The 115,343-nt window shown below is 27.5% G+C and carries 109 protein-coding genes and 6 tRNA genes (2 of these 115 running past the window's edge); 33 read left to right on the forward strand and 82 right to left on the reverse strand.

What is annotated here, in order from left to right:
* The 3 genes from gtfA to B5D11_RS04400 form a co-directional block, all read right to left on the reverse strand.
* Positions 1–847: the 5' portion of a sucrose phosphorylase gene (gene gtfA / locus B5D11_RS04390; RefSeq protein WP_078681842.1), read on the reverse strand. The gene continues 623 nt to the left of window position 1, outside the view; the window shows 847 of its 1,470 coding nt (coding positions 1–847); it begins with the start codon at positions 845–847; the stop codon falls past the left edge of the window.
* 54 nt (positions 848–901) lie between these two features.
* Positions 902–1,864, reverse strand: a complete 963-nt coding sequence (locus B5D11_RS04395) for a carbohydrate kinase family protein (RefSeq protein ID WP_078681843.1) — start codon at positions 1,862–1,864, stop codon at positions 902–904.
* 492 nt (positions 1,865–2,356) lie between these two features.
* Positions 2,357–4,045 (reverse strand): glycoside hydrolase family 13 protein, encoded by a 1,689-nt coding sequence (locus tag B5D11_RS04400; RefSeq protein ID WP_078681844.1) that lies wholly within the window; start codon positions 4,043–4,045, stop codon positions 2,357–2,359.
* Between the two features lie 512 nt (positions 4,046–4,557).
* Between B5D11_RS04400 and B5D11_RS04405 the strand changes: the two genes are divergently transcribed.
* Positions 4,558–5,016 carry a peptidylprolyl isomerase gene (locus B5D11_RS04405; RefSeq protein ID WP_228201981.1) on the forward strand — a complete coding sequence of 153 codons (459 nt, stop codon included), beginning with the start codon at positions 4,558–4,560 and terminating at the stop codon, positions 5,014–5,016.
* A gap of 216 nt (positions 5,017–5,232) precedes the next feature.
* Entirely contained in the window at positions 5,233–6,192 is a 960-nt protein-coding gene (locus tag B5D11_RS04410; RefSeq protein ID WP_323052677.1) for an AEC family transporter, read from the forward strand.
* Positions 6,193–6,248: 56 nt separating this feature from the next.
* On the opposite strand, the gene B5D11_RS04415 is transcribed toward B5D11_RS04410, so the two are convergent.
* The 12 genes from B5D11_RS04415 to spoIIE form a co-directional block, all read right to left on the reverse strand.
* Positions 6,249–7,277: a Gfo/Idh/MocA family protein gene (locus B5D11_RS04415; protein WP_078681847.1), complete on the reverse strand. Its 1,029-nt coding sequence runs from the start codon at positions 7,275–7,277 to the stop codon at positions 6,249–6,251.
* Positions 7,278–7,360: 83 nt separating this feature from the next.
* Positions 7,361–8,287 (reverse strand): sugar phosphate isomerase/epimerase family protein, encoded by a 927-nt coding sequence (locus B5D11_RS04420; protein ID WP_078681848.1) that lies wholly within the window; start codon positions 8,285–8,287, stop codon positions 7,361–7,363.
* A gap of 14 nt (positions 8,288–8,301) precedes the next feature.
* Positions 8,302–9,048, reverse strand: a complete 747-nt coding sequence (locus tag B5D11_RS04425; RefSeq protein WP_078681849.1) for a sugar phosphate isomerase/epimerase family protein — start codon at positions 9,046–9,048, stop codon at positions 8,302–8,304.
* 23 nt (positions 9,049–9,071) lie between these two features.
* A complete protein-coding gene (locus B5D11_RS04430) occupies positions 9,072–10,160 on the reverse strand; it encodes a Gfo/Idh/MocA family protein (protein WP_078681850.1) in 1,089 nt (362 codons plus the stop codon).
* 86 nt (positions 10,161–10,246) lie between these two features.
* Complete coding sequence (locus B5D11_RS04435; RefSeq protein WP_078681851.1) at positions 10,247–11,119, reverse strand: AraC family transcriptional regulator; 873 nt, start codon at positions 11,117–11,119, stop codon at positions 10,247–10,249.
* A gap of 43 nt (positions 11,120–11,162) precedes the next feature.
* Positions 11,163–11,357, reverse strand: coding sequence for a DUF4250 domain-containing protein (locus tag B5D11_RS04440; protein WP_078681852.1), 195 nt, complete (start codon positions 11,355–11,357; stop codon positions 11,163–11,165).
* A 217-nt stretch (positions 11,358–11,574) separates the two neighbouring features.
* A complete protein-coding gene (locus B5D11_RS04445) occupies positions 11,575–12,444 on the reverse strand; it encodes a hypothetical protein (RefSeq protein ID WP_078681853.1) in 870 nt (289 codons plus the stop codon).
* Between the two features lie 72 nt (positions 12,445–12,516).
* The gene (locus B5D11_RS04450; RefSeq protein ID WP_078681854.1) at positions 12,517–14,187 is read right to left on the reverse strand and encodes a formate--tetrahydrofolate ligase; all 1,671 of its coding nucleotides are present in this window, start codon (positions 14,185–14,187) and stop codon (positions 12,517–12,519) included.
* A 152-nt stretch (positions 14,188–14,339) separates the two neighbouring features.
* Positions 14,340–16,163 (reverse strand): ATP-dependent zinc metalloprotease FtsH, encoded by a 1,824-nt coding sequence (gene ftsH, locus B5D11_RS04455; RefSeq protein WP_078681855.1) that lies wholly within the window; start codon positions 16,161–16,163, stop codon positions 14,340–14,342.
* Positions 16,164–16,244: 81 nt separating this feature from the next.
* A complete protein-coding gene (gene hpt, locus B5D11_RS04460; protein WP_078681856.1) occupies positions 16,245–16,784 on the reverse strand; it encodes a hypoxanthine phosphoribosyltransferase in 540 nt (179 codons plus the stop codon).
* Positions 16,768–18,174 (reverse strand): tRNA lysidine(34) synthetase TilS, encoded by a 1,407-nt coding sequence (tilS, locus tag B5D11_RS04465; RefSeq protein ID WP_078681857.1) that lies wholly within the window; start codon positions 18,172–18,174, stop codon positions 16,768–16,770. Before tilS ends, hpt begins: the two co-directional genes overlap by 17 nt.
* An 85-nt stretch (positions 18,175–18,259) precedes the next feature.
* Positions 18,260–20,644, reverse strand: a complete 2,385-nt coding sequence (gene spoIIE, locus B5D11_RS04470) for a stage II sporulation protein E (RefSeq protein ID WP_078681858.1) — start codon at positions 20,642–20,644, stop codon at positions 18,260–18,262.
* Between the two features lie 387 nt (positions 20,645–21,031).
* On the opposite strand from spoIIE, the gene B5D11_RS04475 reads away from it, so the two are divergent.
* Positions 21,032–22,120, forward strand: coding sequence for a stage II sporulation protein P (locus B5D11_RS04475; RefSeq protein WP_078681859.1), 1,089 nt, complete (start codon positions 21,032–21,034; stop codon positions 22,118–22,120).
* 36 nt (positions 22,121–22,156) lie between these two features.
* Here the strand turns inward: B5D11_RS04475 and B5D11_RS04480 are convergent.
* The 25 genes from B5D11_RS04480 to purR form a co-directional block, all read right to left on the reverse strand.
* A tRNA-Met gene (locus B5D11_RS04480) sits at positions 22,157–22,233 on the reverse strand.
* 47 nt (positions 22,234–22,280) lie between these two features.
* A tRNA-Met gene (locus B5D11_RS04485) sits at positions 22,281–22,356 on the reverse strand.
* A gap of 5 nt (positions 22,357–22,361) precedes the next feature.
* Positions 22,362–22,450: transfer RNA gene (locus tag B5D11_RS04490), tRNA-Leu, on the reverse strand.
* Between the two features lie 5 nt (positions 22,451–22,455).
* A tRNA-Met gene (locus B5D11_RS04495) sits at positions 22,456–22,532 on the reverse strand.
* A 47-nt stretch (positions 22,533–22,579) separates the two neighbouring features.
* Positions 22,580–22,655 (reverse strand) — tRNA-Met (locus tag B5D11_RS04500).
* 5 nt (positions 22,656–22,660) lie between these two features.
* Positions 22,661–22,749: transfer RNA gene (locus B5D11_RS04505), tRNA-Leu, on the reverse strand.
* Between the two features lie 318 nt (positions 22,750–23,067).
* Positions 23,068–23,478, reverse strand: coding sequence for a S1 domain-containing RNA-binding protein (locus B5D11_RS04510; protein WP_078681860.1), 411 nt, complete (start codon positions 23,476–23,478; stop codon positions 23,068–23,070).
* A 61-nt stretch (positions 23,479–23,539) separates the two neighbouring features.
* Positions 23,540–23,806 carry an FtsB family cell division protein gene (locus tag B5D11_RS04515; protein WP_078681861.1) on the reverse strand — a complete coding sequence of 89 codons (267 nt, stop codon included), beginning with the start codon at positions 23,804–23,806 and terminating at the stop codon, positions 23,540–23,542.
* A 94-nt stretch (positions 23,807–23,900) separates the two neighbouring features.
* Positions 23,901–24,296, reverse strand: coding sequence for a spore cortex biosynthesis protein YabQ (yabQ, locus tag B5D11_RS04520; RefSeq protein WP_078681862.1), 396 nt, complete (start codon positions 24,294–24,296; stop codon positions 23,901–23,903).
* Between the two features lie 8 nt (positions 24,297–24,304).
* Complete coding sequence (gene yabP, locus B5D11_RS04525) at positions 24,305–24,598, reverse strand: sporulation protein YabP (RefSeq protein WP_078681863.1); 294 nt, start codon at positions 24,596–24,598, stop codon at positions 24,305–24,307.
* An 81-nt stretch (positions 24,599–24,679) separates the two neighbouring features.
* The gene (locus tag B5D11_RS04530) at positions 24,680–24,943 is read right to left on the reverse strand and encodes an RNA-binding S4 domain-containing protein (RefSeq protein WP_078681864.1); all 264 of its coding nucleotides are present in this window, start codon (positions 24,941–24,943) and stop codon (positions 24,680–24,682) included.
* Positions 24,944–25,055: 112 nt separating this feature from the next.
* Entirely contained in the window at positions 25,056–25,334 is a 279-nt protein-coding gene (locus B5D11_RS04535; protein ID WP_078681865.1) for an HU family DNA-binding protein, read from the reverse strand.
* 220 nt (positions 25,335–25,554) lie between these two features.
* Positions 25,555–27,024, reverse strand: coding sequence for a nucleoside triphosphate pyrophosphohydrolase (gene mazG, locus B5D11_RS04540; RefSeq protein WP_078681866.1), 1,470 nt, complete (start codon positions 27,022–27,024; stop codon positions 25,555–25,557).
* A 26-nt stretch (positions 27,025–27,050) separates the two neighbouring features.
* A complete protein-coding gene (locus B5D11_RS04545) occupies positions 27,051–28,586 on the reverse strand; it encodes a putative polysaccharide biosynthesis protein (protein WP_078681867.1) in 1,536 nt (511 codons plus the stop codon).
* Between the two features lie 287 nt (positions 28,587–28,873).
* Positions 28,874–29,428 (reverse strand): stage V sporulation protein T, encoded by a 555-nt coding sequence (gene spoVT / locus B5D11_RS04550; protein ID WP_078681868.1) that lies wholly within the window; start codon positions 29,426–29,428, stop codon positions 28,874–28,876.
* A gap of 170 nt (positions 29,429–29,598) precedes the next feature.
* Positions 29,599–30,588, reverse strand: a complete 990-nt coding sequence (locus B5D11_RS04555) for a peptidylprolyl isomerase (RefSeq protein WP_078681869.1) — start codon at positions 30,586–30,588, stop codon at positions 29,599–29,601.
* 54 nt (positions 30,589–30,642) lie between these two features.
* Positions 30,643–34,161, reverse strand: a complete 3,519-nt coding sequence (mfd, locus tag B5D11_RS04560; protein ID WP_078681870.1) for a transcription-repair coupling factor — start codon at positions 34,159–34,161, stop codon at positions 30,643–30,645.
* Between the two features lie 87 nt (positions 34,162–34,248).
* A complete protein-coding gene (gene pth / locus B5D11_RS04565; RefSeq protein WP_078681871.1) occupies positions 34,249–34,815 on the reverse strand; it encodes an aminoacyl-tRNA hydrolase in 567 nt (188 codons plus the stop codon).
* An 81-nt stretch (positions 34,816–34,896) separates the two neighbouring features.
* Positions 34,897–36,141: a S1C family serine protease gene (locus tag B5D11_RS04570; protein ID WP_078681872.1), complete on the reverse strand. Its 1,245-nt coding sequence runs from the start codon at positions 36,139–36,141 to the stop codon at positions 34,897–34,899.
* Positions 36,142–36,225: 84 nt separating this feature from the next.
* Positions 36,226–37,683: a sensor histidine kinase gene (locus tag B5D11_RS04575; RefSeq protein WP_078681873.1), complete on the reverse strand. Its 1,458-nt coding sequence runs from the start codon at positions 37,681–37,683 to the stop codon at positions 36,226–36,228.
* Positions 37,683–38,369, reverse strand: coding sequence for a response regulator transcription factor (locus B5D11_RS04580; protein WP_078681874.1), 687 nt, complete (start codon positions 38,367–38,369; stop codon positions 37,683–37,685). Before B5D11_RS04580 ends, B5D11_RS04575 begins: the two co-directional genes overlap by 1 nt.
* A 194-nt stretch (positions 38,370–38,563) precedes the next feature.
* The gene (locus tag B5D11_RS04585; RefSeq protein WP_078681875.1) at positions 38,564–39,526 is read right to left on the reverse strand and encodes a ribose-phosphate diphosphokinase; all 963 of its coding nucleotides are present in this window, start codon (positions 39,524–39,526) and stop codon (positions 38,564–38,566) included.
* A 54-nt stretch (positions 39,527–39,580) separates the two neighbouring features.
* On the reverse strand, positions 39,581–40,954 hold the full coding sequence (gene glmU / locus B5D11_RS04590; RefSeq protein ID WP_078681876.1) for a bifunctional UDP-N-acetylglucosamine diphosphorylase/glucosamine-1-phosphate N-acetyltransferase GlmU: 1,374 nt from the start codon (positions 40,952–40,954) through the stop codon (positions 39,581–39,583).
* A gap of 268 nt (positions 40,955–41,222) precedes the next feature.
* Positions 41,223–41,507 carry a septation regulator SpoVG gene (gene spoVG / locus B5D11_RS04595; RefSeq protein ID WP_078681877.1) on the reverse strand — a complete coding sequence of 95 codons (285 nt, stop codon included), beginning with the start codon at positions 41,505–41,507 and terminating at the stop codon, positions 41,223–41,225.
* A 126-nt stretch (positions 41,508–41,633) separates the two neighbouring features.
* Positions 41,634–42,440, reverse strand: a complete 807-nt coding sequence (gene purR / locus B5D11_RS04600) for a pur operon repressor (protein ID WP_078681878.1) — start codon at positions 42,438–42,440, stop codon at positions 41,634–41,636.
* Between the two features lie 283 nt (positions 42,441–42,723).
* Between purR and murC the strand changes: the two genes are divergently transcribed.
* Positions 42,724–44,100, forward strand: a complete 1,377-nt coding sequence (gene murC, locus B5D11_RS04605) for a UDP-N-acetylmuramate--L-alanine ligase (protein ID WP_078681879.1) — start codon at positions 42,724–42,726, stop codon at positions 44,098–44,100.
* Between the two features lie 97 nt (positions 44,101–44,197).
* On the opposite strand, the gene B5D11_RS04610 is transcribed toward murC, so the two are convergent.
* The 9 genes from B5D11_RS04610 to B5D11_RS04650 all read right to left on the reverse strand — a co-directional run bounded on the left by B5D11_RS04610 (position 44,198) and on the right by B5D11_RS04650 (position 49,335).
* Positions 44,198–44,419, reverse strand: coding sequence for a DUF2922 domain-containing protein (locus B5D11_RS04610; protein ID WP_078681880.1), 222 nt, complete (start codon positions 44,417–44,419; stop codon positions 44,198–44,200).
* Between the two features lie 20 nt (positions 44,420–44,439).
* Positions 44,440–44,661, reverse strand: a complete 222-nt coding sequence (locus B5D11_RS04615) for a DUF1659 domain-containing protein (RefSeq protein WP_078681881.1) — start codon at positions 44,659–44,661, stop codon at positions 44,440–44,442.
* Between the two features lie 211 nt (positions 44,662–44,872).
* Positions 44,873–45,406 (reverse strand): permease, encoded by a 534-nt coding sequence (locus B5D11_RS04620; RefSeq protein ID WP_143327675.1) that lies wholly within the window; start codon positions 45,404–45,406, stop codon positions 44,873–44,875.
* Complete coding sequence (locus B5D11_RS04625) at positions 45,403–45,888, reverse strand: permease (protein ID WP_078681882.1); 486 nt, start codon at positions 45,886–45,888, stop codon at positions 45,403–45,405. The genes B5D11_RS04620 and B5D11_RS04625 overlap by 4 nt, the downstream gene beginning before the upstream one ends.
* 108 nt (positions 45,889–45,996) lie before the next feature.
* Entirely contained in the window at positions 45,997–46,185 is a 189-nt protein-coding gene (locus B5D11_RS04630) for a hypothetical protein (protein WP_078681883.1), read from the reverse strand.
* A gap of 134 nt (positions 46,186–46,319) precedes the next feature.
* The gene (panD, locus tag B5D11_RS04635; protein WP_078681884.1) at positions 46,320–46,709 is read right to left on the reverse strand and encodes an aspartate 1-decarboxylase; all 390 of its coding nucleotides are present in this window, start codon (positions 46,707–46,709) and stop codon (positions 46,320–46,322) included.
* A gap of 13 nt (positions 46,710–46,722) precedes the next feature.
* On the reverse strand, positions 46,723–47,568 hold the full coding sequence (gene panC, locus B5D11_RS04640) for a pantoate--beta-alanine ligase (protein WP_078681885.1): 846 nt from the start codon (positions 47,566–47,568) through the stop codon (positions 46,723–46,725).
* 17 nt (positions 47,569–47,585) lie between these two features.
* Complete coding sequence (gene panB, locus B5D11_RS04645) at positions 47,586–48,413, reverse strand: 3-methyl-2-oxobutanoate hydroxymethyltransferase (RefSeq protein WP_078681886.1); 828 nt, start codon at positions 48,411–48,413, stop codon at positions 47,586–47,588.
* A gap of 28 nt (positions 48,414–48,441) precedes the next feature.
* Positions 48,442–49,335 (reverse strand): Rossmann-like and DUF2520 domain-containing protein, encoded by an 894-nt coding sequence (locus B5D11_RS04650; protein WP_078681887.1) that lies wholly within the window; start codon positions 49,333–49,335, stop codon positions 48,442–48,444.
* A 493-nt stretch (positions 49,336–49,828) separates the two neighbouring features.
* Between B5D11_RS04650 and B5D11_RS04655 the strand changes: the two genes are divergently transcribed.
* From B5D11_RS04655 to B5D11_RS04695, 9 genes are read left to right on the forward strand one after another with little or no spacing between them, the layout of a single operon-like run.
* Positions 49,829–50,155: a hypothetical protein gene (locus B5D11_RS04655; protein WP_078681888.1), complete on the forward strand. Its 327-nt coding sequence runs from the start codon at positions 49,829–49,831 to the stop codon at positions 50,153–50,155.
* The gene (locus B5D11_RS04660) at positions 50,142–52,076 is read left to right on the forward strand and encodes a V-type ATP synthase subunit I (RefSeq protein ID WP_078681889.1); all 1,935 of its coding nucleotides are present in this window, start codon (positions 50,142–50,144) and stop codon (positions 52,074–52,076) included. The genes B5D11_RS04655 and B5D11_RS04660 overlap by 14 nt, the downstream gene beginning before the upstream one ends.
* An 18-nt stretch (positions 52,077–52,094) precedes the next feature.
* Positions 52,095–52,580 carry a V-type ATP synthase subunit K gene (locus B5D11_RS04665; protein WP_078681890.1) on the forward strand — a complete coding sequence of 162 codons (486 nt, stop codon included), beginning with the start codon at positions 52,095–52,097 and terminating at the stop codon, positions 52,578–52,580.
* A gap of 55 nt (positions 52,581–52,635) precedes the next feature.
* Entirely contained in the window at positions 52,636–53,217 is a 582-nt protein-coding gene (locus B5D11_RS04670; protein ID WP_078681891.1) for a V-type ATP synthase subunit E, read from the forward strand.
* A gap of 16 nt (positions 53,218–53,233) precedes the next feature.
* On the forward strand, positions 53,234–54,223 hold the full coding sequence (locus B5D11_RS04675) for a V-type ATP synthase subunit C (RefSeq protein ID WP_078681892.1): 990 nt from the start codon (positions 53,234–53,236) through the stop codon (positions 54,221–54,223).
* Positions 54,216–54,524 (forward strand): V-type ATP synthase subunit F, encoded by a 309-nt coding sequence (locus B5D11_RS04680; protein ID WP_078681986.1) that lies wholly within the window; start codon positions 54,216–54,218, stop codon positions 54,522–54,524. Before B5D11_RS04675 ends, B5D11_RS04680 begins: the two co-directional genes overlap by 8 nt.
* Before the next feature lie 15 nt (positions 54,525–54,539).
* Positions 54,540–56,315 (forward strand): V-type ATP synthase subunit A, encoded by a 1,776-nt coding sequence (locus tag B5D11_RS04685; protein ID WP_180376956.1) that lies wholly within the window; start codon positions 54,540–54,542, stop codon positions 56,313–56,315.
* Entirely contained in the window at positions 56,308–57,687 is a 1,380-nt protein-coding gene (locus B5D11_RS04690) for a V-type ATP synthase subunit B (protein ID WP_078681894.1), read from the forward strand. The genes B5D11_RS04685 and B5D11_RS04690 overlap by 8 nt, the downstream gene beginning before the upstream one ends.
* Before the next feature lies 1 nt (position 57,688).
* The gene (locus B5D11_RS04695; RefSeq protein ID WP_078681895.1) at positions 57,689–58,345 is read left to right on the forward strand and encodes a V-type ATP synthase subunit D; all 657 of its coding nucleotides are present in this window, start codon (positions 57,689–57,691) and stop codon (positions 58,343–58,345) included.
* Between the two features lie 34 nt (positions 58,346–58,379).
* Here the strand turns inward: B5D11_RS04695 and B5D11_RS04700 are convergent, their stop codons facing one another.
* The 10 genes from B5D11_RS04700 to B5D11_RS04745 all read right to left on the reverse strand — a co-directional run bounded on the left by B5D11_RS04700 (position 58,380) and on the right by B5D11_RS04745 (position 69,100).
* Entirely contained in the window at positions 58,380–59,780 is a 1,401-nt protein-coding gene (locus B5D11_RS04700) for a GntP family permease (protein WP_347476721.1), read from the reverse strand.
* Positions 59,781–59,846: 66 nt separating this feature from the next.
* Entirely contained in the window at positions 59,847–61,595 is a 1,749-nt protein-coding gene (gene ilvD, locus B5D11_RS04705; protein ID WP_347476722.1) for a dihydroxy-acid dehydratase, read from the reverse strand.
* Positions 61,596–62,003: 408 nt separating this feature from the next.
* Positions 62,004–62,690: a FadR/GntR family transcriptional regulator gene (locus tag B5D11_RS04710; protein WP_078681897.1), complete on the reverse strand. Its 687-nt coding sequence runs from the start codon at positions 62,688–62,690 to the stop codon at positions 62,004–62,006.
* Between the two features lie 74 nt (positions 62,691–62,764).
* A complete protein-coding gene (locus B5D11_RS04715; RefSeq protein ID WP_078681898.1) occupies positions 62,765–62,935 on the reverse strand; it encodes a cation:proton antiporter regulatory subunit in 171 nt (56 codons plus the stop codon).
* Positions 62,936–63,366: 431 nt separating this feature from the next.
* Positions 63,367–63,876 carry a GNAT family N-acetyltransferase gene (locus B5D11_RS04720; RefSeq protein ID WP_078681899.1) on the reverse strand — a complete coding sequence of 170 codons (510 nt, stop codon included), beginning with the start codon at positions 63,874–63,876 and terminating at the stop codon, positions 63,367–63,369.
* Between the two features lie 257 nt (positions 63,877–64,133).
* On the reverse strand, positions 64,134–65,249 hold the full coding sequence (locus B5D11_RS04725) for an amidase domain-containing protein (RefSeq protein ID WP_078681900.1): 1,116 nt from the start codon (positions 65,247–65,249) through the stop codon (positions 64,134–64,136).
* A gap of 100 nt (positions 65,250–65,349) precedes the next feature.
* Positions 65,350–66,261: a M15 family metallopeptidase gene (locus B5D11_RS04730; protein ID WP_078681901.1), complete on the reverse strand. Its 912-nt coding sequence runs from the start codon at positions 66,259–66,261 to the stop codon at positions 65,350–65,352.
* A gap of 90 nt (positions 66,262–66,351) precedes the next feature.
* Positions 66,352–66,993, reverse strand: a complete 642-nt coding sequence (locus B5D11_RS04735; RefSeq protein WP_078681902.1) for a PAQR family membrane homeostasis protein TrhA — start codon at positions 66,991–66,993, stop codon at positions 66,352–66,354.
* A gap of 300 nt (positions 66,994–67,293) precedes the next feature.
* Positions 67,294–68,607 carry a histidine--tRNA ligase gene (hisS, locus tag B5D11_RS04740; protein ID WP_078681903.1) on the reverse strand — a complete coding sequence of 438 codons (1,314 nt, stop codon included), beginning with the start codon at positions 68,605–68,607 and terminating at the stop codon, positions 67,294–67,296.
* Positions 68,608–68,896: 289 nt separating this feature from the next.
* Positions 68,897–69,100: a hypothetical protein gene (locus B5D11_RS04745; protein WP_078681904.1), complete on the reverse strand. Its 204-nt coding sequence runs from the start codon at positions 69,098–69,100 to the stop codon at positions 68,897–68,899.
* Between the two features lie 192 nt (positions 69,101–69,292).
* On the opposite strand from B5D11_RS04745, the gene B5D11_RS04750 reads away from it, so the two are divergent.
* Complete coding sequence (locus tag B5D11_RS04750; protein ID WP_078681905.1) at positions 69,293–71,341, forward strand: sodium-translocating pyrophosphatase; 2,049 nt, start codon at positions 69,293–69,295, stop codon at positions 71,339–71,341.
* A gap of 178 nt (positions 71,342–71,519) precedes the next feature.
* On the opposite strand, the gene B5D11_RS04755 is transcribed toward B5D11_RS04750, so the two are convergent.
* Entirely contained in the window at positions 71,520–73,814 is a 2,295-nt protein-coding gene (locus B5D11_RS04755; RefSeq protein WP_078681906.1) for an ATP-binding protein, read from the reverse strand.
* 343 nt (positions 73,815–74,157) lie between these two features.
* On the opposite strand from B5D11_RS04755, the gene B5D11_RS04760 reads away from it, so the two are divergent.
* Positions 74,158–74,484 (forward strand): hypothetical protein, encoded by a 327-nt coding sequence (locus B5D11_RS04760; RefSeq protein WP_078681907.1) that lies wholly within the window; start codon positions 74,158–74,160, stop codon positions 74,482–74,484.
* A 50-nt stretch (positions 74,485–74,534) separates the two neighbouring features.
* Here the strand turns inward: B5D11_RS04760 and B5D11_RS04765 are convergent, their stop codons facing one another.
* The 3 genes from B5D11_RS04765 to B5D11_RS04775 form a co-directional block, all read right to left on the reverse strand.
* Entirely contained in the window at positions 74,535–75,626 is a 1,092-nt protein-coding gene (locus B5D11_RS04765; protein ID WP_078681908.1) for an FAD:protein FMN transferase, read from the reverse strand.
* A 244-nt stretch (positions 75,627–75,870) separates the two neighbouring features.
* Positions 75,871–76,980, reverse strand: coding sequence for a hypothetical protein (locus B5D11_RS04770; RefSeq protein ID WP_078681909.1), 1,110 nt, complete (start codon positions 76,978–76,980; stop codon positions 75,871–75,873).
* Positions 76,981–77,318: 338 nt separating this feature from the next.
* Complete coding sequence (locus B5D11_RS04775; RefSeq protein ID WP_078681910.1) at positions 77,319–78,602, reverse strand: hemolysin family protein; 1,284 nt, start codon at positions 78,600–78,602, stop codon at positions 77,319–77,321.
* A 221-nt stretch (positions 78,603–78,823) separates the two neighbouring features.
* Here B5D11_RS04775 and B5D11_RS04780 point away from each other — a divergent pair, with 221 nt between their 5' ends.
* The 12 genes from B5D11_RS04780 (at position 78,824) to hisJ (ending at position 87,999) form a co-directional block, all read left to right on the forward strand.
* A complete protein-coding gene (locus B5D11_RS04780; protein ID WP_078681911.1) occupies positions 78,824–79,330 on the forward strand; it encodes a hypothetical protein in 507 nt (168 codons plus the stop codon).
* Positions 79,331–79,701: 371 nt separating this feature from the next.
* Positions 79,702–80,682 (forward strand): ATP phosphoribosyltransferase regulatory subunit, encoded by a 981-nt coding sequence (gene hisZ, locus B5D11_RS04785; protein ID WP_180376951.1) that lies wholly within the window; start codon positions 79,702–79,704, stop codon positions 80,680–80,682.
* Positions 80,683–80,699: 17 nt separating this feature from the next.
* Positions 80,700–81,341 (forward strand): ATP phosphoribosyltransferase, encoded by a 642-nt coding sequence (gene hisG / locus B5D11_RS04790; RefSeq protein WP_078681913.1) that lies wholly within the window; start codon positions 80,700–80,702, stop codon positions 81,339–81,341.
* A 24-nt stretch (positions 81,342–81,365) separates the two neighbouring features.
* A complete protein-coding gene (hisD, locus tag B5D11_RS04795) occupies positions 81,366–82,658 on the forward strand; it encodes a histidinol dehydrogenase (protein WP_078681914.1) in 1,293 nt (430 codons plus the stop codon).
* Entirely contained in the window at positions 82,658–83,707 is a 1,050-nt protein-coding gene (hisC, locus tag B5D11_RS04800; RefSeq protein WP_078681915.1) for a histidinol-phosphate transaminase, read from the forward strand. Before hisD ends, hisC begins: the two co-directional genes overlap by 1 nt.
* A gap of 25 nt (positions 83,708–83,732) precedes the next feature.
* Positions 83,733–84,320 (forward strand): imidazoleglycerol-phosphate dehydratase HisB, encoded by a 588-nt coding sequence (gene hisB, locus B5D11_RS04805; protein ID WP_078681916.1) that lies wholly within the window; start codon positions 83,733–83,735, stop codon positions 84,318–84,320.
* A gap of 1 nt (position 84,321) precedes the next feature.
* Positions 84,322–84,942, forward strand: coding sequence for an imidazole glycerol phosphate synthase subunit HisH (hisH, locus tag B5D11_RS04810; protein ID WP_180376952.1), 621 nt, complete (start codon positions 84,322–84,324; stop codon positions 84,940–84,942).
* A gap of 66 nt (positions 84,943–85,008) precedes the next feature.
* Positions 85,009–85,725: a 1-(5-phosphoribosyl)-5-[(5-phosphoribosylamino)methylideneamino]imidazole-4-carboxamide isomerase gene (gene hisA, locus B5D11_RS04815; protein WP_078681917.1), complete on the forward strand. Its 717-nt coding sequence runs from the start codon at positions 85,009–85,011 to the stop codon at positions 85,723–85,725.
* Between the two features lie 3 nt (positions 85,726–85,728).
* On the forward strand, positions 85,729–86,496 hold the full coding sequence (hisF, locus tag B5D11_RS04820) for an imidazole glycerol phosphate synthase subunit HisF (protein ID WP_078681918.1): 768 nt from the start codon (positions 85,729–85,731) through the stop codon (positions 86,494–86,496).
* The gene (gene hisI, locus B5D11_RS04825; protein ID WP_078681919.1) at positions 86,489–86,833 is read left to right on the forward strand and encodes a phosphoribosyl-AMP cyclohydrolase; all 345 of its coding nucleotides are present in this window, start codon (positions 86,489–86,491) and stop codon (positions 86,831–86,833) included. Before hisF ends, hisI begins: the two co-directional genes overlap by 8 nt.
* Positions 86,820–87,155, forward strand: coding sequence for a phosphoribosyl-ATP diphosphatase (gene hisE, locus B5D11_RS04830; RefSeq protein ID WP_078681920.1), 336 nt, complete (start codon positions 86,820–86,822; stop codon positions 87,153–87,155). Before hisI ends, hisE begins: the two co-directional genes overlap by 14 nt.
* The gene (gene hisJ, locus B5D11_RS04835) at positions 87,139–87,999 is read left to right on the forward strand and encodes a histidinol-phosphatase HisJ (protein WP_242942246.1); all 861 of its coding nucleotides are present in this window, start codon (positions 87,139–87,141) and stop codon (positions 87,997–87,999) included. The genes hisE and hisJ overlap by 17 nt, the downstream gene beginning before the upstream one ends.
* A 547-nt stretch (positions 88,000–88,546) precedes the next feature.
* On the opposite strand, the gene B5D11_RS04840 is transcribed toward hisJ, so the two are convergent.
* From B5D11_RS04840 to B5D11_RS04875, 8 genes are all read right to left on the reverse strand, one after another.
* On the reverse strand, positions 88,547–89,401 hold the full coding sequence (locus B5D11_RS04840; protein WP_078681921.1) for a YitT family protein: 855 nt from the start codon (positions 89,399–89,401) through the stop codon (positions 88,547–88,549).
* 251 nt (positions 89,402–89,652) lie between these two features.
* Positions 89,653–90,282, reverse strand: a complete 630-nt coding sequence (locus B5D11_RS04845; RefSeq protein WP_078681922.1) for an HAD family hydrolase — start codon at positions 90,280–90,282, stop codon at positions 89,653–89,655.
* A gap of 15 nt (positions 90,283–90,297) precedes the next feature.
* Positions 90,298–93,045: a sigma 54-interacting transcriptional regulator gene (locus tag B5D11_RS04850; protein ID WP_078681923.1), complete on the reverse strand. Its 2,748-nt coding sequence runs from the start codon at positions 93,043–93,045 to the stop codon at positions 90,298–90,300.
* Positions 93,046–93,204: 159 nt separating this feature from the next.
* Positions 93,205–94,173, reverse strand: a complete 969-nt coding sequence (locus tag B5D11_RS04855; RefSeq protein WP_078681924.1) for an SIS domain-containing protein — start codon at positions 94,171–94,173, stop codon at positions 93,205–93,207.
* Between the two features lie 44 nt (positions 94,174–94,217).
* Positions 94,218–95,042: a PTS system mannose/fructose/sorbose family transporter subunit IID gene (locus B5D11_RS04860; protein ID WP_078681925.1), complete on the reverse strand. Its 825-nt coding sequence runs from the start codon at positions 95,040–95,042 to the stop codon at positions 94,218–94,220.
* 14 nt (positions 95,043–95,056) lie between these two features.
* A complete protein-coding gene (locus B5D11_RS04865; protein ID WP_078681926.1) occupies positions 95,057–95,821 on the reverse strand; it encodes a PTS mannose/fructose/sorbose/N-acetylgalactosamine transporter subunit IIC in 765 nt (254 codons plus the stop codon).
* A gap of 25 nt (positions 95,822–95,846) precedes the next feature.
* Positions 95,847–96,317 carry a PTS sugar transporter subunit IIB gene (locus B5D11_RS04870; RefSeq protein WP_078681927.1) on the reverse strand — a complete coding sequence of 157 codons (471 nt, stop codon included), beginning with the start codon at positions 96,315–96,317 and terminating at the stop codon, positions 95,847–95,849.
* Entirely contained in the window at positions 96,314–96,733 is a 420-nt protein-coding gene (locus B5D11_RS04875; RefSeq protein WP_078681928.1) for a PTS sugar transporter subunit IIA, read from the reverse strand. Before B5D11_RS04875 ends, B5D11_RS04870 begins: the two co-directional genes overlap by 4 nt.
* 847 nt (positions 96,734–97,580) lie before the next feature.
* Between B5D11_RS04875 and B5D11_RS04880 the strand changes: the two genes are divergently transcribed.
* The 3 genes from B5D11_RS04880 (at position 97,581) to B5D11_RS04890 (ending at position 102,163) form a co-directional block, all read left to right on the forward strand.
* Positions 97,581–98,942, forward strand: coding sequence for a 2-isopropylmalate synthase (locus B5D11_RS04880; RefSeq protein ID WP_078681929.1), 1,362 nt, complete (start codon positions 97,581–97,583; stop codon positions 98,940–98,942).
* Positions 98,943–99,225: 283 nt separating this feature from the next.
* Positions 99,226–101,172 carry an aconitate hydratase gene (locus B5D11_RS04885; protein WP_078681930.1) on the forward strand — a complete coding sequence of 649 codons (1,947 nt, stop codon included), beginning with the start codon at positions 99,226–99,228 and terminating at the stop codon, positions 101,170–101,172.
* Positions 101,162–102,163, forward strand: a complete 1,002-nt coding sequence (locus B5D11_RS04890) for an isocitrate/isopropylmalate dehydrogenase family protein (protein ID WP_180376957.1) — start codon at positions 101,162–101,164, stop codon at positions 102,161–102,163. The genes B5D11_RS04885 and B5D11_RS04890 overlap by 11 nt, the downstream gene beginning before the upstream one ends.
* A 162-nt stretch (positions 102,164–102,325) precedes the next feature.
* Here the strand turns inward: B5D11_RS04890 and B5D11_RS04895 are convergent, their stop codons facing one another.
* From B5D11_RS04895 to B5D11_RS04915, 5 genes are all read right to left on the reverse strand, one after another.
* On the reverse strand, positions 102,326–103,582 hold the full coding sequence (locus B5D11_RS04895) for a glutamate-5-semialdehyde dehydrogenase (RefSeq protein ID WP_078681990.1): 1,257 nt from the start codon (positions 103,580–103,582) through the stop codon (positions 102,326–102,328).
* A gap of 11 nt (positions 103,583–103,593) precedes the next feature.
* Positions 103,594–104,721 (reverse strand): glutamate 5-kinase, encoded by a 1,128-nt coding sequence (gene proB, locus B5D11_RS04900; RefSeq protein ID WP_078681932.1) that lies wholly within the window; start codon positions 104,719–104,721, stop codon positions 103,594–103,596.
* Positions 104,722–104,896: 175 nt separating this feature from the next.
* Positions 104,897–105,043, reverse strand: a complete 147-nt coding sequence (locus B5D11_RS04905) for a YvrJ family protein (RefSeq protein WP_078681933.1) — start codon at positions 105,041–105,043, stop codon at positions 104,897–104,899.
* A 52-nt stretch (positions 105,044–105,095) separates the two neighbouring features.
* Positions 105,096–105,992 carry an HD domain-containing protein gene (locus tag B5D11_RS04910; RefSeq protein WP_078681934.1) on the reverse strand — a complete coding sequence of 299 codons (897 nt, stop codon included), beginning with the start codon at positions 105,990–105,992 and terminating at the stop codon, positions 105,096–105,098.
* 139 nt (positions 105,993–106,131) lie between these two features.
* On the reverse strand, positions 106,132–106,395 hold the full coding sequence (locus tag B5D11_RS04915) for an ATP cone domain-containing protein (RefSeq protein ID WP_078681935.1): 264 nt from the start codon (positions 106,393–106,395) through the stop codon (positions 106,132–106,134).
* Positions 106,396–106,666: 271 nt separating this feature from the next.
* On the opposite strand from B5D11_RS04915, the gene B5D11_RS04920 reads away from it, so the two are divergent.
* On the forward strand, positions 106,667–107,863 hold the full coding sequence (locus tag B5D11_RS04920) for a S8 family serine peptidase (RefSeq protein ID WP_078681936.1): 1,197 nt from the start codon (positions 106,667–106,669) through the stop codon (positions 107,861–107,863).
* Between the two features lie 193 nt (positions 107,864–108,056).
* Here the strand turns inward: B5D11_RS04920 and B5D11_RS04925 are convergent, their stop codons facing one another.
* A complete protein-coding gene (locus B5D11_RS04925) occupies positions 108,057–109,274 on the reverse strand; it encodes a peptidoglycan DD-metalloendopeptidase family protein (RefSeq protein ID WP_180376953.1) in 1,218 nt (405 codons plus the stop codon).
* 382 nt (positions 109,275–109,656) lie between these two features.
* Here B5D11_RS04925 and B5D11_RS04930 point away from each other — a divergent pair, with 382 nt between their 5' ends.
* Together B5D11_RS04930 and B5D11_RS04935 are read left to right on the forward strand one after the other, a co-directional pair.
* Positions 109,657–110,643 (forward strand): DnaD domain protein, encoded by a 987-nt coding sequence (locus B5D11_RS04930; RefSeq protein WP_078681938.1) that lies wholly within the window; start codon positions 109,657–109,659, stop codon positions 110,641–110,643.
* Complete coding sequence (locus B5D11_RS04935) at positions 110,636–111,616, forward strand: ATP-binding protein (protein WP_078681939.1); 981 nt, start codon at positions 110,636–110,638, stop codon at positions 111,614–111,616. The genes B5D11_RS04930 and B5D11_RS04935 overlap by 8 nt, the downstream gene beginning before the upstream one ends.
* Positions 111,617–111,812: 196 nt before the next feature.
* On the opposite strand, the gene B5D11_RS04940 is transcribed toward B5D11_RS04935, so the two are convergent.
* The 5 genes from B5D11_RS04940 to B5D11_RS04960 all read right to left on the reverse strand — a co-directional run.
* On the reverse strand, positions 111,813–112,190 hold the full coding sequence (locus B5D11_RS04940; protein WP_078681940.1) for a PTS glucitol/sorbitol transporter subunit IIA: 378 nt from the start codon (positions 112,188–112,190) through the stop codon (positions 111,813–111,815).
* Between the two features lie 52 nt (positions 112,191–112,242).
* Positions 112,243–113,241, reverse strand: coding sequence for a PTS glucitol/sorbitol transporter subunit IIB (locus B5D11_RS04945; protein WP_078681941.1), 999 nt, complete (start codon positions 113,239–113,241; stop codon positions 112,243–112,245).
* A gap of 103 nt (positions 113,242–113,344) precedes the next feature.
* Positions 113,345–113,875 (reverse strand): PTS glucitol/sorbitol transporter subunit IIC, encoded by a 531-nt coding sequence (locus B5D11_RS04950; protein WP_078681942.1) that lies wholly within the window; start codon positions 113,873–113,875, stop codon positions 113,345–113,347.
* Positions 113,876–113,944: 69 nt separating this feature from the next.
* Positions 113,945–114,988, reverse strand: coding sequence for a glycerol-3-phosphate dehydrogenase (locus B5D11_RS04955; RefSeq protein ID WP_078681943.1), 1,044 nt, complete (start codon positions 114,986–114,988; stop codon positions 113,945–113,947).
* A 15-nt stretch (positions 114,989–115,003) separates the two neighbouring features.
* A protein-coding gene (locus B5D11_RS04960) for a transcriptional regulator GutM (protein WP_078681944.1) crosses the window boundary here: on the reverse strand, positions 115,004–115,343 show its 3' portion. Its footprint extends 107 nt past the window's final position; only the last 340 of its 447 coding nucleotides appear in the window; its start codon lies beyond the right edge, outside the window; its stop codon occupies positions 115,004–115,006.

Raw genomic sequence — 115,343 nt, forward strand, 5'->3', positions numbered from 1 at the left:
TAATATAATTTAAAAGCTTTTCACTAGATTTGTTTATAAGTGCATCTAAAATAGTATAAGGTAAAATAAAATCATATATCCAAAATCCATGTTCAGATAATCTATACTGTATAGAATAATGTGCATGAACTTCTGGAAGCAGTTCTATTTTTAAAGAATCAGCTAATGATTTTATCCAATTAAGAAATTCATATATTTCAGGTTCTACAAAAAAGCAGCTTGTTCCAAGTTTTTTAATTACATATCCTACTGCATCTAATCTTACAAGCTTAATGTTATTTTTATTAAAGTTTATAAAAAATTCTTCTAAAAGTTTTTTAACTTTTTCTGATTTAATGTCTAAATCAATCTGTTCTGAAGGATCAGTTTTCCCAAAAGTAGTCCAAACACTTTCTTCTTTACCTGTTTCTTCAATTATAAAAGTAGAATATGGTTTTTCCCTTCTAAGAAACATTTTTTCTATATCTTCTTTTACTGGTTTCCCATTAGGCCAAATCTTGTCTAAAGTTATAAACAAATCAGCATACTCTGATTTCCTTCCCTTTTTTAAAAAGTCTTGAAAATATTTAGATTGTCTTGAAATATGATTTACCATAAGATCAACCATTATATCAAAATTTTCCCCAATTGCTTTTATATCTTCCCAAGTACCAAACTTAGGTTCAATTTCTAAATAAGTTATAGGTGCAAAGCCTCTGTCGCCAGAAGAAGGAAACGGAGGTAAAATATGAACTCCTCCTTTAAAAATATCCGAAAAATATTTCAAAAGTACTTTATTTAAAGTTTTTAAATCTCCTCCTAATGAATCAGGGTACGTTATAAGTTGTACTTTATTTTTTACTGGCATGTTCAATTTCTCCTTTCACAAATATAATAAATAATCTATAAGATATCTAAAACTTTAAAGATTATAAATTTGTTTTATTTCTTCAAGACTTGGAAGATTTACTACTGCTCCTGTATATTTTAATTTGTAAGCGCTTACTGCAAACCCTAAATTTAATGCTTCTTTTATAGTGTATCCTTTTATAATTGCAGTATAAAATCCTGACCAAAAAGCATCTCCAGCCCCTGTAGTATCTACAACTTCTTTAGCTAAAGTATTAAATTTAATAATTTCTTCTCCATTTGAAGCTATAGCGCCATCTTTACCAAGTGTCATTATTACAAATTTTGCTCCAAGATTTAAAAATTTCTTAATCTGATTTTCATGTGTGTCAGATCCAAATAATCTTTCTGCATCATCCTCAGAAGGTTTAATAATATCAACATATTTAATTATAGATTTTATATACTCAACCCCATTTTCTCCTTTTTCCCATAGCATTGGATGATAATTAGGATCAAAGCATATCATAACATTATTTTTTTTAGCTTCTTCTATAACTTTATTTATAGTATTGCGTGATGGTATTCTTGATATTGGCCAACATGAAAAATGAACTATTTTAGAATTTTTTACTGCTTCTTCAAGCTTATCATTATATTCTAAATGATAGTCAGCTTCTCTATAAAATATAGGAGTAGGAGTTGCCTTACTTTTTGTAACTAAAACCATACTCGTTGCATAATCAACTTCTTGAATACAATCTGTATTTATATCTCTTTTCTTTAAATGATTAATTAAAAATTTCCCTAATCCATCTTTTCCAACTGCTGATGCAACTAAAGAATTAATGCCTAATTTTTTTACATTCATTGCAATATTAGAAGGAGAGCCTCCAAAAAACTTATTATAAGTATTACATTCAAAATTATCGTCGTAATCTAATGATATCATGTCTACAAGTAATTCTCCTACTGTTAATATATCATTTTTTTTGTTTTCAAATTTAATTTTATCATTATAATTATAATTAAACATATTTATTATGCCTCCACATTAATTTTATTTACTTTATATTAAAAGTAGCGTAAATTTAAAAAATAGATGCCTAAATTTAGTTTTTATGGTTGATATTTAAATCACTAACTTACATATGTGCTATAATTATTAAATAATATTTTAATAATTTATACAATTTTTAAAATATTATATATTCTTATATAATTTTACTAGGCACTATTATTAATGTCAACCGATTAATATATATATAACAAAAATCTTGTATATAAACAATACATATTTGTAATATTATACAAATTTATTGTTTGTATACAAGATTTATTTATAAAATAATAATATTATGATAAGATAAAATTCAACCTATATAATTTAATACCAAAAGCTTCCCAATAAAATAATTTATTTAAGACAAATTTTAATACTTACTTTATTATTATTTTATTAACATACAAATAATATTTGCTTTTTTATAATTAATCTAATATTTTGTATTATATTTTTATTTTAATTTTACTTTTCTAAAATATATACTCTTGCCTCATAAGGTTTAAGATTAAAATCTATTATATTTTCTGAATCAATATCATCATAGTTTCCTATAATATATTTCTTTCTTTTAAATTTTATATTATAGGGAAGTTTAAAATTTGCATAAGAATTAGTAAAGTTACATATAACAAGAAGTTTTTTATTATCTAATGTACGTGTATAAGCATAAATTGAAGTATTATCTTCAAGAATTAATTCATAAATACCATAAATTGCAATTTCATTTTCTTTTCTTATTTTTATTAATTTTTTATAAAATTCCAAAATAGAATTTTTATCATTTATTTGAGATTTTACATTTATAAATTTATAATTAGGATTAACTTTAAGCCAAGGCTTTCCATTAGTAAACCCAGCATTTTCACTATTATCCCATTGCATTGGAGTTCTAGCATTATCCCTACTTCTTTTATGAATTGCCCTTAAAGCTTCCTCTTTAGATAAACCTTCATTTAGTGCATTTTTATATTGTCCAATAGATGCAATATCATCATAATCTTCTATTGATTCATATTTAACATTAGTCATTCCTATTTCTTGTCCTTGATATATAAATGGTATTCCTTTTAAAAAGAAATAACTTATTGCAAGCATTTTTGCTGATATTGGACTAATATCTTCTTCTTTTTTTATATATTTATTTAAAGACCTTGGTTGATCATGATTTTCAATATATAAAGCTCCGAATCCAATTTCATTATAAACTTCCTGACTTTCACTTAAAGCTTTTTTAAAGTCTAACAAAGTCCATGGATTTTCTTTATACCACCTTCCATCACTTCCAATATCTAAATCTGCATGTCCAAATTCTATAAGCATATCAAAAAATCCATTTTTGCCTGCATATTTATATAAATCTTCTTTAGGAACTCCAGGAGCCTCTGCTACAGTAAAAATATCATATTTAGAAAAAGTTTTTTCTTTAAGTTCGTTTAAAAATTTATCTATTCCTTTTTGGTTTAAACACGCTTTACCTATAGGTACTAATTTTTCATTTCCAACTGGTTGTAAATCTTTAAAATCATTTCCTTTTTTTATAAATGTTATAGCATCTACTCTAAAACCACCAATGCCTTTATCTAACCAGTAGTTTATCATTTCATAAAGACTTTCTCTTACTTTATAATTTTCCCAATTTAAATCTGGCTGTTTTTTAGCAAAAACATGAAGATAATATTGATTTGTTGTTTTATCATATTCCCAAGCCGAACCTCCAAAAACCGACTCCCAGTTATTAGGCTCACTTCCATCTTCTTTAGGATCTTTCCAAATATAATAGTCTCTTAAAGGGTTGTCTTTTGAAGATTTAGATTCTATAAACCATTGATGTTCATCAGAAGTATGATTTATAACTAAATCCATGATTATTTTTATATTTCTTTTTTTAGCTTCTTCTATTAAATTATCCATATCTTCCATAGTACCAAATTGATTTGCTATACTATAATAATCTGAAATATCATATCCATTATCTGCCATAGGACTTTTATAAACTGGACTTAACCATATAACATCAATTCCTAAATATTTTAGATAATCCAGTTTTGAAATAATGCCTTTAATATCTCCTATTCCATCATTATTAGAATCATAAAAACTTTTAGGATATATTTGATAAACTACACTATTTTCCCACCATTTTCTTTCCATTATAAATTCTCCTTTCATCTAAAAACGTTTAACCATTTATGCTGATTTATTTAATTAAATAATTGGTAACACATATAAAAATTTATCTTTGCAAAAATTATAAACGGTTAACATGTTTATGTATCAATTATAAAACAATTATAAAAAGTTAACAACTCAAATCAAAAATTTAAAAATTATATTATATTCAATACAAAATAATCAATTGAATAAAGTTCTCTATTTTGATAACATACTTATTATAAGAATTTTTATTTTACATGAGGAGGAAATTTATGAGATTTAAAAAAATATTTGTTACTACATTATTAAGTTTTTGCTTAATTTTTAGTGCTTGCTCAAAATCACCTGCAGAAAACACTAATAATCAAAGTAAAAATCAAACGCAATCTAATGAAGCTAATAATGTACAGGTAAAAAAAGCTGAAAAATCACAAGCTTTAGCAAAGGAATATACTTCTGAAAATTATAAAAGTAAATATGAAGGTAAAAAACCTATAGTTACTATAAAAATGGAAGATGGTTCTATAATTAAAGCAGAGCTTTATCCTGATATTGCCCCAAGAACTGTAGATAATTTTGTAAGTTTAATTCAGGAAAAATTTTATGATGGATTAATATTTCATAGAGTTGTTCCAGGTTTTGTAATACAAGGAGGAGATCCTCTCGGTAACGGAACTGGAGATCCAGGTTATTCTATTCCTGGAGAATTTACAAGTAATGGTTTTAAAAATAATTTAAAACATGTAAGAGGTGTTCTTTCCATGGCAAGAGCACAAGATCCTAACTCAGCAGGTTCACAATTTTTTATAGTAACAAAAGATTCTAATTTTCTTGATGGAGAATATGCTGCTTTTGGAAAAGTTATAGAAGGTCTTGATGTTGTTGATAAAATAGTAAACGTAAAAGCAGTAAATGAAAAACCAGTAGAAGATCAAGTTATGAAGGAAGTTACTGTAGAAATAAAATAAAATTTTAGTATATATATTTTTTAAAATTTAATACAAATGCAGCCGTCTAGTAAAATAATAATTCTCTTTATCAAGAATAAAATATATTAATTACTCATATTATTATTTTACTAGACTATATTTAATTTTATGTTGAATATCTATTCAAATGAGTGTATGCAACTTATTGTAAGGGTAGAATATTTAATTTGATTTTATGTTGGATATGTATAGTAATTGAAAAAATGTGGTGATAAAATGATTTTATTAGATGCAATCCAAGGTGTTTTAAGTGTAATAATTATAATAGGAATTGGCTACATACTATCTTATAAAGGCTGGTTTGATGAAAGTACTTCTAAACTTTTTTCTAAAATGGTCGTAAATATATCTCTCCCATTATACATGATTTCAAATTTGATGAATACTTTTAGTAAAGAAAGTCTTTCTCAAGCTGGTATAGGAATTATAGTTCCTTTTATTTCTATGATAATCTGCTATCTAATAAGTATTTTTATAGCAAAAATTATTAATGTTAAGCCTGAAAGAAAAGGTACATTTCAATGTATGTTCTTTCTTTCAAATACTATTTTTATAGGACTTCCTATTAATTTAGCACTGTTTGGAGAAAAAAGCATTATTTATGTACTTTATTATTATTTCTCTAACACAATTTTATTTTGGACTTTAGGAGTTTATATTATAAAAAAAGATACTAAAATAGATAATAAAAGTATATTTTCTATAAATACTTTAAAAAGTATATTTACCCCTCCTTTAATTGGCTTTGTAATAGCTATAATACTTATTTTGCTAAATATAAGCCTTCCAAAATTTATAATGGATACATGCAAATATATAGGTAACTTAACAACTCCCTTATCAATGTTATTTATAGGAATAGTTATATACTCTATAAATTTAAAGAACTTTAAATTTGATAAAGATGTATTTTGGGTATTAATAGGAAGATTTTTAGTAGCTCCTCTTATTACATATATATTTTCTTTAGTTTTTTCCCTTCCTTCATTAATGAAAAATGTATTTGTAATTCAAGCTTCTCTCCCTGTAATGGCAAATACAGCTATAGTAACCAAAGAATACGATGCAGATTACGAATATGCTGCAATGATGATTGCTGTTACTACTATAGCCAGTTTAATATTTATACCTATTTATAGATTTTTACTTGGATAATATAAAAACCGTCTAAGACTAGATTTAGAAAACAATCTAATCTTAGGCGGTTTTTATTAAAATTTAATTCTTCTTTTCTCTTTTCCAGAATCATAAATAGCACAAATCATTTTTTGTGTTTTTATAGCTTCTTCTCCTGTAATTTCCGGCTGTATTCCTTCTAATAAAGAATTATAATAATTTTTAATCTGCTTTATATGGCTTACACCCCAATATCCCTTAGTTCCATTTCCATAATGGAAAACTTCATTTGGATTATTATCTGCTATATATTCCCTTCCATCATTAAATTTTATAGAAGCTTTATCTGCAACCATTTTAGCAATTCCATTTTCACAATAAAGTTCAATTTCAACAGGTGCATCATATCCATAGTAATTAATAGCATAAAATCCAGCTACAACACCATTTTTATATTTTATTACCCCTTCTGCTGAATCTTCTACTTCTATAATATTATGAGCCCTATTGCTTATATTAGCATCTACATATTCGATTTCGCTATCAATAAACCATCTCATTAAATCCATAGTATGAATTGCTTGATCTATTATAACTCCACCTCCTTCTTTATCCCAAGTACCCTTCCAATCACTTTTACTATAATATTCATCAGAACGATTCCAAGTAACAGAAAGCTTTCCAGAAATTATTTTCCCTAATTCTCCTGATTCTAATGTCTTTTTTATAAGCTGTGAACCAGGATTATATCTGTTTTGAAAAATGACTCCCAAATTTACATTATTTTCTTTAGCCGTTTTAACCATAATCTCTGCATCTTCAAGTTTAATAGACATTGGCTTTTCAGTTAAAACATTTACTCCTTTGTTTGCTGCATAAATAGCTACTTCAGGATGTAGATAATGTGGCAGGCAAATATGAATTACATCTAAATTTTCATTATCTATCATTTCTTTGTAATCAAAATAATATTTGCAGTTAAATTCTTCTGCTTTTTCTTTTGCTCTATCTTCTTTTATATCGCAAACTGCTACAAGTTCTGCACATTCTAACGCATTTACAGGTATTGCATGCATAGGGAATATATTACCGCAGCCTACTATTCCAACTCTATATTTATTCATAAAAAATCCTCCTTAAAAACTATTTATATACTTTTAAAGTGAAGAAACATGATTTTTCACTTTCTTCACTTTAAAGTTAAAATTTACACAAATTTTTTTAGATGATTTAATCCAATAGTTAATCCTTCTTTAACCTTTTCCTCGCTGCCTTCATATAATGGATCTTCATGTTCAATACTTATAACTCCATCAAATCCTTTGCTTTTTACAACATTAATAAGTTTTTCCCAGTCAACTTGTCCAAGACTTGGCATACGATATCTCCAATATCCATATTCTCCTTGTTCTCCAGTATATAGCTGTCTATTGTTTATTCCATATTTATTTAATCTGTCCGTATAGATTTCTGCATCTTTTGCATGCATATGGAATATTCTATCTGAAAAATCCTCTGCAGCTTTTAAATAATCAATAAATTGAGGTACTAAATGAGAAGGGTCAAAGTTTAATCCAAAGTTTTTACTTGGAACCCTCTTAAACATCTCTTCCCAAAGTTCTGGAGTATAAGAAATAGTACCAGGTAATCCTGGAATTTGCCATCCTCTCATATCGCAATTTTCTATCATAAGTTTAATGTCTCTTTCTTCAGCATAAGCTACAAGCTCAGTGAATACTTCTTCAAACTCATCAAAATTTTCTTTCATACTTTTATCTATATTTCTTCCTGCAAATGTTCCAACTAATGGAGTTTCAAGCATAACAGCTGCATCTATAACCTTTTTAAGATGGTTATTTATAAAAGCTCTCCTTTTTGGATCTTTATCTAAATTATTGTCATAATAAGCTAAAGAAGAAATTTCAAGATTATATTCTTTGAAGTATTTTTTTATTTCTTCTGCTTCTTCTTTAGTAAGACTATCAACATCTATATCACAACTTGAATAATCTCTATCATTTTCATTAGGCCAGCAAGCAACTTCAAGTGTTTTAAAACCTGCTTCACTTGCCCATCTTGCTTTTTCTTTAAGTGGCATATTTCCCAAACAAACTGTTAAAAACCCTAATTTCATTTTTTACACCTCTATTAAATAATATTTATTTTTTTTAAATTGTTATAACTTATTGTTATACTTTCAATAGGATCTATCTTGCATTTATCCTGCTCAACTATAATCCATTCAGCTTTATTTATTTTTGCCTGATTTATAATTTTATCTATAGGTAAAATCCCATTACCTATTTCCGTAAATTCTCTTTTTTCAGTATTATCCATATCTTTAATATGAATTAATGGAGTTCTATATTTATACTTATTTAAATATTCTATAGGATCTAATCCGGCATAAGCCACCCAATAAGTATCAATTTCAGCCATTAAAATGTTTGATGTTGTATCTTTATATAAAATATCTAATCCATAAACACCATCAAACATTTTAAATTCATGTGCATGGTTATGATAACAAAGATTTAGCCCTGCATTTTTTAGTTTAGTTCCTATTTTATTAAATTCTATTGCCATATTAACAAAATCTTCTTTACCTTTAAACTCCAAATAAGGACATACTACATATTTATTGCCAATTTCTAAATTATAATATATTACTTCATCTAAATTATTTCTAAGTTCATCTATATTTATATGAGCTCCTGCTGGCTTTAATCCTAAATTATCTAAAAGTAATTTAAGTTCTCCTGCATTCATTCCTCCAAAACCAGCAAACTCTACTCCCTTATATCCTATTTCAGCTACCTTTTTAAGAGTGCCTGAAAAATCTTTCTGCATTTCTTCTCTTAAAGTATATAATTGCAATGCTATAGGAATACTCAATATAATTCCACCTCTTTTTTATATTATTCAAAATATACTGCTTTACCAGTTTTAGAAGATTCATAAATAGCTTCTAATATTTGCGTAACTACAAGAGCTTCTTCTGGTTTAACAATAGGTTCAGTATCATTTAATATTGATTCAATCCAAAGTCTTGCTTCTAAATCTTCTGCTTTTTCTGAAGTTCCATCATAAAAAGCAACTCCACCAGAATTTAATTCAATCTTTGTTTCATATAATTTACTTAAATTTTCTCCATTTATACGAAGTCCATTTACCATATCTGCTCCGCCTTCTGTTCCACATAAAGTTGTCTGTCCTTCACGTACATCTAAACTATTTAATGCCCAACTTGACTCAAGAACTATAGTAGCCCCATTTTCCATAGTTATAAATCCAAAAGCTGAATCTTCTACAGTAAATTTTTCAGGATCCCATGAACCCCAAGCATTAGCTGCATTTTTTTTGTCTGCTAATTTATGATATTTAGTTCCAAGTACTGCCTTTGGTTTATAATTATTCATCATCCAAAGAGTTAAATCTAATGCATGAGTTCCAATATCTATTAATGGTCCTCCACCTTGTTCTTCTTCATTTAAAAATACACCCCATGTAGGTACAGCTCTTCTTCTTATAGCATGAGCTTTTGCATAATATATCTCTCCTAAATCTCCTTTTTCACAAATACTGTGCAAATATTGAGAATCTGCTCTAAACCTGTTTTGATATCCTATTGTAAGCTTCTTCCCAGTTCTTTTTGCTGCTTCTACCATCGCTTTAGCTTCAGCATAAGTTTTTGCCATTGGTTTTTCACACATTACATGCTTTCCAGATTCTAACGCATCTATAGTTATAAATGAATGAGATTTATTTGGAGTACATACATGTACTACATCAATTGAACTATCTTTTAAAAGTTCTTTATAATCAGAATAGCATTTTGCATTTTCTGTTCCAAATTCTTTTGCTGCTTTTTCAGCTTTTTCTAATATAATGTCACAAAATGCAACCATTTCAACATTATTGAGTTTAGATAAAGCTGGCATATGTTTTCCATTTGCTATTCCGCCACAACCTATAATTCCTATTTTAAGTTTTTTATTTTGTTCCATGATAAATCCTCCATTTTATATTTAATAGTTTTTGTCGTCGTTTACATTAATAATTATATTAAAAAAAATAGAGGATTACTCCTCTATCATTGCTCATTTATTCTCATATTTTGCTTTTTTCTATACTCTGTAGGTGAACACTTTTTTATTTCTTTAAATACCCTATTAAAAGTTTTAACACTATTAAATCCAGATTTAAAAGCTATTTCTGTAATATTATCGTCATCATTTATAAGAAACCATTCTGCTTTTGTTATTCTAAAATTATTTAAATATTGCCCAAATGTCATTCCAGCATTTTGTTTAAAAAATCTTGAAAAATGATATACACTAAAGCCTGCCTCTTTAGCTGCATCTTCTAATGTTATATCTGATATATAATTATTTTCTACAAATTCAAAAACATTTTCTAGTCTTCTTAATACATCTCTTTGTTTACTATCTTCTTCAAAAGTCAATGTTTCAATAGGTACCTTTCTTAATAAAAGAACTACTAAATCATATAGTCTTGCTTTAAGTGCAAGTTTATAACCTTCTTTTTTTTCATTATACTCTCTAATAAGTTCTTTTATTTGTTTTTCTACATCATATTTTACTTCTTTTCCCCAAAAACTGCTTAGCCTTTTTGAACGGTGAAATAAAGGTCTAAGTCTTTGTCTTTCTTCAATTCCAGAAGCAATATTATCAAAAATAGCTAAATTAAACTGAATGACTACTCTGCTGCTTTTATTATATTCTGGTAAAAAATAATGAATATCTCCACTTCCTATTATAAAAATATCACTTTCTGAAAGATTATATATATTGTTATTAACTCCTACCCTTACTCCGCCTTCTACCATATATATTATTTCTATTTCATCATGCCAATGATGTGGAACAGAGGTGTATCCTTCATTTATAAATAATCTAAATGGGAAATCCGGTTCTAAAACATTTTTTTCAAACCAAGCTTCCATATTACCCCCCTCTTTTTAAATTACAAATAGTATTTTATAAATTTTATTTATATATAAATTGATTGTTATCCACATTATACACATATCCAATTGTGGACAACTTGTTTATAATTTCTTCTTCTTTTATTCCATAATTTTCACAAAAAGAAGAAAGACTGTAAAACTCATCTCTAAGTTTCATATTTACTATGCTTAACAACATATATGAATCCATTTTTAACATTTCTTCTCTATCCATAGTTTAATCCTTTCCAATGTGTATTTATATTTTCATATTTAAATCTTCATTTAATGCTTTTTAACTATTGTTCATATGTTTATTTTTATTTTATATTATGATTAACCCACAATAAACTGTAAATTAATTTTTACTATACAATTTATAGTATTTATAAATTTCTATTATATCTATATATAGCAATGAACATTTAATAAAAAGACTTTTTGTGAGATAATCATTTTATTTTAATAACTGGAAGTACACTTTGATTATAATTATTTATTTCTATTTTATCATAAGGTATTACATATAGATACATTAATTCCATTTTAGATTTATTATATTTCCATGTAGATTTAGCAGATCCTATATTATCTTGAGCACAAATTCCATTAAGCATTTGCTTTCCTTCAAGCTCATATATTCCATCCTTATCAATATCTACAGGTTTAAGCTCTGCAAATCCTTCTTGAAATCCCTTAGTCTCTTTTAAAATTTTCCCTTCACTATTATAAATCATTTCTTTTATATAAATATCTTTTTTTGAAGTCATATCTTCAATGAACATACTGTTATATTTTTTATCTAAAATGTTTACTTTAAAAAAATCTTTATAATATATATCAAAATCAATACCTAAAGAAAATTTTTCTTGATTAAATAAATATTTTGTTTTATTACCTTTAAAAGATATTAAACTATAAAAACGGTTATTTTGCTGACTGTCTAGACTTATAAATACATCAGATATTTTATCTCCATTAAAATCTCCTAAAAAAAGTCTCCCATTGTATCCATAATCAATTTTTCCAATAGAAATATTATGATATTTTTTTTCTTTTCCATATTTAATAATTAAAGATATTTTATTACTCCAAGAACTTCTCTTATCTTCTTTATTTCCTATGAGTATAACATCATCTTTAATATTGTCGCCATTTATATCTTCATATTTATAATCAAGTATAACCGTATTAGGTTTAAAATTACTATTTTCAAATTTACTGTTTATTTTATATTCATTGTCTTCTGATTTTGCTTTATATAATGGCACTAAAAAGATAAATGCTAAAAATATCACAGGGATTATCTTAATTTTTTTCATCTCATATCCCTCCCTTTTAATATTTTTAGCATCTATTATATATTTATGTAATTTTTAAAAAAGATTTTTTAATTAGAACAGTCCTACTATAGTTCCGTCTTCAAGTATATCCATCTTTTCTGCTGCTGGAACTTTAGGAAGTCCAGGCATTACCATTATATCTCCTGTTAAAGCTACTATAAATCCTGCACCATTTGATACTCTTATTTCTTTAACTGTTATGTTAAATCCTTTTGGTCGTCCAAGTAAATTGGGATTATCTGAAAGAGAATATTGAGTTTTCGCAACACAAATTGGGAGCTTATCAAGTCCTATTGTTTCTAATTCTTTTATTTGTTTTTCAGCTTCTTTTGTATAATTTACTTCATCAGCTCCGTATATTTCCTGGGCTATAATCTGTAATTTTTCTTTAATTCTTAAATTTTCATCATATAAAACTTTAAAATCACTTGTATTATTTCCCAAAATATCTATTACTTTTTCTGCTAAAGAAATACCACCTTCTCCACCTTTTTCCCAAACCTCTGTAAGAGCTGATTTAACTTCCAATTTATTGCAATACTCTTCAATAAATTTAAGTTCTTCTACGCTATCAGTAACAAACCTGTTTATAGCAACTACAGGAGTAACTTTATATTTTCTTACATTTTCTATTTGTTTTTCTAAATTTTCTATTCCTTTAGCTAAAGCTTCTAAATTAGGTTCTCCTAAATTTTCTTTTTTAGCTCCTCCATGCATCTTAAGAGCTCTAACTGTTGCAACAATAACAACACATTCTGGTTTTAATCCTCCATATCTGCATTTTATATCAAAAAACTTTTCTGCACCTAAATCTGCTCCAAAACCAGCTTCAGTTATTACATAATCTCCTAATTTAAGTGCCATTTTTGTAGCAATAAGGCTATTACATCCATGAGCTATATTTGCAAAAGGTCCTCCGTGAATTATAGCTGGAGTATTTTCTAAAGTTTGAACAAGATTTGGTTTTATAGCATCCTTCATTAAAAGAGCCATAGCACCCTCAACTTTTAAGTCTTTACAAAAAACTGGATCTCCATCTAAATTATAAGCTATTAATATTTCGCCCATTCTCTTTTTTAAATCCATTAAATCTTTAGAAAGGCATAATATAGCCATAATTTCTGAAGCTACTGTTATCATAAATCCATCTTCTCTTAAAAATCCGTTGGCTTTACCACCCATACCTACTACAATATTTCTTAATGCTCTATCATTCATATCCATTACTCTTTTAAATATAATCCTTCTTGAATCAATTCTTAAGGAATTCCCTTGATGGATATGATTATCTATAGCTGCTGCAAGTAAATTATTAGCCGCTGTTATAGCATGCATATCACCTGTAAAATGAAGATTAATATCTTCCATAGGAACTACTTGAGAGTATCCCCCTCCAGCAGCACCACCTTTAACTCCAAAAACTGGTCCAAGAGAAGGTTCCCTTAGTGCAATTACTGCATTTTTACCCATTTTGCAAAGAGCTTGTCCAAGCCCTACTGTTACTGTTGATTTTCCTTCTCCTGCTGCTGTTGGATTTATAGCAGTAACTAATACAAGTTTCCCATCTTTTTTATTTTTATTTTTTTCTAAAACATCAAGAGAAATTTTACATTTATATTTTCCATAAAGTTCAATATCATCTTCAGTAAGTCCAATTTTTTCAGCAATTTTAACTATTGGTTCCATTTTAGCACTCTGTGCTATTTCAATATCATTTTTCATCTGTATTCCTCCCATAAATCTTTCTTCTTTTTATATTATATCCTAATAAAAAATAAAGATAAACAAATTCATCTTTATTTTCATATTTTGAAAGATGAAATTTGTTTATCTTTAATATGTTTAAACTGCTCTTTAATTTTAGAAATTATGCATTAAACATTTGCTTCTATTGAAGTATTATTAAATATAGCTTCAAATTCATGAGCTTCAAGCTTTTCTTTCTCAAGAAGTGCTTGAGCTACTGCATGGAGCTTATGAATATTTTCAGTTAAAAGTCTTTCTGCTCTATTATAAGCTTCATCTATTAATCTTCTTATCTCGTTATCTATTCTAGCTGCAACTTCTTCACTAAAGTTTCTGCTACGGCCTAAATCTTTTCCTATAAATACTTCATCATGACCTGAAGTAAATGAAATAGGACCAAGTTCATCACTCATACCAAATTCCATAACCATCTTTCTAGCTATTGAAGTAGCTCTATCTATATCATTTTTTGCACCTGTACTTATATCACCTATTATAAGTTTTTCAGCAACTCTTCCTCCAAGAAGTCCTGTCATTTCATCTTTAAGTTTTGACTTAGAAGTATATGCTCTATCTTCCTCTGGAAGATGCATAGTATATCCTCCAGCCATACCTCTTGGAATTATGCTTATTTGATGCACTGGATCAGAGTTAGGTAAAAGTTTCATAACAACAGCATGCCCTGCTTCATGATATGCTGTAAGTCTTCTATCTTTTTCACTTACTACTCTGCTCTTCTTTTCAGGTCCAGCTATAACTCTTGTCACAGCTTCTTCAAGTTCATCCATGCCTATAACTTTTTTATTATTTCTAACTGCTAAAAGTGCAGCTTCATTCATTAAATTTTCAAGATCAGCACCAGTAAATCCTGGAGTTCTCTTTGCAAGTATATCAAGTCTTACTTCTTCAGAAAGAGGCTTATTTCTCGAATGAACTTTTAAAATTTCTTCTCTTCCTTTAACATCTGGTGCACCAACAACTATCTGTCTATCAAAACGTCCAGGTCTAAGTAAGGCTGGATCTAATATATCTGGTCTATTAGTAGCTGCTATCATAATTATTCCTTCATTTGCTCCAAATCCATCCATTTCAACTAAAAGTTGATTTAGAGTTTGCTCTCTTTCATCATGTCCTCCGCCTAAACCAGCACCTCTTTGTCTACCAACAGCATCAATTTCATCGATAAAAACTATACATGGTGCATTCTTCTTTGCTTGCTCAAAAAGATCTCTAACTCTAGAAGCTCCAACACCAACAAACATTTCTACAAAATCAGAACCAGATATACTAAAGAAAGGTACTCCAGCTTCTCCAGCTATGGCTTTTGCAAGAAGTGTTTTACCTGTTCCTGGAGGTCCTACAAGTAAAATTCCTTTAGGTATTCTTGCTCCAACATCAATATATTTTTTTGGTTGTTTTAAAAAATCTACTATTTCAGCAAGTTCAGCTTTTTCTTCGTCTGCTCCTGCTACATCATTAAATGTTACTCTTTTTTTATCGGGAGTAGCCATTTTGGCTCTGCTTTTCCCAAAATTCATAACACCTCTGTTGCCTCCACTACCCTGAGATTGCTGCATAAACATAAACCAAAATGCTACAAAAATCAAAATTAAAAATATTGTTGGAATATATTGTACCCAAAAAGGTATAGTTACAGGTTTAGAATAATCTTCCTTAACCTCACCATTTTTAGGATATTGTTCTATAAATTGAAATAATCTTTCAGGCATAACTGTTGTTTCATAAGCTGTTCCATCTTTATAAGTACCTGTAACAGTTCGTTCTTCACTATTAACTTTAAAACTTTGTATATTATTATTTATCCATTGCTTTTGAAATTCATCAAAATGAATATTTTTAACATTTTTACCTGTTTGGGTTAAAAATGTAGATGCAAAAATGATTACAATAAGAATTATAATCCAGGCCGTAATACCAGAATATTTTTTCATATAGGCCCCCCTCTCTTTCTGTTAGTCTATTATATTGTATGATTGTATCATAAGCATTTTTTATTTACAAGAAAGTTATTATTAATTTTTATAAATTTCTTCTTTAAGTATTCCTATGAATGGAAGATTCCTATATTTTTCTGCATAATCTAAGCCATAACCTACTAAAAACTCATCTGGAACAGTAAATCCTTTATACTTAACATCTATTTGTGCTTTTCTTCTTTCTGGTTTATCAAGCAGACATATTATTTCAAGGCTATTAGGTTTTCTTCCTTTTAAATATTCTATAAGATATTTTAAAGTAATACCACTATCTATTATATCTTCAACAATAAGAACATCTTTGCCTTCTATTTCAAAGTCTAAATCCTTTAAAATTCTAACTACTCCTGAACTTTTTGTAGAATTTCCATAACTTGATACAGCCATAAAATCCATAGAACATGGTATTGTAATCTCTTTTAAAAGGTCAGACATAAACATAACAGAGCCTTTTAATACACCTATTAAAACTAAATCACTTTCTTTATAATCTCTGCTTATATTTTGACCTAATTCTTTTATTTTTTGCCTTATTGTTTCTTCGTCTAAAAGTATTTTTTTAATATCTTCTCTCATTTTTTTCTCCTTCCGTAATTTTTATCTCTAGTATTTTTTTTGTATTTTTATTTATTTTATATTTTTCGCTTATTCTATAACCAACTATCCATACTATTTCATCATCAAAAACAATAATAGGGATAGTATCTCTTTCTTCTTTAGGTACTTTTAAATCTATAAATAAATCTTTAAGCTTTTTGCTTCCTTTCATACCTAAAGGAGTAAATTTATCTCCATTTCTTCTAGTTCTTAAATATATATTTTTAGGAGCACTATCAAAATCGAAATATTTCACAAAAGAATTTTCTTTAAAATTAATCTTTTCGTCTTTATTGATTAATCTTAAACTAACCTTTAAGTTAAAACTTTCTATTATATTTTCTCTATCTATATAAAGAATATATTCATCATTATCAGGTTTATTTCTAAATTTTTCTCCTAAAGTAAGCTCAATATCTCCATAATTATTAAAAGCTATTATTCCATTTGGTAAATTTATTTTTTTACCTGTATTGCATTTTTGCAGCTCAATTAAATTTTTAATATGTATTTTTTCAATATCATATAAATTACCTTTAAGATTATTTATAGCTTTTCTAATTATTCTATTAAGTATAGCTTTTTCTTCAGAAAAAGCGCCTTTATATATTATAACCTTTCCTGCTTTATTTTCACAATAGGTATTATATTTTTCTTTAGAAATTTTATCTAAATAGTCATTGTCTATAATTATTGTATCCGCTAACCTATTGAGTACATTAATTATATCTTTATTAAAATTTTTTTGAAGATATGGTATTAATTCAAGCCTTATTTTGTTTCTTGTATATATACTTTCTAAATTTGTCTTATCTATCCTTGGATTAAGATTATTTTCTTTACAATATTTTTCAATATTTTCCCTTTTAATATTTATTAATGGTCTTATAAATATATTACTTCTAACTGGTTTTATTCCAACGAGCCCTTCCATTCCAGTGCCTCTCATTATTCTCATAAGAACAGTTTCTGCTTGATCATTAGCATTATGAGCCAATGCTATTTTTTGAGCTTCTAACTTTTTTAAAAGCTCATCAAAAAATTCATATCTAGCTTCTCTACCTGCACTTTCAGAAGATATTCCTCTTTCTTTAGAAAGTTTATTTATATCTATTTTTTTTGTAAAACACTCTATACCTAATTTATTACAAAATTCTTTTACATATTCTTCATCTTTATCTGCCTCATCACCTCTAAGACAGTGATTTAAATGAGCTGCATATAAAGTAATATTAAAAATTTCCTTTAATTTGTATAAAATATGAAGAAGACAAATAGAATCTGGTCCTCCAGATACAGCAACAATAATTTTATCATTTTGAGAAATCATATTATACTCTTTTATTGTATCTAAAACTCTTTCAATCAAATCAATCACCTCATAAAGGAACAACTTTAATTATTAAATTATACCATAAATAAAGGGAGATTAAATCTCCCTAAAAAATAATATATTAATATAAGGAATAAACTTTAGAAACAACTGCTGTCATATCATCTTTTATTTTATCATCACTTAATTTTTTTGCATTCTCAATAAGTTCTTCTACAAGGTCTTTAGGATTTGAACAATTTGTATTCTCTAAAAACTCTACTACCCAATCTACTCTTCCTGCAGCTTCACTATTGTAATCTAACACTCCATCAGTAAGCATTACAATTATATCACCATTTTTAACTTTTTTCTTTATTATATCAATATCAACCTTATCTAGTACTCCCATAGGAAGTGTTCTAGACTTTATAACTTCAACTTTATTCCCACTTTTTATAAAACTTGCTACAGCTCCAACTTTCATAAATTCTGCTTCCCCAGTATAAAGATCTATACTGCTTACATCTACTGTAGAAAATTTTTCTTCAGCTGAAAATTTTAAAGACATTATAGAATTTACTGTATTTATAGCAGTAATTCTATTAAAACCTGTACTTGCAAATTTTTCAATAAGTTCAACAGCTGCATTGCTTTCTTGCTCTGCTTGAGGTCCTGAACCCATACCATCGCTTAAAACAGTCATATAACTTCCATCTTGTAGCTTCCCAAAGGTATAACTATCCCCACTATAACTTTCTCCATCTTTACACAATCTTTTTGCATATGATGCTATATGAAATTTAGGTGTTTCTTCAAAAGTTACATTACAAGTTTTATCTGTTGGATTTATATTACAGCCATCATCACTTACACTCATATTTTTATTAAGTGCTTCATTTATATATGGAAGAACATCTTTAATGCAAAGTTGACTACCTCCACAAGCATTCATCTTAAGCTTTACTATTAATCTGTTATTTTTATTATTTAAACAGAATACATCTTTGTATTCTACTTTATTTCTGTCTAATATTCTTCTTATATTGTTTTCTGATTCTACATCTATTTTTATATTATCACTAAAATCATCTATTATTTCTGAAACAGAAGATGCCATATTGCTTATTTGGCTGCTTAAAAGTTCTCTTCCTTCACTTAATCTTTTTCTCCACATTTCACTTATAATATAATTGTTTACAATTTCTTCTGTATTTTTTACTAATGCTGTTCTCTTAACACATTTTTTATCAATCTCATCTGGAACTATACCTTTTCCTTCTTCATAATTTTGAATAATTTCTGCAAATGCATTATAAGTATAATAACTTTCTCTTTTCCAACACATAGAATTCATATTGCAATTACTGCAGACTCTATCTGCTAAATTTTCTATAAGAGCTGCACTTTTATTTTTCATAACTAATTTATCATTTTCAGCTAAATTTTCAAGTATAATAGACATATTAGAAAGCACTTGTGAAAAATTATCCAATCTATTTACTAATATACTTTTAATTTTATCTACATAATTTGAACTTATATTTTCATATTTTTTTTCAAAATCTAATTCTAAAGCCACTCTTGCATAAAATTTATTAGGTATTATAAAAAATATTATTAAAGTTATTATTGACTCTGCAAATTTAAATTGTCCGTTTGTATTTGAAAATACATTTACTATAAAGAAAGCTGCAATATACGATAATCCTGTTAATATTTTTCCAGTTTCTTTAAAAGTACCTGCAATAAGACCGCAAATTGTAAATACACTTATAAATATCTCCATATTGTTTGAGCATATTCCAACTATTATTCCCATAGCGGCACCACTTGCCGCACCTACCGTACTACCTTTAACATAGCTTATCATAAGCACAACAATTAATGCAAATAAATTTCGCAGCGAAATCCCAAATATTTCTGCTCCCCAAGTCCCCGAAACTATAAGAGCACATGTAATAGCCATACTAACTATCTCTTCATTTGTAAATAGATGTTTTGTTTTTATTTCTTTAAGGCATATTATAGAATAATTAATAATAAAATATATTGGGAAGATTGCTGTTGTTTCAAAAAAAGCTGTAAAAAAAGCTACATCTATAGAAATATTTGATATAAGCATTTTATATGATGCCTGTGTTAAAAATATCATTGAAAAAAATATTATAATTTTCTTTTTATTAGCAAGTCCTTCAACTAAATATCCAAGCAAAGTTATTATTCCTATAAGTATCATATAGGAAGGCATGTCCTTCAAATTACCATATAAAGTTGCATATCCTATAAGTGAACCACATCCGCTTATTAATGTTAATTTTTCTTCTCCATATAATGCTACTGCTATTAAAAAAGCAATCCCAAAAGGTGCCATATAATTTATAAGTAACACTCTACTTATTAAAAATGAGCTTAAAAAATAGAGCAGTAATTTTAAAATACCCCTTCCATCCATTACCTTTTTTTCTTCATTTTTTTTAGTTTTAATAGCTCTTTCATAAGCTGTTAAATTTGCTCCGTATTGCATACAAATAAATCCTCCTATGTTTTTATTTATTCCCAATATTTTGAAACTGATTTTATTATAGCAAATATCTATGGAAATAAATGTCATTCTTTGAGTGGAATATATAATTTTATTTGGACAATAATTTCTATATTTTTTCAAATAATTTATATTTTTTTATTTTTATTTGTTTTTCACTTTTTTAGCTTGTATTTATTACAAATGTTATAAATTAACAATTTTTTTAGTTTTATACAAGATGTTGAACTAAAAAAAATTATTACTTTTATGCTGTATATATAAAAAATATGTCGGTAATATTTTTTATACCATATTGAATATAATATTCTGTATAAGAATTTAAATTTAAAATATTTGAAATATACAAAAGGAAACGGGGGGATAAAATTGATTAGAAATAAAAAAACAAAAGGAAAAATATATACTATATTTTCATTATCACTTTTTATTAGTATATCTATACCTATAGTTTCAAAAGCAAGTGTGGGTATTAATTCTTATTCTGATAAAAATTTAATTTACACTCAAATTTTCAATAGAGGTTTTCCAATTGCTAAAACTATAAATTTTGATGAAGATGATATGGCTGAATTTGATTATTCTTTAAAAACTAAGCTTTTAGATGTTGTAGGTTTAAATATTTCCAATCCTCTTTCTATTGTAAGCAGAGAATTCAATCTTATAAAAAATGGAGATCCTGAAGCTGCTGTTAGAGAAAATAAATCTTCTTTTATATTGAATCCTTTTAAACTTGATGAAAATAATATTATAAAAAATCCAGAAACAACACCTTCTAATAAACCTGTAGATTATACAAAAGTTTCAGAGGTTTACAATCCAAAATTAAAAAAAACATTAAATCCTTCAAATCCAGAGGTTTTAATATATCATTCTCATACAACAGAAAGTTATCTTCCTAATCCACCTAATATAACTGATCCAACTAAAAATGTGTGTGCTGTTGGAGATGTAATAGCTGCTGAATTGGAAAAAAATTATGGTATTGCTACAATTCACGATAAAACTATACACAATATGGTTTTTAATAACAGTTATGCTAGATCGGGCGAAACTGTAGATAAATATTTAAGTAAATATAAGAATTTTAAAGTAATAATAGATTTACATAGAGATGCAATTGCAGCAGGAGATGATATAAAAGTTAGCATGCATAATCAAAGTACCGCAAGATTTATGTTTGTTGTTGGTATGAAAAATCCTACTTATGGAAAAAATCTTGCTCTTGCAAGAAAACTTTCAAGTATAACTCAAAGCCTTTTCCCTGGTCTTATACGGCCTGGAAATAGTGGAGATTACGGTATTTATCATTATGAAAAAGGTAAATTTAACCAGCAAAAAAATCCTGCTATAATCTTGATGGAAATAGGTTCAAACAATAATACTTTGGAAGAAGCAAAAACAACAGGAGTATATATAGCAAGGATATTAGCTGAATACATAAATGAAAAGCAGTAAAAAAAGCTCTACAATATTTTTAATTGTAGAGCTTTTTGGTAGCGGAAATAGGACTTGAACCTACGACACATCGGGTATGAACCGATTGCTCTAGCCAGCTGAGCTATTCCGCCATATTATATAATTAGGACATCACTTTTATGTGTGTCCTTAATTTTAATGGTTGCGGGGGCAGGACTTGAACCTACGACCTTCGGGTTATGAGCCCGACGAGCTACCAGCTGCTCCACCCCGCGATATTTGGTGCTGAAGACCGGAATCGAACCGGTACGGTGTTTAACCACCGCAGGATTTTAAGTCCTGTGCGTCTGCCTGTTCCGCCACTTCAGCATATATGGTAGCGGAAATAGGACTTGAACCTACGACACATCGGGTATGAACCGATTGCTCTAGCCAACTGAGCTATTCCGCCATATTACATAATTAGGATATTACTTTTATGTGTGTCTTTAATTTTAATGGTTGCGGGGGCAGGACTTGAACCTACGACCTTCGGGTTATGAGCCCGACGAGCTACCAGCTGCTCCACCCCGCGATATTTGGTGCTGAAGACCGGAATCGAACCGGTACGGTGTTTAACCACCGCAGGATTTTAAGTCCTGTGCGTCTGCCTGTTCCGCCACTTCAGCATATCATTTCCTTGCGACATAGACTATTATATATCATACATTTTATACTGTCAACATTTTTGTTTAAAATTTTTAAATTTATGATTGATTTATGATAATGTACTGATATTACATAATTTCTGTTGATAGCTTAAGAGAAACAATAAAAAATTACCAGTAAAACTATTATTTATATTATAAAAGTTCTTGGATATTTTTAAAAATATTTGACCTATTTTCCCTTAAAAATTTTTAAATAAATTAAAAAATGTCTTAAAGTAAGTTAAATTTAATTTTTTTACTATACTTTAAGACATTATCTTTGCTTTTTATTTATTATTAGTAATTTGAACTTTTTCTATAACCACGATTTCTTGAATCTTGATGTTTTTTTAGTTCTTGGACCTTTTCTTCACTTTCTTTTAAAAATTTTGAAAGTCTGTCTTCAAAGCTTACAGCATTTGATTTGTTCCTTTCTTGATTCCAATCTACCTCAATTGGTTTTACAGATTTCTTTGGAGGGGCAGCTTGCTTTATTGATAAGCTTATCTTGCCATTATCATCCACTGAAATAACTTTAACCTTTACTTTGTCCTTTTCCTTTAAATAATCTCTAATGTCTTTTACATAAGTGTCTGAAACCTCAGAGATATGAACTAACCCTGTTTTTCCATCCACCTCTACAAATGCACCAAAATTTGTAATGTTTACTACTGTACCTTCTAGGATACTTCCTGTCTGTAAGGTCATATTGAAAAGACTCCTCCTTAATATTTAAATAATTTATATTAATATAAAATTGTAAACTATGTTATTTTTTTATTACAGGAGTCTCTCCTTCTTTAATAAGACCTAATCTTTCCCTTGCTAGTTTTTCAATGTAAGCATCTGTTTTAGATAGGTTAACTTCATCCTGTAATTTTTGATTTTTATCCTTAAGTTTTATAAGTTCCTGCTGACTTACAGTAAGCTCTTTTTTTATCTTGTTCATAGCCAGCTGAGTACTTATTAGTATGTAGCCTATATAAACTGCTGCTAAAACTAGCAATACCTTCTTAAGGCTAATTTTTTTCCCCATTATTTTACTCCTTTAAATTTTCATTTGTTTTAATTTTTATAATTATATTTTAAGTTGTATTTTGATTTTCTTCAAGGCTTTTCTTTATGATTTTTTATTTATTTTTTCTTTTTAAATTATAAAATATTATTTTAAATGGATAAAATATGAAGTTAATACTTATTCTGAATATTTTAGATATGATTGTTAAAAATTTGTACTGAAATTTAATAAATATATTACTAATTATTACCATGTATAAAATTATTCCTATAATTATAGCTCCATAAACATATACCCTTATGTAAGCATAATTTGTAATAAGCAAAAATATAAATACAACTATACTTGTAAAAATCCAAAATAACGTGTCTTCTATAAAAGTAAGTACTTTATTAGGATCTTCAAAGCCTCTAAAAATTCTATACAAATCAAAGAGCATTCCTGTTATTACTCCCGCAAGTATACTAAAAATTAAAATGTTAATCTGCATTGATAATGGAAATAACATAATTATACCTACTTAAAAAGCTTAGAAAATATACTTTCATTATCTTTTTTGTTTTCACTATTTGAGTAAGCACAGGAATTAATTTTCCCAATAATTATAACATCGCCATTTTGCACATCCAGCTTATTCATTCTAAGTCCTTCCCCTTTAATATTCATAGAACCTAAACTTGTATTTAATAATATTTGATAATCATTAAAACTTATAACTTCAAGTACTCCTGTTATTGAAAGCTTCCTTCTATTTTCAAGGGTTAGGCTGCTTTTTTTATCTTCTATTCTTATTTCTTTTTTACCCTCCATTTTATCCCTCCGGCATTTTTTACTAATATTTTCTTAATCTCTCTTGTACCTATTTATATGCCTTAAAGGGATTATTTATTACTATTCTTCTATATCTTCTTCCCCTAATAATATCTCATACATAGCTTTTGCTTCATCTTTTTTTACATGCTCAGAAATATTTGTAACTTTTGCCTTTAAAACCTTAGAAGCGTATTGAATTTCTATTATATCTCCTTCTTTGATTTCTGTACTAGGCTTTGCAATTTTCCCATTTATATATACTCTTCCATTTTCACAAGCTTCTTTAGCAACAGTTCTTCTTTTTATTATTCTTGAAACCTTTAAATATTTATCTAATCTCATAATATTTTTATTCTCCTTTTAGTATATTAGAAGATTATTAATTGTTAGCAAATTAAATATTAAATAAAAAGCCTGAATTAAAATCCAGGCTTTCTTAGTTTTTAAAGAAAACTTATTTTTTTTCTACTGCTTCTTTAAATTCTTTACCAGCTTTAAATACTGGAACTACAGTTGCTGGTATTATAATTTCTTCTTTAGTTCTTGGATTTCTTCCTGTTCTTTCAGCTCTTTCTCTAGCTTCAAAAGTACCAAATCCAACTAGTTGAACTTTTTCTCCTTTAGCTAGTGCTTCTTGAACACTATCTATAAATGCCTTTAATGCTGATTCTGCATCTTTTTTAGTTAAGCCACTTTTTTCAGCCATATTTGCTATTAATTCTGATTTGTTCACTTTTGTATCCTGGTTTTAATCATATGATCTATCCACCGGGCCAGAAGATAGGGTTCCCCTCAACCAGGTTTTTTCACCTCCTAAAATTTAATTTATTGTCAGCCCATTTTATTTTAGTTTATATATTAAAAAATATAACTAAACAAATTAATAGAGTATAGATAAAACTAATATAAAAAACTTAATGTTATACTGCGAATTACTATATTCTGCAAAAATATTAATTTTCCTTCTTTTTGTAAGATTTTTTATTTTTTGACTCTTCCCATAAAATATCCATTTCTTCAAGAGTCATATCTTTTAAATCTTTGCCTTTTTCTAAAGCTTTTTTTTCTATATATTCAAAGCGATTTATAAATTTATCTATAGTATAATTTAATGCATTTTCTGGCTCTATGTCAAGAAATCTGCACACATTTACTGACGCAAATATTAAATCGCCTAGTTCTTCTAGTATTTTTGCCCTGTTTTTTCCTTTATATACATCTTTAACCTCATAAAATTCTTCTAAAACCTTATCTAATGCATCTTCAACCCTGTTCCAATCAAATCCAACTTTTTTAGCTTTTTCTTGAACTTTTTCTGCCCTCATAAGTGCAGGTAAGTTTTTAGATATATGCTTTAACTCTTCAGTGTAAGTTTTAAATCCTTTTTCTTTCCTTTTTATTTCATCCCAATTTTTAAGAACATCTTCTGAATTTTTAACTTTTATATTCCCAAAAATATGAGGATGTCTTTCTACCATTTTTACACATATACCTTTTATAACATCGTTAATATTAAAAAATCCTTCTTCTTCTCCTATGATTGAATGAAATACAACCTGAAAAAGTACATCTCCAAGTTCTTCTATAATCATATCATCATTATTTTCATCAATAGCCTCTAAAACTTCATAACATTCTTCAATTAAATACTTTTTTAAAGATTCATGAGTTTGTTCTTTATCCCAAGGACACCCATTTTCTCCTCTTAATGTCTTCATAATAGACAATAAATCATAAAAATCAAAAGTATTATTAATATCCTTTGGGATATATATAGAAGTTAAATGGTCAATATCTTCCTGTCTATCTAATTCATATAAAAAAATCTTTCTTATATTTTCAATTTCTTTAATACCTGCTGCTCTAATAAAATATATTTCCGTATCATCTTTATAATATTCATTTAAAGCAAGTTTAACTTCTGAAGCTATGTATTTATTATAAACCTGAGTTATTACTGTACCTATTCTTTTGTCTAAAATCTGATTTTTTATATCAAAAGCATCTATAATCTTTAAACCTTCTACTATATCTATTTTTAAACTTTCAGCTATAGCATCTATAAAACTTACTGCAGGATAAATTTTAGTTTCAATTTGTTCTTCTTTACATAAATTTAAAAGATTAGTTACAGATTTTTCTGCTACAAGAGGATGACCAGGTACAGCATACACTATATCTCCATTTTTTTTATGTTCATCAATAAGATCTTTTGCTATAGATAAATATACTTCATCAAAATTATCTAAATTTTCATATTTATAATCATAGGTTTCGAAATTTACTCCTAATTCTTTTAAATAATTTACATTAGGATGTATTGCAGTTCTTAAAAAAACTTTAGGGCTACTTTTTAAAACTTCTAAAGTTCCCAAAGTTATAGCTTCCTTTGCTCCTGGACCCAACCCTACAATTTTAATCATTTGTATCTTCCTTTCTTAAAATATATTCATCTTTTTAATAACTTTTCCTTTATATAACTGTATTTAAAAGTTCCAAAAATAATTATAAGAAAGCTATATAAAATTACTCCCGCCAAAATAGACACTATGCAAGAAATAGCATTGCTTACTGTATAATTATAGACATTCATATAAATAAATACAACAGTTATTATCATTAAAATTGATGCAAAAGCAGGTTTTATCATAATATCATAATATTTTATATTGTAATTAAATGTTTTCTTTAAAAGTTTTATATTTAAAACAGCAGCTATTAAATATGCTCCTAAACTGCTTATAGCTGATCCATATATATTTATGTAAGGAATAGGTACTAATATATAAGTTATTATTATTTTTATTATACAAGCTATACCAAGATTTATAATAGGCTTTATTTCTTCTCCTGCACCTTGAAGCATATATGTAGTTGCTTGTGTTATTATTATAAATGGTAAAGATAAGGATAAAGCTTGAAGTATAGTATATCCATCAGCATGCCCAGGAAATATAAGCTGCAAAATCGGTCTAGCTAAAAAACAAAGCCCTAACATACAAGGAAATGCTATAACTGTAGAAATTCTTATAGCTGTATCAACCTTATTTTTAACCTCTTTACTTCTTCCCAAAAAATGAGATTCTGCAATTATTGGAACTAAAGATGTACAAAGTGACATAGATAACGTAAGAGGAACCCCTATAAGTACAAATGCTTTCCCTGTTAACTGCCCAAATAGTGCAGTTGCCTGCTCCATAGAAAACCCTGCTTCAATTAATTTCCTTGGAACCAAAAGGGAATCTATGACGCTCATAATAGAACTTACAGTAGCCCCTAAAGACATTGGAACTGCTATTTTTATAAGATTTGTAAGTATATTGTAATCTTTTTCTTTTATTCTAAATTTAAATTCTTTTTTTACTTTTAAATATTTATAAATTAAATATATTCCTCCTAAAAATCCTCCTGCTGCTGCCCCAAAGGCTGCTCCTCCTGCAGAGTATTCTATTCCCTTTGGAAATAAAATATAAGCTAGTCCTACACCAATGAGAACTCTTCCAATTTGTTCTATTATTTGTGATACAGCAGTTGGTATCATATTTTGCATACCTTGAAAAAAACCTCTAAAACAGCTCATTATTGATATTATTATTGGAGCTAATGAAATTCCCATAAGTGAATAATATGATTTTGGATCCCAACCAAAAAATATTACAAGCTGTTTTGAAAAAATAAGAAGTATAGCTGAAAAGCCTCCTCCTATTATAGTCATAAAAGTAATTGCACTTTTTAATACATCTAAGCTGCCGTTTTTATCTCCTGTTGCATTCTTTTCTGATACAAGTTTTGAAACTGCCATAGGTACTCCAGAAGCTGCAGCAATAAAAAATGTGTAAAGAGGATAAGACATTTGATAATATCCTATACCTTCATCTCCTATAAGCATAATAAGGGGCCATCTAAAAAAAACCCCAAGAAACTTTGCTATAATTCCTGCTATTCCTAAAATTAAAGTTCCCTTTATAAGGGACTGTTTTTTCATTTTAACTTTTCCCTCCCCCAAAATTCTATAAAAATCTGCTAATAAATAATTTTCAATTTTTACAGAAATTTATTAAAAACATTACTTATATATATAAATTTTCATTCTTTTGTGACAAAAATTTATTAAATCAAAATATAAATTTTGCATTATAATTATAGATATTTTATTTTTATAAGTTTTATTACTTTTTATTTTTTATTGAATATTTATTTAAATTTATGTCAAAAATCAAATAGGAGCAAAAAAAAACAAATGGCAGCATGCTGCCATTTAGCATACTACCATTATTGTTCCATTTGCTTTCCTAAAAAGGCTGATGCAGTTTCGGCTAGTTTAATTTCTAGTTCTCCTAGCTTTTCTCCTTCTTGATTTGCTAGAATAATAACTGCCCCTATTGCATCGCCTTCTGATATTATTGGTGAAATTATCTGAGCACTATATTTATTTTCTGCTTCTTCATATTCATATATAGGTATAACTTTGTCCCCACCTGCTTCAAGCATAACTGTTTTTCTGTTGTCTATAATTTTTTCTAATTCATTACTTATTTTCTTTTCTAAAAAATCTTTTTTAGGTGCTCCACTTGCAGATATTATAGCATCTTTATCTGTTATAAGTATTATATGACCTATTGATTGCTGAAGCGCTTCTGTATATTCTTTTGAAAAGTCGCTTAATTCTCCTATTGGAGAATATTTTTTTAATATTACTCCGCCTTCTCTATCAGTGAATATTTCAAGTGGATCTCCTTCTCTTATTCTAAGAGTTCTCCTTATTTCTTTAGGAATGACTACTCTTCCAAGATCGTCTATACGTCTAACTATACCAGTAGCTTTCATTATGTAATAACCTCCTTTTATAGAATAAAGTTTAACTAATAAATTGTTTCTGTGCTATTATTATCCTTCCAATTATGAAAATTTATGCACATATTATATTTATAATTTTTTTTAAGTAAAAAAAATTATCATAAGACAACGTATATGCCTTATGATAAATTTTTTCTATATTATATTAAATTCTTTTCATAATATTTTACTTTAGCTTCTTCTTTCCATTTTGAAAATATTTCATTAAATTTTTCAGATTTCTTTTGTTCTAATAAAGTTTTCTTAATTTCATCTTTTACAGTTTCAAGTTTTTTAACTGGATATTCTTCCTTTTTTATCATTTTAACTACATTCCATCCTGTAGTATCTTGGAATGGATTAGATATAGCTCCTTCTTTAAGCCCCATGACATTTATCATGAAATTACTTCCATAATTAGTATCATTATATTCTAAAAATCCCAAATCTCCTCCTTTATCTTTAGAAGATGTATCTATGGATACTTCCTTTGCAATTTTTGCAAAATCTTCTCCTTTTTCAATTCTTTCTTTAACTTTCTTAGCTTCATCTTCTGTATTAACAACTATTCTTGCTACATTATATCTATTAGGCTTTTCTGTAAATTTATTTTGATTGCTATTATAATAGTCTTGTATTTCTTTATCTTCTACTTTAAGATCTTTAGTTTCTTCATTAATTAATTTTTCTAATGTAATATTAGATTTTATATATTCTTTAAACTCAGGATCATTATATCCTTTTTTAAATCCATATAAATTTTTAAGTATTTCTTCATCCATATCTTTTTTAAATTCATCTATTTTTTTAGATATTTCTTCATCAGTAGCGGTTAAATTTTTTTCTGAAGCTTTTTTATAAATTATTTTTTCATTTATCATTTGTTCAAGTACTTGCTTTTTTTGACTTAATAATGTTTCTTTTGCCTCTGCATTATTTACATAATTTTCTCCATATTGTTTTTTAATTTCAGCTATATAGTCAGCCATTTTTTCATCAAGCTGCCCTCTTGTTATGGTTTCATTATTAAACTTAGCCACAGGGCTCTTTTTAATTGCTTCGTCAGTTTTTTCTATCATATTACAACCTGCAGCCCCTACAGAAAATAATCCTATAAGTGCTACTGTAATAATCTTCTTAATGTTTTTCAATTTTAATTCCCCCGTTTTACAATTTAATTTTTTCTATATTATTTTACCATACTATTAATCCATTGCAACAGTAGCTTTCATACTCTCCAAAATTTCCCTTAAAGATTCTATTAACTCTTCTTTTTTTATTTCATTAATTTTGTATATTATAATAGGTTTTTTATCTTCTTTAAATGAAACTTTTTTGCTGTACTTTTTCATTAACGTTTCTATAATATTTGGAGTTATATGTTCCTTACTGTTAAAAACAAATTGGATTTCTCCTTTTCTTTCTTTAATTTCTTCTATACCTAATACTTTTGCTATACTTCTTATATAGGATACGTTAATAAGATTTGCTACCGGCATTTCAAATTCGCCAAACCTATCTATAAGCTCATCTTGTATATCCATCATATCTTCTTTAGAATTTATAGCTGCAATCTTTTTATAAACCTCAATTTTTTGTATTTCATCTTCTATATATTGAGAAGGAATATAAGCATCTATTTTTAGTTCAACTGTTGTTTCAATAGGTTCCTTTTTTATTTCTCCTTTAATAAGCTTAATCATATCTTCAAGCATCCTGCAGTAAAGATCATAACCTATAGCTGCCATATGTCCGTGCTGTGCAGAACCCATAATGTTTCCTGCGCCTCTTATCTCTAAATCTTTCATAGCTATTTTAAATCCTGAGCCAAGCTCTGTAAATTCTTTAATAGCTTTAAGCCTTTTTTCAGCTACTTCTGTAAGTATTTTATCCTTTTTATATGTTAAATAAGCATAAGCAATTCTATTTGAGCGTCCTACTCTCCCTCTTAGCTGATAAAGCTGAGATAACCCCATTTTATCTGCATCATAAATTATTATTGTATTTACATTTGGTATATCCATACCTGTTTCAATTATTGTAGTTGCAACTAATATATCATACTCATTTTTTACAAATTCTAAAATTACATTTTCTAATTCCTTTTCGCTCATTTGACCATGTCCTACAGCAATTCTAGCTTCTGGTACAAGCTTTTGAAGATAAGAATACATATCTTTTATAGTTTCAACTCTATTATAAACAAAATAAATTTGACCACCTCTGTTTATTTCTCGCATTATTGCATCTCTTATAAGCTGGTCGTTAAATTCAACTACATAAGTTTGTATTGGATATCTTTCTTCTGGAGGAGTTTCTATTACACTTATATCTCTAACTCCAACCAATGACATATGTAACGTTCTTGGTATAGGTGTGGCAGAAAGAGTTAAAACATCTATATTCTTTTTTAATTCTTTAAGTTTTTCTTTATGTTTAACACCAAATCTTTGTTCTTCATCTATAATTAAAAGCCCTAAATCCTTAAATGCAATATCTTTTGACAAAAGCCTATGCGTTCCAATTAGTATATCTACATTCCCTTCCTTAACTGCTTTCATAGTTGCCTTTTGCTGAGATTGAGTTCTAAACCTTGATATCATATCTATTTTTATAGGAAAATCTGAAAATCTTTGAATAAAATTATTATAATGCTGCTCTGCAAGTATTGTTGTAGGTACTAAAAAAGCTACTTGTTTTCCATCCATAACTGCTTTAAAGGCAGCGCGAACAGCAACTTCTGTTTTTCCATATCCTACGTCACCACAAAGAAGTCTATCCATAGGTTTATCACTTTCCATATCTTTTTTTATCTCTTCTATAGCAGCTAATTGATCTGGAGTTTCTTCATAGGGAAATTCTTCTTCAAATTGTTTTTGCCAAACGGTATCTTTAGAAAATTTATATCCTTTTAATGTAGAACGCACAGCATAAAGTTTAACTAAATCTTCTGCTATTTCTTCAATAGATTTTTTAACTTTATTTTTAGTTTTTGTCCACTCACTTCCTCCAAGCTTATTTATTTTTGGTTTTTTACCTTCCTGACCAATATATTTCTGTACTAAATCAAGTTGATCTACAGGAACATAAAGAGTATCTCCAGAATCATATTTAAGTTCTAAGTAATCTTTTTTATGGCCTTCAATTTCTAATTGTTTTATACCTTTGTATACACCTATACCATGATTTGTATGAACTACATAATCTCCAAGTTTAAGTTCTGTAAAACTATTAATTTTACTTATACCTTTTTGAGACTTTAAAGTCTTTTTTCTTTTAGCTTCTCCAAAAATTTCTTTATCAGATATTACACAAATTTTTAAATCTGGATATTCAAAACCTTTTAATTGGTTGCCGAAAGTTACTATAACCTGTCCTTTCTCTATATTATCTATAACATCTTTATAAGTGCTTTCTATACCTCTATCTCTTAAAGTTGAAACAAGTCTTTCTCCTCTAGGTCTTGTACCTGAAAGAATAACTATTTTAAATCCTCTGTTTTTTTTATCTTTAATATCTTCTATGAGAAGATCAATTTGCCCATGATAATTATGTAAAGTTATTTGAGTAAAACTTACAATGGTTTTTGGAGATAGTATTTGTGTGGACTTAGGTATAGAATTTAAAGTTATTACTTTTTTTGAATTCAATTCTTCTATAACTTCTTCTTTGGGAATTAAAAGTTTGCCTTGTTTAGGCAGCACATTCCCAATTTCAATGAAGTTTTTGTAATTTTCTTCAAACTCAAAATACAAACTATCCAATTTACCTTTGCATCTTTGTACATCATCTATAAATATAAATCCATCTTCTATATAATCTAACAAACTTGAAGTATTATCATAAAAATAATTAATAAAACTATCTATTGTTTCAAAGCTCCAATTTTCTTTTAAACTTTCTAAGTTCATTTTTGTTATTGAATTTATCTTTTGTATTGCTTCTTTGTTTTTCTTTGTTTTTAACATAGATAAAACAGATTTTAAATCATCTTCTATATATTTTGAAGCTTTTAGTATTTTTTCTTTATCTAAAATTATCTCTTTTGCAGGAAAAATTTCTATTTTATCTATCTTTTCAATACTTCTTTGAGATTCTGTATTAAATGTCCTTATAGAATCTATTTCATCTCCAAAAAGTTCTACTCTGTAAGGAAGATTTTCACATGGAGAAAATATATCCATTATTCCTCCTCTAATAGAAAACTGCCCTTTTGCTTCAACAATATCTACTCTTTCATATCCACTTTGAATAAGCTTTTCATTAATTTCTTCTAAATTTATAGTATCTCCTTGAGAAAAATAAAAGCTATATTCTTTATAAACTTCAAAAGGTATATACCTTTGGGCTAAAGATTCAATAGAGGCTACTATTATTTTATTTCCTTTTTGAGTCATCTCCTTTATTATTTTTAATCTTTCCCACCTTAAATCACCTGATATTGCATCTATATTATAAAATACAACTTCTTTTGTAGGGAAATAAAATACGTTGGGAAGATAAAAGTTTAAATCCTCATAAATGTTTTTTGCCTCTATATCATTATGCGTAAGAATTAAAAATGGTTTATTTAGTTCTTCATACAACCCATTTATAAAAAAACTTCTAGAAGACTCAGAAAGCCCAAATACACCAATTGGATATCTGTGCTTTTCTACTGCATTTTTAATTTGTGCAAATTCTTCACTTTCTTTTAAAGGTTGCATTAAACCCTTTAATCTCATTTTTTTCCTCCTTGTAATTCTGCACACTAACTATAATATAATAATTACACTGCATATATCTCATAAATTATATTAAAGTTAGAATAATTACTCTATCTTAATTCCATTAAATTTATTCATAGCTTCAGTTACCCCTTTTTTTATAATTGTTTCTACTGCATCTGAAACATAGGAAAATATTTTATCTAAAATTTCTCTTTCTTCTTTAGAAAAATGTCCAAGAACATAAGAAATCAAATCTCCCTTAGGTTCTCCTATTCCTACTTTTATGCGTGGAAAACTTTCTGAAGATAAATGACGAATTATATTTTTTATTCCATTATGTCCACCTGCACTCCCTTCTGGTCTAATTCGCATTCTGCCAACAGGTAAACTTATATCATCATATATTACTATCATATTTTCTTTCGGAATTTTATAAAAATTTAAAGCTTCAATTACACTTTCTCCACTTAAATTCATATATGTAGAAGGTTTAAGAAGTATTACCTTCTCACCTGCTATTATTCCATCACCATATATACCTTTAAATTTTATCCTGTTTATTTTTATATTATACTTACTAGCAATTAAATCTAAAGCATCAAAACCTATATTGTGTCTTGTATTTTTATAATCGTCCCCTGGATTTCCCAATCCAACTATTAAATGCATATATTAATCAACTCCTTATATACTACTACATATCTTACCCTAAAAATTATAAATAATAAAGAGGCTTATTAAAGCCTCTTATTATTCCTGTCTTTCAGTTAAAGTTACAGTGACAACTACAATTTTACCATTTCTCCATAACTTACACTTTACTTTATCTCCTGCTTTATATTTTCTTAATACATCTTGAAGCTGCGACACATTTTCAACTTTAGTATCCTCTATTGCTATAATTACATCAGAAGGTTTTATTCCAGCTTTATCTGCACCGCTTCCTTTAGTAACTTTATCTACATAAACTCCAGTAACTCCATCAGTCCCTTCTAAAACTGCAGGGAATCCAGCAATTCCAAGCATAACCCTTGGTGTATCTACTGTCCCTTGTTTTATATCTACAGCTTCATTTCCCATTAATCTTTTTATTATTTCATTTGCTTCATTTATTGTAATTGCAAACCCCATACCTTCAGCATTATATTGAGAACCTATTTTTAAGCTGTTTATTCCTATAATTTCTCCGGCTTCATTGCAAAGTGCTCCTCCACTATTGCCAGGATTTATAGCTGCATCAGTTTGCAGTACTTTATAAGTTGTAATCCTTCCTGTTTCTGGATCTTGCATTTGTATTTCTCTATTTACAGCACTTATTATACCAGATGTTACAGTACCTGCAAATTCCTGACCTAAAGGATTTCCTATAGCAATAGCTATATCTCCAGTTTTAACCTTTGAAGAATCTCCAAACTTTGCAACTGGAAGCTTTTCTGCATCTATTTTAATAACTGCTATATCTCTATTAGGTTCTGCTCCAACAAACTTAGCTGTAAATATTTTATCTGAATTAACAAGTTTTACAGAAACCTTTGCTGCTCCTTGAATTACATGATAATTAGTAACTATATATCCTCTTTTATCAAAAATAATGCCTGAACCACTGCCAAGATCTCTTGGTCCAAAAAATCCTTCTGCTTGAGTACTTATACCAACTACAGTAGGTCCTACTGTTTCTGCAACTTTTGTTATAGCATTTTTAGGAAGCTCAGCAGTTGGAGTATTGTTATCCTTTTGTTCTATAAGAGAAGGATTATTGGGAACGTATGTTGAACCTAAATCTTTATATTTTTTATCTACGATATAATATGCTGACACTCCTCCTGAAACTGCAGCTATCAAAAGGAAAGCGATTCCTTTGAAAAACTTTTTTATAATTTTACTTTTTCTATTTTTCCTAAACTTTATTCCTCCTGAAACATCATAGTTGTGTCCATCATGACTTACTTGTTCCCAAGATGCATCTTTATACTCTGAAAATTTATTATTATCCATTTATTTCTAAGCCTCCTAATAATTTTTCTCCTAATTTTATTATATTTCCTCTCTTTTAAAAAGTTATGAATAAAATGTTATGAATTATTTAATCCTTCTTAATGTAAATGTAAATAAAACACCTTCTCCATCTTTGTTTTCTACCCATATATCTTCTCCGTGTTGAGATAAAATATTTCTTACAATAGGAAGCCCCAAACCTGTACTTATTTTTAATGTTCTTGATTTATCCGCTTTATAAAATCTGTCCCATATATGAGGTAAATCTTCTTTTGCAATTAATGGTCCACTGTTAAATATAGAAACTAATACTTTTTCGCCCTTAACTTTAGTACATATTTTAATAATTCCACCTTCATCTGCATATTTTATAGCATTATCTAATAAATTAGTTACAACTTGTATAAGTCTATCTCTATCCCCAGCTACATACTGATGTTCTTCATTAAATAATACATCTACATTTAATTTTTTCTCCTTTATTTTAGTTTCAAATTTAATTACAGTAATTCTTATTATTTCATTTATATCTAATTCATCAATTCTAAGCCTAAACTTTCCCGCTTCAATAGCAGATAAATCCAATAAATCGTTTACCAGTCTTGTTAATCTCTGAATTTCTTCATAAGCTATAGATAAATAATATTTTTCTTTATCTTTTGGTATTACACCATCAAGTATTCCTCCTATAAAACCTTTTATAGATGTAATAGGAGATCTTATTTCATGAGATACATTAGATATAAAATCTCTTCTTGCATTTTCAACTTTTTCAAGGCTATCAGCCATATAATTAAAAGATTCTGCAAGTTCTCCAATTTCATCATTTGAATTTATATGAACTCTTTTTTGTACTTCTCCTTTTGATATTTTTTTTGCTACATTATTAATGGCTGCAAGAGGTTTTATTATTATTTTTTGTGAAAAATAATATATTACAAAAGAAGATAATATAATTGCCAAAATAGCTGCAAGCCAAATAATTCTATACACGGTTTTAAGAGGTTCTCTTATTTCATTTAAAGGAGTAATCATTATTATTGCACCGCAAAAAATATTACCTTTGTTGCTATTTACATAAATTGGAATACCATATATATGAGAAGGATTTGATATTATTTTCCCATAAGTACCTTTTACCTCATATATTTGATTTAACCTCATTTCTTCCAATCCTTTAGTAAATACCTGACTACCCTTTAAATAATTAAACTTTTCATTTGATACAGAATATACAAAACCATAGCTATCTATAAGCCAAACATCTGCCATAGTATAAGCACTAAAAAACTTTAATACTTCATCTCTATCTTCATTTGTATACTCCATTTCATGCAGTATATAGTCAACAGCGTAAGGTTTTATAATAAGCGATTCTCTTCCTAACTGTTTTCTTCTTTGCTGAAAATAATAATTTTCAAACCATACAGATAAAAATGTGGCTATAATTATAAAACTTAAAGCAATTATAATTACATAAGTAAATACCATTTTTGAGAATAAGCCTTTTTTAAATTTAAGCTTTATCTTCTTTATTTTCATTATTTCACCTCGAATTTATACCCAACGCCCCAAACAGTTTCAATCTGCCAGTTTGATCCGCCTGGAAGCTTTTCTCGAAGTCTTTTTACATGAACATCAACAGTCCTTGAATCTCCTGGATAATCATATCCCCAAACTTCACATAAAAGTTGTTCTCTTGTAAAAACTCTATTTTTATTATTTGCAAGATAATAAAGAAGTTCAAACTCTTTAGGAGGCATTTTTATTTCATTGCCTTTATAAACTACACTATAAGAATTTATATCTATGACTAAATCTTCAAAACTTATAATTTCTTTATTTGTGTTATCTGAATTATATCTTCTTAAAACAGCTTTTACTCTTGCTAAAAGTTCTTTAGGTTCAAAAGGTTTTACTATATAATCATCTGCACCAAGTTCAAGACCTAAAACTTTGTCAAATGTTTCTCCTTTTGCTGTAAGCATAATAACAGGTGTTTCATAATCTTTTCTAATCCACTTTAAAACATCTATGCCGTCAATATGCGGAAGCATTATGTCAAGAAGAACTAAATCAGGCTTATATGTTAAAAAAACTTCTTCAGCAGTTTTTCCATCATATGCAAGCTTAGTGGTATAACCTGAACTTTCAAGATACATTTTTATAACTTCACATATATTTTCATCATCGTCTACAATTAAAATTTTACCTATTGAGCCTTCCATATAATTAATCCTCCTCTAATAAAATTTATGTTTATAATATAAATTATGTAATACTTATATTTTGCGTGGTATATTATCATATTAATAATGTATCACAAAATAAAATTTCTAATAATAGTATACTTAAAAAAGTTACAAATAATTTACACTAATAAAAAGCATAAGCTGTTTTTTAAACAGCTTATGCTTTAATTTTAAACTCCTTCAAATAATTTACTTACAGGCATATCTTCATAAATTCTTTTTATTGCATCTGCAAAAACTGGAGCAACTGAAAGTACTTCAAATTTATCAATATTTTTTTCCTTTGGAAGATCAATTGTATTTAACATAACAAGCTTTTTTATTGATGATTCTTTTATTCTTTCTATAGCAGGGCCTGAAAGAACAGAATGTGTACAACAAGCATAAACTTCCTTTGCACCCATATTAGTCAAAGCATTGGCACCATTACATATAGTACCTGCTGTATCTATAACATCATCTATTAATATAGCAGTTTTACCTTTAACATCTCCTATGACATTCATAACTTCGGAAACATTAGCCTTTGGTCTTCTTTTATCTATTATAGCTATTGGTGCATGAAGTTTATCTGCAAATCTTCTAGCTCTTGTAACACTTCCAAGGTCAGGGGATACAACAACTACATCTTCATCTTCAAGGAAACCTTTATTAATAAAATATTTTGCAAGTATTGGAGCTCCTAAAAGATGATCTACTGGAATATTAAAATATCCCTGAATTTGTGCAGCATGTAAATCCATTGTAAGCACTCTATCTGCTCCTGCTGCAGTTAAAATATCTGCAACAAGCTTTGCAGTAATTGGATCTCTAGCTTTAACCTTTCTATCTTGTCTAGCATATCCATAGTATGGAATAACTGCAGTAATTCTTCCTGCTGATGCTCTTTTAAAAGCATCCATCATAATTAAAAGCTCCATTAAGTTGTCATTAACTGGGGCATTAGTTGATTGTACAAGAAATACATCGCTTCCTCTTACAGTTTCATTAATGTCAACTGAAATTTCTCCATCGCTGAATTTCCCAACATTAGCATTACCAACTGGTATGCCTAATATTTCTGCAATCTCTTTTGCAAGTTTGGGGTGTGAATTACCGGCAAAAATCTTAATGCCTTTACCGTGAGTTATCATGTGTTTTCCTCCTTATTAACAGCACCACTATAAAATGCAGCGGTTATTATATTATTATTTTTTATTTAAACCTTTTTTAGAAACCCAATCTATTATATTAACTTGTTTGGCTCTTGCAATTCCTAAACTATTTTCAGGTACTTCTTCTGTTATAGTTGAACCTGCTGCTGTATAAGAATTATCTTTAATTTCAACAGGTGCAACTAAATTTGTATTACATCCTATAAAAGCATTATTTCCTATCTTTGTTTTATATTTTTTAACGCCGTCATAATTTACTACGACAGTGCCGCAACCAAAATTACAGCCACTTCCAACTTCAGCATCTCCAATATAAGTTAAATGTGATACTTTAGTATTATCACCTATTGTTGATTTTTTAATCTCAACAAAATCCCCAATTCTAGCATTTTTCCCTATATTAGTTTCTGGTCTTAAGTAAGCATAAGGACCTACTGTTGTACCTTCTCCTATATGTGTTTCTAATATTACTGAACTTTGAATTGTAACATTTGATTCAATAATACTATCACTTATTCTAGAATTTGGATAAATCATACAATTTTCTTTAATAACTGTATTGCCTTCAATTACATTCCCTGGATATATGATAGTATCTTTGCCTATTTCAACATCGCTTCCTATATATGTATTTTGAGGATCAATTATTGTAACACCATTTTCCATATGTTTTTTATTTATTCTATTTCTTAATATTTTTTCAGCTTCAGAAAGTTCAATCCTTGAATTAACTCCAATTGTTTCTTCAAAATCTGTAACCATAGCTCCAATTTTTAATCCTTTATTTTTTAACACAGCTATTACATCAGTTAAATAATATTCTCCTTGAGCATTGTAATTATTAATCTCTTCTAAACTTTCTAAAAGTAAATCTATATCAAAGCAGTACATGCCTGCATTTATTTCACAAACTTCATATTCTTCTTTACTGCAATCTTTAGCTTCAACTATTTTAAGTACTTCACCATTTTTATCCCTTATAACTCTTCCATAGTGGGCAGGGTTATCTATAATTGAAGTCAAAATAGTAGCTTTAAATCCTCCTTCTTCATGAAAATCTAAAAGCTTTTTAACAGTTTCTTCTTTTATAAGAGGAGCATCTCCTGTAAATATAGCTACAGTTCCACTTTTACATTTTAAAAATTCCTTTGCACACTTAACTGCATGACCTGTTCCAAGCTGAACTTCTTGAAAAGAATAGCTTACATTTCTGCTTTCTGTACTGTTTTTAACCTTTTCAGCACCTTTTCCAACAATTACATTAACATCTTCAATACCTGATTTTCTCATTATATCTATAACATGATTAACCATTTCTTTTCCGCATACCTTGTGAAGAACTTTAGGTGTATCAGATTTCATTCTTTTTCCTTCACCAGCAGCTAGTATGACGGCACATTTATACATAAAAACACCTCTTTTAATTAGCAATTAATAACAAATTTTAATTGGTAAATTCTTTTAACCTTTTATTTAAATTATATAAAATCGCCTCTTAATATTATATTTTATAAAAAGTTATTTTGCAACCTTACGGAGTAATTTGTCAAAAAATAAAAAGAAGCTGAGATTTCAGCTTCAATTGTTATCTTACAGCATAATTATATTTATGATACTGTTTTCAATATGTATAAGATTAACATAATTTTGCTAAAAATCTTCAACTTCTTTTTATTTATTCCTCTTGTGAAACAGTAGTTTCATCATTTTTTACTTTTTCATATTCATCCAATACAAACTTTTGAATCTTTTCTCTAGTTTGAGTATTTATTGGATGAGCTATATCTTTAAACTCTCCATCTGGCGTTTTCCTGCTTGGCATAGCAATAAAAAGACCATTTTGTCCTTCAATAACTTTTATATCATGAACAACAAATTCATTATCAAAAGTTATTGAAACAATAGCTTTCATTTTACCATCAGCAGCAACTTTCCTAACTCTTACATCTGTAATTTCCATAAAAAACCACCTCCACGATGCTTATACAATAATATTCGCCACATTTTTTATTTTTCCTTCTTATTTTTCTAAATATTTATAAATTTTTTAAAAATTTAATTATTTCATATAATTTTTTAATTTAAATTATTTAGAAGGAAATAAAATTGCAGTTCCATCTTCTCCTATACCATTAAATTTTACAATAGATATATAGTCTTCAATTAATTTTTTAGGAGTTTTTATATCTTCAATCATAACTCCAATCCCTACAAGAAAACTGTCAAATTCTTTGAGCATATTTACTATACCTAAAGCTGTTCCTCCAGCTTTCATAAAATCGTCTATAAATATGCATTTACTTCCGCTTTTTAATGCCTTTCTTGAAAGAGACATAGTTTGTATTCTTTTACTAGAACCAGTAACATAATTAATACTTACTGTAGTTCCTTCTGTAACCTTTGTATCTCTTCTTACTATAACAAGCTGAACTCCAAGCATTTTAGATACTTCATAAGCAAGAGGAATTCCTTTTGTTTCAACTGTTACAACACAATCTACATCTTTGTCATTAAAAGCCGAAGCTAATACTAATCCTGCCCTTTTTATTATATCTGGATTATACATTATATCAGTCATATATATGTAATTTCCAGGTATTATTCTATCTTTTTCCTTTAATATTCCACAAAGTTCCTCTGCAAAATCTTTTCTATCTTTGTCTGAAATTTCGCAAACATATTTAACTCCTCCAGATGCTCCTGCTATAGTTTCAATTTTACCCATATTAAATTTATTCAAAGTTTCTTTTATAACTAAAATATCTTCACTTATAGTAGATTTTGCCGAATTAAACTTTTCTGTGAATGTATTTAAATTTATAACTTTATTAGGATTTTCTATAAGTATTTTTGTAATTGCAGCTATTCTAGTATTTCTATTTATTTTTTCCATAAATATCACCTTTATATCTAATTTAAATTTTACGAACTTTTTAATTAAAATTTAATTTATTATTCTTATTGTATTCTATTTCACAAATATTATCAATAATATGTTTTTAATCGTTAATATTAATTACCAATTATTGTTTATTTTTGTATCCTTTTTTATAAAATTTGTATATAATGATATATAGGGTTTTAATTTTACTAATAAATTATATTAATCCATTAATAAATAAACTGAATTTTCAGTTTAAAAATCCATAATTGAATGTTTTTAAGGAGTTGATATTTTGTCATTCGATTTTATAAAAGACAAACATAAAAGAATACATTTTATAGGTATAGGCGGAATTAGTATGAGCGGCCTTGCCGAAATATTATTAGAAAATAACTTTACTGTTTCAGGCTCAGATATGAAGTCTTCTTCTTTAACAGAAAAATTAGAAAAACAAGGTGCTCAAATTTTTTTAGGTCATGATGCTAAAAATGTAGAAGGTGCCGATTTAGTTGTTTATACAGCAGCTATTTCAGAAGATAATCCAGAACTTTCTAGAGCTAGAGAACTAAATATTACTACTATGGATAGAGCTGAATTTTTAGGTAAAGTTATGCAGGGACATAAATACAATATAGCTATTTCTGGAACTCATGGAAAGACTACAACAACTTCTATGATTTCTCATATATTTTTAAACGCTAAATTGGATCCGACTATTTTAGTAGGTGGAGAATTAGATATAATAAATGGTAATGTAAGATGTGGTAAAAGCGAATATTTTATTACAGAAGCTTGTGAGTATAAAGCTTCATTTTTGAAATTTTTCCCTTATATTGGGATTATACTAAACATAGAAGCAGATCATTTAGATTATTATAGGAACATAGATCACATAAAAGAAACATTTATAAAATTTGTACAGCTTATATCTAAAGATGGATATTTAATTGCTTATGCAGAAGATAAAAAACTTAAAGAAGTAATACCATATGCAAACTGTAAAGTAATTACTTATGGAATAGATGAAGGTGATATAAGAGCTAAAAATATAAAATTTAATGAAAAAGGCTGCGCAAATTTTGATGTTTATAAAAATAATGAAAAACTTTTTTCAATTAATTTAAATGTTCCAGGTAAGCATAACATACTTAATAGTTTAGCTAGTATATCTGCAGCTTTAAGCCTTAATGTAGAATATAAATATATAATTGAAGGGCTTTTAAGTTTTTCAGGAACACATAGAAGATTTGAAATAAAAGGAGTAAAAAATGGCATTACTGTAATAGATGATTATGCACATCATCCTACAGAAATTAAAGCTACTCTTGAAGCTGCTAAAAATTATCCTCACAATAAAATTTATTGTGTATTCCAGCCTCATACTTATACAAGAACTCTTACTTTATTTGATGATTTTGTTAATTGTTTCTATGATGCAGACGAAGTTATACTTGCAGATATATACGCCGCAAGAGAAAAGTTTACAAAAAAAATAAGTTCAGATATGCTTGGAGATAGTATAAGGGAGAAAGGAAAGTCTTGTAAAAATTTTCACAGTTTTGAAGAAATAGTTTCGTATTTAAAAACTATACTTAATAAAGGAGACATACTTTTAACAGTAGGTGCCGGAGATGTTTATAAAATTGGTGAAATGTATTTAAATGAATAATTTAAAAAAATTTAAAAGCCATGCATAAATAGGAAAATATCCTTTTTATGCATGGCTTTTTTATAAAATTACATAAATATTATTTTTAAAATCACTTTTATTTAACTTGAAGTTCTTCTATGTCTTTAGATATTATTTGTGCTGAGTCTTTTAAAATTAAATCTCCTCCAGTTGAATCAAAAATATTTTTTTCTATTATAGCATCCATAACAAGTGAAACCTGTTGGTTAGTTACTGTATCTGCTATTTCATCTAATCTAATAGATACTTTCCTTCCTGATTCATTCATAAAATTCATCAATAAACTTCTATTAGCCATTTAAAAATTCCTCCTTTTTATTATTCAGCTCTAACAACATTTAAGTCTTCTCTAATTACCTCCGATAGAGGATATTTAAGAAGTTTTCCAATTTCTGTACCTATAAATAAAATATTTTCATCTGCTGAATCTACTTTTATTTTTGAAAATCTTGTGCTTTTAAATACATCTTCTCCATTTGCATCTACCCCTGTTTTAAATTTAATTATCATGCTACTTTGCACCTTAGTTGAAACAGCCATACTATCTACTCCTTTTATTTTAAATTTAACAGCTTAACTTAAAAATCTAAGTTTTCTGTCTTTCAATAATTAAATATGCAGTAATAAAAAAATTTACCTTAAAACAAAAAATTTATATAAACTAAAAATTAAACAAGTTTTATAGAACTATTTAATATTGATATAGATAAAATAAAAATTAAAAAGAGGCTGATAATGAAATCACCTCTTTTTAATCAATTTTTGAAATATATAATTGTTCTAATTCATTTTTGGGCATCATTGCTTCGGCTAAATATCCCATAATAATAACGCCAGGTATATCTATTATAAGTCTTGCTAGAGTAAACTTGTAACCTAATGCAGCTATTTCAAACATGAGAGTTGATATTTTTGTTACACACCAAGCATTCATAAATATAATTATATTGCTAAACTTTACTCCTTTTTTAAGTAAAACTGCAGTAAACGGAAATGCTGCATACATAGGTCCAGCAGCTAATGAACCTATTAATATTGATAAAAACACACCCAATATACCAGAATTATTTCCCATATATTTCATCATAGTTTCTCTTGGTACCCATACATCCATAAGTCCAAGCAAAAGCATAATAGGCGGGACTACAGAAATCATCTGTTTAAAGCTTGAAAATGCTATGTTAAATGATTTAAATCCTATATCTTTATTTATAAATGTTATAATTATTATTATAAAAAAAGATATTATAAAAAAGCTATACCTTTTTATTAAATATTTAATCATAAAATTCCCACCACCTTTTCTACAAAAAAAGCTACTATAAAAGAAAATAAAAACGCTAGAATATTTCTATAAATAGCGGCTCTTTTCCCTATATATTTTATTTCTAAAGGTATTGTTATTATACCTATAAGAGTTAAAGTTGATATAAGTGCTGCTACCTGACTAACTCCTGCTCCGTTTTTTAGTAACATATCACCAGTTGAAAAGGCTACAAAGGTTGGCATCATAGCTATACTACCTATTAAGGCTGAAATAACTACTCCAAAAAATCCAGAATTTTTTCCTATTATATTAGATATAGTTTCAGGTTTAAGTAATGAAAGGGTTAATCCTACTATAATTATTATTCCAAGAAATTGAGGAAGCATATTTTCTAAAGACCGCCATGCTTTTAAAATTGCTTTTTTGCTTTTGTTTTTATCTTTTATATAAGACAAAAAAAGTAAAAAAACAGATACTACATATAAAACAAAAGCATTCATTATATTTTCTCCTAAAAACATACTATTAATAATATTATATTTTAAAAAAATTATAATGTGAGTCTAATTTATATACATTTTTTGTAAAATTAAAAGATAGCCTTTCGGCTATCTAATATCTTCTTTATTATCTTTACTATCTATATTTTTATAAACAACTTCCTTATTTCTAAAATAATTTCCATTGCAAATCTGTACTCTGGATATATATTTTATAAATCCAGAATATCCAAGCTCATTGATTAAAGCCTTTGTTCCCCTTTCAATAAGTTCTAAATCCTTATCTTTTAATTCCACTTTATTTCACCCCATAATTTTTATAAAATTTTATTAATCATAATATTCACATATTTAAATAAATGTTACACATTCATTTAAATTATGGGTAAATTTAAGAGGAACTAAACATATTTTAAAAAAATATTTAATTTTTAACAAAGTGTCAATTCACCATGTTTTTCATAGTTTGTTATTTTATTTATTGAATTATCTTCATTTACAAATACTACCCTTGGTTTATGTTCTTTAGCTTCTTGTAAAGTCATATTACAATATGCCATTATTATTATTATATCTCCCTTTTGTGCACAACGAGCTGCAGCCCCATTAAGGCATATTACTCCGCTTCCTGGCTCTCCAGCTATGACATACGTTTCTATTCTTTCTCCATTATTTACATTAACTACAGATACTTTCTCATATTCCATTATATGAGATGCATCTAATAAGTCTTTATCTATAGTAATACTTCCAACATAATTAAGTTCTGCCTGAGTTACTATAGCCCTGTGTATTTTTGATTTAAGCATTGTAATTTCCATAAAAATCCTCCTTCTAAAGAGAAAAAGTAAAATTATCTATAAGTCTAGTTTTTCCTATAAAAACAGCAATTGCTACTAAAACATCTGATTTAATATAAGAAACAGGTTTTAAAGATAAACTATCTACTACTTCAACATAATCAATTTTTGCCATTGGTTCACTATTTAATTTATCAATTATTATATCTTTTATTTTTAAAGCATCTCTTTCTCCTTCATTAAGTGCAGTTTTAGCACTTTCAAGGCTTTTATATAAAATTAATGCAGCTTTCCTTTCTTCAGGACTTAAATAAGAATTTCTTGAGCTTTTAGCAAGCCCATCTTCTTCTCTTATAATTGGACAAGATACAATTTCAATTGGCATATCTAAATCTCTAACCATTCTTTTAATTACAGCTAATTGCTGGGCATCTTTTTCACCAAAATAAGCTTTATCTGGCTGAACTATATTAAAAAGTTTTGTAACTACAGTACAAACACCTCTAAAATGTCCTGGTCTTTTAGCTCCACAAAGGCCTTCTGTTAATCCCTCTACATCAACATAGGTAGAAAAATTTTCTTTATACATTTCAGAAGGTGATGGATTAAAAATTATATTCCCACCACATTCTTCTACAACCTTGCTATCTCTATTTATATCTCTAGGATATCTTTCAAAATCTTCGTTAGGTCCAAATTGAATAGGATTAACAAAAATACTAACTACTACCTTATCATTTTCTTCACTGGCACGCTTTATAAGTGAAGCATGACCTTCATGAAGATATCCCATAGTTGGAACAAGCCCCACAGAAAGCCCTTCATTCTTCCATTTCTTTATTTCTTCTTTTAAATCCTTTATACTATAAATTATATTCATAATTTTATATTGCCTCCTTAATAAAGCTTATCTAAAATAGATTCATTTATTTTAAATTCATATTCTTCAGAAGGGAATAAATTATTTTTAACTTCATTTATATAATTTTGTACAGCATCTTTTATTATATTCCCTGTATTAGCATATTGTTTAACAAATTTAGGCTTAAAATCAGAGAACATTCCAAGCATATCTTGATATACTAATATCTGTCCATCACAATCTTTTCCTGCTCCAATTCCTATGGTTGGGATACTTACTTTAGAAGAAATTATTTTAGCAAGTTTTGCAGGTATACATTCCAATACTATTGCAAAAGCTCCTGCATCTTCAATTATTTTAGCATCCTCAATTAATTTTTTTGCAGTTTCTTCATCTTTTCCTTGAACTTTAAACCCTCCAAAAGCATTTACAGATTGAGGCGTCAAACCAAGGTGTCCCATTACTGGAATTGAGGAATTAACTATTGCTTTTATTTGTTCTGCTACAAAAGCCCCACCTTCAAGTTTTACAGCTTGTGCCCTTCCTTCTTTTATTAACCTTCCTGCATTAAAAACTGCATCATATATTGAAGTTTGATAAGACATAAAAGGCATATCTGCTACTATAAGAGCATTTTTAGCACCTCTAGCAACAGCCTTTGTATGATGTATCATATCCTCCATAGTAACACTTAATGTATCTTCATATCCTAAACATACCATACCTAATGAATCACCTATTAATATTCCATCAACACCTGCTTCATCTATAAGCTTTGCCATTGAATAATCATAAGCTGTAAGCATAGTTAATTTTCTTCCACTATTTTTAGCTTCTTTAAAAGTCGATACAGTGTTTTTCATTTTAAATTAATCCTCCTATATTCTAAAATTAATTGTTTAAGTCTTTTGCATAAAATTCTTTGTCAATTTCTTCAAAGTATTTTTCTAAATCAGAGTAATCTCTGTTCTTATTTTTATTTTTAGCAATTAAAATAAGTTCTTTAGAAAGTTCACAATAAGCTTTTTTATGCTCTTTAGGCATAAACGCAATATGCTCTTTTACAGTATTTATATCTCCTCGCTCAATAGGTCCAGTTAAAGCATTTATAACACCAACATTAAAAATATTTTCTATATTATTTTTAATAAGAGGATATAAAGCATTAACAGCATCTTTTTCCTCAAAGCCACATTGTTTTAAATAATCGCAGCTTCTATTAAATAATGCTAAAAATAGGTTACTTGCAGTAACTGAAGCAAGATGATATAAAGGCTTATTTTTGCTATCAATTGAAATTATTTTAACCCCAATTGAAGAAAATAAATCAATCATAAATTTTAAATATTTATAACTGCCTTCAATTGTAAAAAAAGCATCTTTTAAGTATTTGTAACTTTCTTTTTTTTGAGAAATAGGAAACATAGGATGGATTGAATAAGAATATGCACCAAAATTATCTATGTCAGAAAAAATATTGGAAGAAAGGCATCCACTAGTATGACAAATAATTTTGTCTTTTAATGGATAAGATTTTAATTCTGAATATACATTTAATATTTCATTATCAGGTACAGTAATAAAGATAATATTGCTTTCATTTACTAAATCCTCAATACTTTTAAAATGCTTCGTATTTGTAAAAACTGAAGCTTCTTTAGAAGATTCAGGATTTTTGCTAAAATAGCCAGAAACATTTAAATTTTTTTCTTTCAAAAATTTTCCTAAAGAAAAGCCTACTTTACCAGCACCAATAAACCCAATTTTTATAATAACCACCTCCATATGGAAGTGTACCATCAATGAAATATATATACATAAATAATTTGGTGCAGCTCTAAATGATGCCACCCATAAAAAATTTATCATAAATATTTAATAAAATCAAACAAGATTTTACTTAAAAATAAACATAATATATAATTTCTTCAAAATTTAATATAACTATATAGTAAAATAATAATCCTCTCTATTAAAAACAACTAATATCCCTGCTCGGATTATTATTTTACTAGACTATATTTAATTTTCATGTTGGATATCTATACATTAAAGTTAATTTTTTATTTAATATTGCAAAAAAACACAATAATACTTTTGTATTTTAAAAAATTAACTAAAAGTTTTGTATTTCAATACTTATAATATAAACCCCATCCTTTATATATTTTTATAATTATGCTATAATATACAATTATTGAGAGAATTTTCTCAATATATTAAATATTATTGTCACTAATTATTTTTATTTTATATTTAAACTGGAGGTGAAAAATGGGTGGCTATACAAGAAATTATAGAAATAAAAAAAGCAGAAGAAGAAGCTTTTGAAATTATTAAAGCGGCTGAAAATGAAAGAAGAGATATTTTAAAATCAGCTCAAAATCAAGCTTTAGAAAAATATGATGAAACTTTAAAAGAAATAAAAAGCAAAGCTAAATCTATAGTTGATGAAGCTATTTCTTTAGCTGAAAAAGAAGCTTATACTATTTCTATAAATGGGAAAAATGAAATAAGCAGCATTTACAACATACCAAAAGAAAGGCTTGATAATGCTGTAAAATTAATCATTGAAAGGATAGTAAAAAATTATGGCAATAGTTAGAATGAACAAATTTACTCTTATAGCTTTTGAAGCTAGTAAAAAAGACATTCTAAAGAAGCTGCAATCCTTTGGGGAAATCGAATTTATAAATCTTCAAAGCAAAAGATTAAGCAAAGAAGATGAAACATTAAATTCCTTAAAAGAAGATGTTTTTGATCCTTCTTTTAAAGAAACAGAAGAAACTCTTTCTGATTTAAAATCTGCTATTAATTTTCTTAAAAATTATATAGAAAAAGAATCCACTTTAAAATCTTTAAAAGAAGGAAAGCCTTCCTTATCTTATGATGAACTTAAAGAATATGGAAAAGAGGAAAACTTTAAAGAGCTTCTAAGTTTTTTAAAAGCAAAAGAAGAAAGATTAAATGAAATAGATTCTTTAATATCAAAAATTAATACAGATTATGAAATTTTATTTCCTTGGAAAAACTTAGATTTGTCTTTTAGTGATTTAGAAGATTTTAAAAAAGTAAATTATTTTTTAGGTACTATTCCAACTTCAAGAGAAGATGATTTTAAACATCAAATACAAGAAAATTGTAAATATGTTCATCTTGAAATTGTAAATAGGGACACTAAATTATCTTATATTTTACTATTTGTTCATAAGGATGAGATGAGCTCTTTAGAATCTCTTTTAAAGCTTTTAGAGTTTAATGAATTTAAACCAGAATTTAATGAAAAACCTATTTTATTAATCGAAGGCTTTAAAGAGCAGCTAAACAATTTAAAAGAAGAAAAGCGTTCTATAATTGAAGATTTAAAAGAAATGAAAAATGAACTTTTAAATCTTGAAAAAGCACATGAATATTTCGAAAATAAACTTATAAGACTTAAATCTAGTGAAAATTTTTTAAAGTCCGATAAAACAATACTTATATCTGGATATTTCCCAGAAGAAAAAAGAAATATTTTTGAAAATTATATAAAATCATTGCCTAGTGATAATTATTATTATAAAATTTCCGATGTTTCTGATGAAGATATAGATGAAATCCCGATAAAGCTAAAAAATGGTACTATAGTTAAATCTTTTGAATCTATCACAGAAATGTATAGTCTTCCTAAATATGATGGTATTGATCCTACTCCTCTTTTAACACCTTTTTACATGATATTCTTTGGTATGATGGTAGCAGATTTTGCTTATGGAGTTATAGTATTTGCTGCTGCACTTTTTGCTCTTAAGAAATTCAATCTAAATGAAAAATCGCAAAATTTTGTAAGGATGTTTATGTATTTAGGTATTACAACTGCTATATGGGGACTTATATACGGTTCTGTATTCGGAGATGTAATTAAAATACCAGCTTTAATTGATACTAGTCGTGATATTTACACTGTTGTATTTTTATCTATAGGTTTTGGAGCTATCCAAGTACTTTTCGGGCTTTGTATAAAAGGATATATGCTCATTAAAAAAGGAGACCCTTGGGGAGCATTTTTTGATTCTGGTTCTTGGATTATAACTTTAGTAAGTATAGGTCTTTTAGCTGCAGGCTTTTCATTTGCTAAATATACAATGATTGCAGGTATGGTTTTAATAGTGCTTACAAACGGTAGGGACGCAAAATCCGTGGCAGGCAAATTAGCTAGTGGAGCTTATGCTCTTTATGGTATTACAGGTTATATAGGAGATTTAGTTTCATATACAAGACTTATGGCTCTTGGGATATCTGGTGGCTCTATAGCAGGAGCTTTAAATCTTATAATTGGAAGTTTCCCAGGAATAAGTTTATTTATAGTAGGTCCTGTTCTTTTTATAGCAGTTCATATTTTTAATATGCTTTTAGGACTTTTAGGTGCCTACGTTCATGGTTTAAGACTTCAATATGTTGAATTTTTTGGAAAATTTTATTCCGGTGGCGGAAGGCCATTTTCACCTTTTAAAATGGTAAATAAATATATAAATATAAAAAACTAATACAAGGAGGAATTTATAATGGAAATATTAAATTTAGGGACTTGGTTACAAACTTATGGAGGAATAGTATTTGCTTCACTTGGAGTAGTTCTTGCAGTTGCATTAGCTGGTATAGGTTCAGCTAAAGGTGTTCAACTTGTTGGTGAAGCTGCATCTTCACTAGTTTCTGAACAACCTGAAAAATTTGGTCAATCATTAGTTCTTCAGCTTTTACCTGGAACACAAGGTCTTTATGGATTTGTTATAGGATTTTTAATAATGACAAATATAAATAAAGACTTATCACTAATTCAAGGTTTATCTTATCTTTTAGCAGCATCAATAATAGGTTTGGTTGGTCTTTGGTCTGCTATAGCTCAAGCTAAAGTTGCCGTTGGCGGTATACATATATTAGCTAAAAAACCTGAACATTCTACAAAAGGTATAATTTTTGCTGCTATGGTTGAAACTTATGCATTACTTGCATTTGTTATGTCATTCTTATTAGTTAATAAAACATTTTAATTAATTATTTAAAATTAATTATAACCTCAAAGAATTGCAGGAGGGAATTTAAAATATGTCGATAAAAAATATTACAGATAAAATCCTTAGTGATGCAAATAACAAAAAAACTGAAATTTTAAATTCAGCTAAAGAAGAAGCTTCCAAAATAATAGAAAACAAAATAAATGAAGCTAAGGATTTAGAAAAACAGCTTTTAGCTAAAGCTCATGAAGAAGCTGTTTCAAGTAAAAGCAGAATAATTCAAAGTGCAGAGCTTAAAGTTAGAAACGAAAAACTATCTGCAAAACATTCTGTTATTGAAAAATCTTTTGAGCTTGCACTTGAAAATTTAAAAAATTTAAATAAAGAAGATTTTTTAAATTTTTTAAAAACTATGCTTAAAGAAAATAAAGTTACAGGTAATGGAGTTTTAAGAGTTAATGAAAATAGATATTCTATTTTCACTTCTGAAGTTCTTCAATGGATAAATTCAGAACTTGGTTTAAATTTAGTTCTTGGTAAAACACTAAATAAAGAAGAAGACGGATTTATTGTTGAACAAAATGGTACTATATTAAACTGTACTTTTAAAGCATTAGTTGATTCTTTAAAGGAAGATTTAATATTTGATATAAACAAAATATTATTTGAGTAAGGAGGCTTTTAAGTCCATGAAAACTACAGATTTTGCCTCTATAGTTACCAAAATAAGAGTATGGGAATCAAGGCTCCTTACTAAACCTTTCTATGAAAGGCTCATAGATACAGAAAATCTTGATGGAGCTTTAAAGCTTCTTTCAGAAACTTATTATGGGCATTACCTTGAAGGGAAAAATTTTGAAGCTGCTTTAAATAAAGCTTTTAAAGATATGTATGATGAGCTTTATGAAATTACCCCTTATAAAGAAATAATCGATTTTATGAGGGTTAAATATGATTACCATAATATAAAAACTCTTATTAAAGGTAAAATTCTAGATAAGGACTTTTCATCTATACTAATTCCTATGGGAATTTTAGATATAGACATATTAAAAACTGCCTTATCAAAAGAAAACTATGCAGAACTTCCTAATATAATGTCTGAAGCTATTAAAACTGCTTTAGATGATTTTGAAAATATAAAAGACCCTCAAAGAATTGACATTATATTAGATAGATATATGTTTATACATATGAAAAATTTAGTTCAAATATTAAATAATAGTTTTTTAGAGGGTTATGTTACTACTCTTATTGACTTAACTAATATTAAAACAATTTTAAGAATAAAATCACTTAATAAGCCTTTAAATTTTTTAAAAGAAGTTTTATTAGATGGAGGAGAGCTTGATTCTTCTTTACTTAAAGAATTATTTTTAGAAGATTATTCTCTTATTCCTAATAAATTAGCTCATAAAAACTACGGCTTAATGATTAAAGAAAGTATAGAAACATTTTTAAGAACAAATTCTTTAAGTAGTTTTGAGAAAAATATAGATGATTATATTATGGGATATATGAAAGACTCTAAATTGATAAATATAGGTCCAGAACCTATAGCAGTTTTCATATATGCACGTGAAACAGAAATTAAAAATTTGAGAATTATATTAGTTTCTAAACTTAATAATGTTTCAAAAGAACTCATAAAGGAAAGGCTGCGTGATAGTTATGTATAAGGTTGGCATTGTTGGAGATAAAGACTCTGTTCTTGCATTTAAAGCTATTGGAATCGAAGTATTTCCAGTAGATAATGTAGAAGATGCTAGAAAAACTGTAGATACCTTAGCCTATAATAACTACGGAGTAATCTTTATAACGGAACAATTTGCAGAAAAACTTGAAGAAACAATAGAAAGATATAGTAAATCTATTACTCCTTCTATTATATTAATTCCTGGCAGCCAAGGAAGTCTTGGAATTGGTCTTAATAAAATTAAAGATAATGTTCAAAAAGCCGTAGGTATAAATATTTTATAAGAAAGGCGGAAAAGGATAAGCATGGGAAAAATAGTTAAAGTAGCTGGTCCCTTAGTTGTTGCTGAGGGGATGGATAATGCTAATGTATATGACGTTTGTCAAGTTGGCGATTACGGGCTTATCGGTGAAATAATTGAAATGAGAGGAGATAAAGCCTCAATTCAAGTTTATGAAGAAACCGTTGGCCTTGGACCAGGTGACCCTGTAGAAACTACTGGAGAACCTTTATCTGTGGAACTTGGTCCTGGACTTATAGAATCCATGTTTGATGGGATTCAAAGACCACTTGATGTTTACATGCGCAAAGCTGATAGTGCATTTTTAAAAAGAGGCGTAAAAGTTTTTTCATTAAGTAGAGAAAAACTTTGGAAATTCAATCCTACTGTCTCTGTAGGCGATACTGTTAAAGCTGGTTCTATTATAGGAACTGTACAAGAGACTTCTGTTGTACTTCATAAAATAATGGTTCCTTATGGAATTTCTGGTACAGTTAAAGAAATAAAATCTGGTGAATTTACTGTAGATCAAACTGTATGTTTAGTTGAAACAGAAAAAGGTATTAAAGAACTTTCAATGCTTCAAAAATGGCCTGTAAGACGTGGAAGACCTTATGAACGTAAATTAAACCCAGTAGAGCCTATGCTTACTGGTCAAAGAGTTATAGATACTTTCTTCCCCGTTGTTAAAGGTGGAGCCGCTTCAGTACCAGGGCCTTTTGGTGCTGGTAAAACCGTTGTTCAACACCAAATAGCAAAATGGGGAGATACTGAAATAGTTGTTTATGTTGGTTGTGGAGAACGTGGAAATGAAATGACAGATGTTCTTATGGAATTCCCAGAACTTAAAGATCCAAAAACTGGTGAATCTCTTATGAAAAGAACTGTCCTTATTGCAAATACTTCAAATATGCCTGTTGCTGCTAGAGAAGCCTCTATATATACTGGTATAACAATTGCTGAGTATTTTAGAGATATGGGCTATTCTGTTGCTATAATGGCAGATTCAACTTCAAGATGGGCAGAAGCACTTAGAGAAATGTCTGGCAGACTTGAAGAAATGCCTGGTGAAGAAGGTTATCCAGCCTATCTTGGTTCAAGACTTGCAGAATTTTATGAAAGAGCTGGTAAAGTTGTATGTCTTGGAAGCGAAGATAGAGTTGGTGCTATAACAGCTATAGGTGCAGTATCCCCTCCAGGAGGAGATATTTCAGAACCTGTTACTCAGTCAACTTTAAGAATAGTTAAAGTTTTCTGGGGACTTGATGCACAACTTGCTTATAGAAGACATTTTCCTTCTATAAATTGGTTAAATTCTTATTCATTATATCAAGATAGAATAGATGCATATATGGATGAACATGTAGCTTCTGATTGGTCAGAACTTAGAAGTGAAGCTATGACACTTCTTCAAGAAGAAGCAAACTTAGATGAAATAGTAAGGCTTGTAGGTATAGATGCTTTATCCGAAAAAGATAGATTAAAGCTTGAAGCTGCAAAATCAATTCGTGAAGATTATCTTCAACAAAATGCTTTTCACGAAATTGACACATATACCTCTCTTAATAAACAATATAAAATGCTTAAACTTATAATTGCATTTTATAGAGAAGCAAATAGAGCTCTTGATAATGGAATTTATTTAAAGAAAATATTAGACCTTAAAGTTAGAGATAAAATTGCAAGAAGTAAATATATAGCTGAAGAAAATATAGATAAAATTGATGCTATATATAATGAACTTAAAGAATCTATAGATAATCTTATAGAAGAAGGAGGGCTGAAACGTGCTTAAAGAATATAAAACAGTAAAAGAAGTAGTTGGTCCTCTTATGATTGTTGAAGGTGTCAGTGGCGTAAAATATAACGAACTTGTTGACATAGAACTTCAAACTGGTGAAAAAAGAAGAGGTCAAGTGCTTGAAGTTAATGGCGATAGGGCTATGGTTCAAATATTTGAAGGCTCCGCCGGAATAAATCTTAAAGAAACAAAGGTTAGGTTTTTAGGGCATCCTCTTCAAATAGGTGTATCAGAAGATATGCTTGGGAGAATTTTTGATGGTATGGGAAGACCAAAAGATAATGGACCTAAAATACTTCCTGAAAAAAGACTTGATATAACTGGTGAACCTATAAATCCTGTAGCTAGAGACTATCCTGCAGAATTTATTCAAACTGGTATTTCAGCTATAGATCACTTAAACACATTAGTTAGAGGTCAAAAGCTTCCTATTTTTTCAGGTTCAGGGCTTCCTCACGCTGAACTTGCAGCTCAAATTGCAAGACAGGCAAAAGTTTTAAATTCTGATTCAAAATTTGCTGTAGTTTTTGCAGCTATAGGTATAACTTTTGAAGAAGCTAATTTCTTTTTAGATGAGTTTACTAAAACTGGTGCTATTGATAGATCTGTATTATTTTTAAATTTAGCAAATGATCCTGCTATAGAAAGAATATCTACTCCTAGAATGGCTTTAACTACTGCAGAATATTTAGCTTACGAAAAAGATATGCATGTACTTGTTATAATGACAGATATGACAAATTATGCTGAAGCATTAAGAGAAATTTCAGCTGCAAGAAGAGAAGTCCCAGGAAGAAGAGGATATCCGGGCTATTTATATACCGACCTCTCTCAGTTATATGAAAGAGCTGGTAGAATAAGAGGTAAAAAAGGTTCTATAACTCAAATTCCTATACTTACAATGCCTGAAGATGATAAAACTCATCCAATCCCTGATCTTACTGGTTATATAACGGAAGGACAAATCATTCTTTCAAGAGAACTTTATAAAAGAGGAATTAATCCTCCTATAGATGTACTTCCTTCTCTTTCAAGGCTTAAAGATAAAGGTATTGGAAAAGGAAAAACAAGAGAGGATCATGCCGATACAATGAACCAGCTTTTCTCGGCCTATGCTCAAGGTAAACAGGCAAAAGAACTTGCTGCAATCCTTGGAGAATCTGCTCTTTCCGATGTAGATAAAAAATATGCTGAGTTTGCTGAAAAATTTGAAAAAGAATATGTATCACAAGGTTTTAATACCAATAGAAATATAGAAGAAACTCTTGATCTTGGATGGAAACTCTTAAAAATACTTCCAAAAACAGAGCTTAAGAGAATTAGAGATGAATATTTAGATAAGTATCTTGGCAAAGTAGGTGATTAACTTGGCTATAATCAATGTAAACCCTACTAGAATGGAACTTACTAAGCTTAAAAAGAAACTTGTTACAGCTGTAAGAGGTCATAAACTTCTTAAAGATAAACAAGATGAACTTGTAAGACAGTTTATAATTCTCGTAAAACGTAACGACGAGCTTAGAAAAGAAGTTGAAAAGGAACTTGAAGATGGTCTTAAAGAATTTATGATTACAAGAGCAGTATTAAGTGATGAAGTTATACAAGAAGCTTTAAGTTTTCCAAAGGAAAGTATATCTGTTGATATAAAAAGTAAAAATATTATGAGCGTTAATGTTCCTGTTATGGAATTTAAAAGAAAACTTGAAGATGACGAAGGAAGCATATATCCTTATGGTTTTGCAAGTACTTCTCCAGAACTTGATCATACAATTAAAAGACTTTATAATATACTTCCAAAGCTTTTGGAACTTGCTGAAGTTGAAAAAGCTACTCAGCTTATGGCAGAGGAAATAGAAAAAACAAGAAGAAGAGTTAATGCCTTAGAATATATGACTATACCTCAATTAGAAGAAACAATAAAATATATAAGAATGAAACTTGATGAAAATGAAAGAAGTTCTTTAACAAGGCTTATGAAAGTTAAAGATATGCTTGAAAAGCAAAATAATCCTCAAAATATTTAAAAAAAGCTACTGATTTAAAAATCAGTAGCTTTTTTTATGCAAATAAACTTATTATTAACGCAACAAGAAATCCTACTACCCCAACTAACGTCTCCATTACTGTCCATGTTTTCAAAGTTGTTTTCTCATCTAATTCAAAAAAACCCTTTACCAGCCAAAATCCAGAATCATTAACATGACTTGCAGCAGTTGCTCCTCCAGCAATAGCCATAGTCATTGCTGCAAGATGTAATTGAGATAAAGCTTGTACTTGAGGCATTGAAGCCATTATACCTGCAGCCATAGTCATTGCTACTGTAGATGAACCTACTGAAACACGCACAGCTAATGCAACTAAAAAAGCTATTACTATAAGAGGCATATTTTTACCTTGAATAGCATTACCTATAACATCACCTAATCCTGAATCTTGCAACATAAATCTTAAAACTCCACCGCCAGCTGTAACTAATAATATAAGCCCTGTAGGTTCTAAAGATTTTGTCATAACCTTTTCAAGTTCTTTTCTACTATATCCATGTCTAGTCCCTAACAAATACATAGCAGCTAATGTAGCTATAGTTAATGCCACAAAAGGCTCTCCTATAAAATTAAGAATTGGTTTTATAGATTTAATTGCTGGATTATATTTTTCAATTAAGTTAGCACCAGTATTTAATAATATTAATATAAGAGGTATAAGAATTATAGATACTACTGTTTTAAAAGATGGTAATTTTTTACCTTTAAAATCCAATTGTGTAGAAGCATGTTCTGGAACTGGAACAAATATTTTCTTACCTATAAAATTCCCAAAAATAGGTCCTGCTACTATCATAGCTGGTATTCCACATATAATTCCTAAAAGTATAACAAGTCCTAAATCAACTTTTAATTGATTGGCAACAAGTATAGGCCCTGGTGTTGGCGGAATAAAAGCATGGCCTACAGCTAAACCAGCTAAAAGAGGAATTGCATAAAACAAGCTTGATTTGCCTGTTTTTTTAGCTAGTCCATAAGCTAATGGTATCAATATAATTAGCCCTGCATCAAAGAAAACTGGTATTGCAACAATTACTCCAGTAATTCCAAGAGCCCATGCAGCTTTACTTTCTCCAAATTTATTTACTAAAGTTGAAGCTATAGTTTCCGCTCCCCCAGAAATTTCTAATATAGCCCCAAACATTGATCCTAAACCAACTAGCAATGCTATACCTTGTAATGTATTACCCATACCTTTTTGAACAGTACTAATTATCATTGAATAAGGCATTCCAACACCAATACCTATAGTTATAGCTGATATAACGATTGCAACAAGAGCCTGCATTTTAAATTTAATAATTAAAATTAACAATAAAGCTATACTTACAATAGCAGATATTATAAGTGCAGTTGGATTTGCCTTCCATACCATTTCTGAATTTGCAGTTAAAATTGGAAATGTACTTAACACCCTATGTTCCCCCTTAATTTTTATACTTTATAGATTTTGAATATTTAAGATATATGAAGTATTGTATTACTCCATATATCCCCCTTTCATTGGTGACACTGCTAATCTTGTATAAATTCCTAAAGTCCCTTTTGTATATTTAGGAACTGGTCTTACCCATTTTTTTCTTCTTATATCTAAAATTTCTTCAATTTCTTTTTCTGACTTTTCCTCTCCATTTACACCTACTATTGCAATTAATCTATTAGGTATATCTATTTTTATAAGGTCTCCTTCCTCAACTAAAGCAATATTTCCTCCTTCACTAGCTTCTGGAGATACATGTCCTATAGCTGGTCCTCTAGTAGCTCCTGAAAATCTTCCATCTGTAATAAGTGCTACAGACTCTGATAAAGATGGATCTGAAGCTATAGCTTCTGTAGTATAAAACATTTCCGGCATACCGCTACCCTTAGGGCCTTCATATCTTATAAATACCGCATCTTTAGGCTTTATATTACCTGTAAGTACAGCTTTTAATGCCTCTTCTTCACTATCAAAAGGTCGTGCCCTTAAAATTACATTATGCATTTTTTTTGATACAGCAGAATGTTTAACCACAGCACCTTCAGGAGCCAAATTACCTTTTAATATAGCTATTGCACCTTGAGATTGAATTGGCTCTTTTACAGTTTTTATTATGTCTTCTTTTTTTATTTCTGTATTTTTAAGATATCTATAACATTTATCATAATATCCGTTTTTCTTTAATTCCTCTAAATTTTCTCCAAGAGTTTTCCCTGTAACAGTTAAAACATCAAGATGTAAAAATTCTTTTATTTCTTCCATTATAGCTGGAACTCCACCTGCATACCAAAAATATTCCCCAGGATAAAAGCCGCTTGGTCTTATATTTAATATATAAGGAATTTTTCTATGAATTTCATCAAATAATTCTGGTTCTATTTCAATTCCTAATTCATGAGCAATAGCAGGTATGTGAAGAAGTGCATTGGTAGAACCTGCAATAGCAGCATGTACCATTATTGCATTTTCAAAAGATTTCATTGTAACTATTTTAGAAGGTTTTAAATCCATTTCTATAAGTTTAAGAATATAATATCCTGCATAAGTTGCAGCATTTTTAAGCTCTTCTGATGTAGCAATCATTAATGCAGTGCCCGGAAGTGCTAACCCTAAAGCTTCAGCCATTACCTGCATAGTAGCTGCAGTTCCCATAAAAGAACAAGCCCCACAACTAGGACAAGCATTATGTTTATAATAAGTAAATTCTTCTTCTGTTATCTCTTTTTTTTCAAATTTTGCACTATACATTCCTATTTGTTCTAAAGTTAACATATTAGGACCAGACTTCATTATACCTCCAGGCACAAGTATAGATGGCATATCAAGTCTAGCTATAGCCTTTAAATGTGCCGGCATTCCTTTATCGCAACTTGCAATAAATATTCCTCCATCAAAAGGCGTTGCTTGCACCTGAAGCTCAATCATATTAGCTATATATTCTCTTGATGGTAGTGAATAATTCATACCATCATGTCCTTGAGCTTGGCCATCGCAAATATCTGTTACAAAATATTTTGCTGGCTTGCCTCCATTTTTCTCTACTGCTTTGTAAGCTTCATTTATTAATACATCAAGATGAGCGCTTCCGGGATGACTGTGACCAAAAGTACTTTCAATTATTATTTGAGGTTTAGATAAATCTTCAATTTTCCATCCTGTACCCAGCCTTAAAGAATCCATTTCTGGAGCCATATCCCTTATTTTTTGACTTTTTAACAAATTAATCACTCCTTTAAACTTGTATGACATATTTTATTTATTTTTACTGTTTTTTATGTATTTTTTTATCATTAGTAGCTTTTTGGGTTACTTTATATTGTCAGACATCTTACAATTATTATTGTAAACTGTAAACGATTGTTTTGTCAATATTTTTATTTTAAAAAATAAAAAAATCATTTTAGAACAATATTTTTTATATATTATTTGTTCTAAAATGATTTCAGTTGTATGATGACTTAGAATTGTTATTTCCTATATTATGATTATTTCGCAAAATTTTTTCTATTAAATATTGAGCACTATTATAGATGTAATAGAAATTTAGAAACACTATAAATTGTATAATAGAAATTAATTTATAGCTTATTGTTGGTTAGTTATATATTAACTTTAGTTATAGTTATATATTAACCTTAGTTAAAAAATATATATTTTTTAACTAAGGTTATCTTCTAAGGCTTTAATATCTTTAATTGTTCTTTCTATATGTCTTCTCATATATATAGCACTAAGCTCATCATCTCTATTTTTTATAGCATCTAATATAAGTTTATGTTCTCTTATTCCTCCTGTTGGTCCCAATCTTTTATATAACATCTTTTGATGATATTCTAACATATTCCTTAACACATTATTTACTTTTAAAACTAATGTATTACCACTACCTTCTGCAATTATCATATGAAATTGCATGTCTGAAATAGTATATTTATTAATATCATCTTTATTATTGCTCATCATATCATATGACTGTTGAAGTCTATCAATTATTTCATCAGAGCATCGCTTAGTACAAAGTCTTACAGTTTCAACTTCAATAATAAGCCTAAATTCCAGTATATCCAAATAATTATCCTTATCTAAAGTAATCATAGGTATAAGAGTATTTAAGTATGTAGAAGGCGTTATATCATTAACAAAAGTGCCCTCTCCTTGCTTTTTGGTTAGTATATCTAAAGCAGCCATTTTTTCAATAGCTTCTCGAACAGACATTCTACTAACTCCTAGTTCCTTTGCAAGTTGAGGCTCAGACATGATTTTACTTCCAGGACTCCATTCACCACTTAATATTCTTTTTTCTATTTCACGAAACACAATCTCACTTGTTCTTTTATTTTTCATTTTTCACCTCTTATTGATTAAATAATACATTTATATTTTTAATAATTTCCTCTAATTTTTTTAAATCTTCATTTTCACCTACTGCAAATTATTATATCTTCTTCTTTTATTAAATCTTCAGCTTTAGGTGATACATTTATTTTATTTCCATGTTTTATTGCTAAAACATTAATTCCACACCTCTTTCTCATATTAAGCTGTCCTAAACTTTTTCCTTGCCATTTAGAAAGTGCTGAAAGCTCCATAAATACTATAGAAAGTTCTAATATAATCTAAAATTAAATAATAATTATCTTTAAAGCTATTTTAACATATTTTTTAATTAAAAAGTAATTAATGATGCTGCTTTATTAAAACTTTATATATTAATATAAAAAATATTCAAAGTTTAATTCATCCTTAACCATAAAGCTCTATTTTAAGATAAAATATATTTCATTCTTAAGTTATTTATTTTATTATGATTATTTTTAGTTTTAATGTTTTATAAATTAATATTATTTTTATAATTGGATAAAATATTAATATAAATTTAAATTAGGAGATTTTAATAATGAATGAGCTTTTAAAATTGATTATCCAATTTTTAAGTTTAATTTTAGTTATAAAAATATTTGAATATTTAAATATATAAAAAATGAGGGAAAATTATAAAAAAATAATTTTCCCTCATTTTTTATGCTGCAAGTTTTAAGAATTCATTTATAGTCATAGAATATTGCATTTCTACTTGAAGTTCTTTTTCTTCCTTAAAACCTATTTTTTTAAATACTCTAATAGAACGCTCATTTTTAAAATTTATCTTAGCTATTACTTTTTCTGTTCTCCATTTGAAAAAAGCATGTTTTAATCCTTGGAATACAGCATTAGATCCTAATCCCTGACCCCACTTTTCTTTTTCTCCAATAACAATTACTATTTCTGCTTCTTTAGCTTTAGGGACAAGTCTTAAAAATCCTACTGGTTCATCTTTTTTAGTTGTAATAACAAAAAAACTTCCATCTTGATTAAAAAGATGTGTTAATATAGGCATATTAACTCTTTCCATTACTTGCTTTATACTCCTACTTGCATTTTGATTTTCATTTAAATATTTAGTTACTTCTTCATCTTCTAGCCAGTCAATAATCTTCCATGCATCTGACTTATAAATCTCTTGTCTCAGTTGTACATCTTTTTCTTTCATTAGTACAATCCTCCTTAAAAGATACTAAAAGCCTTTCAAGGATTATCATTATCCTGACGGTTCTTTTCCAATTCAATGTCAATACTACCACACAAACACATTTATGTAAAATGGATCAAACGGCTTTATATAAGTTTAATATAATAAATTGACATATATCTCTGTTTTACAACAATATATATAATATTATAATAATTTTATTATAATAAATTAAATACCAGTTTTTAGGTGTTTAATCTCCCTAAAAACTGGTATTTTTAATAATGTACACGTACAAGCCAAAATTTTATGTTTTTATTACTCCATCCTAAATCCCAAGGTACTTTATTTCTATCTGTATTGTGACAAGTAACCAATGAATATCCTCGTGAATCAGCTCCTGTAACTACAGAAATATGAGTAACATCTCCTTTTTTCTCATATGCTATAAAATCTCCTGGTAAAAGTTTGTAAGAAGCTTTATAGACTTTTTCATAACTACCATAAGCTATTACTGAAGCTCTTCCGCTATTTAACATATAGTTTTTAAATCCATCAGCGTTTAGCCAAGCTCTTGTAGCTCCTTTATTGTCATAATTCCATGTTTTATTTTTTTTAAATTTTCCACCTTCATATAATATTTGAGATGCAAAATTAGCACAGTCTCCTCCTTGAGGGTTATAGTCTCTATATTTTTTATTATATTTAAATCCATATTGCTCTTCACTTGCTGCTCCACAATATCTTTCTGAATATTCTACTGCTTTTATTCTTCTTTCATTTAATGAAGAAAAATCTCTTTTCTCTTGTGATAGTATATATTGTTTTATATCATCAGCTTTAATATTTTCTAAATTTAATGAGTCTGCAAAAGGATCAGTATACCATTCTTTTGTAATTATAAAAACTCCATCTTTATTTAATAAATTTATAGTATGATATGTTCCTATTCTTGAACTATTAACTTCATTTTCCTGATTTTCATAAACATATTTATATTCTGTAGAACATAACAAATTTACTGAATATTTATTATCATTTCCCTTTATACTTCTAATTACAAGTGTAGGATTTATTTCTGTAAATTTAACACCTTGTTTCTCAGCCCAATTATGAAGATACTTAAGTTTTTTTATTTCGTATTCCATAGCCCAAGTCCCATATTTTGTATCTAAATCATAAATAGACTCTATCATTTCTACATCTTGAGTTAATATAGCCCTATTTCTTATTTCAAAAATTTGTTCTAATGCTTTTGTAACTTCTTCTTTTGAATCTGAAGTTTCTTCAAAGGCTTTTACTTCAAAAGAACATATTAAAAAACATAAAATTACTATAATACTAAGCTTCATAATATATAATTTAAATTTAGACTTTTCTAATATATAATTCATATTAACACTCCTTACATTTAAGGATAATTCATATGAATTTATTATTCCCGAATTTTTATAAAAATGTCCTGTGAATTTTGACCAAGAAATATATTAATAACTAATTCCCTAATACTGCTTCAATTTTTTTAATATTGTCTTTTGTATTTTCATCATTTATAGGTATTCCTTCGTACCATTTTTCACCTTTTTTATAAAAATCTTTAAAATATTTAGCTTTTAAAATTATTTCTGGCCTATACTCAAAATGGAGAATATCAAAATGATTCCACTTTCCTCCCCAAACAAAATTGTTTTTCTCAAAAATTTCTACAATTTCTTTTGGATAAGATTTAATTCTATTTCTTCCCTGTTCTATACTTGCCCATTTCCAGTAATCTCTATTATCTCTTGCTAAATCAATAGCATTTCCAAAAGCATGAGGACTTAATCTTCCTGTACCAGAAATTACTCTATAATTATAAGTTCCACTTAAGGGATAAATACAACTGCTAATTTTTGAATTACCTTTTGCAAGAGGTAAAAGTTCATCCATAACATTTTTTAATGATTCTGCAGCTTTATTATTTTTATTAAATCTACAATTTATTTTTTCTACATTTACAAGATTTGATTCTATAGCTTTTTTTGAAGATCCATAAACTTCATTTAATAAACTATATACTCTAATTCTTCCAGGATCAAAATTTTTTTCCATAACATCATCTATAGGGCAAAGAGGATATATTTGTTCAAGCATATCTTCTAGATCTGGATTGTTTAATTTTTGTTCAAAATTTTTTATTTTTTTATCATCGTAAAGTATCTTCTTCCCTGACTTCATAATTAAATATACATATCCATTATTATCTTTTTCTAAATTTACAGCATATTCAGGATAAGCCATCATTAAAATTAAAATATCTCTTTTCATGTTTATATCGTAGTCAGAAGCATTACCTTCAGCCTTTACTGCATAACTATTGCAAATTAATGTATACATAAGCATTATAAATAAGGCAATTTTTTTCATATCTATTCACCTTCTTATACTTTTTCTACACTTATATATTTACCAAAAGTATAGCTGCTATGTAATACATTTTTTGGATTTTTTGTTTTTTTATTTTATATAAAGTAAACTCATTACTGAGAAAAAATGAAATACACTTCCACCTATAACAAATAGATGCCATATACTATGATTAAAAAATATTTTATTTTTTGAATAAAAAAATGCTCCTACAGTATATAAAAGTCCACCAATTACTAAAAATAAAAATCCACTAAAAGTCATTTTAATATATAAAGTTTTTATTGCTATTATTATCATCCATCCCATAATAATATAAAGTATAGTTGAAAGTCTCTCTTTTTTGCCTGTGTAAAAAGCTTTCAAAGTAATACCAATTGCAGCACTTACCCAAATAATACCCAATATAGTCCATCCTAAAGTTCCTCTTAAAACAGTAAGACAAAATGGAGTATACGTTCCTGCTATAAGAAGATAAATAGACATATGATCAAATTTTCTAAAAAGCTTTTTTATTTTTTCTCCTGTAAAACTATGATATAAAGTTGATTCCAGATATAATATAACTAAAGCTGCTCCAAAAATAGAAAAGCTTACTACATGCCATACAGTCCCTTCTATAGTAGCATATACTATTAAAATAACTAATGCTGCTATAGCAAGCATTGCTCCTATTCCATGGGTTATTGCATTAGCAATTTCTTCCCCTTTACTATAAAATTTTTGTTCCATAATATGACCTCCAAATAAATATATTTATATAATAAGTAGTTTTTAAAACTACAATACATTATATTAATATTATATCTCATTATTTAAAATAAAAAAGAGTAATTGAAAAAATTTATAAATTTTTTCATTTTTAACTTTATATACATAACTTAATATATAAAAATAAAATTTAATATTTTATTTTTATATAGTTATCAACAACATATTGTGCATAATGTGTACAACTTCTTCTATATATTGTTTTAAATTATTATAGGGCTGTCTTATATGATTTATTTTAAGACAGCCCTATAATTTTATTTACTTTAATTTATTTATTATTTCTTCTATAGTAAGCTTAAACTGTTCTCCACTTTTCATATCTTTAAGTGTCAATATACCACTTGATATTTCATCACTACCTATTATTATTACATATGGAATACCAAGCTTATTTGCATAGCTTAATTTTTTAGCAAATTTTCCTTCTTCAAAATATACTTCTGTAATTATTCCTGCTTTTTTAAGTTCATTAGAAATACCAATAGAATAAGCAATATTTTCATCCATTGGTACTACTAAAACTTTAGTTAAAGTTGATGAAGTATTTTCTTTGAAAAAGTTTGCTTCTTTAAGCTGATAAAATAATCTGCTTAAGCCTATAGATATTCCAACACCAGGCAATTTTTGCGTAGTATAATATTCAGCTAAATTATCATACCTTCCACCAGAACAAACTGAACCTATACCAGGATAATCATTTAATATAGTTTCATAAACTGTACCTGTATAATAGTCAAGTCCTCTTGCTATTTTTAAATCTATAACAAAGTTTTTATCTGGAACTCCAAATTGTCTTATATAGTACACAACTTTTGAAATTTCTTCAACGCCTAAAGAAAATTCTTCATTTTCAATATTTAATTCTTTTAAACTCTCTAAAATTTCATCATTAGTACCTTTTATATTTATAAATTCTTCTATTCTATTTATAGCATCACAAGTTAATCCTAAATCTTTAAGCTCACTTTTAACTGCATCTATTCCAATTTTATCTAATTTATCTACAATTCTTAAAGTTTCAACTTTATCTTTAACACCTATAGCATCAAAAAAACCATTTAAAATTTTTCTATTATTGATATGTATTGTAAAATAATTAAATCCTAAATCGGTAAAAGTTGAATAAATTATACTTGGAATTTCAGCATCATTTATAATGTTTAACTTTCCATTTCCTATAATATCTATATCACATTGATAAAATTCTCTAAATCTTCCCTTTTGGTTTCTTTCACCTCTATAAACTTTACCTATTTGATATCTTCTAAAAGGGAATGTTAAATCATTCATATGCTGAGCTACAAATCTAGCTAATGGTACAGTTAAATCAAAGCGAAGAGAAAGATCACTATCTCCTTTATTGAATCTATAAATTTGCTTCTCTGTCTCTCCACCACCTTTAGCAAGAAGTACCTCAGATTTTTCAATAACTGGAGTATCTACAGGAATAAATCCATACTTTTCATAGTTTTTTCTTATAATATCCATCATCTTATTAAAAGCTATTTGATCAGCTGGAAGCCATTCTATAAATCCTGGTAATGTAGATGGTTTTACTATTTGATTAGCCATTTTTGTATTCTCTCCTATCTATAACAAATTACATATGTATAATTTATCACTTTATTTTAATAAAATAAAGTGATAAATAAATTTTAGATAATAATATTATTTATTACAATATTATTATAATTAAAGCATAATAAACTGTAAAAATAATTTCCATAGCATCTGTTTCATTATATATTTTAACATAAATAATTATATTTAATATTAATTATTATATTTATTTTTTACCTCTCTGTATGAAATTCTCTTTAGTTGTTTGTAATTTATTTCATTTAACAACTAAAAAGGGTGCTTATATGCTGGCACCCTGTAATAAATATCTTTCTTTTGGTTTTCTAAACTTCTTTTTAACCTTTACTTGATTTTTATTAATACTACTACTATACTCTGCTATATATATCTGCTTAGCAAAGTATATTAGCGTTGACATCTGAGCATTTGGGTATTTAAGTTTTGCAATTAACATAGCTCGCCGCCAACTGACGCCACTATCCATAAACTCACTCCTTGTTTATATGATACTTATATTATACACAAATTTATTATTTTGTGCAACTAGTCTGAATTTTCAAATTTTAATATAAATTTTATAATATTCCCGAATATTACATTAAAAAAAGTATATTATATATTGGAGGAATTTTTTGTATTTAAGTTACTTGTTTACAAATTTATGGGAGGTTTTATTATGGATTTAAAAATTGCTCTTTTGTCTATTATTGTTTCCTTGCTTTCTTTTGGTTTGGCCGCTTATTATTATAACTGGGTAAAGAATTTACCTTGCAACAATGAAAAAATAGAAAAAATCAGTCTTTTAATTAAAAACGGAGCTGAAACTTTTCTAAAAACAGAATACAAAGTTTTAATAAAGTTCGTTACTGTAGCTGCAATATTAATATTTCTGTTCCTTCCAGAACCTATTTGGTCAAATAACGAACCTATTAGGAATATTAGTATGGCTATAGCTTATATTCTTGGATCTTTTCTTTCGGGATTAGCTGGGAAAATAGGTATAAGCATTGCAACTATAGCTAATAAGAAATCTGCTGTTGCCGCCCAAAAGGGTATAGGTCCAGCTTTTGATGCAGGGTTTAGAGGTGGTGCCGTTATGGGGTTGGCAGTTGTTGGCACAAGTTTAATTGGAGCAACTCTAGTTTTCATTTTAACAGGCGATCACAATGCTCTTTTAGGCTTTAGTTTTGGTGCAAGTTCTTTAGCACTTTTTGCAAAAGCAGGAGGAGGCATATATACCAAAACTGCCGATATAAGTGCTGATCTTGTAGGTAAAGTTGAACTTGGAATTCCAGAAGATGATCCAAGAAATCCAGCTGTTATTGCCGATAATGTTGGTGATAATGTTGGTGATGTTGCAGGAATGGGTGCTGATCTTTTTGACTCCAATGTAGCTTCTATTGCTGCTGCTGTGGTAATAGGTTTATCTATTGGAGAGATAAATATGGTATTTTGTTATGTTTCTCTCGGTCTTTTAGCTTCAATACTAGGTATATCCTTTGTTAAAGTTGGGAAAAAGGCTAACCCTGGAAAAGCATTAAACAACGGTACTTATATCACAACCATTTTCTTTGCACTTTTAACATTCTTAGCTTCATATATTTTTAATTATAGTTTTCGTATTTGGGGTGCAACTATAATAGGACTTATAGTTGGGGTTATAATGGGATTTACTTCTGAATATTTTACTTCAGATGAAAGGAAACCTGTTTTTAATGTCGCTAAAGCTTCAAATTCTGGTCCTGCTTTTACAATAATAAGCGGATTGTCTTATGGACTTTTAAGCATATTTCCATCATTAATTGGAATAGGTATTGCTGCTTTAACTTCATATAAACTTTGTGAACCAATAGGTCCCGGATATGCTATGTTCGGTATAAGTATGTCTTCTATAGGAATGCTTTCTATAGTTGGAATAGTTGTTGCAAATGATGCTTACGGTCCAATAGTTGATAATTCTCGTGGACTAGCTGAAATGGGTGATTTAGGTGATGATGTTATAAAAATTGCAGATGATCTTGATAGTGCAGGTAATACATCAAAGGCTATAACTAAAGGTTTTGCTATAGGGGCTGCAGGGCTTACTGTTATAGCTTTACTTGGAGCATATCAAGAAATTGTTCATACAGCCACTGGAGAAAATATTTTCTTTGATTTAATGAATCCATTAGTATTTTTCGGAATTCTTGCAGGAGTTGCTCTCCCAGCAGTATTTTCTGCTATGCTTATGCTTGGAGTTGATAAAAACGCACAAAGAATGGTTTTAGAAATACACAGACAGTTTAATGAAATACCAGGTCTTAAAGAAGGATATAAAGAATCTTCTCCAGATTATGAAAGCTGTATAAATATAGCAACAAAAGGAGCTATTAAAGAACTTATCCCTGCTGGGCTTATTACTATAATAGTTACTTTAGTAGTTGGTTTTATTGGAGGAATTAGAGCCATAGGAGGATTCCTTGCAGGTAATATAATGTCAGGACTTATGCTTGCACTTCTTATGGCAAATGCAGGGGGTATGTGGGATAATGCTAAAAAATTTATAGAGGCTGGTAATTTAGGCGGAAAGGGCTCTGAAACTCATAAAGCAGCTATTGTAGGTGATACTGTAGGAGATCCATGTAAAGATACTGCAGGTCCATCATTAAATACTCAAATTACTGTTGTTTCTTTAGTTTCTTCCCTAGCTGCACTTCTTTTTATAAAATTCTCTCTTTTTAAATAAAATATATTATAATTATCTAACAAAAGTCTTTTTATTAAATGTTAGCCACTATTATAAATGTAATAGAAATTTATAAATACTATAAATTATATAATATAAATTAATTTACAGCTTATTGTTGGGTTAGCTAATCATATTATAATAAAATAGAAGAGCTATATTTATTTATATAGCTCTTCTATTTTATTAAAGTACTATTTTCAATATCTTCATCTTCATATGTATCTTCTATACAAGGAAGAATTATTTTAAAAGTAGAACCCTCCATAGGCTTACTTTCAACCTCAATTCTTCCATTATGTTCATTAATTATTTGATAACATACATTAAGTCCTAAACCTGTTCCATTATTTTTAGTAGTATAAAATATAGTACCCAGTTTTTTAATTTCTTCTTCTGACATTCCTTTTCCATTATCACTTATTTTTATAAACATTTCATTTTTATCTTCATCATAACCTGTTTCTATATTCAATACAGCGTTTTCTTTATAAGTCATAGCATCTACAGCATTTTTACATATATTTAATATAACTTGCTTTATCTGTACTTCATCACAAAGTAAATATCTCTCTTCTTCAGACAAAAATACATTTACATTTACTCCTTTTACAAGAGAAGATGTTTCAACTAAATTTTTAATAGATTGAAAAATATCCACCATAGAAACTTCTTGCATTTGGGTTTCTCTAGGCTTAGATAAAAATAAAAACTCACTAATTATACTGTTAACTTCATCAACATCATTATTTATTTTTGATGCATATTTTTTTATACTTTCATCTTTAGAAATTGCCTCAATAATTTGGCATCGTCCTTTTATATTTGTTAAAAAATTTCTTGTTTCATGCACTATACCCGCACCTAGTTGTCCTAAAATAGCAAGTTTTTCTTGCTGCCTTATTTTAAATTGTTCTTTTTTTATTTCTGTTATATCAGTATTTATACTAATAGCTCCTATTATCTCTCCTTCTACGTTTTTAATATTCCCTGTATAAATACTGATTTCCTTTACATCTCCATCTAATGTAGTTAATGAAATTTCTTTAAATTTATCATGATCAATACATTGCCCTTGCAGTGCATCTTTAATAAGCTTACCTCCTTCATAATGTATCATTTCACTTAATTTATCTATATCTATACCTATAATATCTTCTTTCTTAATTTCAGCTAATTCTTCAAAAGCTCTATTACAAAGTACAACCTTTTTATCTTTATCAATCATTAAAACACTATTGCTCACTGAATTTAATATAGTTTCTGTTTGAAGATTTAAATTACTTAAAACTTGTTCTTCTTTTGCTTCTTTAATTAATGCTATAACTCCTCCTTTTATTTTTCTAGATGTTATAGCTACCTTTTTATATTCTCCATTTTGAAGTTTATAAGTTCTAAACATTTTTATTTCATTTCCTTCACTTTGCGATACTATATCCCACAAAGTCTTTTCTTCTGTATTAATATTTTTAAAAATTTTTGATAATTCAAAAGTAGTCAAATTATATAAATTAATTCTATTGCAATTGAATATTTCTTCAAATTTACTATTTATGTATTTAATTCTTCCTTCATCGTTATAAGTAAATACCGCAAAAGGTAAAGCTTCTAAAATATCACTTAAAGTTTGAGTAATGCTATTAACTTCATATACTGCTTCTTCTAAAATTTTATGTTCTTTTTTTAACTTACTAAAAGAAAAAATAAAAGTATTTACAAATATAGCTTTAAATAAAAAGTAATAAGAAATAGTTTTTAATGTACATCCCATAGAATATATTATAGAACTATAATTTCTATAATATATAAAGCATATTTCTGAAACTATAGCCAAAACTATACAATTATAAACATATATATGTTTTGTATTTGCAAATTTCTTATTTTTATTTTTTATATTATAAGCGGTTAACAAAAATAAAATAATGATTGCATATTTAAAAAATATCTCTAAAACTTTTATTCCATTATATGTAAAAATAGCTAATAAATATTCAGAACTAAAAATAGAAAAATAAGTTATAGAAGCTGTTAAAAAAACAAAAATTATAAGTCCAATCCATTTATTGATAATTATTTTTAAATTTTTGGCATAAAAAAACATAAAAACAGCTTGAGTAAATCTACTTATTATCCAAAACTTATTTGATAAATTAATACTATAATAAATATTTAAATTTGATTTTAACAAATAACAACAACGGAATACTTCAAAAATTGCTGAAATCAAAAGTCCGAAAGACAAAATAGAAATATTATATTTAGAACTATACCATATAGAAACAAATAATGACAAAGTTATAAAAATACATATCATTTCTAAAATCATATAATATATGTCTAATTGTTTTATAAAACTACTATGTATAATAAGAGCTACTATAAAAGATAAAAATAAAGATAATAAAATATTTACTAAAGCATTCTTGTTTAAGTTTGTAAATGTTTCCTTGATTTTAAAAGTTGCATCCATTGTAAAACCCCCACGCTGCTAAATTATTTTATATATTGACTTTTTATACATTTATTTAGTTTGTTAATTTTACATATAATTTCCCAAAACCACTACTTTGTCCCATATCATATATTATCACAATTTTGTGTAAATTCATACACATTAATATAATTAATTACATAAATATTCGTATATTTTATAATTTTTACAAATAATATATTAATTAGCAAGCTTTCTTTTAATACTAAATTAAAAATTTAATTAGAATGTTTATGATTTTAACCTTATAAACACTTTTTCTTGAAATATAAATTAATGAAGTGTATAATAACATTATTCTTAAGAAAGAGGTGTATGACCCATGAAAGCATTTGAAACTCTTGTAGAAGAAACTTTAGAAGCTATAGACATGGATGAGTTAGAAGCTGCTGCAGATTTATTTCAATTTGGTATAGAATCAGGTCATTATACAAAAAGACAAGCAGATGAATTTAATATTATATATTGGAAGGTAAAAAATAAACTTTTAGCTTACGAACTTTCTAAAACTCTAAAAGCTAATGTATTAGATTTAATTTCTATAGTTTCTAATGCACCTTCTAATATAAAAAATGATAAAAGCGAACTTTTAAATTATGTAAATGGACGTTTAAAAGCACTTAAAGGAAAAGTAAGCGGACTTAAATAAAAAATTAAAGGAAGATTTATCAAATATAATCTTCCTTTAATTTTTAATATTTATTGTGATTCGGCTCCTGTAGCTCCATTACTTTTCATTATTTTCTTCATTCCATCTGTTGCTTCTATTTTCCCATCTTTCATAACCCATAATGCTTCAACACCATTAATACTTTCTACAAGTGCACGGCTTTTATCATATGGAAGTAAAAATAATGTTGTAGAGAGAAAATCAGCAAGTCCTGAATTTTGTGTTACTACAGTTATTGCTTTATAATATTCACCAGGCATAAGAGTATCTGGATCTATAAGATGATGATATTTTTTATTATTAACAACATAATATCTTTCGTAATCACCACTACTTACAACTGAAGCATTTTTTATAAATATAGTATCTATATATTTATCAGCATCATCTGATAATATAGACTTATCTGGATTTTGAATTCCTACTCCCCAGCGTTCCCTTATATTATCAAGAGGTTTATCTAAAGCTCTTACATTACCTCCAGCACTTATTATCCCTGATGTAAATCCTTCTTTCATAATTTTTTGAGCTATAACCTCAGTAGCATATCCTTTCCCTACAGAACCTACATCTAATTTCATATTTTTATCTTCTAAATAAACAGTACTATTTTTAGCATCTACTACCACTTTATCCATATCAATATGCTTTCCAGCTTCTTTTAATTTTTCATAAGGAGGAAGTTTTGCATTTAAAGGATCTTCAATCCCTTCCTCTCTATAATCATGCCATATGCTTGTAACTGAACCCATAGCAATGTTAGTTCTTCCTCCTGTTTTTTTATACCATTCTTTTGAAAAATTTATAAGATCTATTATTTCTTTATCGACTTTTACAGGCTTTATTCCTGCATTATCATTTATAGTTTTAATATTATTTATTCCATCATAGTTATTATATATATCATACAGTTTATGATATTTTTGAAATTCTTCATGAATTTTATTAAAATATGATTTAAATTCTTCTTCTGTTTTTGTATATCCTACAACTATTACCACAGTATCAAAAGTATCGAAAAAACTATCAGTATATTTATTATATTTAATTTCTTTCTTACAGCCTATAAAAAGACAAGAAGTTAAAATTACCGTCAAAATTAAAGTTATTATTTTTTTCATAAATATCCTCCAATTACATAAAATTTAATTTTTATTTAAAATAGAAAAAAGTATTATAAATAAATTATGTATAGCCATATATTAATCAAAAATAAATAAAATATTCTCTTTTTTACATTAAACGGAATTTATACATCTTTTAAAAAGAATAGCCACAAATCCTAGTACTTTTCGTTTGTTTAAATGCTAATAAACTTAACGAAAGCACTTGATTTGTGGCTATTATACAGCCTATTAATTTAAATTATTTTGCATTTGTATATGCTTCTTTTAATGCAGCAAGGTACTCGCCAACATTAATAGTAACTGATGAAGTTAATTCTGGAACATCTGGAACTTGTGGATGTTCATCATTAACTTTTTTAGTCTTCATAGAAGTTATTTCATCAACAGTTTTTCCAACCATCCATTTTTGAAGAGCTTCAGCTTGTTGATACCATTCTTTTTGTATTTTAGAGCCCTTTATCATACCATATTTATCTTTAAGTTCAACTTTAGTTTGTTGTGGTGCTGTCTTATCAACAGTTATTTTACCGTTTTTATCAAATGGAACTTTAGTTTGCGCACTATCAATTATAGCTCCTACAACTTTTCCATCTTTATCAAATGCTGCAGCAACTAATGAAGTATCAACTTGTGCAAGAGGAGTTTTATCTCCATTTAATCCTGTAGATTTAGCAGATGATATTTCATGTCCAAGACCAACTTTTACACCGCCAGTAACATCAATAGCATTCTTATATGCTTCTTCTACAGCTTCAATATATTCTCCAACATTAATAGTAACTGATGAAGTTAATTCTGGAACATCTGGAACTTGTGGATGTTCATCATTAACTTTTTTAGTCTTCATAGAAGTTATTTCATCAACAGTTTTTCCAACCATCCATTTTTCAAGAGCTTCAGCTTGTTGATACCATTCTTTTTGAATTTTAGAGCCCTTTATCATACCATATTTATCTTTAAGTTCAACTTTAGTTTGTCCTGCTGCTTTAACATCTGTTTTTAATGAAAGATCATCATTAAATTCTACTTTAGTTTGTGCGTTATCAATAGTTATTGATACAACTTTTCCATCTTTATCAAATCCAGCAGCAACTAAAGATGTATCTACTTGGCCAAGTGCACCTTTTCCAGTTTCTAAATCTTTTGATTTACTAATTGAAGTAATATGTCCAAGACCTAATTTTACTATGTTTCCTTCTGTTTTAGTATTTTCATTATTTTTAGCTGGTTCAGTAGCAGCTGGTTTATCATTATTTGCAGCTGGAGTAGTTTCTCCTTTATTTGCGCATCCTGATAGCATTGAAAATGCAAATACAGTTGCTAATAAAACTGAAATTTTCTTTTTCATTTTTATCCCCCATTCATATAAATAATTTGATTTTTATTCCAATCATAACTAAATATTATCATATTGTTAATAAATTGACAATAGTTTTTGAAAAAAATTATTAAATTATTATAAAAATTATTAAATTATTATTTTTAATTTTTATTATTATATGTTTATGATTATCTTACAAAAATATTTTTATTAAATATTACCTGCTTATTATATATAGATGTAATAGAAATTTAGAAACACTATAAATTGTATAATAATGAAAATAGTTTTTAGTTTATTATATCTTAATCATATTAATCATATTTATAAAATATAATAAAATTTTAAAAAATATATACATAAATTTAATTTATACATATCTTTAATTTTTCAATTCTTTTTTCTTCTACTTTTTCAATCTCAAAAGTTAAATTTTCATATTCTACAACAAGATGTTCATCTTCTTTTGGAATACTTCCTAAAATATCAATAACAAAACCTCCTATAGTATCATAATTATCAGAAGGCAGATTAATATGAAGAGTTTCATTTATATCATCTATTGATGTAGCACCATTTACTATATAAGTATTTGTATCAACTTTAGTTATATCTTCTATGACTATATCGTCATATTCATCAAATATATTTCCTACAATTTCTTCAATTAAATCTTCAATAGTAACTATGCCTGAAAAACCACCATATTCATCTATAAGTATTGCCATATGGTTCTTATTGCTTTGAAGCTCTCTAAAAAGTTCATCTATATTTTTAGTTTCTGGAACAAAATAAGGTGTTCTTAATATTTTTATTAAAGTTTCTTTAGTAATTTCTTCTTTTCTTGAATAAATAAATAAATCTTTTAAATATAATATTCCTATAATATTATCTATATCGCCTTCATACACAGGTATTCTTGAAAATTGTTCGTCCATTACTTTGTTTATAAGTTCTTCAATTGGAGTATCTATATCTACAGCAAACACATCTGTTCTAGGAGTCATTACTTCTTTTGCAAGAGTATCATCAAAATCAAATATACCATCTATCATCTCTTTTTCAGTCTGATTTAAAATTCCAGTTTCTTCCCCTACATCAATCATCATCATTATTTCTTCTTTTGATACCTTTTCTTCTATACTTTCATCTTTATTTCCTAATATTCTCATAATTAAATTAGTGGATGCAGTAAGTATTTTTACAAAAGGCAGAGTAATTTTAGATATAAAAATTATGATATTAATTGATGCCATTGCTATACGTTCAGAATTTTGAAGTGCTATTCTTTTAGGCACTAATTCTCCTAATACTAAAGTAATATAAGCAAGTATTATAGTTACTAAAAATAATGCTATTTGATCGCTTCCTGGAATATTTAATTTTAATAAAAATTTTGCTAAAGGCTTTGACATAGATGTAGCTGCAGAAGCACTAGCTAAAAATCCTGCCATAGTAATACCAACTTGAATTGTTGCTAAAAATTTACTTGGCTCTTCCATAAGTTTTAATAAAGTTTTTGCTTTTTTATTTTCTTCATTAGCAAGATGTGTTATTTTTGTTCTATTTAATGAAACTATAGCCATCTCTGAAGCTGCAAAAAAAGCATTAATTAAAATTAAAATTATAATTAATAATAATTCTGCCATTATTTTCCCCTCACATTTATTTAATAGAAAGTATTAACTAAAAAGTATTACTTAGGATATATTATACCTAAAATTATATAAATAAACAATTATTTAAACAATTAATAATACCTTTATATTATGTCTTTAATTCACTAACATATATATTATATTTATCGGAAAAATACTATTAAGTATTTAAATAATAAAATAATACTTTGCCATTATAAGGAGGTAATGATATGAAAAAATATAAATTATGCCTTTTATTACCACTTGTAATTTTGTTTTTTTCTTTTGATATAGTTAGTGCTAAATCATTAATTTCAAATGAAGATAATAATCCTTTGCTTTTAGAAATTGAAGAAAAAAGAAAGCTTATAAAAAAGCAATTTGAAATAAATAAAAATTTAGAAACAAAAGTAGAAAAGAAAAGTAAACAAGCAGAAGATTTATTAGTAAAAGTTCCTGAAAATGCTGTAATTCCACAAGATGTTTTAAATCAACAGATAGATGAAAGAATGGATGTTATTATGGAGCATTTATATAAAATAGGTGAGCAGGAAAGACTTGTATGGGAAAATATAAATACAGCAAATGATAATATAAATGCTAAAAATTATTCTGAAGGAATTATAGGGCTAGATAGAACTTTAACTGCTTTAGAAAAAAAATATAAATATCTTGTTGAATTTGATGCTGATTTAGATGATCTATTATCATTTTTAAGTACAATAGATGAAAAGTAGATAATTTTGAAGGACGGAATTTTATTTTTAATACCGTCCTTTTATTTATATTTATTTTTTTATATTTGTTTTAATAATTTCATAAAAAATTAAAATTGATAGTTAAAAATCTAAAAAGAATATTTCACAAGAAAAGCAGCAACACCATAGGACTTTGCATTATTGTGCATTTCCTAACTTCCCTCATGAAATATTCTCTAGTAGTTATTATTCTTTATAATTTAAAATTTATACATTTAATTTTTATAATAATTTAAAATTTAACTAAAATATTTTTAAAGTCTTGACACTTAATATATAAAGTGCTATCATTTTATTAATTTATCATGGTAAAGCGATAAATTAATAAAATGATAGAGGAGTGTACTATTTTGAGTAAGTGGAAAAAATACATACCCGAAGGTACAAGAGATTTATTGTTTGATGAGTGCACAAAAAAAATAGATATAATTAATACACTTAGAAATTTTTATTTAGAAAATGGCTTTCAAGAGGTTATTACCCCTACTTTAGAATTTTATGATGTATTTCATTTAGACAATCTTTCTATAGAGCAAGAAAAAATGTATAAACTTTTTGATAATAACGGTAGGATATTAGTTTTAAGACCTGATATGACAACTCCAATAGCTAGAATTGCAGCAACAAGGCTTAAAGGAGCAAATTATCCTTTAAAAATCTGTTATAGTGGAAATATATTTAGGATGAATGAATCTTTAGGCGGTAAACTTAGCGAAATAACTCAATCTGGTATAGAAATAATTGGTACTTCTGGAGTAGAAGCTGATTTAGAGGTTATAATAACAGCTATAAAATCTCTTCTTTCTATTGGAATTAAAGATTTTGAAATAGAACTTGGTCAAGCTGATTTTTTTAAATCTTTAATTGAAAATATAGATCTTTATGAAGAAGATTTAGAAAAACTCAGACGATTAGTAGAAAATAAAAATTTTACCGCACTTGAAGATTTTGTTGATTGTAACAAATATAAACTTTATAAAAATACAGAAATTTTAAAAAATCTGCCTAAGCTTTTTGGCGGCATTGAAATACTTGAAAAAGCTAAAAGCTTAACAAATAATGAAAATGCTCTTAAATCTTTAAAAAATATTTCTGATATATACAAAAAATTAGAAACTTTCGGCTTGAGTAAATTTTTATCAATAGATTTAGGTATGGTTCAACACATAAATTACTATACAGGAATGACTTTTAAAGCTTATAGCAAAAAAACTGGTGCTGAAATTTTAAGTGGGGGACGCTATGACAGCCTTATAGCTCAATTTGGTGAAGATATTCCTGCAGCTGGCTTTGGAATAAATATAGACAATATAAAAGATTATGAAATATAAATTACAGGAGAGATAGTATGAAAAATATAAGAATTGCACTTACTAAAGGCAGACTTGAAAAATTTTCAATTAATATGTTTGAAAATATCGGAATTGATTGCACAGAGCTAAAAGATAAAGGAAGAAAACTTATTTTTAAAGATGATAAAAATAACATTGAATTTGTTTTGGTAAAATCTACTGATGTTCTTACTTATGTTGAATATGGCGCTGCTGATATAGGTATAGTAGGTAAAGATACTCTTTTAGAGCAAGAAAAAGATTTTTATGAAGTTGTAGATTTAAAGTTTGGAAGATGCAGCTTTAATGTAGCAGCACTTCCTGATTATAAAAATTATAATAGTCTTAAAAGAAAAAGAATTGCAACAAAATATCCTAATGTAGCAAGAAATTTCTTTAGGAACAAAGGAGAAGATGTTGAATTAATAAAAATAGAAGGATCTGTCGAACTGGCTCCTATACTTGGACTTTCAGATGCTATTGTAGATATTGTAGAAACTGGAACAACTCTTAAAGAAAATGGACTTATTATAATAGAAAAAATATGCGATATAAGTGCTCGAATGATAGTTAATAGAGCAAGTATGAAGATAAATAAAAACAAAATTGGAACTCTTATAGAAAAAGTACAAAAATACGTTGATGAAAATGTAAAATAGCATATAAAAACAAGGAGGGTTATGATGATAAATATTATTTATGGTAATAGTTATGAAGGCAAAAATTATATATCTTCTCTAAAAAAAAGAGCTGAACAGGTTCAAAGTGATGTAATAAATAAAGTTTCTGACATTTTAGAAGATATAAAAAATAATGGTGATAAAGCCTTAATTGAATATACAAAAAAATTTGATAGTACAAATATTAACTTAAATAATTTTATAGTATCTAAACAAGAAATTGAAGAAGCTTTTAAAAAAGTAGATGATAAATTTATTGGTGCTATAAAAAAATCTAAAGAAAACATTGAATACTTTCATGAAAAACAAAAAAGAAATTCTTTTATAACTACAAAAGATAAAGGAGTTATATTAGGACAGACTATAAGGCCTCTTGAAAAAGTAGGTATATATGTACCTGGAGGTACTGCCGCTTATCCTTCATCAGTTATAATGAATGCAGTTCCAGCAAAAGTTGCTGGAGTTAAGAATATAACAATGACTACCCCCCCTTTAAAAGATGGAAGCATAAATCCAAATATATTAGTTGCAGCTCATATTGCTGGAGTAGACACAATAATTAAAGCAGGAGGGGCTCAAGCTATCGGTGCTCTTGCATTTGGTACTGAAAGAATTGAAAAGGTAGATAAAATAGTAGGTCCAGGTAACATATTTGTTGCAATGGCTAAAAGAAGCGTCTATGGCTTTGTTGATATTGACATGATTGCAGGTCCAAGTGAAATACTTATAATAGCAGATGAAACTGCTGACTCTAAATTTTTAGCTGCAGATTTAATGTCTCAAGCTGAACATGATGTACTTGCTTCTTCTATTTTAGTTACAACATCTAAAAATTTAGCCCAAAATGTAAAAATTGAACTTGAAAGCCAAATAGAAAATTTAGAAAGAAAAGAAATAATAAAAGAATCTCTTAAAAATTATGGAGCTATTATAATTGTAGATTCTTTAGATGAAGCCTTAAAAATTGCAAATTACATAGCTCCAGAACATCTTGAAGTTATGACTGAAAAACCATTTGAAATATTAGGAGATATAAAAAATGCAGGCTCAATATTCCTTGGAGCATACTCTCCAGAACCTCTTGGAGATTACATGGCAGGACCTAATCATGTACTCCCAACAAGTGGTACAGCAAGGTTTTTCTCTCCTCTTTCTGTAGATGATTTTATTAAAAAATCAAGCTATATTTATTATACTAATTCTGCATTAAAAGATTTAAAAGACGATATAATAAAACTTGCAGAAACTGAAAAATTAACTGCTCATGCTAATTCCATTAAAGTGAGGTTTGAATAATGATTAATAAATTTTTTAGAGAAGATTTAAAAACATTTAAGCCATATGAAACAGAAAAAAATACCTGTAACATAAAATTAGATGCTAACGAAAGTTTTTTAAATTTTCCAAAAGAATTAAAAAAAGAACTTTTAGATTCTATAGAAAAAACTCTTTTTAATAGATATCCAGATCCAAGTTCTGAAGAAATATGCAGGCTTTATGGAAAATATGCTGGAACTAATTTTAAAAACATAATAGCTGGCAATGGTTCAGATGAACTTATTCAAATTATTATAAATGCATTTATAGGATATAAAGATAAAGTTATGACTTTAAGCCCTGATTTTTCTATGTATGAAATATATACAAAACTTGCAGGAGGCGTACATATCGAATTTGAATTAGATAATAATTTTAAATTAGATACAAATGCCTTTATAAAAAAAGCTAATATAGAAAATGTAAAACTTGTTTTTATATCAAATCCTAACAATCCAACTGGAGGAGTTATTCCTGAAAAAGATTTACTTAATATAATTGAAAATATTAACTCCATAGTTGTAATTGATGAAGCTTATTATGAATTTTATGGTGAAACTCTTATTGATAAAATAGATACTTACGAAAATTTAATAATATTAAGGACCTGTTCTAAAGCACTTGGTCTTGCAGCATTAAGACTTGGATTTTTGATTACAAATGAGATTCTTTTAAGTGAAATAAAAAAAGCTAAACCACCTTTTAATGTTAATTCTATCACTCAATCTGTAGCAGCAGTAATTTTAAGAAATCCTCATTTTATTAAAAATAATATTAATATTATTTTAAAAGAAAGAGATTATTTATATAATGCTCTAAAAAAAATTAAAGGTATAAAAATTTATGAAACCTCCGCAAATTTTATACTTGTAGAAGGAAATTGTACTCATGATTTAAAAGAAAAAGCACTCAATGCTTCAATAAGTATTAAAAGCTTTGGAAACCCACGATTAAAAAATTGTTTAAGAATTACTGTTGGAAGCAGAAAAGAAAATGAAGCTTTTATTAATTCTATATGCGAAAATTAATTATTATTTATTTTAAGGTGATTATATGAATAGAAAAACAGAAATCCAGAGAAAAACATTGGAAACAAATATAAAGTTAAGTTTAAATTTAGATGGCGAAGGTATTTTTAAAGGAAGCACAGGAATAGGATTTTTTGATCATATGCTTACTCTTTTTACAAAACATGGTCAATTAGATTTAGATATAAATGCTCAAGGAGATTTAGAAGTTGATAGTCATCATACTGTTGAAGACATAGGTATAGTTTTAGGAAGTGCTTTAAAAGAAGCTTTAAAAGAAAAAATTTCTATAAAAAGATATGGAACAAGTTTTGTCCCTATGGATGAAACATTAGCCGAAGTTCATTTGGACATAAGCTCAAGACCTTTTTTAGTTTTTAATGCAGACTTTACAGTAGATAAATTAGGAAATTTTGATACAGAAATGATAGAAGAATTTTTTAGAGCTTTTGCTTTTAATGCTGGAATAACTCTTCATGCTAGAATTCTTTATGGAAAAAATAATCATCATATGGCAGAAGCTTTATTTAAAGCATTAGGAAGAGCATTAAAAGAAGCAATAACTATAGATGAAAAAATTAAAGGTGTTATGTCAACAAAAGGTGTATTGTGAGGTGAAAAATTTGATAGCTATAATTGATTATGGCATGGGAAATTTAAAAAGTGTTCAAAAAGCATTAACCTTTTTAAATATAGACTCATTTATTTCAGATAAAAAAGAAGATATAGAAAAAAGCTCAGGTATTATAGTTCCTGGAGTTGGAGCTTTTCCTGATGCTATGGAAAGTTTAAGGGAAAATGGACTTTATGAATTAATAAAAAAAGAAGCTAAAATTGGAAAACCTATTTTAGGAATATGTCTTGGTATGCAGCTTTTCTTTGAAGAAAGCTGTGAAATTACAGATACTAAAGGCTTTGGCTTTTTTAAAGGTAAGATTTTAGAAATAAAAAAAGATGTAAAAGTACCTCATATGGGATGGAACAATTTAAAATTTCAATCAGATTGTCCTCTTTTAGAAGGTGTTAAAGAAGATTCTTTCGTATATTTTGTACATTCTTACTTTGCTAAAATAGAAGAAGATGACATATTAAAAGCTTATACTGAGTATGGCATAGATATTCCAGCTATAGTTTGTAAAAATAATATATTCGGTATTCAATTTCATCCTGAAAAAAGCGGAGAGGTAGGAATGCAAATACTTAGAAATTTTAATAAGCTGGTTAATAATTTTTAAAAAACCAACTTATAAATTAATTAAAAATTTTTAATTAATTTATTTTCCACTGAAAGGAGAACTAATATGATAATATTCCCTGCAATGGATTTAAAAGGCGGTAAATGTGTAAGATTATATCAAGGAGATTTTTCAACATCTGAAGTTGTTGGTGAAAATCCTTTAGATGTAGCTTTAGACTTTAAAGCTCAAGGTGCTGAATACATACATATGGTAGATTTAGATGGAGCTTTAGAAGGAGATATAAAAAATATAGATGTAATAAAAAATGTTATCAAAGAAACAAATCTTAAAATACAGCTTGGAGGAGGCATAAGAGATATTAAAACAATTGAAAAACTTATAGAAAGCGGTCTAGATAGAGTTATATTAGGAACAGCTGCTTTAAGTAATCTTTCACTTGTAAAAGAAGCCGTAAAAAATTTCACAGAACACATAGCTGTAGGTATAGACGCAAAGGACGGATATGTTGCTACTCATGGCTGGCTTAAAGTAAGCCAAACAAACTATATTGATTTTGCAAAAACCATGGAAGATATAGGTGTGAAAACTATAATTTTTACAGACATAAGAAGAGATGGAACACTTAAAGGACCAAATTTTGAAGCTACTGGTATTTTAAACGAAAAAGTTTCCTGCAATATAATAGCATCAGGTGGAGTTAAAGATATTGAGGATATTAAAATATTAAAAAATATGAATATTTATGGGGCAATAATTGGTAAAGCATTATATAGCAAAAGTATATCTTTAAAAGACGCCATTGTTTTAGGGAGGGAGTAAATAATGTTAACTAAAAGAATAATACCATGTCTTGATGTAAACATGGGAAGAGTGGTCAAAGGCGTAAATTTTGTTAACCTAAAAGATGTTGGCGATCCTGTGGAAATTGCAGAATTTTATAACAAAGAAGGAGCAGATGAAATTGTATTTCTTGATATAAGTGCAACTTATGAAGGAAGAAAAACTATGATAGATGTGGTTGAAAAAACTGCAGAAAAAGTTTTTATTCCTCTTACAGTTGGAGGAGGCATTAGAACTATAGATGATTTTAAAGATATATTAAGAGCCGGAGCTGATAAGGTATCTGTAAATTCTGCTGCTATTAAAAATCCTTCTTTAATAAAAGAAGCTTCTAGAAAATTTGGCAGTCAATGTGTTGTTACAGCTATAGATGGTAAGAAAAGAGAAGACGGTAGTGGATGGAATGTATATATAAACGGAGGAAGAATAGATACAGGTCTTGACGCAGTTGAATGGGCAAAAAAAGTTGAATCTTTAGGAGCAGGAGAGATACTTTTAACAAGTATGGATGCTGACGGTACAAAAAATGGTTATGATATAGAATTTACTAAAATAATATCAGAAAGTGTAAATATACCTGTAATTGCTTCAGGAGGCTGCGGGAAACTTGAACATTTTGCAGAAGTTTTTAAAAATACCAAAGCAGATGCTGCTCTTGCTGCATCTTTATTCCATTATAGAGAGCTTACTATAAGTCAAGTTAAAAATTATCTTGCTAAAGAGGGATTGGAGGTAAGATTAAATGCTTGATAAATATGAAATAGCTTTTGAAAAAGGACTTATTCCAGCAATTATTCAAGACTTTAATAATAATGAAGTTCTTATGCTTGCTTACATGAACGAAGAATCTTTTAAAAAAACATTAGAAACAGGTACAACATGGTTTTTTAGTCGTTCTAGGCAAAAACTTTGGAACAAAGGAGAAACTTCAGGCCATTTCCAATATGTAAAAAGCATAAATTATGATTGTGATGGCGATACTCTTCTTATTAAAGTTGAACAAATAGGGGCAGCCTGCCATACTGGAAATAGAAGCTGTTTTTATAGAGAAATTAATATAAAGGAGAATATTTATGAATCAAAATAATGTAATTAAAGATTTATATGAAATAATAGAAGATAGAAAAATAAATCCTGGAGAAAATTCTTATACAAGCTATCTTTTTGAAAAAGGTTTAGATAAAATTTTAAAAAAAGTTGGCGAAGAATGTTCAGAAGTTATAATAGGAAGTAAAAATAATAACAAAAATGAAATCATATATGAAATATCTGATTTAATATATCATATTCTTGTATTAATGGTTGAACAAAATATAAAATTAGAAGATATAGAAAAAGAACTATCAAAAAGAAGAGAAAAAACAGGTAATAAAAAACCTGAAAGAATTGGAGTTGATAAAAATAGTTAAATTTAAACCACAATCTAACTATCATACCCATTGTATATTCTGCGATGGACATGGGAGTCTTGAAGATTATGTAAAAGAAGCAATTAAAATAGGATTTAAATCTTTAGGTTTTTCAAGTCATGCTCCCCTTCCTTTTTCTAATGACTGTAACATGAAAAAAGAAGATTTAATAAATTATATAAATGAAATAACAGTTCTTAAAGAAAAATATAAAAATCAAATAGATATATACTGTGGATTAGAAGTTGACTATATTGAAAACATATTAGGTCCAAATTCTTTGGAATTTAAAAATTTAAATCTTGATTATACAATAGGTTCTGTACATTTTATAAAAGATAAAAATACTGAGTATTATCTTCCTGTAGATAATACTTTAGAAGAATACGAAAAAATTATTAACATATTTTTTAATGGTAATATTAAAGATTTTATTTGTGAATATTATAGACTTATAAGAAAAATGCTTTGTGAACATAAACCTGATATATTAGGCCATTTAGATTTAATTAGAAAACATAATAATAATCATTTTAACGAAGAAGAATTTTGGTATAAAGAAGAAATATCTAAAACATTAAATGTTATAAAAAATTCCGGTACTCTTTTAGAAGTAAATACAGGAGCTATAGCAAGAGGTTATTTAAGCACTCCCTACCCTAGCTTTTGGATATTAAAAAAGTGTTGTGATATGGATATACCAATAGTTCTTAATTCTGATGCTCATTTCCCAAAAAATCTTAATTTTTACTTTGAAGAGGCATTGGATTTAATAAAAAATGCAGGATATGAATATATTTACGAAATGGATAAAGGACATTGGATAAAGAAAAAAATAAAATAATGTTAGAGTATTATAATTTTTAATTATTTTAATCATTAAAATCACTATCATAAATATATTATAAAAATATTTGACATACTAAATGTAGAATAATATAATATATCTATAATACCCCTATAGGGTAAAGTTTATATCTTAGTCTTAATGAAGGGAGGATTTTTAATGAATATTATTATAGACGAAGAGACAAAAAAAGCTTTACTTGAAAATCTAAAAAAAAGAAACAAAAGTGCAGTTAGACTTTCTATAAAAGGCTTTGGCTGAGGCGGCCCATCCTTTGGAGTTGTTCTGGATGAACAAACTGAAAATGATGATTTTATAGAAGTTGATGGTATTAAATTTGTAGCCGAAAAAGACATTTCATTTATATTTAATAACACAAAAATAATTCATAGAAAAGGACTTTTTGGCGACTCTTTTGATATATATAATCCTGATAATTCAGGTGGAAGCTGCAATTAAAAACAATTAAAAAATGCTGATTAAATTACATAATTAAAACTTTGTAATTTAATCAGCATAATCATTCTAATATTTTTAATATATTTTATAAAACAGGTTTCAAAAATCCTTTGCCTGTTATTTCTTCTGCTTCTGAAATAGAAATAAGTGATGTTGGATCAATCTTTTCAATTAATTTTTTAACATCATTTAGTTCTTTTGTAGTCATTAAGCTATATATTACCTTTTTCTTTTCTCCTGAATATGCTCCTTCTCCATATAAATAAGTAGTGCCTCTTCCAGTTTCATCCATTATAAGATTGGACACTTCTTTTTCCTTTTGTGTAATTATAATAACAATTTTTTTATGATCAAAACCTTCTGTAACCTTATCTATTACTAAAGATTTAATAAACATTAAAAGTATTGTATAAAGAGTAAGTTCAATACTAGTAAAAAATATTCCCAAAAAAGCTATAGTCCCATTTAAAATAAAATATAAATCAGACATTTTAACTCCATTTTTATTTCTTATGATAACTGCTATTATGTCAGTTCCTCCCTGTGATGCTCTGCTTTTGAATATTAACCCCATACCTATTCCGCTAAATACGGCTCCAAATAATGTTGAAATAAATAAATCATTTACTATAATTAATCTGCTTATATCTTTAGTTAATACAAGAAATATAGACATTGTAAGCATACCTATCATACTAAAGAATACAAAATCCTTATCTATCTTTTTAAGTCCCAATATAAATATAGGTATGTTTAATATAAAAACCCAATATCCTGATGGTACTTTTGTAATGTATTGCACTAAAAGCGAAATTCCTGCAATTCCTCCACTTAAAAGCTTATGAGGAGCTATAAATATATTTATAGCTAATGCATAAATTAAGCTTCCAAGGCTTACCATAAGTATTCTTTTAATGAGATTTTTATTCACATTTAACACTTAAAAAACCTTCTCTCTTTATACTTTTATAATAAATTGTAATAAATACTATATTATTCAAAATTTATAAATAAGCACCTACTACTATTAATAATATATTAAACCTTATTATCTTTCAAACTTGTTAGAATGAATTTACAGCAATTATACTTTAATTTTGATAGATATAATTCATTTTTATTGGTTTTTCATATAAATGTGAAATAAATCTTTCATATGTTTGTATATTAACTTTATTTATGCAAAATAGATTAAATTAATTCAATTATTTCTTTTAAGTCCTTAATTTTATATCGGGCTTGTGATTGATCTAAATCGTAATCCTTTTGATATAAGGCTGCAACTTCTAATCCTGCAGCCTTAGCTGACTGAATACCTAGTAAAGAGTCTTCTATTGCTAATGCTTCTTTTGGTAATATATTTAAAGCTTTAATTGTTTTTATATATATATCAGGATTTGGCTTGCTTTCGATACACTCTTCTCCACTAATTACAAAATCTATATATTTTTCTAATTCACATTCCTTAATCATTCTAAATATTTCTTTTTTTTCTGAAGAAGATGCAATTGCTAGTTTTATTTCTCTTTTTTTTAACTCCATAAATACATATTCAACTGAATTATTTAACACTTTTTTAAATTCAATCTTATTTATTTCTCTATATTTAATGTACTTTTCTTTAAGCAATTTACGCTTAATAAAATCATTTGGCACTAATTTTTCCCAAATCATTCTATCACTCAATCCAACAAAATCTTTAAAATTACGTGTTGCTGGCTCTATTCCTAAACTATCAAAAAAATCCATCCTCCTTTTAAAATAAAAATATTCACTATTTATTAAAACTCCATCCATGTCAAAAATAACAGCTTTTTTCAAATTAATTCCCCCTTTTTAATCGCTAAATATAATATCACAAATTAAACGAATTTCTGGATCTGAGATTTTAATTGTATATTCTTTTTCTATTTCAGAAAAACAATATCTAATTATTTCTACCCTTCTTTTTTCTTTTTCTAAAAACTCATTAATATCATTTTGTTCATCAACATTTTCTTTCCTTAAAATTCTTTCAACCATACAACAAGAATGTACATAAAGTAAAAATCTTCTATTATTTGATAATTTAATATTTAAATTTTCTTCTATTTTATCAGTTGCTTTTTCCACAAATCTCAATATTTTATTTGGATCCAGAATTGTTAAATTCTCTACAATTTTCTTTATAGAAAAGTTAAATACTAGTTCCTTCTTTAATTGTTGTTCATCAAATTCAAAGTTATCTTTTAATATATTAATAAGCTTTTGAATTTCTTCACCATTTATTAATTGATCTAATCCAATATAATTAATTCCATCAATTTTAGGATCTGCAGTTCCTATAATAGCCAAAATATCATATATTTGAAATGGCAATTCTTTTTGTTTATTTTGTTGTAATTTTTTGTAATCATAAGGAATAATAACAAAAGATTTATCATCATATCTTAAACTTTTTTGAAGTATCTCTTGGATTTGAATCGCACTTCCTATTCCTGTATAGCAACAAGTTAAAATAGCTTTTTTCTTGTTACCAATTGGATATATTAATTGTTTATTAATTCTAACATTTTTTAATATTTCATCACTAATTTCATTTATATTTTTCCCTTGAAGTAATAAGCTTCCTATTTCTAATACTAATGGTGTAGATACATAATCTATTATTAACATTGGACATTTTATTTTATCTTTTAATCTAGTACTTAAATCAGAAAGAGAGCCCATATCAACTAATAAAATTAATCCATTCTCTACTATATTATTATCAATAAAATCTATAACTTTATTTTCTATATCATCTATAGTAGTATTAATAGGCATATCTATTGCTTGAAAAAGGTTTTTCTTTAATAATCTATTAGCTACATTTGCCATACTACTTGCTGTTGAATAACCATGAGCTAAAATTATACTATTTATTTCACCTTTTATGTTTTGCATATTTGTACTGTTTAAATAAAATGAAATAAAAATTAAATCTTCATCTAAAAATTGATAATCCAATTGTTCACTTAAATTCTTTAATATAATCTTTGCTAAATATACAGCATTTTTCATATATGAATTAATAAATATAATTAATTTAGGTTTTATAGTATTCCAATCTGGATGATTAATTAAAATTTCTTTCTCTTCCTTAAAATATAATAAATTTGCAATAGAAAGAATTTTATTACCATCTTGCTTAAACCCATAATTTTCTTCCATATATTTAAATGTAAATCTAATATTAAAAGATATCATAGAAAATAAACTTTCATTTTTAGCCAATTCATTATTAAATACTAAATCATCTAATAATAAATTTACATTTGTCATCATTTTATTAATATATTGTTCTTTAGTTATATTTCCATATTCAACTTGTTTAAACTCTTCAATAAATTTAAAATATGTTATTGTTATATTTTTCTGTTCTCTACTATTTATATTTAATAATTCTGGATTCTTATAATCATAACTTCTATCTTGATATCGATTTAAAAATTTATGATTTATATTTTCTTTTATATGTTCTTCACAATCAACTGGTAAATCAGTAATACGAACTTTTATTACATCAGTATTTTTCATTCTTGCATAACTTTTGCCACAACTATATTTTATAATATTTTTTATTTTACCAACATTTCCATCATAGTTACTTGATAATAAAAAAGATATTACTTGCTTAGAAACTTCTATTGTTCTTTTTAATATTTCACTCTCTTTTAAAAAGAAACTATCTATTAATTCAAGTTTTTCTTGTTGAGTTCTTTCTGAAAAACCAGGTATACTTACTATAACAGGCAATCTACGAATAAATGTTGGTAAAAATGTTGATTGTATAGATTCTGTTGTTGCAAAAATTAATCTTACATTAGACTTTTTCTTAACACTATTATCACCTATAGGTGAATATTCACCTGAATCCATAAATGTAAATAATTTTTCTTGTCCTTCGTTTGTTAAACGATGTACTTCATCAAGAAATAATACTCCTCCATCTGCGTTTTCGAGAAGTCCTTTTTTATCTTTATCTGCTCCTGTGAAAGCTCCTTTAGTATATCCAAATAACAAGCTTGATAGTAACTCTGGATTATGATAGTATTGTGCACAATTTAAAGAAATAAAAGGAGCTTTTTCACCAATTAATTTCTTTTGTATACAATAATCATAAATACATTTTGCTAAATATGTTTTTCCTGAACCACTAGGCCCTAAAAGCATTATAGGTAGTCCATGTTCAGGATATAAAACTGCAGTTTTTATTTGTTCAATCTGCTCCTTTAAGCTTCCTTTTGCTCCAATAACATTACTTAATGGATCTTTATTTTTTATTTTCTTACCTTCATTAAATAAATCTTCTAAAGACTCATATTCATTAGCTGTTATCTTAAAATATATTTTTGAAAAAATTTCCTTATCTAAGAAAATTACTGGATATTCTTTGATTTTTATTATACTTCCCTGTTTTACTCCCTTATTTAAATAACTACTTACTGTACTTCTACTTAAGTTAATATTCTCAGCAATTGAATTTGCAGAAAAAAGTTTTAAATTATCTTTGTTAAAAATTTTAGTAATTTCTTTAAGATAGCTATATAAATCTTTTTCCATATAAAGCACCTCTTTCTACAAACATCAAATTTAATTTCTAATAGCATTTTATATAAATAACTTTTAATTTTTTGTATTATTATATTTTACACTTTAATACTTAAAAAGCAAAGAAACCGAAAATTTTCGATTTCTTTGCTAAATTAATAGCTCTTTATTTTAATATTCTAATTTCCACATATATCTTCTTTTAGTTAATGGATGCTGTCTAACATAAGAAAGTTCTTCTGCATAAACACGAAATACTGCTGTAATTAACATAGGATTAAAATAATCAACTACATTATTTGAAATAACTGAGGATAACCCATAATCTAAAGCATCTATAACCGTTGTTTTTGCTTCAAATCTTTTTAAAAATGTTAATGCACGTGAATCTATTTTACGAGTTCTTCCATCATTCATTAATAATATAAATGGAACATCTTTATCTACTATTTCAAATGGTCCATGAAAAAATTCTCCTGAATGGAATGTACCTGAATTAATCCATTGCATTTCCATCATTAAACAAATTGACGTAGCATATGCAACTTCATGAGTAGCACCACTACTCATAACATAAATAATAGGAGCATCTTTATATTCTTGAGCAAATTTTTTAGCATCACTTACTACTGATTTTGCAGCCTTATCAGCTAAATCATATATTTTACTAAAACCAGTCTTCATATCTTCATAGTATTCATATCCTTCATATTGATTTAATATTTCTACTGCTAATTCTAAAGCATATCCCATTTTTTCTAATTTTGCAGAATAGCTCTCAGCAAATCTATGATATATAGTATAGTCTGCATTATTAGCTATTGGAGAATTTACACAACGTGTTAAACTAATTACATGTGCACCCATAGCTTTTGCTTTAGCTGTAGCTTCTACAGTTTCTGGAGTTGTTCCTCCTAGTGAAGCAGTAATAACTATAGCAGTTTCATCTACTGCAACTGGAGTAGCATAATTAAATTCATTTGCTGTAAAATGACTAACTCGTAAATTTTTAGCATTGTTATCTAAAAAATACTTAGCTGGATATAAATCAGCTTTAGATGCACCACAGCCTACAAAAATTACACTTTTAATATTATCTTGTTTTTCCTTTATCTCTTTAATAATTTGTTTTGGATCCATTTTTAAATTCCTCCCATTTATTTTTATTTATATATTTTTAATTTTTATTTAAAAATACCTAACAAACTTAAAATTATTCCCCCTACAATACAAATAGTGAGCATCCAGCCAGTTGAAACTTTCTTTTTTAAAAGCCAATATAATGAGAAAGTAACACTTAAAGGAATAATTTGAGGTACAATTCCATTTAGAATATCTTGTAATACAAATGTTTTCCCAAATTTAATAGGTGTTGTTATACCAATCATACTTGCCATCATAGAGCCAATAACCATTAATCCTACTACAGAACAAATATACATAACTTTATCCATAAGATTTTCTTTGTATAATTTGGTTAAATACTTAGTACCCATTAAATACCCTATTTTCCCACCATAATAAGTAACCAAATAAGATGGTATAAAAGATATTATCATCGCTAAAATAGGTCCTAAAATATTTCCTTGCTGAGCTAAATTAATCCCCAACCCAAAAGCTAATACACGAATAGTACCTTGAAAAAAAGAATCTCCTATACCTGATAATGGTCCCATTAATGATGTTTTCATTGCATTAATTGATTCTGGATTGAAATTATCCTTATCTTCATAATATTTTTCTTCCATAGCTGCAGTTAAACCTAATACAAAAGCACTTGTTTGAGGTGTACAATTATAAAATTCCATATGTCTTTTATATGCTTGTTTTTTTAATTCAGAGTCTTTTGGATTTTTATATATATTATCTAAAATAGGGGCAATACCATATAAAAATCCCATATTCATTTGTCTTTCATAATTCCAAGAAGCTTGAATAGCCCAAGAACGCCAGAAAAATTTTCTATATTTCCATTTATTTTTATCTTTTTCTTTTAACTCTTTTTTCATTTTTATCCCTCCAATCAATCTAAACTATCTAATGTGTCTTCTGGTTTATCATTTTTAAACTTAAATTCAGATAATATAAATGCAAATAAACAAGCAAAAATAGCTATACCAGTTACACTTAAATTTGAATATGCAGTAATAAAAAAGCCTATTAATAAAAAAGGTAACATTTTTGCAGAAAGCATTATATTAAGCAATAAAGCAAATCCATAAGCTGGTAAAATCTTACTTGCTAAAGTTAACCCATCTATAAGCCAATTAGGTATAACATTTACAATATCTTTTACCAAATCTGTTCCAAAATATATAGCTAGAAAAATAGGAATAAAATACATTAAAGAATATAAAACTGTTCCCCAAAGAATATGAATTCTGCAAGCCTTTTCATATTCTTCTTTTTCAATAAGATAATCAGCTCTATGTGTTAAATTAGAAAGAATAGTCCTCATTAAAATTCCTAACATTTGACCTAATATTGCTATTGGAATAGCAATTGTTAATGCAGTTTGTGCATTTGCATTTGATAAAATAGCAAATGCTGTTGCTATTATAGATGCCATATTCATATCTGGAGGTGCAGCAGCACCTATATTTACCAATCCTAATGCTATTAATTCAAGAGAGGCTCCAACCATTAAACCTTTTTGAATATCTCCTAAAACAATTCCAACTAAAGTACTTACAATAAGAGGTCTTTCAAAATTTAATCTTCCTAAAAGTCTTGAATCTAATATACAGAATACGCCAATCAAAGCAATCAATATAGATTTTAGTAACATTTTATATCCTCCCTTTTTATTAAATTTAAATTTTTGATGTTAAATCTTCTTTTTTAGAAGTTGGTACTTGCTGCATATACAAAATAATTCCCATTTCTTTTAATTGTTTTGAATCATTTAATTCTTCTTCGTTTAAAAAAACTGCATTACTGTACTGTTTAGAGTTTTCTTTTTTAGCAATTCCACCATAATTAATTTCCTCAATTTTAGGGTAACCTTTACAAAATTCTAAAACTGATTTTGTACCACCAAAAATGAACATAATATTTTCTTTTAATTGTTCAATTTTAGGCATTTTTAATAAGGCTTCTTTTACTGAAAAAATGTTTAGTACTACACCTGCAGGTTTTGATAAATTTAGTGACATTTTCTTTAATTCATCATTGGCTGCTACATCATCTACTACAATAATTCTTGAAATGTTTAAACTTTTAGTCCATGAAAAAACCACTTGTCCATGTAATAAACGATGATCAATTCTAACTAATTTAATCATAGTTCTTCCTCCTTTTTATTTAAATTTTTATTAATTAATTTATTGCAGTCAACAATAGCTTGTTGACTTTCTTTGATAAACTGTTCTAAAGTTTTATTTGAAATATTTTCAGAAATAGCAATAGAAATAACTAAAGGTAAGTTCATACCTGCAATAATATGTAATTTAGGATAATCTTTTAATAAAGACATAACATCATTATTAACACTACCACCTAAAATATCTGTCAAAATATAAATATCATTTTTCCCATAATTATTTTTTATTGCCTTTTCTATTGATTCTTTAATATTTTTTTCTTCATCTCTATAAGATGAAAAAGCTTGAACTGTTTCTAAATTTCCTACAATCATATTTAAAGTATCTTTCATACCTTGAGCTAATTTTCCATGACTAGCTAAAATAACTTGATTCATTTTTTTGCCTCCTTTATCGTTCTATGCAATTTAATAAAGCATAATCCGTGCCAAAAAGAGTTATTATATAAAGTATCCAATAAATTCAATGTTTATTTTTACATAATATTATTTTTATAACACTTTTATATTTGATATAAAAACTGTTGAATAAAAGTGTTGCAACAATAATATTAACTTCAGCAAAATAAATTCTATATAATTTCATAAAATAAAAGCCATACATAAATTAATGAAACACTTTTATGCATGGCTTTTATTTTTTATGAAATTAATATATATTATTATTTCGTTTATTTATTTCAGAATACAGACAAAACAAAAGATGCCAGAATTTTCTAGCATCTTTAAATAAAAATCAACTCTATATAAACTCTATATATAAGGGGGATCTAACTTCTATTTCATAATAACACAATATTATGAAAAGTTTGTTAATATAAAGTTACATATCAATGAACCTTGCAAATTCATAATTTTATCTAGTTTTTTTAATATTTTTTTGATTTTTCAGACAAGTTTAATTTACTCTTTAACAAATCAGAAAAGTCTTTAGGTATTTAATTATAAAAAATATTAAAATATTTCCTATTTTTGCATTATATAAAAATATTATTTCATTAAATGAATTTTTTTTAATAAATCTTGCAAAATAATATTAAATACATATTCCTAATTGATTATTTTTATGATATACTATAATACATAACTACTTATTTTTTAGCATTAAAATTTGTACTGTTTGCAAAAATATGTTTTTATATAATGAATAATTTATTGATTATATTGCATTTTTTTAAATATCGTTAGTTTAAATTTCATTTTCGTTCTGTTGGGAGGGATAATAATGTTTGAAAAATTTAGCCAGAAGATTTTTGAATCTTCTCAGAAACCAGAGTTTTATAAAGATATATTTCCATATGATGAATTACCTAAAGTAACATTTAATAATATACAGCTTCCAATGGATATGCCTGAAGATATATGGATAACAGATACAACTTTTAGAGATGGCCAGCAATCTATTTCTCCTTTTAGTGTAGATCAAATGGTAAAATTATATTCTTATCTTCATGAGTTAGATAATAATTCAGGAATAATAAGACAAACTGAATTTTTTCTATATACTGAAAAAGATAGAGAAGCAGCTTATAAATGTCTTTCATTAGGATATGAATTCCCTGAAATTACTTCTTGGATTAGAGCTAATAAAGAAGATTTTAAACTTGTAAAAAATATGGGAATAAAAGAAACCGGTATTCTTATGTCTTGTTCTGATTATCATATATTCAAAAAGCTAAATATGACTAGAGAAGAAGCTGCACAAAAATATATATCTATAGTAGAAGAGGCATTAGCTAACGATATTACTCCAAGATGTCATCTTGAAGATATAACAAGAGCCGACTTTTTTGGGTTTGTAGTTCCTTTTGTAAAAAAACTTATGGAGTTAGCTAAAGAAGCTAATAAAAAGATTAAAATACGTGCTTGTGATACTTTAGGACTTGGTGTTCCTTATAGTGGCGCCGCACTTCCTAGAAGCGTTCAAGCTATTATACATGGTTTGAAAAATTACGCTGGAGTTCCTTCAGATTGGCTTGAATGGCATGGTCATAATGATTTTTATGGGGTTGTAACTAATTCTTCTACAGCTTGGTTATATGGTTGTGCTTCAGTAAATAGCACTCTTTTTGGTATTGGTGAAAGAACTGGAAATTGTCCTCTTGAAGCTATGATTATAGAATACGGACAGCTTAAGGGTAATACAAAAAACATGAGATTAAACTTAATTACTGAAATAGCTGAATATTTTCAAAGTGAATTTGATTATTCAATCCCTCCAAAAACTCCTTTTATAGGCAGCGAATTTAATCTTACAAAAGCTGGAATACATGCCGATGGAGTTTTAAAGGATGAGGAAATATATAATATATTTGATACAGAAAAAATATTAGATAGACCTATAGTCGTAGCTGTAAATGAATATTCTGGTCTTGCTGGCATTGCCGCTTGGATAAACACTTATTACAAGCTTAAAGATGAATATAAAATAGATAAAAAAGATCCAAGAATAAAGCTTATAAAAGAATGGATAGATGAAGAATACGAAAATGGTAGAAATACTATTATTACTAATGAAGAACTTGAGCTTTTGGTAGAAAAATATATACCTGAAGTTTTTATAACAAAAAAAGTTAGAGTTAGTTAATTTTAATTTAATAAATATATAACATAAAAATAAATATAGTCTAGTAAAGTAATAATCTTACAAAAGTATATTTTATCTTATAAAAGAGTATTATTATTTTACTAGATAACTGTATTAAACACTAAAAGTAAATTGAAAAATAAAAAATAAAATTATATTATTAATAGATAACTGTATTAAACTTTCAAACTTTGGATATCTATAAATTACAATAAATAAAAATAAATAAGTTTATAGCAGTAATTTAGCTGACTATAAACTTATTATACGAGGAGGATTGAATATGGGCTTAAATTTATCACAAAAAATTATTAAAGCACATCTTGTAAAAGGTGAAATGGTTCAAGGCAGTGAAATTGCCCTTAGAATAGATCAAACATTAACACAAGATTCAACAGGTACTATGGCTTATCTTCAATTTGAAGCTATGGGAATTGATAAAGTAAAAACAAAAAGATCTGTAGCATATATAGATCATAATACTTTACAAACAGGACCTGAAAATGCAGGAGATCACGCTTATATACAATCAGTTGCTAAAAAACATGGAATTTATTTTTCAAAACCAGGTAATGGAATATGTCATCAAGTTCACTTAGAAAGATTTGGAGTTCCCGGTGAAACATTGCTTGGATCTGACAGCCACACTCCTACTGGCGGTGGTATAGGTATGCTCGCAATTGGAGCTGGTGGACTTGATGTAGCTGTAGCTATGGGTGGCGGTGCTTATTATATTAATATGCCTAAAATAGTAAAAGTAAATCTTAAAGGTAAACTAAACCCTTGGGTAACTGCAAAAGATATAATATTAGAACTTTTAAGAAGACTTACCGTTAAAGGCGGTGTAGGTAAGATATTTGAATATACTGGAGAAGGAGTTAAGTGTTTATCTGTCCCAGAGAGAGCTACTATAACAAATATGGGAGCTGAACTTGGTGCTACTACCTCCATATTCCCTAGTGATGAAATAACTTATGAATTTTTAAAAGCACAGGGAAGGGAAAAAGATTTTACACCTTTATCTGCTGATGAGGACGCAGTTTATGATGAAGAAATAACAATAGATTTAAATTCTTTAGAGCCTATGGTTGCTTGCCCTCACAGTCCTGATAATGTAGTTAAAATCAGTGAACTTGAAGGTAAAAAAGTAAATCAGGTTCTTATAGGAAGCTGTACTAATTCTTCTTACATTGATATGATGAAAGTTGCAAAAATACTTGAAGGTAAAACTATAGCAGAACATGTATCTTTAGCTGTTTCTCCAGGTTCTAAACAAGTTTTAACAATGCTTGCTCAAAATGGAGCTTTAGCTTCTATAATAGCTTCAGGAGCTAGAATATTAGAATCTGCTTGTGGTCCTTGTATAGGTATGGGACAATCTCCTGCCGAGAATGCAGTATCTTTAAGAACATTTAATAGAAATTTTGAAGGAAGATCTGGAACTACTTCTGCTAATGTTTATTTAGTCAGCCCTGAAATTGCTGCAGTTTCAGCTCTTACAGGATATATAACTGATCCAAGAACTTTAGGCGATCCTATTAATGTAGAAATGCCTAAAAAGTTTTTAATAAATGATAATTTAATAGTACCTCCTGCTGAGGATGGAAGTACTGTAGAAATAATAAGAGGAAGCAATATAAAAGAATTCCCTCAAGGTAAACCTCTTAAAGATGAAGTTGTAGGAAAAGTATTAACTAAAGTTGGAGATAATATAACAACAGATCATATTATGCCTTCTAATTCAAAATTACTTCCTTATAGATCCAATATTCCTTATTTATCTGACTATTGTCTAACACCTTCTGATAAAGACTTTCCAAAGAAGGCAAAAGAATTTGGAGGCGGTTTTATAGTTGGAGGAAGCAATTACGGTCAAGGCTCCAGCAGAGAACATGCTGCATTAGTTCCTCTATATCTTGGAGTTAAAGCAGTTTTAGCTAAATCTTTTGCTAGAATCCATATGGCAAACCTTATAAATAATGGTATATTACCTTTAGTTTTTGAAAATGAAAAAGATTATGATGATATTGATATGCTTGATGAACTTTTAATAAAAGATGCTAGAAATCAGGTTGAATCTGGAATTATAGAAGTAGATAATATAACTAAAAACAAAAAATATAAAATGATTTTAAATGCTACAGAAAGACAAAAACAAATGCTTCTTTCTGGAGGACTTTTAAACTTAACAAAATTGCAAGGAGAAAGGAGTAAAAACCATAATGCATAAAATTACATTTATTCCTGGAGACGGAATAGGTCCAGAAGTTATGGGTGCTGCTAAAAAAGTAATTGAAGCAGCTGGAGTAGCAATAGATTTTGAAGAAGTAGCAGCTGGCGAAAAACTTATAGAAAAATATGGTACACCTCTTCCAGACTCAGTTTTAGATAGCATAGCAAAAAATAAAATTGCTTGGAAGGGCCCTATAACAACACCTGTAGGAAAAGGCTTTAGAAGTGTTAATGTAACATTAAGGCAAAAATTTAATCTTTATGCTAATTTAAGACCAATAAAAACTTATGAAGGCGTTCCTTCAAGATATGAAAATATTGATCTTCTTATAGTTAGAGAAAATACAGAAGATTTATATGCTGGAATTGAACATATGATAGGTGAAGATGCAGCAGAAAGCATAAAAATAATTACAAAAAAAGCTAGTGAAAAGATAGTTAAGTTTGCTTTTGACACAGCTTTAGAACAAGGAAGAAAGAAAGTTACTGCTGTTCATAAAGCTAATATAATGAAATGCACAGATGGTTTATTCTTAAATGTATCAAGAGAAGTTGCTAAAAATTATCCTCAAATTCAATTTGAAGATATGATTGTAGATGCTATGAGTATGAAGCTTGTTATGAATCCTGAAAAGTATGATGTTCTTGTTATGCCAAATCTTTATGGAGATATACTCTCTGATATGGCAGCAGGGCTTGTTGGAGGTCTTGGATTAGCTCCTGGAGCTAATATAGGAGATGGAGCCGCTATTTTTGAAGCTATCCATGGTTCTGCACCAGATATTGCTGGAAAGAATATAGCAAATCCAACAGCTGCTATACTTTCTGGAGTATTAATGCTTAGGTTCATAGGAGAACAAAAAGCTGCAGATAAAATTGAAAATGCAGTAGCAAAAGTTCTTAAAGAAGGTAAAAAAACAACCTCTGACTTAGGTGGAAACTCAACTACCACCGAATTTGCAGAGGCTGTAATAGACGCAATTATTTAATTATGCCCTCTTTTTATTTATATATATATTTTATTATAGAGTTTCTAAATTAATATATAAGTTAAATTTTTATCTTAAATTTTTACAAAGGAACTCTATATGTCACAGCTAAGTTTTTATAAAACTTAAAGCTGTGACTTTTTTTATTTAGTTTGTAATTTTTTATTTGCGTATTTGTCCTTCTCCATATATTATATATTTATTTGTAGTAAGCTGTTTAAGTCCCATAGGCCCTCTTGCATGAAGCTTTTGGGTACTTATACCTATTTCACCACCAAAACCAAATTCAAAGCCATCTGTAAATCTAGTAGAAGCATTTACATATACAGCTGCTGCGTCTACTTCTTTTAAAAATCTTTGAGAATTAAAATAATTGTTAGTTATTATAGCTTCTGAATGTTTAGTTCCATACTTATATATATGTTCTAAAGCTTCATCTAAAGAGTCTACAACTTTAACTGCTAATATTAAATCAAGAAACTCTTTGTAAAAATCTTCTTCTAAAGCTTTCAGAGCTTCTGGAATTACAGCTATCGTTCTTTCACAGCCTCTAATTTCTACTCCGAGTTCTTTAAGTCTAGGTGCTAAACTTTTTAAAAGTTCTTTATAACAGTCTTTGTGTATAAGTAATGTTTCCATAGCATTACAAACTGCAGGTCTTTGAGTTTTAGCATTTATTATTATTTCCTCTGCCATCTTTAAATCAGCATCAGCGTCTACATATACATGACAGTTTCCTACTCCTGTTTCTATAACAGGTACTGTAGCATTTTGTACTACATTTTTAATAAGTCCTGCTCCTCCTCTTGGTATAAGTACATCTATATAATCATTAAGTTTAAGCATTATATTAACAGCTTCTCTATCTACTATGTCTATATATTGAATAGAATTTTCAGGCAATCCTGCTTCAATAGCTGCTTTTGAAATAACATCTGCAAGTGCTTTATTAGAATTTATAGCTTCAGATCCTCCTCTTAGCATTACTGCGTTGCCAGCTTTTATACAAAGTGCTGCAGCATCTACTGTTACATTTGGTCTAGCTTCATAAATTATAGCTATTACACCTAATGGTACTCTTATTTCACCTATTTGTATACCATTTGGTCTTTTCCACATCTTTGTAACTTCTCCTATAGGATCTTCCAATGAAGCTATCTGTCTTACACCCTCTGCCATATCTGCAATTCTCTTTTCATTTAGCATGAGCCTATCAAGCATAGCTTTAGATAACCCTTTTGATCTTCCTGCTTCCATGTCTTTTTCATTTGCATTTAAAATTATATCTGTATTTTTAATTAAAGCTTCTGCCATATTAATAAGAGCTTTGTTTTTTATATCTGTACTGTAATTACCTAAACTTCTAGCTGCTATTTTGGCAAATTTTCCTTTTTCTATTATTTTCTCCTTAATATCCATAATTACCTCCATTAAAATATCACCATATTATTTCTGTGTATTGCCTCATCAAAATGCTTGTGACCTAATATTTTTTCTATATCACTAGATTTTTTGCCCGATATTAATTCTATTTCTGAAGAAGAATAATTTGTTACTCCTCTTCCTATTTCTTTGCCATTATAATTATATATAGATATTACAGCTCCTTCATTAAAGCAACCTTCTACTTTAGATATTCCACTTGGAAGAAGACTGCATTGTTCTTTTATAAGTGCTTTTTCTGCTCCTTTATCTATTATAACTCTACCACTTATATCAGTGCTATATGCAATCCAATGTTTCTTTGCTTGCAATGGACATTCTTTAGGTTTAAATAAAGTCCCAACATCTTTGCCATCTATAATATCCTGAAGTATTGAATGTTTTGATCCATTTGCAATAATCATTGCTGTCCCAGAAGCTGTTGCAATTTTCCCGGCACTTAACTTTGTAGCCATACCTCCTGTTCCTAACTTTGTACCAGCTCCATTTGCCATATTTTCTATATCATCATTTATATAATCTACAAAATGAATAAGTTTAGCTCCAGAATTTATATTTGGATTATCATCATATAATCCATCAATATCAGATAATAATATAAGCAAATCAGCTTCTACCAAGCTAGATACTAAAGCTGATAATGTATCATTATCTCCTACCTTTATTTCATCTACCACAACAGCATCATTTTCATTTACTATAGGTATAACACCTTTATCCAAAAGTGCAAAAAAAGTATTTCTAGCATTTAAAAATCTATTTCTATTTGCAAAATCATCTTTTGTAAGGAGTATTTGAGCTATAGTTTTCCCATATTCAGAAAAAATTTTTTCATACATATGAAGAAGTATTCCCTGACCTACAGCTGCCGCAGCTTGCTTTTCAGGAATAGTTTTAGGCTTAGTTTTAAGTCCAAGTTTTCCCATACCTGCCCCAACAGCTCCTGAAGTTACTAATATAACCTCAATATTTTGATTGTGTAAATTTGCCAGCTGTCTAACTAAACTTTCTATACGATCTAAATTTAAAAGACCGCTAGAGTGAGTAAGTGTAGAAGTTCCTACTTTTACAACAACTCTCTTTATTCCTTTTAAATAATTTTTTCTGCAGTTCATAGCCTGCCCCCTTTTTTATATATGTTTCCATTATAAAGAATTATAAATATAAAATGCATTAATATCAAGTTAAACTTGCATAAAAAAAGCTTTTCAAAACACATAAAACTGCATTTTAAAAAGCTTTTTCATAATAATACAATTAAATATAAAAAAATTAAAAATATAATTAGTACTATTTATTTATTGTGTTTATGACACTAGATAGATTGTTAATACTGTTTGTAAGGTTTTCAAGCTTACCTTCTATCCTAACTAAAAGATATATAGATACAGCTATAGGAAACCCTACATTACCTATCAAACTAACTATTGCATCCATAATTATCACCTCAATAATTATATATGCAATAATTTATTTTTACATATAAATATTAAATATATAATCTTGTTCCTATTCTTCTATCATATTCTGACCAAGTACCTGGCTCTGTAATATCTTTTACTTGACCTACTTTGTTCATAGTAGCATCAACAAAATCAGCATAATGTACTATAAAAGCCTCTTCAGTATTTGGCGCTTTAGGAGAGCCATATTCTATTTTACCATGATGCTGAACTATACATCCTTTAATTCTATTTTTAAAATCTTCACTATAAATATTCCCTCCAGATTTAAAAGCCTCTTCAATCATAGTAACTCCTATAACTATATGTCCTTCCATTTCTCCTCTAATTGAAACAGAAAAAGGACCATTTATATCATATTCTTCTGTTTTACCTATGTCATGAAGCTTAGCTGCAAGTATAGCAATTTCCTTATGCCTGCAATTATATCTATAAGCCATAACTTTAGTCATATACATAACATTTAAAGTATGTTCAGCTAATCCTCCTATATAATTATGATGCTGATTTAAGCCCCCTATACCATTTTTAAATTTTTCTAAAAAACTTTTATCTTTAAAAAAATAATCATTTAAACTTATTATTTCTGGACTTTTAAATTCTTCTTTAGATATAGTTTCTATATCACTTATAACTTCTTCTATAGGTCTTTTTAAACTGGGGAGATAATCATTTATATCAAAATCTTCTATCTTTTTATATTCATTTACTTCATAAATTATATTTTTTTTAGCTTTTATATATATAACATCTCCAATATTAATCTTTTCATGAATTTGAGGTATAAATATTTTAAAATCTCCAGTTTTATCTCCAATAAAAGCTGTAAATTCACCATCTTCTTTATTTAAAATTTTCATAACCATAAAGCTGTCTTCTATATATTCATTATTTTTTAAGTCTTTAAAAAAACTGTCTTTCATTTTCGTCATCCTTTCAAAATATAAAATAGAAACACTTATATATAATTTTATTTTTTTCTATGGTTATGTTTTTATTCTAGGTAAATTTTATTAATTTTTATTAAAATTTTAAAAATCATATTTAAATTTTTATATAATTTTATATATCCATATATGATTTACATACACTAGAAAAACCAGAATTTATAAGAACATGATATACTATTCCTCTTACCTCATAACTTGATGTAAGAGAAGAATTTTCTCTTAATAAATTTAGTATTTTTTTTATATCATTTAATACTATATTTAAATCTGACTCAGTTATAGGGAAGTTAATATCATTAGCAGAATTTTCAATACTTGCTTTTAATTTATTTATATCAAATTTTTCAATTCTGCCATCTTTTTTTATTATTTGCATTATATAATACCCCCTCTAAAATAAATATAATTTTTTTATTTAGTAAAGATTTTCAATACAAAGTCTTAATATATGTAAAATTAAGTTTTGTTTATATATAACCTTTACAATTTAAGTTTAAATTATAAACATATAATTTTCAACAATAAACTATAAAATAATTAATGGTTTTAAAATATATGTAAATAATTTAATAATAAACATTCTAATTTGTATCAATATTATAAAAGTTTCATAATATATATTGGTATCAATTTTTTAGGAGGCTTTTATGTTCTCTTTTAAAAGCAAACTTGATTATAATCTCAAACAGGCTTTAGAAAGTAATAGCTATAAAAATTATAGAGTAATAATTCAATGTAAGACTTTAATAGAAAATATAGAAAAAAAGATAAAATCCTATAAATCAGAAGTAATAAGAAATATACCATCAATAAAATGTATAAGTGCAAATTTATCTAAAAGTGCAATAGAAAGGCTTTTAGAGCTTCCTGAAGTTTCATATATATCTTTCGATACAAATGCTTTTTTATGTGGAATGAGTGTTTTAAGTGCAAATGGTATAACATTTCAAGAAAGATATAAACTTACTGGGAAAGGAATTGGAATTGGTTTAGTTGATAGTGGTACTTACCCTCATACAGATATTTGTCATCCTAATAATAAAATTAAAAAATTTGTAGATTTGATAAATGATATGAAATATCCTTATGATGATAATGGACATGGAACATTTATGAGTGGTATTATATGTGGAAGTGGAGCTGCTTCTAAAGGTATGTATAGAGGTATTGCTGAAAACAGCCATTTATATTCAGTAAAAGCTTTTAATGATATAGGCAGAGGCTTTATTTCAGACATATTGTATGCTATTGAACTTATACTTAATGAAAATATTGAATACAACATAAAAGTAATTTGTCTTCCTTTTGAAATTATAGACTATAATTCTTTTATTATTTCACTTTTTTCTAAAATATTTGATATTGCTGTAAAAAAAGGAATAGTTGTGGTTGTTCCGAGTGGTAATAGTAATAAAAATGAAGAAGGTTCAATTAAAGGTATTGCTACATTAAATAATTGTATTACTGTTGCAGGATTAGATACTAGAAGTGGTATTAAGCCTTATATTCATTCTTCCTCTGGTCCTTATGGTAAACTGGAAAAGCCTGATTTATCGGCAGCCTGTGTAGAAATTTGCTCATTAAACTGTAATAAAAATTATATTTCAGAAAGAAATGGTTCAAGAATATATGCTTATCCTTTAGATAAACCTTATACAACTTATAGTGGTACTTCTTGTGCTGCTGCTTTTATAAGTGGTATTTGTGCTCTTTTGTTTGAAAATAACCCAGAGCTTTCTTTTAAAGATGTATTATCATTATTAAAAGTTTCTTGCAAACTTTTAAATATGTTTAAATGGTCTCAAGGAGCAGGTATGATTGATATTACAAAGCTTCTTCCATAAATGTAACCCCACCTCATGAATCAGGGGTGGGTTACTACTATACCAATAATCTTACATTCTGATATATATTTATTTAGTGTAATGCCCATTACCTTGCGCTCAAATCCTTAAGTTTTTTGCATTTAGATACTCATATAAATAATTTATTTCAATTAAAATCAGAAATTAATGTAAATGTAATGGAAGATTTATATTATTTGTTTTTTATATCATTTAAATATTTAGTAGGATCTTTAGGAACTCCATTTATTCTTATTTCAAAATGAAGATGTGGTCCTGTGCTGTTTCCTGTACTTCCAACTTCTGCAATTTTTTCACCCTTTTTTACCTTTTGACCTTCTGATACTAAAAGTTTACTGCAATGTCCATAATAAGTCTCAATACCATCGTTATGTTTTAATTTAATTAAATTACCATAGCCGCTAGCCCAACCTGAATATGTTACAGTGCCATCAAGAGCAGCATATATAGGTTCCCCTAAGTTTGCTGCTATATCAAGTCCTTCGTGCATTCTGCCCCACCTCATACCAAAATTTGAAGATATTGTGCCTCGTGAAGGTGATACAAAAGAAGTACTTGCTGTTTTATCTTTATCTTCATTACTTTTAGTACCTTTTAATATAACTTTATTTACTGGAGGTATAGTAACTTTTTCACTTATAACTTTTGAATCTATTATATTATTATTTTGCATTGTAATTTCTTTTAATACAATCTTTTCCCCATACTTACCTTGATTTTCAATTTGGCTTTGTCCTTCTAAAATACTGTTTGATGATTTTATAATAGTTTCTGGAGAAATATTTTTTGTACTTTGAGAAGTACCTTTAAATTCTATCACTAATAGAGGTTTCTTTAACTTTGAATTTACTTCTATAATTCTTTCTTTAACTTTATCAACATCATCTACATCTTTTAAAAGAGTTTTCTTTTTTTCATATGTGATTTTATTTTTTACATTACTTTCTTTTATATTAACTCCATTTTTAGAAGCATAATAGTTTGCTACCTTATCTAAAGCTTCTTTTCCTTCCATTTGACTAGCAATTATTGCTATTTCTTTACCATCACAAAGCATGGAAAAGGCTTCTACTTCTATTCCTCCATTTTGAATTATAGATTTTTCTAATAATTTATCATCAATTAAATAATCTTCATTTACTTTTGAATTAAAAACAAAAATACTATCTTTAAAATTTGTACTTTTAAATCTATTTTCTAATTCATTATTTATTTTTGCTATTTGTTTAAGTGCATTTTCATCAGCTTTAACATATGCTACAGCTTTATCAAAAACTTTAATTTCATATGCATTGGGAGTATTTTCTTTGTAATAAACAGAGGATACTGCTATAGTTCCTGCAAAACTTGCCAAACTTAAAAATTTGTAAAATTTATTTCTTTTAATCAAAAATTTATCCTCTCCTTTCACTTTAGATAATATTCCCAATATTTCATCAAAATATAACATTTTTAAAACATTCTATAGCTATGAATAAAATTTAACTAAATGTTAATATTTAAAAAGATATATTATGTACGAGATATATATAATATAAAAATCCTTATTATATATAAAACTTTAAAGTTTTATATATTTATTTAGTAAATTATTAATACTATATTTAAAAATAAGATATAGCATTAGCACTTGTTTAAATCATTATTTTACTAGTCTATATTTACTTTTCATGTTATGTATCTACATATTGAGTATAAACCTATATTTTGTTATAATTGTTCTATGTGATACTATATATTGTATAAAATTAGTAAAGGAAGGCTGTGGTATTATGAGCACTTTTATGTTTAAAAATAAAGCTCAAGATTACACACCTGTTAGTAATATTTTTATAGATAAATATATGACTAAGGCTCGTGGTGATTTTGTCAAAGTATATATTTTAGGACTTAAATACTGTATGTCAGGTGAATTAGGGGTTAGTTCTTCTATACTTGCAAGCACTCTTCATCTTTTAGAAACAGATGTACTAAATGCTTGGAACTATTGGAATGATGAAGGTGTTATTAGAATGGTTCCTATAGATAACATGGGGAATTTTAACATTCAGTTTTTAGATTTAAATGACTCTGTATCTTCAGACAATGAAAATATAAATCTTTTAGAAGAATTAAATAAAAGTACTACAAAAGATATGCTTAAAGAAATAGAAAAACTTTTAGGAAGACCTTTATCTACTAAAGAAATGACTCTTTATATAAGCTGGCAAAAAGAATATAACTTTTCTTTAGAACTTATACTTCTTTTAATCCAATATTGTGTTTCAAAAGGTAAAACAGATTATAGATATATAGAAAAAATAGCTATAACTTGGTATGATTCTAAAATCACTACAGTTGATGCAGCTCAAGCTTTTATAAAAAAACATGAAGACAAATGGATTAAAATTAGAAAGATTTTAAATTATTTAGGTATAAAGGATGCAGAAGTTATGAAGCCTCAAGAAGAAATGCTTGATAAATGGATTAATATTTATAAATTCCCACTTGAAGTTATTTTTAAAGCCTGTGATATTTGCTTTGAAAGAATAAATAAAGCTGAGTTTAAATATATAGATGGGATATTAGGAAGTTGGTATAAAGATGGTTTATTCACTCTTGAAGCAATAGCTAAAAAAGATATAAAAAGAAATAATACTAAAAAAAATAATAACTTTAAGTATAATAATAATAGTACTTTTAATAATTTTGAACAAAGAACATATGATTTTGACGAGCTTGAAAAAAAGTTATTAGGATGGGAGACTAACAATGATTAACGGTTATCAATCTGAAATACTTAAAATATATGAAAATATACGTGAAGAAGAAAACAGAGCTCTTGAAAAAAGAAGAAAAGAAATTGAAGAAAAACTTCCTGAAATTATAAATATTGAGCAGCAAATTGGTAAACTCTGCGTAGAAGTTTCTATGAGTACTTTTAAAAATATAAAAAATAGGGATGAATATATAAAAAGTCTTAAAGAGAAAATTACTGATTTAAGAGTTCAAAAGTCTGAACTCTTATCTAAATATGGTTACCCAATAACCTATCTTGAACATAATTATAAATGTGAAAAATGTAAAGATACTGGATTTATAGGAACTAAAAAGTGTTCATGTTATAAACATTATTTAGTAAAAGTTTATTATAAAAATTCAGACTTAAAGGAATTAACTCGTGAAAATAATTTTGATAATTTTAATGTAGAATACTACTCTTTAAGAAAAACTGGCAGTGAACCAGAAAGTCCGCGTAAAAATATTGAAAAAATTGTTACAAAATGTATGGCTTTTATACGAAACTTTCAATCTTCAAATGAAAATCTTCTTTTTTATGGACCTTCAGGTACAGGTAAGTCTTTCTTATCTATATGTATAGCAAAAGAGCTTTTAGATAAAGGATATCTTGTAGTTTATAGAACTGCTGAAAATTTAATTCAGAATTTAAAACGCATACGTTTTGAAGGTGATGAAAATCTTGAAGATTTGCTTATAAACTGTGATTTACTTATTATAGACGATTTAGGTGCTGAACAAATAAGCGATTTTTCTAAAACAGAACTTTTTAATCTTTTAAATAAGAAAATTTTAAAAAACAAAAATATGATAATATCAACAAATTGCAAACTAGAAGAAATACTTCAAATTTACTCTGAAAGAATAAGCTCTAGACTTCTTGGTAATTTTACTCTTCATAAATTTTTTGGAGATGATATTAGAATAAAAAAGAATTTAAATAAAATAAGGTAAAATAACTAAAATATAAGTAAAATTTTTAAAGTTCCATATTTAATTCTATATTCTTCTTTAATAAACTAATCCAGTAGATAGCATATAAAAATGCTTTCTACTGGATTAGTTATTTTACTATGCTCAGCAGACAATATTTTTACATTTTTTTATACATTTATTAATATATGCAATATTTGCTGTATCCAAAAACATTTCATTCATCCTTTACCTTATTATTTTTTATTGTAATTTTTGTTCCTATAGAAATATTAGTTATTGGCTTTTGTTCAACATATAATGAACCTGCCATTATATTTTCTATTTCGCCTCTAAAATCAATTGTAATATGCCCTAAGTCTCTTAAATTTTTGTTTACTTGTTCCCCAACTGCTATAATTTTATATTCACTTTCATCAATCAAAAATATATCTCCAACTTCTATAGAATCTTTAAGTTCATTTTTATTAATAAGAAAACAATAAGGTCTCAATTCAGGGGGAGCATCAAATCCGAAAAGTACTATCATTCCTCCATTTAAAAATTCATCAGCATTTAAACCAATTTCCAATATTTTTGTAGAATAAATAATCATAATCCTTTTTCTCCTTAGCCATTTATTTTATGTCAATTTAATTTATTAATATTTACTTATAAAGTCCAAAACTAGCTAGCCAAGCTACAAATACTCTGGGTACTCCATTTAAAAATCTTGAATATAAAATTGATGGTACACCTACTTGAACTGTTTCAGGTTCTGCCTCTTCAAGTCCAAGTCCAACAGGTATAAAATCACATGCATTTTGAGTATTAATTGCAAACAATGCAGGTAATGCTAAATTAGGAGCTATATTTTTTTTACCTATTTCTACACCTATAAGTGTTCCTATTACCTGGGCAATAACTGCACCTGGTCCTAAAAGAGGTGATAAAAATGGTAGTGAACATACAAAGCCTATTAATAATAACCCCCATATACTTCCTGCTAATGGAGCCATTATTTTAGCAAATACATTCCCAATTCCACTTCCTTGAATAATACCAATCAACATTGATACAAATGCCATAAAAGGTAATATTGTATTTAATACTGTCTGTACTGCTTCTCTTGAAGATTGAAGCATTATTGCAATTGCTTTACCTGCTCCCATACCAAACTTAGCTATAATGCTTCCTTTTTCAGCATTCTGTGCTGTTAATTTTTTATCTGTAGTATATACTTCAGCTTTTTTATTTGTATTTGTTACAGTTACAGGTATATCTTCTTTTTCATCAACTAATGAAATTTGATTTAATCCTACATTAGATACATATATATCTTCAGTTATATATTTTGCTAAAGGACCAGATTTGCCTGTAGCTATAATATTTACTGTTGGAATTCCTTTTTGAGGATAAATGCCACATCTTAAAGTTCCACCACAATCAATAATTGCTAAAGCAATCTCATTTTCTGGAATGGAAGTTTTAAATCCATTTACTGCCTCCATTCCAGTAAGTTCAGCTATTTTGTCTACAATAGCTGGTTTTTCTCCTCCTCCTACAACATAAATAAATTTATGTTTTTCTTCAGTAGGTGTTATAATTAATGGACCTCCCCATCCACCTTTGCCTTTTTCTATTTTAATACTTCTATAATTAGCCATTTTAATACCCCCTTATAGTTTAGTTTCTTTACTTAAAGTAATACCAGATTTTCTGCAAACATATCCAGTTTTATCCCCCCAACAAGTGAAGATATCCCCCCTGTCAGCTTAAAGTAATACCAGATTTTCTGCAAACATATCCAGTAGTAAAATCAGTTACATATGCACCAACTGCATTCATTACAAGACCAACTAACATATATCTTACTGCTAATGGTGTAGTACTCAAACCAAGAGTTTCAATACCAGCTGCAATTCCTAAATAAACAAAAAGTTCACCTGGATTGATGTGTGGAAATAATCCATTACTTGTATGACAAAACTGTGCTAATGCTGCATAATAACTGGGTTTATAATATTCTGGCAAAAATTTTCCTAATGTAAATGATGCGGGATTACCTAACATAAATGCTGCAACAAAAGGTAAAACCATATTCCTCATTATTGAATATTTGGAAGCCCACTGTGCAAATTTATTAACTCTATCCTGCCCTATGAGACTAATTACAGTATTCATAAATACTAATAACAATAATACTAATGGAACTATACCAGACATCCAGCTTATAAATACATTTGCCCCTGTTTTAAATAAACCTATAAATCCTTCTGCAATCTTAATAAAAAAGTTCATTTTACACTCCCCTTTATATAATATTTTTAGTTAAATACTTTTTATAAATTTCTTTTTCTGTTTCAAAATTTATATTTTTTCTGTTTCAAAATCTTTCCACGGAATATTAACAGCTGCATTATTATTTATGATATCGTCTACATGCATTAGAAGTGGAAAATCGCTCAAATCAATAGTTCCTCTCTCTGCCATACGTCTAATACATTTTGCTGTACGAGTTGCAATAACAATAGATTCTAATGTAACGCCTTTTAACTTTTCAATTGCTTTTTCAAAAGATAGCCCTTGCCCTAGTAAAGTTCCTATTTTTCTAGTTCTTCCTCCAAAAATTGTTACATAAAGATCTCCTGCACCATAAATTATATTTTCTTCACCACCTCCAATTAAATTTAATATATATTTCATTTCTTTAATGCTTTGCCCAAAAAGAGCTGCTTGAGAATTATAATGTTCAACTCCTTTTCCATCAGGACCTATTGCTATCCCAATAGATAAAGATACTCCTAATGCATAAGCATTTTTAAGAGCTACTGCACACTCTACTCCTCTTACATCTGTAGATAAGCTTACATGATAGTATGAAGTTTCAAATAAATTTTTAAATTTTCTAAGTATATTTATATCTTTACCACAAAATACAACAGTAGAATTATCTTTATCTGCTAATTCATAACTTGTACATGGACCTCCTATTGCATTTATAGAAAGTTTTTTGTCTTTAGGAAGTTTGCTTTCAAAATATTCTGGATAAGTAATCATAGTACCATCTTCCATATCTATCATTCCTTTTGTAACCGACAATATAGGAACATTTTCAGGTATAAGATTTAAAATATTATCTGCAAACCAATCAATTCCAAAACTACTTACTCCACAAACAACAAAATCTGCTCCTTTTAATGCTTGTGCTACGTTTTCAATTTGATAATACTCAATACCCTCTGATGGTAAATAACGTTTTAATGTAGGATGAAATCCTGTAGTCCTAGCAGTTTCAATAATATCTCTATCTAAAAAAGTACCAACAAGTCTTACAGTATTTTTATTTTCTACAGCTGGAAAAGTTAATGCAGATGCCATTTGTCCAGCCCCTATAAAAGCTATAATAGCCATATTAAATTATCTCCTTTACCCAACAAATTTTTTATATAATTGTCCAAATGGTGATTTTTTTTCAGGAATTTTATGCCCATTTATAAAAGCATTATAATTATTTACTGCATCCATTACAGCCTCTCTTGTAATTTTTAATTCTTTTTTCATTTCATCATCTTCTAATCTTATATCACCAATATTTCTTCCATTAAATTGATTAAAATCACGAAATTTTGCTAAAATAGTTGTTCCTTGCAGCTTTTTTCCATAACGTATTACCCCATTATTATCAATAGAAAACAGTATAATAGTACCTGACTGTATTTTACCTGGGCGTCTGCCAATAGCTACTTTGCCTTCCCGTCTCATTTTA

Origin of the sequence: Clostridium sp. USBA 49 (genome assembly GCF_900167505.1) — a bacterium.
Lineage (GTDB): Bacteria > Bacillota > Clostridia > Clostridiales > Clostridiaceae > Clostridium_AT > Clostridium_AT prolinivorans.

Bases quoted from the DNA above. Each gene is read 5' to 3' on its own strand.
- B5D11_RS04395 (WP_078681843.1), bottom strand. From the start codon at position 1,864: ATGTTTAATTATAATTATAATGATAAAATTAAATTTGAAAACAAAAAA.
- B5D11_RS04400 (WP_078681844.1), bottom strand. From the start codon at position 4,045: ATGGAAAGAAAATGGTGGGAAAATAGTGTAGTTTATCAAATATATCCT.
- B5D11_RS04405 (WP_228201981.1), top strand. From the start codon at position 4,558: ATGGAAGATGGTTCTATAATTAAAGCAGAGCTTTATCCTGATATTGCC.
- B5D11_RS04415 (WP_078681847.1), bottom strand. From the start codon at position 7,277: ATGAATAAATATAGAGTTGGAATAGTAGGCTGCGGTAATATATTCCCT.
- B5D11_RS04420 (WP_078681848.1), bottom strand. From the start codon at position 8,287: ATGAAATTAGGGTTTTTAACAGTTTGTTTGGGAAATATGCCACTTAAA.
- B5D11_RS04430 (WP_078681850.1), bottom strand. From the start codon at position 10,160: ATGGAACAAAATAAAAAACTTAAAATAGGAATTATAGGTTGTGGCGGA.
- B5D11_RS04435 (WP_078681851.1), bottom strand. From the start codon at position 11,119: ATGGAAGCTTGGTTTGAAAAAAATGTTTTAGAACCGGATTTCCCATTT.
- B5D11_RS04440 (WP_078681852.1), bottom strand. From the start codon at position 11,357: ATGGATAGAGAAGAAATGTTAAAAATGGATTCATATATGTTGTTAAGC.
- B5D11_RS04445 (WP_078681853.1), bottom strand. From the start codon at position 12,444: ATGAAAAAAATTAAGATAATCCCTGTGATATTTTTAGCATTTATCTTT.
- B5D11_RS04450 (WP_078681854.1), bottom strand. From the start codon at position 14,187: ATGAAAAATGATATTGAAATAGCACAGAGTGCTAAAATGGAACCAATA.
- ftsH (WP_078681855.1), bottom strand. From the start codon at position 16,163: ATGAAAAAATATTCTGGTATTACGGCCTGGATTATAATTCTTATTGTA.
- hpt (WP_078681856.1), bottom strand. From the start codon at position 16,784: ATGAGAGAAGATATTAAAAAAATACTTTTAGACGAAGAAACAATAAGG.
- spoIIE (WP_078681858.1), bottom strand. From the start codon at position 20,644: ATGCAATACGGAGCAAATTTAACAGCTTATGAAAGAGCTATTAAAACT.
- B5D11_RS04510 (WP_078681860.1), bottom strand. From the start codon at position 23,478: ATGACCTTACAGACAGGAAGTATCCTAGAAGGTACAGTAGTAAACATT.
- B5D11_RS04515 (WP_078681861.1), bottom strand. From the start codon at position 23,806: ATGGGGAAAAAAATTAGCCTTAAGAAGGTATTGCTAGTTTTAGCAGCA.
- yabQ (WP_078681862.1), bottom strand. From the start codon at position 24,296: ATGTTATTTCCATTATCAATGCAGATTAACATTTTAATTTTTAGTATA.
- yabP (WP_078681863.1), bottom strand. From the start codon at position 24,598: ATGGAGGGTAAAAAAGAAATAAGAATAGAAGATAAAAAAAGCAGCCTA.
- B5D11_RS04530 (WP_078681864.1), bottom strand. From the start codon at position 24,943: ATGAGATTAGATAAATATTTAAAGGTTTCAAGAATAATAAAAAGAAGA.
- mazG (WP_078681866.1), bottom strand. From the start codon at position 27,024: ATGATTAAAATTGTAGGGTTGGGTCCAGGAGCAAAGGAAGCTATAACT.
- B5D11_RS04545 (WP_078681867.1), bottom strand. From the start codon at position 28,586: ATGAAAAAACAGTCCCTTATAAAGGGAACTTTAATTTTAGGAATAGCA.
- spoVT (WP_078681868.1), bottom strand. From the start codon at position 29,428: ATGAAAGCTACTGGTATAGTTAGACGTATAGACGATCTTGGAAGAGTA.
- mfd (WP_078681870.1), bottom strand. From the start codon at position 34,161: ATGAGATTAAAGGGTTTAATGCAACCTTTAAAAGAAAGTGAAGAATTT.
- pth (WP_078681871.1), bottom strand. From the start codon at position 34,815: ATGCATTTAATAGTTGGATTGGGAAATCCAGGGGACGATTATAAAAAT.
- B5D11_RS04570 (WP_078681872.1), bottom strand. From the start codon at position 36,141: ATGGATAATAATAAATTTTCAGAGTATAAAGATGCATCTTGGGAACAA.
- B5D11_RS04575 (WP_078681873.1), bottom strand. From the start codon at position 37,683: ATGAAAATAAAGAAGATAAAGCTTAAATTTAAAAAAGGCTTATTCTCA.
- B5D11_RS04580 (WP_078681874.1), bottom strand. From the start codon at position 38,369: ATGGAAGGCTCAATAGGTAAAATTTTAATTGTAGACGATGATGAAAAT.
- B5D11_RS04585 (WP_078681875.1), bottom strand. From the start codon at position 39,526: ATGATAACTCACGGTAAAGGCATTAAGATTTTTGCCGGTAATTCACAC.
- glmU (WP_078681876.1), bottom strand. From the start codon at position 40,954: ATGTATAAATGTGCCGTCATACTAGCTGCTGGTGAAGGAAAAAGAATG.
- spoVG (WP_078681877.1), bottom strand. From the start codon at position 41,507: ATGGAAATTACAGATGTAAGAGTTAGGAAAGTTGCTGCTGATGGTAAA.
- purR (WP_078681878.1), bottom strand. From the start codon at position 42,440: ATGGAAAAAATAAATAGAAATACTAGAATAGCTGCAATTACAAAAATA.
- B5D11_RS04610 (WP_078681880.1), bottom strand. From the start codon at position 44,419: ATGGCTAATAGAAGTTTATTGATGAATTTTATGAATGAATCAGGAAGG.
- B5D11_RS04615 (WP_078681881.1), bottom strand. From the start codon at position 44,661: ATGGCTGTTTCAACTAAGGTGCAAAGTAGCATGATAATTAAATTTAAA.
- B5D11_RS04620 (WP_143327675.1), bottom strand. From the start codon at position 45,406: ATGATTAAATATTTAATAAAAAGGTATAGCTTTTTTATAATATCTTTT.
- B5D11_RS04625 (WP_078681882.1), bottom strand. From the start codon at position 45,888: ATGAATGCTTTTGTTTTATATGTAGTATCTGTTTTTTTACTTTTTTTG.
- panD (WP_078681884.1), bottom strand. From the start codon at position 46,709: ATGGAAATTACAATGCTTAAATCAAAAATACACAGGGCTATAGTAACT.
- panC (WP_078681885.1), bottom strand. From the start codon at position 47,568: ATGAATATAATTTATAGTATAAAGGATTTAAAAGAAGAAATAAAGAAA.
- panB (WP_078681886.1), bottom strand. From the start codon at position 48,413: ATGAAAAACACTGTATCGACTTTTAAAGAAGCTAAAAATAGTGGAAGA.
- B5D11_RS04650 (WP_078681887.1), bottom strand. From the start codon at position 49,335: ATGGAGGTGGTTATTATAAAAATTGGGTTTATTGGTGCTGGTAAAGTA.
- B5D11_RS04660 (WP_078681889.1), top strand. From the start codon at position 50,142: ATGGCAATAGTTAGAATGAACAAATTTACTCTTATAGCTTTTGAAGCT.
- B5D11_RS04665 (WP_078681890.1), top strand. From the start codon at position 52,095: ATGGAAATATTAAATTTAGGGACTTGGTTACAAACTTATGGAGGAATA.
- B5D11_RS04670 (WP_078681891.1), top strand. From the start codon at position 52,636: ATGTCGATAAAAAATATTACAGATAAAATCCTTAGTGATGCAAATAAC.
- B5D11_RS04675 (WP_078681892.1), top strand. From the start codon at position 53,234: ATGAAAACTACAGATTTTGCCTCTATAGTTACCAAAATAAGAGTATGG.
- B5D11_RS04680 (WP_078681986.1), top strand. From the start codon at position 54,216: ATGTATAAGGTTGGCATTGTTGGAGATAAAGACTCTGTTCTTGCATTT.
- ilvD (WP_347476722.1), bottom strand. From the start codon at position 61,595: ATGTCATACAAGTTTAAAGGAGTGATTAATTTGTTAAAAAGTCAAAAA.
- B5D11_RS04710 (WP_078681897.1), bottom strand. From the start codon at position 62,690: ATGAAAAATAAAAGAACAAGTGAGATTGTGTTTCGTGAAATAGAAAAA.
- B5D11_RS04715 (WP_078681898.1), bottom strand. From the start codon at position 62,935: ATGGAGCTTTCAGCACTTTCTAAATGGCAAGGAAAAAGTTTAGGACAG.
- B5D11_RS04720 (WP_078681899.1), bottom strand. From the start codon at position 63,876: ATGAAAGAAAAAGATGTACAACTGAGACAAGAGATTTATAAGTCAGAT.
- B5D11_RS04725 (WP_078681900.1), bottom strand. From the start codon at position 65,249: ATGAATTATATATTAGAAAAGTCTAAATTTAAATTATATATTATGAAG.
- B5D11_RS04730 (WP_078681901.1), bottom strand. From the start codon at position 66,261: ATGAAAAAAATTGCCTTATTTATAATGCTTATGTATACATTAATTTGC.
- B5D11_RS04735 (WP_078681902.1), bottom strand. From the start codon at position 66,993: ATGGAACAAAAATTTTATAGTAAAGGGGAAGAAATTGCTAATGCAATA.
- hisS (WP_078681903.1), bottom strand. From the start codon at position 68,607: ATGGCTAATCAAATAGTAAAACCATCTACATTACCAGGATTTATAGAA.
- B5D11_RS04745 (WP_078681904.1), bottom strand. From the start codon at position 69,100: ATGGATAGTGGCGTCAGTTGGCGGCGAGCTATGTTAATTGCAAAACTT.
- B5D11_RS04750 (WP_078681905.1), top strand. From the start codon at position 69,293: ATGGATTTAAAAATTGCTCTTTTGTCTATTATTGTTTCCTTGCTTTCT.
- B5D11_RS04755 (WP_078681906.1), bottom strand. From the start codon at position 73,814: ATGGATGCAACTTTTAAAATCAAGGAAACATTTACAAACTTAAACAAG.
- B5D11_RS04760 (WP_078681907.1), top strand. From the start codon at position 74,158: ATGAAAGCATTTGAAACTCTTGTAGAAGAAACTTTAGAAGCTATAGAC.
- B5D11_RS04765 (WP_078681908.1), bottom strand. From the start codon at position 75,626: ATGAAAAAAATAATAACTTTAATTTTGACGGTAATTTTAACTTCTTGT.
- B5D11_RS04770 (WP_078681909.1), bottom strand. From the start codon at position 76,980: ATGAAAAAGAAAATTTCAGTTTTATTAGCAACTGTATTTGCATTTTCA.
- B5D11_RS04775 (WP_078681910.1), bottom strand. From the start codon at position 78,602: ATGGCAGAATTATTATTAATTATAATTTTAATTTTAATTAATGCTTTT.
- B5D11_RS04780 (WP_078681911.1), top strand. From the start codon at position 78,824: ATGAAAAAATATAAATTATGCCTTTTATTACCACTTGTAATTTTGTTT.
- hisG (WP_078681913.1), top strand. From the start codon at position 80,700: ATGAAAAATATAAGAATTGCACTTACTAAAGGCAGACTTGAAAAATTT.
- hisD (WP_078681914.1), top strand. From the start codon at position 81,366: ATGATAAATATTATTTATGGTAATAGTTATGAAGGCAAAAATTATATA.
- hisC (WP_078681915.1), top strand. From the start codon at position 82,658: ATGATTAATAAATTTTTTAGAGAAGATTTAAAAACATTTAAGCCATAT.
- hisB (WP_078681916.1), top strand. From the start codon at position 83,733: ATGAATAGAAAAACAGAAATCCAGAGAAAAACATTGGAAACAAATATA.
- hisA (WP_078681917.1), top strand. From the start codon at position 85,009: ATGATAATATTCCCTGCAATGGATTTAAAAGGCGGTAAATGTGTAAGA.
- hisF (WP_078681918.1), top strand. From the start codon at position 85,729: ATGTTAACTAAAAGAATAATACCATGTCTTGATGTAAACATGGGAAGA.
- hisI (WP_078681919.1), top strand. From the start codon at position 86,489: ATGCTTGATAAATATGAAATAGCTTTTGAAAAAGGACTTATTCCAGCA.
- hisE (WP_078681920.1), top strand. From the start codon at position 86,820: ATGAATCAAAATAATGTAATTAAAGATTTATATGAAATAATAGAAGAT.
- B5D11_RS04850 (WP_078681923.1), bottom strand. From the start codon at position 93,045: ATGGAAAAAGATTTATATAGCTATCTTAAAGAAATTACTAAAATTTTT.
- B5D11_RS04855 (WP_078681924.1), bottom strand. From the start codon at position 94,173: ATGGATCCAAAACAAATTATTAAAGAGATAAAGGAAAAACAAGATAAT.
- B5D11_RS04860 (WP_078681925.1), bottom strand. From the start codon at position 95,042: ATGAAAAAAGAGTTAAAAGAAAAAGATAAAAATAAATGGAAATATAGA.
- B5D11_RS04865 (WP_078681926.1), bottom strand. From the start codon at position 95,821: ATGTTACTAAAATCTATATTGATTGCTTTGATTGGCGTATTCTGTATA.
- B5D11_RS04870 (WP_078681927.1), bottom strand. From the start codon at position 96,317: ATGATTAAATTAGTTAGAATTGATCATCGTTTATTACATGGACAAGTG.
- B5D11_RS04875 (WP_078681928.1), bottom strand. From the start codon at position 96,733: ATGAATCAAGTTATTTTAGCTAGTCATGGAAAATTAGCTCAAGGTATG.
- B5D11_RS04880 (WP_078681929.1), top strand. From the start codon at position 97,581: ATGTTTGAAAAATTTAGCCAGAAGATTTTTGAATCTTCTCAGAAACCA.
- B5D11_RS04885 (WP_078681930.1), top strand. From the start codon at position 99,226: ATGGGCTTAAATTTATCACAAAAAATTATTAAAGCACATCTTGTAAAA.
- B5D11_RS04895 (WP_078681990.1), bottom strand. From the start codon at position 103,582: ATGGATATTAAGGAGAAAATAATAGAAAAAGGAAAATTTGCCAAAATA.
- proB (WP_078681932.1), bottom strand. From the start codon at position 104,721: ATGAACTGCAGAAAAAATTATTTAAAAGGAATAAAGAGAGTTGTTGTA.
- B5D11_RS04905 (WP_078681933.1), bottom strand. From the start codon at position 105,043: ATGGATGCAATAGTTAGTTTGATAGGTAATGTAGGGTTTCCTATAGCT.
- B5D11_RS04910 (WP_078681934.1), bottom strand. From the start codon at position 105,992: ATGAAAGACAGTTTTTTTAAAGACTTAAAAAATAATGAATATATAGAA.
- B5D11_RS04915 (WP_078681935.1), bottom strand. From the start codon at position 106,395: ATGCAAATAATAAAAAAAGATGGCAGAATTGAAAAATTTGATATAAAT.
- B5D11_RS04920 (WP_078681936.1), top strand. From the start codon at position 106,667: ATGTTCTCTTTTAAAAGCAAACTTGATTATAATCTCAAACAGGCTTTA.
- B5D11_RS04930 (WP_078681938.1), top strand. From the start codon at position 109,657: ATGAGCACTTTTATGTTTAAAAATAAAGCTCAAGATTACACACCTGTT.
- B5D11_RS04935 (WP_078681939.1), top strand. From the start codon at position 110,636: ATGATTAACGGTTATCAATCTGAAATACTTAAAATATATGAAAATATA.
- B5D11_RS04940 (WP_078681940.1), bottom strand. From the start codon at position 112,190: ATGATTATTTATTCTACAAAAATATTGGAAATTGGTTTAAATGCTGAT.
- B5D11_RS04945 (WP_078681941.1), bottom strand. From the start codon at position 113,241: ATGGCTAATTATAGAAGTATTAAAATAGAAAAAGGCAAAGGTGGATGG.
- B5D11_RS04950 (WP_078681942.1), bottom strand. From the start codon at position 113,875: ATGAACTTTTTTATTAAGATTGCAGAAGGATTTATAGGTTTATTTAAA.
- B5D11_RS04955 (WP_078681943.1), bottom strand. From the start codon at position 114,988: ATGGCTATTATAGCTTTTATAGGGGCTGGACAAATGGCATCTGCATTA.